111 protein-coding genes, 4 pseudogenes and 1 riboswitch (2 of these 116 cut by a window edge) are annotated in these 111,470 nt (G+C 71.0%); of the genes and pseudogenes, 56 read left to right on the forward strand and 59 right to left on the reverse strand.

Translation table 11 applies throughout. The features are described 5' to 3' along the window. The 3 genes in view from OG254_RS21935 to OG254_RS21945 are tightly spaced (each overlapping or abutting the next) and all read right to left on the reverse strand, a layout consistent with a single transcriptional unit that may run on beyond the window. Positions 1 to 621, reverse strand: the beginning of a protein-coding gene (locus tag OG254_RS21935; RefSeq protein ID WP_405584323.1) for an acyl-CoA carboxylase subunit beta. Its footprint begins 978 nt before the window's first position; the window shows 621 of its 1,599 coding nt (coding positions 1-621); the start codon lies at positions 619 to 621; the stop codon falls past the left edge of the window. Further along, a complete protein-coding gene (locus OG254_RS21940) occupies positions 618 to 2,321 on the reverse strand; it encodes an acyclic terpene utilization AtuA family protein (protein ID WP_405584326.1) in 1,704 nt (567 codons plus the stop codon). Before OG254_RS21940 ends, OG254_RS21935 begins: the two co-directional genes overlap by 4 nt. Next, on the reverse strand, positions 2,318 to 3,112 hold the full coding sequence (locus OG254_RS21945; protein WP_405584328.1) for a TIGR03084 family metal-binding protein: 795 nt from the start codon (positions 3,110 to 3,112) through the stop codon (positions 2,318 to 2,320). The genes OG254_RS21940 and OG254_RS21945 overlap by 4 nt, the downstream gene beginning before the upstream one ends. 268 nt (positions 3,113 to 3,380) lie before the next feature. Between OG254_RS21945 and OG254_RS21950 the strand changes: the two genes are divergently transcribed. Next, positions 3,381 to 4,355 (forward strand): hypothetical protein, encoded by a 975-nt coding sequence (locus tag OG254_RS21950; RefSeq protein ID WP_405584331.1) that lies wholly within the window; start codon positions 3,381 to 3,383, stop codon positions 4,353 to 4,355. A gap of 58 nt (positions 4,356 to 4,413) precedes the next feature. On the opposite strand, the gene OG254_RS21955 is transcribed toward OG254_RS21950, so the two are convergent. The 3 genes from OG254_RS21955 to OG254_RS21965 all read right to left on the reverse strand — a co-directional run bounded on the left by OG254_RS21955 (position 4,414) and on the right by OG254_RS21965 (position 9,688). Continuing rightward, the gene (locus tag OG254_RS21955; RefSeq protein ID WP_405584333.1) at positions 4,414 to 5,367 is read right to left on the reverse strand and encodes an EamA family transporter; all 954 of its coding nucleotides are present in this window, start codon (positions 5,365 to 5,367) and stop codon (positions 4,414 to 4,416) included. Between the two features lie 145 nt (positions 5,368 to 5,512). Then, a complete protein-coding gene (locus OG254_RS21960) occupies positions 5,513 to 6,637 on the reverse strand; it encodes a lipid II:glycine glycyltransferase FemX (protein WP_405584336.1) in 1,125 nt (374 codons plus the stop codon). A 174-nt stretch (positions 6,638 to 6,811) separates the two neighbouring features. After that, positions 6,812 to 9,688, reverse strand: a complete 2,877-nt coding sequence (locus OG254_RS21965) for an FAD-binding and (Fe-S)-binding domain-containing protein (RefSeq protein ID WP_405584339.1) — start codon at positions 9,686 to 9,688, stop codon at positions 6,812 to 6,814. Between the two features lie 94 nt (positions 9,689 to 9,782). Between OG254_RS21965 and serC the strand changes: the two genes are divergently transcribed. Beyond that, positions 9,783 to 10,901 (forward strand): phosphoserine transaminase, encoded by a 1,119-nt coding sequence (serC, locus tag OG254_RS21970; RefSeq protein WP_147999941.1) that lies wholly within the window; start codon positions 9,783 to 9,785, stop codon positions 10,899 to 10,901. Between the two features lie 67 nt (positions 10,902 to 10,968). On the opposite strand, the gene OG254_RS21975 is transcribed toward serC, so the two are convergent. The 3 genes from OG254_RS21975 to OG254_RS21985 all read right to left on the reverse strand — a co-directional run bounded on the left by OG254_RS21975 (position 10,969) and on the right by OG254_RS21985 (position 13,838). Continuing rightward, the gene (locus OG254_RS21975) at positions 10,969 to 11,889 is read right to left on the reverse strand and encodes a hypothetical protein (protein ID WP_405584343.1); all 921 of its coding nucleotides are present in this window, start codon (positions 11,887 to 11,889) and stop codon (positions 10,969 to 10,971) included. A gap of 102 nt (positions 11,890 to 11,991) precedes the next feature. Further along, complete coding sequence (locus OG254_RS21980) at positions 11,992 to 12,813, reverse strand: ABC transporter permease (RefSeq protein ID WP_405584345.1); 822 nt, start codon at positions 12,811 to 12,813, stop codon at positions 11,992 to 11,994. Further along, positions 12,810 to 13,838, reverse strand: a complete 1,029-nt coding sequence (locus OG254_RS21985; RefSeq protein WP_405584348.1) for an ATP-binding cassette domain-containing protein — start codon at positions 13,836 to 13,838, stop codon at positions 12,810 to 12,812. Before OG254_RS21985 ends, OG254_RS21980 begins: the two co-directional genes overlap by 4 nt. A gap of 101 nt (positions 13,839 to 13,939) precedes the next feature. Between OG254_RS21985 and OG254_RS21990 the strand changes: the two genes are divergently transcribed. Then, positions 13,940 to 14,716 (forward strand): TetR/AcrR family transcriptional regulator, encoded by a 777-nt coding sequence (locus OG254_RS21990; protein ID WP_351199225.1) that lies wholly within the window; start codon positions 13,940 to 13,942, stop codon positions 14,714 to 14,716. On the opposite strand, the gene OG254_RS21995 is transcribed toward OG254_RS21990, so the two are convergent. The 3 genes from OG254_RS21995 to OG254_RS22005 all read right to left on the reverse strand — a co-directional run bounded on the left by OG254_RS21995 (position 14,713) and on the right by OG254_RS22005 (position 16,434). Then, positions 14,713 to 15,255, reverse strand: coding sequence for a hypothetical protein (locus OG254_RS21995; RefSeq protein ID WP_405584351.1), 543 nt, complete (start codon positions 15,253 to 15,255; stop codon positions 14,713 to 14,715). The genes OG254_RS21990 and OG254_RS21995 overlap by 4 nt on opposite strands. Then, the gene (locus OG254_RS22000) at positions 15,252 to 15,395 is read right to left on the reverse strand and encodes a hypothetical protein (protein WP_405584354.1); all 144 of its coding nucleotides are present in this window, start codon (positions 15,393 to 15,395) and stop codon (positions 15,252 to 15,254) included. Before OG254_RS22000 ends, OG254_RS21995 begins: the two co-directional genes overlap by 4 nt. 73 nt (positions 15,396 to 15,468) lie before the next feature. Beyond that, positions 15,469 to 16,434 (reverse strand): WD40 repeat domain-containing protein, encoded by a 966-nt coding sequence (locus tag OG254_RS22005; protein ID WP_405584357.1) that lies wholly within the window; start codon positions 16,432 to 16,434, stop codon positions 15,469 to 15,471. 99 nt (positions 16,435 to 16,533) lie between these two features. Here OG254_RS22005 and OG254_RS22010 point away from each other — a divergent pair, with 99 nt between their 5' ends. Then, positions 16,534 to 17,217, forward strand: a complete 684-nt coding sequence (locus OG254_RS22010; RefSeq protein WP_405584360.1) for an SGNH/GDSL hydrolase family protein — start codon at positions 16,534 to 16,536, stop codon at positions 17,215 to 17,217. A 145-nt stretch (positions 17,218 to 17,362) separates the two neighbouring features. Here the strand turns inward: OG254_RS22010 and OG254_RS22015 are convergent. From OG254_RS22015 to OG254_RS22030, 4 genes and pseudogenes are all read right to left on the reverse strand, one after another. Further along, positions 17,363 to 18,391, reverse strand: a pseudogene (locus OG254_RS22015) (MFS transporter); the annotation flags it as partial. A gap of 135 nt (positions 18,392 to 18,526) precedes the next feature. Next, a complete protein-coding gene (locus tag OG254_RS22020; protein WP_405584363.1) occupies positions 18,527 to 19,672 on the reverse strand; it encodes a hypothetical protein in 1,146 nt (381 codons plus the stop codon). A 178-nt stretch (positions 19,673 to 19,850) separates the two neighbouring features. After that, complete coding sequence (locus OG254_RS22025) at positions 19,851 to 20,561, reverse strand: cysteine hydrolase family protein (RefSeq protein WP_405595123.1); 711 nt, start codon at positions 20,559 to 20,561, stop codon at positions 19,851 to 19,853. A gap of 40 nt (positions 20,562 to 20,601) precedes the next feature. Next, positions 20,602 to 21,180, reverse strand: coding sequence for a cysteine hydrolase family protein (locus OG254_RS22030; RefSeq protein ID WP_405584365.1), 579 nt, complete (start codon positions 21,178 to 21,180; stop codon positions 20,602 to 20,604). A gap of 161 nt (positions 21,181 to 21,341) precedes the next feature. On the opposite strand from OG254_RS22030, the gene OG254_RS22035 reads away from it, so the two are divergent. Together OG254_RS22035 and OG254_RS22040 are read left to right on the forward strand one after the other, a co-directional pair. Continuing rightward, complete coding sequence (locus tag OG254_RS22035) at positions 21,342 to 22,334, forward strand: GlxA family transcriptional regulator (protein ID WP_405584367.1); 993 nt, start codon at positions 21,342 to 21,344, stop codon at positions 22,332 to 22,334. 79 nt (positions 22,335 to 22,413) lie between these two features. Then, positions 22,414 to 23,406 (forward strand): aldo/keto reductase, encoded by a 993-nt coding sequence (locus tag OG254_RS22040; RefSeq protein WP_405584370.1) that lies wholly within the window; start codon positions 22,414 to 22,416, stop codon positions 23,404 to 23,406. A gap of 140 nt (positions 23,407 to 23,546) precedes the next feature. Here OG254_RS22040 and thpR read toward each other — a convergent pair whose 3' ends face one another. Next, entirely contained in the window at positions 23,547 to 24,119 is a 573-nt protein-coding gene (gene thpR / locus OG254_RS22045; protein ID WP_405584373.1) for an RNA 2',3'-cyclic phosphodiesterase, read from the reverse strand. A gap of 25 nt (positions 24,120 to 24,144) precedes the next feature. On the opposite strand from thpR, the gene OG254_RS22050 reads away from it, so the two are divergent. After that, positions 24,145 to 24,663 (forward strand): GNAT family N-acetyltransferase, encoded by a 519-nt coding sequence (locus tag OG254_RS22050; protein WP_405584376.1) that lies wholly within the window; start codon positions 24,145 to 24,147, stop codon positions 24,661 to 24,663. A 110-nt stretch (positions 24,664 to 24,773) separates the two neighbouring features. After that, positions 24,774 to 25,361: a Uma2 family endonuclease gene (locus OG254_RS22055; protein ID WP_405584379.1), complete on the forward strand. Its 588-nt coding sequence runs from the start codon at positions 24,774 to 24,776 to the stop codon at positions 25,359 to 25,361. A 12-nt stretch (positions 25,362 to 25,373) separates the two neighbouring features. Here OG254_RS22055 and OG254_RS22060 read toward each other — a convergent pair whose 3' ends face one another. After that, on the reverse strand, positions 25,374 to 26,720 hold the full coding sequence (locus OG254_RS22060) for an MFS transporter (RefSeq protein ID WP_405584382.1): 1,347 nt from the start codon (positions 26,718 to 26,720) through the stop codon (positions 25,374 to 25,376). 27 nt (positions 26,721 to 26,747) lie between these two features. Further along, on the reverse strand, positions 26,748 to 27,185 hold the full coding sequence (locus OG254_RS22065) for a MarR family transcriptional regulator (RefSeq protein WP_351199248.1): 438 nt from the start codon (positions 27,183 to 27,185) through the stop codon (positions 26,748 to 26,750). 118 nt (positions 27,186 to 27,303) lie between these two features. Here OG254_RS22065 and OG254_RS22070 point away from each other — a divergent pair, with 118 nt between their 5' ends. After that, complete coding sequence (locus OG254_RS22070) at positions 27,304 to 27,486, forward strand: ribbon-helix-helix protein, CopG family (protein WP_405584386.1); 183 nt, start codon at positions 27,304 to 27,306, stop codon at positions 27,484 to 27,486. Here the strand turns inward: OG254_RS22070 and OG254_RS22075 are convergent. Further along, positions 27,479 to 28,930 (reverse strand): NCS2 family permease, encoded by a 1,452-nt coding sequence (locus OG254_RS22075; protein ID WP_405584388.1) that lies wholly within the window; start codon positions 28,928 to 28,930, stop codon positions 27,479 to 27,481. The two genes, OG254_RS22070 and OG254_RS22075, sit on opposite strands and share 8 nt — an antisense overlap. A gap of 118 nt (positions 28,931 to 29,048) precedes the next feature. Between OG254_RS22075 and OG254_RS22080 the strand changes: the two genes are divergently transcribed. Next, positions 29,049 to 29,345 (forward strand): DUF2530 domain-containing protein, encoded by a 297-nt coding sequence (locus OG254_RS22080; RefSeq protein ID WP_351199253.1) that lies wholly within the window; start codon positions 29,049 to 29,051, stop codon positions 29,343 to 29,345. 104 nt (positions 29,346 to 29,449) lie between these two features. Further along, complete coding sequence (locus tag OG254_RS22085; RefSeq protein WP_405584391.1) at positions 29,450 to 31,846, forward strand: HAD-IC family P-type ATPase; 2,397 nt, start codon at positions 29,450 to 29,452, stop codon at positions 31,844 to 31,846. A gap of 9 nt (positions 31,847 to 31,855) precedes the next feature. On the opposite strand, the gene OG254_RS22090 is transcribed toward OG254_RS22085, so the two are convergent. The 4 genes from OG254_RS22090 to OG254_RS22105 all read right to left on the reverse strand — a co-directional run bounded on the left by OG254_RS22090 (position 31,856) and on the right by OG254_RS22105 (position 37,676). Further along, positions 31,856 to 32,767: a hypothetical protein gene (locus OG254_RS22090; protein WP_405584394.1), complete on the reverse strand. Its 912-nt coding sequence runs from the start codon at positions 32,765 to 32,767 to the stop codon at positions 31,856 to 31,858. A gap of 199 nt (positions 32,768 to 32,966) precedes the next feature. Beyond that, on the reverse strand, positions 32,967 to 33,746 hold the full coding sequence (locus OG254_RS22095) for a DUF5707 domain-containing protein (RefSeq protein ID WP_405584397.1): 780 nt from the start codon (positions 33,744 to 33,746) through the stop codon (positions 32,967 to 32,969). A 112-nt stretch (positions 33,747 to 33,858) separates the two neighbouring features. Beyond that, complete coding sequence (locus tag OG254_RS22100) at positions 33,859 to 36,999, reverse strand: sacsin N-terminal ATP-binding-like domain-containing protein (protein ID WP_405584400.1); 3,141 nt, start codon at positions 36,997 to 36,999, stop codon at positions 33,859 to 33,861. Positions 37,000 to 37,085: 86 nt separating this feature from the next. Continuing rightward, positions 37,086 to 37,676: a TetR/AcrR family transcriptional regulator gene (locus OG254_RS22105; protein WP_405584402.1), complete on the reverse strand. Its 591-nt coding sequence runs from the start codon at positions 37,674 to 37,676 to the stop codon at positions 37,086 to 37,088. Between the two features lie 115 nt (positions 37,677 to 37,791). Between OG254_RS22105 and OG254_RS22110 the strand changes: the two genes are divergently transcribed. Both OG254_RS22110 and OG254_RS22115 read left to right on the forward strand, forming a co-directional pair. After that, on the forward strand, positions 37,792 to 38,715 hold the full coding sequence (locus OG254_RS22110; RefSeq protein ID WP_405584405.1) for an alpha/beta hydrolase family protein: 924 nt from the start codon (positions 37,792 to 37,794) through the stop codon (positions 38,713 to 38,715). 30 nt (positions 38,716 to 38,745) lie between these two features. Further along, the gene (locus OG254_RS22115) at positions 38,746 to 39,693 is read left to right on the forward strand and encodes an NAD-dependent epimerase/dehydratase family protein (RefSeq protein WP_405584408.1); all 948 of its coding nucleotides are present in this window, start codon (positions 38,746 to 38,748) and stop codon (positions 39,691 to 39,693) included. Between the two features lie 6 nt (positions 39,694 to 39,699). Here the strand turns inward: OG254_RS22115 and OG254_RS22120 are convergent, their stop codons facing one another. Further along, positions 39,700 to 40,377: a GntR family transcriptional regulator gene (locus tag OG254_RS22120; protein ID WP_405584411.1), complete on the reverse strand. Its 678-nt coding sequence runs from the start codon at positions 40,375 to 40,377 to the stop codon at positions 39,700 to 39,702. Positions 40,378 to 40,486: 109 nt separating this feature from the next. Between OG254_RS22120 and OG254_RS22125 the strand changes: the two genes are divergently transcribed. The 3 genes and pseudogenes from OG254_RS22125 to OG254_RS22135 all read left to right on the forward strand — a co-directional run bounded on the left by OG254_RS22125 (position 40,487) and on the right by OG254_RS22135 (position 41,824). Further along, the gene (locus OG254_RS22125) at positions 40,487 to 41,041 is read left to right on the forward strand and encodes a YbhB/YbcL family Raf kinase inhibitor-like protein (protein WP_405584413.1); all 555 of its coding nucleotides are present in this window, start codon (positions 40,487 to 40,489) and stop codon (positions 41,039 to 41,041) included. 8 nt (positions 41,042 to 41,049) lie between these two features. Further along, positions 41,050 to 41,463: pseudogene (locus OG254_RS22130) on the forward strand (metal-dependent transcriptional regulator); the annotation flags it as partial. Positions 41,464 to 41,608: 145 nt separating this feature from the next. Continuing rightward, positions 41,609 to 41,824 carry a hypothetical protein gene (locus OG254_RS22135; protein ID WP_405584416.1) on the forward strand — a complete coding sequence of 72 codons (216 nt, stop codon included), beginning with the start codon at positions 41,609 to 41,611 and terminating at the stop codon, positions 41,822 to 41,824. Positions 41,825 to 41,853: 29 nt separating this feature from the next. Here the strand turns inward: OG254_RS22135 and OG254_RS22140 are convergent, their stop codons facing one another. From OG254_RS22140 to OG254_RS22165, 6 genes are all read right to left on the reverse strand, one after another. Further along, a complete protein-coding gene (locus OG254_RS22140) occupies positions 41,854 to 42,066 on the reverse strand; it encodes a DUF397 domain-containing protein (RefSeq protein WP_405584418.1) in 213 nt (70 codons plus the stop codon). A 137-nt stretch (positions 42,067 to 42,203) separates the two neighbouring features. Next, complete coding sequence (locus tag OG254_RS22145; protein WP_405584421.1) at positions 42,204 to 42,821, reverse strand: hypothetical protein; 618 nt, start codon at positions 42,819 to 42,821, stop codon at positions 42,204 to 42,206. Between the two features lie 109 nt (positions 42,822 to 42,930). Further along, positions 42,931 to 43,293, reverse strand: a complete 363-nt coding sequence (locus tag OG254_RS22150) for a hypothetical protein (RefSeq protein ID WP_405584424.1) — start codon at positions 43,291 to 43,293, stop codon at positions 42,931 to 42,933. A gap of 362 nt (positions 43,294 to 43,655) precedes the next feature. Further along, positions 43,656 to 44,216: a transposase gene (locus tag OG254_RS22155; protein WP_405584427.1), complete on the reverse strand. Its 561-nt coding sequence runs from the start codon at positions 44,214 to 44,216 to the stop codon at positions 43,656 to 43,658. A 442-nt stretch (positions 44,217 to 44,658) separates the two neighbouring features. After that, on the reverse strand, positions 44,659 to 45,240 hold the full coding sequence (locus OG254_RS22160) for an HD family hydrolase (protein ID WP_405584430.1): 582 nt from the start codon (positions 45,238 to 45,240) through the stop codon (positions 44,659 to 44,661). 12 nt (positions 45,241 to 45,252) lie between these two features. Next, positions 45,253 to 46,371 carry a helix-turn-helix domain-containing protein gene (locus OG254_RS22165; protein WP_405584432.1) on the reverse strand — a complete coding sequence of 373 codons (1,119 nt, stop codon included), beginning with the start codon at positions 46,369 to 46,371 and terminating at the stop codon, positions 45,253 to 45,255. A 233-nt stretch (positions 46,372 to 46,604) separates the two neighbouring features. On the opposite strand from OG254_RS22165, the gene OG254_RS22170 reads away from it, so the two are divergent. From OG254_RS22170 to OG254_RS22180, 3 genes are all read left to right on the forward strand, one after another. Then, positions 46,605 to 47,048 (forward strand): DUF6415 family natural product biosynthesis protein, encoded by a 444-nt coding sequence (locus tag OG254_RS22170; protein ID WP_405584434.1) that lies wholly within the window; start codon positions 46,605 to 46,607, stop codon positions 47,046 to 47,048. An 830-nt stretch (positions 47,049 to 47,878) separates the two neighbouring features. Then, positions 47,879 to 48,463, forward strand: a complete 585-nt coding sequence (locus tag OG254_RS22175) for a hypothetical protein (RefSeq protein ID WP_405584436.1) — start codon at positions 47,879 to 47,881, stop codon at positions 48,461 to 48,463. A 173-nt stretch (positions 48,464 to 48,636) separates the two neighbouring features. Next, positions 48,637 to 49,095 carry an ATP-binding protein gene (locus OG254_RS22180; RefSeq protein ID WP_405584439.1) on the forward strand — a complete coding sequence of 153 codons (459 nt, stop codon included), beginning with the start codon at positions 48,637 to 48,639 and terminating at the stop codon, positions 49,093 to 49,095. Positions 49,096 to 49,105: 10 nt separating this feature from the next. Here OG254_RS22180 and map read toward each other — a convergent pair whose 3' ends face one another. Further along, positions 49,106 to 49,876, reverse strand: coding sequence for a type I methionyl aminopeptidase (map, locus tag OG254_RS22185; protein WP_405584441.1), 771 nt, complete (start codon positions 49,874 to 49,876; stop codon positions 49,106 to 49,108). A gap of 66 nt (positions 49,877 to 49,942) precedes the next feature. Between map and OG254_RS22190 the strand changes: the two genes are divergently transcribed. Then, entirely contained in the window at positions 49,943 to 50,227 is a 285-nt protein-coding gene (locus OG254_RS22190) for a helix-turn-helix transcriptional regulator (RefSeq protein WP_351199289.1), read from the forward strand. A gap of 76 nt (positions 50,228 to 50,303) precedes the next feature. On the opposite strand, the gene OG254_RS22195 is transcribed toward OG254_RS22190, so the two are convergent. Further along, positions 50,304 to 51,230 carry a DUF3027 domain-containing protein gene (locus tag OG254_RS22195; RefSeq protein ID WP_405584444.1) on the reverse strand — a complete coding sequence of 309 codons (927 nt, stop codon included), beginning with the start codon at positions 51,228 to 51,230 and terminating at the stop codon, positions 50,304 to 50,306. Between the two features lie 291 nt (positions 51,231 to 51,521). On the opposite strand from OG254_RS22195, the gene OG254_RS22200 reads away from it, so the two are divergent. The 4 genes from OG254_RS22200 to OG254_RS22215 all read left to right on the forward strand — a co-directional run bounded on the left by OG254_RS22200 (position 51,522) and on the right by OG254_RS22215 (position 55,049). Further along, complete coding sequence (locus tag OG254_RS22200) at positions 51,522 to 52,949, forward strand: MFS transporter (protein ID WP_351199293.1); 1,428 nt, start codon at positions 51,522 to 51,524, stop codon at positions 52,947 to 52,949. Positions 52,950 to 53,030: 81 nt separating this feature from the next. After that, positions 53,031 to 53,510: a DUF2771 domain-containing protein gene (locus OG254_RS22205; RefSeq protein WP_351199295.1), complete on the forward strand. Its 480-nt coding sequence runs from the start codon at positions 53,031 to 53,033 to the stop codon at positions 53,508 to 53,510. Further along, positions 53,480 to 54,196 carry a futalosine hydrolase gene (locus OG254_RS22210; protein WP_405584448.1) on the forward strand — a complete coding sequence of 239 codons (717 nt, stop codon included), beginning with the start codon at positions 53,480 to 53,482 and terminating at the stop codon, positions 54,194 to 54,196. The genes OG254_RS22205 and OG254_RS22210 overlap by 31 nt, the downstream gene beginning before the upstream one ends. Next, the gene (locus OG254_RS22215) at positions 54,186 to 55,049 is read left to right on the forward strand and encodes a 1,4-dihydroxy-6-naphthoate synthase (protein WP_405584451.1); all 864 of its coding nucleotides are present in this window, start codon (positions 54,186 to 54,188) and stop codon (positions 55,047 to 55,049) included. The genes OG254_RS22210 and OG254_RS22215 overlap by 11 nt, the downstream gene beginning before the upstream one ends. A 32-nt stretch (positions 55,050 to 55,081) precedes the next feature. On the opposite strand, the gene OG254_RS22220 is transcribed toward OG254_RS22215, so the two are convergent. Then, complete coding sequence (locus tag OG254_RS22220; RefSeq protein ID WP_351199301.1) at positions 55,082 to 55,465, reverse strand: cold-shock protein; 384 nt, start codon at positions 55,463 to 55,465, stop codon at positions 55,082 to 55,084. A gap of 165 nt (positions 55,466 to 55,630) precedes the next feature. Here OG254_RS22220 and OG254_RS22225 point away from each other — a divergent pair, with 165 nt between their 5' ends. Then, positions 55,631 to 55,882, forward strand: a complete 252-nt coding sequence (locus OG254_RS22225; RefSeq protein ID WP_147999974.1) for a hypothetical protein — start codon at positions 55,631 to 55,633, stop codon at positions 55,880 to 55,882. Here the strand turns inward: OG254_RS22225 and OG254_RS22230 are convergent. The 3 genes from OG254_RS22230 to OG254_RS22240 all read right to left on the reverse strand — a co-directional run bounded on the left by OG254_RS22230 (position 55,858) and on the right by OG254_RS22240 (position 59,380). Continuing rightward, positions 55,858 to 56,484, reverse strand: a complete 627-nt coding sequence (locus OG254_RS22230; RefSeq protein ID WP_405584453.1) for an HAD family hydrolase — start codon at positions 56,482 to 56,484, stop codon at positions 55,858 to 55,860. The genes OG254_RS22225 and OG254_RS22230 overlap by 25 nt on opposite strands. 175 nt (positions 56,485 to 56,659) lie before the next feature. Then, positions 56,660 to 57,646: a hypothetical protein gene (locus tag OG254_RS22235; protein WP_405584456.1), complete on the reverse strand. Its 987-nt coding sequence runs from the start codon at positions 57,644 to 57,646 to the stop codon at positions 56,660 to 56,662. Positions 57,647 to 57,721: 75 nt separating this feature from the next. Then, positions 57,722 to 59,380 (reverse strand): substrate-binding domain-containing protein, encoded by a 1,659-nt coding sequence (locus tag OG254_RS22240; protein WP_405584459.1) that lies wholly within the window; start codon positions 59,378 to 59,380, stop codon positions 57,722 to 57,724. A gap of 222 nt (positions 59,381 to 59,602) precedes the next feature. On the opposite strand from OG254_RS22240, the gene OG254_RS22245 reads away from it, so the two are divergent. The 3 genes from OG254_RS22245 to OG254_RS22255 all read left to right on the forward strand — a co-directional run bounded on the left by OG254_RS22245 (position 59,603) and on the right by OG254_RS22255 (position 62,771). Beyond that, the gene (locus OG254_RS22245) at positions 59,603 to 62,131 is read left to right on the forward strand and encodes a helicase-associated domain-containing protein (RefSeq protein WP_405584462.1); all 2,529 of its coding nucleotides are present in this window, start codon (positions 59,603 to 59,605) and stop codon (positions 62,129 to 62,131) included. A 185-nt stretch (positions 62,132 to 62,316) separates the two neighbouring features. Further along, entirely contained in the window at positions 62,317 to 62,448 is a 132-nt protein-coding gene (locus OG254_RS22250) for a hypothetical protein (RefSeq protein ID WP_405584465.1), read from the forward strand. A gap of 95 nt (positions 62,449 to 62,543) precedes the next feature. Beyond that, entirely contained in the window at positions 62,544 to 62,771 is a 228-nt protein-coding gene (locus OG254_RS22255; protein ID WP_405584468.1) for a hypothetical protein, read from the forward strand. Here OG254_RS22255 and istB read toward each other — a convergent pair. Beyond that, a complete protein-coding gene (gene istB / locus OG254_RS22260; RefSeq protein WP_351199317.1) occupies positions 62,749 to 63,966 on the reverse strand; it encodes an IS21-like element helper ATPase IstB in 1,218 nt (405 codons plus the stop codon). The two genes, OG254_RS22255 and istB, sit on opposite strands and share 23 nt — an antisense overlap. 141 nt (positions 63,967 to 64,107) lie before the next feature. On the opposite strand from istB, the gene OG254_RS22265 reads away from it, so the two are divergent. Then, a complete protein-coding gene (locus tag OG254_RS22265; RefSeq protein ID WP_405584472.1) occupies positions 64,108 to 65,751 on the forward strand; it encodes a DNA repair helicase XPB in 1,644 nt (547 codons plus the stop codon). A 10-nt stretch (positions 65,752 to 65,761) separates the two neighbouring features. On the opposite strand, the gene OG254_RS22270 is transcribed toward OG254_RS22265, so the two are convergent. The 4 genes from OG254_RS22270 to OG254_RS22285 form a co-directional block, all read right to left on the reverse strand. Further along, complete coding sequence (locus tag OG254_RS22270) at positions 65,762 to 65,941, reverse strand: hypothetical protein (RefSeq protein WP_147999981.1); 180 nt, start codon at positions 65,939 to 65,941, stop codon at positions 65,762 to 65,764. Positions 65,942 to 66,086: 145 nt separating this feature from the next. Further along, positions 66,087 to 67,430: an IS630 family transposase gene (locus tag OG254_RS22275; RefSeq protein ID WP_405580318.1), complete on the reverse strand. Its 1,344-nt coding sequence runs from the start codon at positions 67,428 to 67,430 to the stop codon at positions 66,087 to 66,089. Between the two features lie 57 nt (positions 67,431 to 67,487). Continuing rightward, positions 67,488 to 67,916, reverse strand: coding sequence for a pyridoxamine 5'-phosphate oxidase family protein (locus OG254_RS22280; RefSeq protein WP_405584475.1), 429 nt, complete (start codon positions 67,914 to 67,916; stop codon positions 67,488 to 67,490). A 49-nt stretch (positions 67,917 to 67,965) separates the two neighbouring features. Next, positions 67,966 to 68,805, reverse strand: coding sequence for an NAD(P)H-binding protein (locus OG254_RS22285; RefSeq protein WP_405584477.1), 840 nt, complete (start codon positions 68,803 to 68,805; stop codon positions 67,966 to 67,968). Positions 68,806 to 68,887: 82 nt separating this feature from the next. Here OG254_RS22285 and OG254_RS22290 point away from each other — a divergent pair, with 82 nt between their 5' ends. Beyond that, positions 68,888 to 69,838: an AraC family transcriptional regulator gene (locus OG254_RS22290; RefSeq protein ID WP_405584479.1), complete on the forward strand. Its 951-nt coding sequence runs from the start codon at positions 68,888 to 68,890 to the stop codon at positions 69,836 to 69,838. Positions 69,839 to 69,976: 138 nt separating this feature from the next. Then, a complete protein-coding gene (locus OG254_RS22295; protein ID WP_405584482.1) occupies positions 69,977 to 72,025 on the forward strand; it encodes a HelD family protein in 2,049 nt (682 codons plus the stop codon). A 149-nt stretch (positions 72,026 to 72,174) separates the two neighbouring features. Here the strand turns inward: OG254_RS22295 and OG254_RS22300 are convergent, their stop codons facing one another. Further along, complete coding sequence (locus tag OG254_RS22300; RefSeq protein ID WP_405584484.1) at positions 72,175 to 72,864, reverse strand: copper homeostasis protein CutC; 690 nt, start codon at positions 72,862 to 72,864, stop codon at positions 72,175 to 72,177. Between the two features lie 148 nt (positions 72,865 to 73,012). Here OG254_RS22300 and OG254_RS22305 point away from each other — a divergent pair, with 148 nt between their 5' ends. From OG254_RS22305 to OG254_RS22315, 3 genes are all read left to right on the forward strand, one after another. Further along, complete coding sequence (locus OG254_RS22305) at positions 73,013 to 73,666, forward strand: hypothetical protein (protein ID WP_405584487.1); 654 nt, start codon at positions 73,013 to 73,015, stop codon at positions 73,664 to 73,666. 27 nt (positions 73,667 to 73,693) lie between these two features. Continuing rightward, complete coding sequence (locus OG254_RS22310; RefSeq protein WP_405584490.1) at positions 73,694 to 74,818, forward strand: GNAT family N-acetyltransferase; 1,125 nt, start codon at positions 73,694 to 73,696, stop codon at positions 74,816 to 74,818. Between the two features lie 304 nt (positions 74,819 to 75,122). Beyond that, complete coding sequence (locus tag OG254_RS22315) at positions 75,123 to 75,596, forward strand: carboxymuconolactone decarboxylase family protein (RefSeq protein ID WP_405584492.1); 474 nt, start codon at positions 75,123 to 75,125, stop codon at positions 75,594 to 75,596. Between the two features lie 30 nt (positions 75,597 to 75,626). Here the strand turns inward: OG254_RS22315 and OG254_RS22320 are convergent, their stop codons facing one another. Both OG254_RS22320 and OG254_RS22325 read right to left on the reverse strand, forming a co-directional pair. Beyond that, the gene (locus tag OG254_RS22320; RefSeq protein ID WP_405584495.1) at positions 75,627 to 75,890 is read right to left on the reverse strand and encodes a DUF4031 domain-containing protein; all 264 of its coding nucleotides are present in this window, start codon (positions 75,888 to 75,890) and stop codon (positions 75,627 to 75,629) included. Next, positions 75,887 to 76,273, reverse strand: coding sequence for a hypothetical protein (locus OG254_RS22325; protein WP_405584498.1), 387 nt, complete (start codon positions 76,271 to 76,273; stop codon positions 75,887 to 75,889). Before OG254_RS22325 ends, OG254_RS22320 begins: the two co-directional genes overlap by 4 nt. A 55-nt stretch (positions 76,274 to 76,328) precedes the next feature. Between OG254_RS22325 and OG254_RS22330 the strand changes: the two genes are divergently transcribed. The 11 genes and pseudogenes from OG254_RS22330 to OG254_RS22380 all read left to right on the forward strand — a co-directional run bounded on the left by OG254_RS22330 (position 76,329) and on the right by OG254_RS22380 (position 85,352). After that, positions 76,329 to 77,231 carry a MurR/RpiR family transcriptional regulator gene (locus tag OG254_RS22330; protein WP_405584501.1) on the forward strand — a complete coding sequence of 301 codons (903 nt, stop codon included), beginning with the start codon at positions 76,329 to 76,331 and terminating at the stop codon, positions 77,229 to 77,231. A gap of 114 nt (positions 77,232 to 77,345) precedes the next feature. Continuing rightward, complete coding sequence (gene murQ, locus OG254_RS22335) at positions 77,346 to 78,281, forward strand: N-acetylmuramic acid 6-phosphate etherase (RefSeq protein ID WP_405584503.1); 936 nt, start codon at positions 77,346 to 77,348, stop codon at positions 78,279 to 78,281. A gap of 90 nt (positions 78,282 to 78,371) precedes the next feature. Further along, entirely contained in the window at positions 78,372 to 78,965 is a 594-nt protein-coding gene (locus OG254_RS22340) for an RNA polymerase sigma factor (RefSeq protein ID WP_405584506.1), read from the forward strand. Between the two features lie 37 nt (positions 78,966 to 79,002). Next, a complete protein-coding gene (locus tag OG254_RS22345) occupies positions 79,003 to 79,917 on the forward strand; it encodes a zf-HC2 domain-containing protein (RefSeq protein WP_405584509.1) in 915 nt (304 codons plus the stop codon). Beyond that, entirely contained in the window at positions 79,917 to 80,801 is an 885-nt protein-coding gene (locus OG254_RS22350; protein WP_405584511.1) for an ATP-binding cassette domain-containing protein, read from the forward strand. The genes OG254_RS22345 and OG254_RS22350 overlap by 1 nt, the downstream gene beginning before the upstream one ends. Continuing rightward, positions 80,798 to 82,411 (forward strand): hypothetical protein, encoded by a 1,614-nt coding sequence (locus OG254_RS22355; RefSeq protein ID WP_405584514.1) that lies wholly within the window; start codon positions 80,798 to 80,800, stop codon positions 82,409 to 82,411. The genes OG254_RS22350 and OG254_RS22355 overlap by 4 nt, the downstream gene beginning before the upstream one ends. Continuing rightward, positions 82,396 to 83,070: a hypothetical protein gene (locus OG254_RS22360; protein WP_405584516.1), complete on the forward strand. Its 675-nt coding sequence runs from the start codon at positions 82,396 to 82,398 to the stop codon at positions 83,068 to 83,070. Before OG254_RS22355 ends, OG254_RS22360 begins: the two co-directional genes overlap by 16 nt. Positions 83,071 to 83,079: 9 nt before the next feature. Next, positions 83,080 to 83,234, forward strand: a pseudogene (locus OG254_RS22365) (aldo/keto reductase); the annotation flags it as partial. After that, a pseudogene (locus OG254_RS22370) lies at positions 83,233 to 83,502 on the forward strand (N-acetylmuramic acid 6-phosphate etherase); the annotation flags it as partial. The pseudogenes OG254_RS22365 and OG254_RS22370, both read left to right, overlap by 2 nt. 490 nt (positions 83,503 to 83,992) lie before the next feature. After that, entirely contained in the window at positions 83,993 to 84,439 is a 447-nt protein-coding gene (locus tag OG254_RS22375) for a GtrA family protein (protein ID WP_405584519.1), read from the forward strand. A 70-nt stretch (positions 84,440 to 84,509) separates the two neighbouring features. Then, positions 84,510 to 85,352, forward strand: coding sequence for an aldo/keto reductase (locus tag OG254_RS22380; protein ID WP_405584522.1), 843 nt, complete (start codon positions 84,510 to 84,512; stop codon positions 85,350 to 85,352). Here OG254_RS22380 and OG254_RS22385 read toward each other — a convergent pair. Continuing rightward, entirely contained in the window at positions 85,349 to 85,612 is a 264-nt protein-coding gene (locus tag OG254_RS22385) for a hypothetical protein (RefSeq protein ID WP_405584525.1), read from the reverse strand. The two genes, OG254_RS22380 and OG254_RS22385, sit on opposite strands and share 4 nt — an antisense overlap. 116 nt (positions 85,613 to 85,728) lie before the next feature. Between OG254_RS22385 and OG254_RS22390 the strand changes: the two genes are divergently transcribed. Beyond that, on the forward strand, positions 85,729 to 86,568 hold the full coding sequence (locus tag OG254_RS22390) for a Scr1 family TA system antitoxin-like transcriptional regulator (RefSeq protein ID WP_405584528.1): 840 nt from the start codon (positions 85,729 to 85,731) through the stop codon (positions 86,566 to 86,568). Beyond that, complete coding sequence (locus tag OG254_RS22395; RefSeq protein ID WP_405584531.1) at positions 86,552 to 86,830, forward strand: DUF397 domain-containing protein; 279 nt, start codon at positions 86,552 to 86,554, stop codon at positions 86,828 to 86,830. Before OG254_RS22390 ends, OG254_RS22395 begins: the two co-directional genes overlap by 17 nt. Here OG254_RS22395 and OG254_RS22400 read toward each other — a convergent pair. Then, positions 86,802 to 87,614, reverse strand: coding sequence for an IclR family transcriptional regulator (locus tag OG254_RS22400; protein WP_405584534.1), 813 nt, complete (start codon positions 87,612 to 87,614; stop codon positions 86,802 to 86,804). The two genes, OG254_RS22395 and OG254_RS22400, sit on opposite strands and share 29 nt — an antisense overlap. A gap of 111 nt (positions 87,615 to 87,725) precedes the next feature. Between OG254_RS22400 and OG254_RS22405 the strand changes: the two genes are divergently transcribed. The 3 genes from OG254_RS22405 (at position 87,726) to OG254_RS22415 (ending at position 90,369) form a co-directional block, all read left to right on the forward strand. Then, entirely contained in the window at positions 87,726 to 89,060 is a 1,335-nt protein-coding gene (locus tag OG254_RS22405) for an RICIN domain-containing protein (protein ID WP_405584537.1), read from the forward strand. 78 nt (positions 89,061 to 89,138) lie between these two features. Next, positions 89,139 to 89,672 (forward strand): DinB family protein, encoded by a 534-nt coding sequence (locus OG254_RS22410; protein ID WP_405584540.1) that lies wholly within the window; start codon positions 89,139 to 89,141, stop codon positions 89,670 to 89,672. 127 nt (positions 89,673 to 89,799) lie between these two features. Beyond that, positions 89,800 to 90,369: a hypothetical protein gene (locus tag OG254_RS22415; RefSeq protein ID WP_405584543.1), complete on the forward strand. Its 570-nt coding sequence runs from the start codon at positions 89,800 to 89,802 to the stop codon at positions 90,367 to 90,369. Positions 90,370 to 90,372: 3 nt separating this feature from the next. On the opposite strand, the gene OG254_RS22420 is transcribed toward OG254_RS22415, so the two are convergent. From OG254_RS22420 to thrC, 7 genes are all read right to left on the reverse strand, one after another. Continuing rightward, a complete protein-coding gene (locus OG254_RS22420) occupies positions 90,373 to 91,851 on the reverse strand; it encodes an MFS transporter (RefSeq protein WP_405584545.1) in 1,479 nt (492 codons plus the stop codon). Positions 91,852 to 92,067: 216 nt separating this feature from the next. Next, on the reverse strand, positions 92,068 to 92,928 hold the full coding sequence (locus OG254_RS22425; RefSeq protein ID WP_405584548.1) for a metallophosphoesterase family protein: 861 nt from the start codon (positions 92,926 to 92,928) through the stop codon (positions 92,068 to 92,070). Positions 92,929 to 92,956: 28 nt separating this feature from the next. After that, on the reverse strand, positions 92,957 to 94,084 hold the full coding sequence (locus OG254_RS22430) for an NADH:flavin oxidoreductase (RefSeq protein ID WP_405584550.1): 1,128 nt from the start codon (positions 94,082 to 94,084) through the stop codon (positions 92,957 to 92,959). Between the two features lie 265 nt (positions 94,085 to 94,349). Beyond that, the gene (gene groL, locus OG254_RS22435) at positions 94,350 to 95,972 is read right to left on the reverse strand and encodes a chaperonin GroEL (protein ID WP_405584553.1); all 1,623 of its coding nucleotides are present in this window, start codon (positions 95,970 to 95,972) and stop codon (positions 94,350 to 94,352) included. Between the two features lie 298 nt (positions 95,973 to 96,270). After that, complete coding sequence (locus OG254_RS22440) at positions 96,271 to 96,477, reverse strand: cold-shock protein (RefSeq protein ID WP_007493268.1); 207 nt, start codon at positions 96,475 to 96,477, stop codon at positions 96,271 to 96,273. Positions 96,478 to 96,927: 450 nt separating this feature from the next. Next, on the reverse strand, positions 96,928 to 97,203 hold the full coding sequence (locus OG254_RS22445) for a MoaD/ThiS family protein (protein WP_148000006.1): 276 nt from the start codon (positions 97,201 to 97,203) through the stop codon (positions 96,928 to 96,930). Between the two features lie 66 nt (positions 97,204 to 97,269). Continuing rightward, complete coding sequence (thrC, locus tag OG254_RS22450; RefSeq protein WP_405584556.1) at positions 97,270 to 98,556, reverse strand: threonine synthase; 1,287 nt, start codon at positions 98,554 to 98,556, stop codon at positions 97,270 to 97,272. Positions 98,557 to 98,574: 18 nt separating this feature from the next. Beyond that, positions 98,575 to 98,744, reverse strand: a riboswitch (SAM riboswitch). 150 nt (positions 98,745 to 98,894) lie between these two features. On the opposite strand from thrC, the gene OG254_RS22455 reads away from it, so the two are divergent. Continuing rightward, positions 98,895 to 99,839, forward strand: coding sequence for a glucosyl-3-phosphoglycerate synthase (locus OG254_RS22455; protein WP_405584559.1), 945 nt, complete (start codon positions 98,895 to 98,897; stop codon positions 99,837 to 99,839). A gap of 95 nt (positions 99,840 to 99,934) precedes the next feature. After that, positions 99,935 to 101,392: a trehalose-6-phosphate synthase gene (locus tag OG254_RS22460; RefSeq protein ID WP_405584562.1), complete on the forward strand. Its 1,458-nt coding sequence runs from the start codon at positions 99,935 to 99,937 to the stop codon at positions 101,390 to 101,392. 730 nt (positions 101,393 to 102,122) lie between these two features. Here OG254_RS22460 and otsB read toward each other — a convergent pair. Genes otsB through OG254_RS22475 form a run of 3 tightly spaced genes read right to left on the reverse strand, consistent with a single transcriptional unit; the run spans position 102,123 to position 104,656 of the window. Continuing rightward, positions 102,123 to 103,010: a trehalose-phosphatase gene (gene otsB, locus OG254_RS22465; RefSeq protein ID WP_405584565.1), complete on the reverse strand. Its 888-nt coding sequence runs from the start codon at positions 103,008 to 103,010 to the stop codon at positions 102,123 to 102,125. 50 nt (positions 103,011 to 103,060) lie between these two features. Further along, on the reverse strand, positions 103,061 to 103,306 hold the full coding sequence (locus OG254_RS22470; RefSeq protein WP_351200642.1) for a DUF3263 domain-containing protein: 246 nt from the start codon (positions 103,304 to 103,306) through the stop codon (positions 103,061 to 103,063). Positions 103,307 to 103,351: 45 nt separating this feature from the next. Further along, positions 103,352 to 104,656 (reverse strand): ABC transporter substrate-binding protein, encoded by a 1,305-nt coding sequence (locus tag OG254_RS22475; RefSeq protein WP_405584569.1) that lies wholly within the window; start codon positions 104,654 to 104,656, stop codon positions 103,352 to 103,354. 110 nt (positions 104,657 to 104,766) lie between these two features. Here OG254_RS22475 and OG254_RS22480 point away from each other — a divergent pair, with 110 nt between their 5' ends. The 3 genes from OG254_RS22480 to OG254_RS22490 all read left to right on the forward strand — a co-directional run bounded on the left by OG254_RS22480 (position 104,767) and on the right by OG254_RS22490 (position 108,020). Then, positions 104,767 to 105,711: an ROK family protein gene (locus OG254_RS22480; RefSeq protein ID WP_405584572.1), complete on the forward strand. Its 945-nt coding sequence runs from the start codon at positions 104,767 to 104,769 to the stop codon at positions 105,709 to 105,711. A gap of 128 nt (positions 105,712 to 105,839) precedes the next feature. After that, a complete protein-coding gene (gene nagA, locus OG254_RS22485) occupies positions 105,840 to 106,946 on the forward strand; it encodes an N-acetylglucosamine-6-phosphate deacetylase (RefSeq protein WP_405595125.1) in 1,107 nt (368 codons plus the stop codon). A gap of 144 nt (positions 106,947 to 107,090) precedes the next feature. Further along, positions 107,091 to 108,020 (forward strand): 1-phosphofructokinase family hexose kinase, encoded by a 930-nt coding sequence (locus OG254_RS22490; RefSeq protein WP_405584575.1) that lies wholly within the window; start codon positions 107,091 to 107,093, stop codon positions 108,018 to 108,020. A gap of 6 nt (positions 108,021 to 108,026) precedes the next feature. Here the strand turns inward: OG254_RS22490 and OG254_RS22495 are convergent, their stop codons facing one another. Both OG254_RS22495 and cdgB read right to left on the reverse strand, forming a co-directional pair. Further along, a complete protein-coding gene (locus tag OG254_RS22495) occupies positions 108,027 to 108,965 on the reverse strand; it encodes a CBM35 domain-containing protein (RefSeq protein WP_405584578.1) in 939 nt (312 codons plus the stop codon). Positions 108,966 to 109,083: 118 nt separating this feature from the next. Next, a complete protein-coding gene (cdgB, locus tag OG254_RS22500; protein ID WP_405584581.1) occupies positions 109,084 to 110,751 on the reverse strand; it encodes a diguanylate cyclase CdgB in 1,668 nt (555 codons plus the stop codon). Between the two features lie 338 nt (positions 110,752 to 111,089). Here cdgB and OG254_RS22505 point away from each other — a divergent pair, with 338 nt between their 5' ends. Next, on the forward strand, positions 111,090 to 111,470 hold the 5' portion of the coding sequence (locus OG254_RS22505; RefSeq protein ID WP_405584584.1) for a flavin reductase family protein. The gene runs 219 nt beyond the window's last position; only the first 381 of its 600 coding nucleotides appear in the window; the start codon lies at positions 111,090 to 111,092; its stop codon lies beyond the right edge, outside the window.

Consider the following 111,470-nt stretch of genomic DNA (forward strand, 5'->3'; position numbering starts at 1 on the left):
GAACACCTTGGCGCGCTCCTTGACCATGATCACGTGGTCGGACATGCCGGGGACGTAGGCGCCGCCGGCCGTCGAGTTGCCGAAGACGACCGCGACGGTGGGGATTCCGGCCGCCGACAGCCGCGTCAGGTCCCGGAAGATGGCGCCTCCGGGGATGAAGATCTCCTTCTGCGACGGCAGGTCGGCGCCGCCCGACTCGACGAGGTTGACGACGGGCAGCCGGTTGGCCAGCGCGATGTCGTTGGCGCGCAGGGCCTTCTTCAGCGACCAGGGGTTGCTCGCTCCGCCGCGCACGGTCGGGTCGTTGGCGGTGATCAGACACTCCACGCCCTCGACGACCCCGATGCCGGTGACGAGGGACGCGCCGACCGTGTAGTCGCTGCCCCATGCGGCCAGCGGGGACAGTTCCAGGAACGGCGTGTCGGGGTCGAGGAGCAGCTCGATGCGCTCGCGGACGAGCAGCTTGCCGCGCCCCCGGTGCCGTGCGACGTACTTCTCCCCGCCGCCCGCGAGGGCCTTGGCGTGCTCGGTGCCGAGTTCGGCGAGCTTGGCGAGCATGGTGTCGCGGCTCGCCCGGTAGTCGGAGCCGGTGGTGTCCAGGGCGGACGGCAGGACGGTCACAGCAGGATCTCCGGGATGTCCAGGTGGCGGGAGCGCAGCCATTCGCCGAGGGCCTTGGCCTGCGGGTCGAAGCGGTGCTGGGCGGCGACGCCCTCGCCGAGGATGCCTTCGACGACGAAGTTGAGGGCGCGGAGGTTGGGCAGGGCGTGCCGGGTGACCTTCAGCTCGCGGCTCTCGGGGATCAGCTCCCGGAACCGGTCGGCCGTGAGCTCGTGCGCGAGCCAGCGCCAGGCGTCGTCCGACCGCACCCAGACGCCGACGTTGGCATTGCCGCCCTTGTCCCCGCTGCGGGCACCCGCGACGAGGCCGAGAGGGGCCCGTTCGGTGGGCCCGGACGACAGCGGCTGCGGCAGCGGCGGCTCCGGTACGTCGTCGAGTACGACGGTGTCCTGGGCCGGCGGCACAGCAACCCGGCGTCCGTCGTGGAGGACGGCCACATGGTCGACGGCACCATGGGGGACGTACACATCCTCGAAGACCCCATAGGGCGAGCCCTTCCCGGGTGGCGCGAGCACATGGAAGCCGGGGTAGCTGGCGAGCGCCAGCTCCACCGCGGCCCCGCTGAGCCCGCGCCCGACGGCCTCCTGATTCCGGTCGCGCACGACGAGCCGCAGCAGGGCGCTCGCCGTCTCCTCGCTCGGGGCGTCGGGCCGGTCGGTGCGCACCAGGTCCCAGCGGACCTCGGCGGGCGGCGACTTGGCGAGCGCGTCGGTCATCTGCTCGCGCACCAGGGCCGCCTTGGCCTCGATGTCGAGGCCGGTGAGCACGAAGGCGACCTCGTTCCGGAAGCCGCCGAGGCGGTTGACGCCGACCTTGAGGGTCGGGGGCGGTGCCTCGCCCCGGACGCCCTCGATACGGACGCGATCCGGTCCGTCCTGGCTGAGCCGCACGGTGTCCAGGCGGGCGGTGACGTCCGGCCCGGCGTAGCGTGCGCCCGCCGTCTCGTACAGCAGCTGTGCCGTGACCGTGCCGACGTCGACGAAGCCGCCGGTGCCGGGGTGCTTGGTGAGGACGCAGCTGCCGTCCTCGTGCAGCTCGGCGAGCGGGAAGCCGGGGCGGCGCAGGTCGCGGCCGTTCTGCCGGGACTCGTGGAAGAAGGCGTAGTTGCCGCCGGTCGCCTGCGCCCCGCACTCCAGCACATGTCCGGCGACCACGGCGCCCGCGAGCCGGTCGTGGTCGCCGGGCGCCCAGCCGAAGTGGGCGGCGGCGGGGCCGGTGACCAGCGCCGCGTCGGTCACCCGCCCGGTGACGACGACGTCGGCGCCCTCCCGCAGACAGGCGGCGATCCCGAAGCCGCCGAGGTAGGCGTGCGTGGCGAGGCTGCCCGGATACCGGTCCTTGAGATCGTCGCCCTCGACATGGGCGACGCGTACGGGGATGCCGAGCCGGTCCGCCAACTTCCGTACGGCGTCGGCGAGTCCGGCCGGATTGAGCCCGCCCGCGTTGGCGACGATCCTGACGCCCCGCTCGTGCGCGAGCGCCAGGCACTCCTCCAGTTGCCGCAGGAAGGTGCGGGCGTATCCCGCGCCGGGGTCCTTCAGTCGGTCCCGGGCAAGGATCAGCATGGTCAGCTCGGCGAGGTAGTCGCCGGTGAGGACGTCCAGTTCGCCGCCGGTGAGCATCTCGCGCATGGCGTCGAAGCGGTCGCCGTAGAAGCCGGAGGCGTTGCCGATCCGCAGCGGGCGGGGAGCGTGCGTCATCGCGCCGCCCCCTTCGGCCCGCGGCCCTCACCGGGTGGGCCCGCGAAGACCTGGGCGATGTCGAACCAGCGGTCGGCGTCGGGGCCTTCGGCGCGCAGGGCGAGGTCGGCCCGGTGGGCGCGCTGGGTGACCAGGAGGCAGAAGTCGAGCGCCGGGCCGGTGACGCGCTGCGGGGCGTCCTCGGGGCCGTAGGTCCACAACTCGCCGGAGGGTGCGACGAGTTCGATGCGGAAGTCGTCGAGCGGTGCCGGGAGCCCGTGCACGCCGAAGGCGAAGTCACGGGTGCGCACCCCGATCCACACCACATTCCTGAGCCGGTCGGTGGGTGTGCGCACCACACCGAGCGCGTCGGCGATGTCCAGACCGTGGGCCCAGGTCTCCATGAGCCGGGCCGTCCCCATGGAGGCGGCGGACATGGGCGGGCCGTACCACGGGAACCTGGCGCCGGGCGGGGACGCCCGCAACGCCGCGTGCAGGGCGGCCCTCCCCTCCCGCCACCGCGCCAGCAGTTCGGCGGGCGGCAGCGCGGCCCCCTCCTCGGCACCCTCGTCGACGAAGGAACCCGGCGACTTCAGCGCCTCCTCCACCAGCTCGTGGAACGCCTTCACGTCGGTCACCGCCAGCAGTGCCGAGTGGTCCGTCCAGGCGAGGTGCGCGATCTGGTGGGCGACGCTCCAGCCGGGCGCCGGAGTGGCGAGCGCCCACTGCTCGGGGCTCGACTCGGCCACGAGCCGGTCGAGTTCCTCGCCCTCCTCGCGCAGATCGTCGAACACGGGCGTCGGATCGGACACGATGCGCTCCCCTCGGGGCACGGCGGTGTGCGGCGTGGTGAGGAGCATGGCAGCGGGAACGAAAACAAGCAAGCGTGCTTGCATTAATTGGGCGAGGAGGGGACCCGCACGACCAGCACGCCATATCTGCGCACACCACTTGGGAAGTGTTCACAGTGGGAAGGGTGTCGCTGTGGCGTGCGCTCAATACACTCGTCCGTCGCGTCTGTTGCTTCAGGCAACGCATCGATCACACATGGATCGATCACACATCGGGGGAGACACTCGGGTGAGCAACTGGAACCCAGGCGGGCAGCCGCCCCACGACCCGCACGTCCGGCAGCCGTATCCGCCGCAGCCCGGGCCGTACCCGCCCCCGCCCGCCCCGCCCGGCGCGGGCCATCCGCCCCACGTCCCCCACCCCTACACACCGCAGCCCTATCCGCCCCACCCCCAGCCCCCGTACCCGGGCCCGCCGCCGGCGCCCGGGTTCTTCACGCGGCTATGGCAGAGGTTCGGCCCCATCCACGTCGCGCGCAGGGTGTTCAAGCCGTCCAGGCCGGGCATCGTCGAGGACCCCGTGGTGGCCCAGATGCAGAGGATCCGCACCTGGGTGGGTCTGGCCGCGGTGGTGTGGATGTCGATCACCTACAAGATCGCGGACTCCATCGGGGACGCCGTCGACAAGCGTGCCGACCAGTCCTGGACCAGTGTCCTGGTGCTGTCCGTGACGTTCCCGGTCGCCGTGGGCATCCTGCTCTCCCTGGTTCCGGCCACAGCCCGGCGGGAGTTGCTGCGCCGGGCCGCCAAGCCCTTCGGCGCCATCGTGGCGCTGATCGGCGCGGTGTTCGTGTTCCCGGTGGTCGTACTCACCGGCTTCGTGGAGGGCCGTTTCGCGACCAACCCGGCGATGACCGCCGTGACGGTCATCGTCTGCGTGGTCATCTTCGTATGGGTGGTGCCTTTCATCGTCTGGGGCGTCGGCCTGGCGCTCGTCCACGTCTTCCGGACCGCCGACATCCACGAGACGATGCCGCCATTGCTGGCCATGACGCTGGTGTGGGAGCTGGCCCTGATCGACCTTTTCACGGGCGCCTACGCGGGCGTGCCGACCCCGGTCAGGATCCTGTTGATGCTGGGCGCCCCGGTCTCGGTGACCGCGGTGGGGCTGTGGGAACTGAGCCGGCTGCGCTCCCGGCACGGCCTGGTCGTCCGGGATCTGCTGATGCGCGAGGGGACGCCGGGGCCCGCACCGTCGGCGTGATCCGGAAGTGACCGCCGGCTCGGGCGTAACGGCCCGGGAAGACGCCTAGGGCCTGCCCCTAGCCGTTCTCGGGCTGGACGGCCTTCGCCCGGCCCCGCCCCACCTGTGTCCGCACCGCGCCCATGCTCGCTCCGATGACCAGGGCGATGGCCAGGGCCTGGAGGGCGGACAGGGCCTGGTCGAGGATGAGGAAGCCGGCGGTGGCTGCGACGGCCGGTTCCAGGCTCATCAGGATGGCGAAGGTCGGCGCGGGCAGGCGGCGCAGGGCGAGGAGTTCGAGGGTGTAGGGCAGGACCGAGGAGAGGATCGCCACGGCCGCGCCCAGCCCGATGGTCACCGGGTCGGTGAGCTTCGCGCCCGATTCGGCGATGCCCAGGGGCAGGAACAGTACGGCCCCCACCGCCATCGCGAGGGCGAGCCCGTCGGCCTGGGGGAAGCGGCGGCCCGTACGGGCGCTGAAGAGTATGTATGCCGCCCACATGGCACCGGCCGCCAGGGCAAAGGCGACACCTATGGGGTCGAGACTGTCGAAGCCTCCGCCGCCGAGGAGGAAGACGCCGCCGAGGGCGAGTCCGGCCCAGACGAAGTTGACGGCACGGCGCGACGTCAGGACGGAGAGGGCGAGCGGGCCGAGGACTTCCAGGGTGACCGCGGGGCCCAGGGGGATGCGGGCGACCGACTGGTAGAAGAGGCCGTTCATCGCGGCCATGGTGATGCCGAAGGCGACGACCGTGCCCCAGTCGGTGCGGGAGTGGCCGCGCAGCCGGGGGCGGCAGACCACGAGCAGGACGACCGCCGCCACCAGCAGCCGCAGCGCCACCACGCCGAGCGCACCGGCCCGCGGCATCAGGCTCACCGCGAGGGCACCGCCGAACTGCACCGAGATCCCGCCGGCCAGTACCAGACCCACGGGACCGAGCGAGCCCCAGCGGCCCGGGGCGCCGGTCGCCGGCGCGGGGACGGCCCGGGCGCGGGTCGGTGAGGGCGTGGTGGCGGCGTCAGGGGTGCTCACGGGCGTTCCAGGGGCTCGGCTCGGGTTTGTTCATCGCACTGCACTTCCGAGTCCAGGGTAGTGGACCTCGTCAGGTGTGTGAACCTGTTATGCCACTGTCCCAGAGTGTGGACGGACGGGCCCTGTGAGCGGCAGGTCCCGGCGTCTACTGCCGCGCCATGTACAGATCCAGCGCCTTGTGCAGCATCCGGTTGAGCGGGAAGTCCCACTCCCCCAGGTACTCGACCGCCTCGCCGCCGGCGCCCACCTTGAAGCGGAGCAGGCCCAGCAGGTGGTTGGACTCCTCCAGGGTGTCGGTGATGCCGCGGAAGTCGTAGACGGCGGCGCCGAGTTCATGGGCGTCGGCCATCATCCGCCACTGCATGGCGTTGTTGGGCTGGACCTCGCGCTTGCGGCTGGTGGAGGCGCCGTAGGAGTACCAGACGTGGTCGCCGACGGTCAGCATCGTGGCGGCGGCGAGGGTGTCACCGTCGTGGTGGGCGAGGTAGAGCCGCATACGGTCGGGGTGCTCGGCGGTGAGGGCGGTCCACATGCGCTGGAAGTAGGGCAGCGGGCGCGGGATGAAACGGTCGCGCTCGGCGGTCTCGGCGTAGAGGTCGTAGAAGACGGGCAGGTCGTCGTAGCCGCCCTGCACGACCTTCACGCCGGCCTTCTCGGCCTTCTTGATGTTGCGCCGCCACTGCTGGTTGAGGCCGCGGTTGATGTCGTCCAGCGTCCGACCGGCGAACGGCACCTGGCAGACGTAGCGCGGCTGACCGGCGGCGAAGCCGTCCTCGCCGCCCGGCTCGGTCTGCCGCCAGCCGGACCGGCGCAGCCGCTCGGCGATGTCCTGGGCGCCCGCTTCGTACGACGTCGCCTCCGCGTCCCGCAGCCGCCGGGCGGCCGGGTCGGCGATGGCCGCCTTCACCGCGTCGGGACTCCAGCGGCGTACGACGACGGGCGGGCCCATCTTGACCGAGAAGGCGCCCTGCCGCTTGAGGTGGGCGAGCAGCGGTTCGAGCCAGCGCTCGCACAGGTCGGGGGCGTACCAGTCGACCAGCGGGCCCTCGGGGAGGTAGGCGAGGTACTTCTTCAGCTTCGGAAGCGGGCGGTAGAGCACGAGCCCGGCCCCCACCTGCCGCCCCTCCTCGTCGAACCACCCCAGGCTCTCCGCCCGCCAGTCCGGCTTCACATCTCCCCAGGACGGGACCTGCATATGGCTCGCGGACGGGCGGGCCGCGACGAACGCGAGATGTTCGTCGCGGGAGATGGACTGGACGCGGAGGGCCATGTGCGGGGCTCCTTGTGGACGGCTGTGTCCCGCCAGCGTATGCAGCGTCCTGCGCCCCGGGCGCGCGAAGCGCGGGCGGGGGCGCCCGTCTGCGGACGCGCTCCCGCTTTCAGCCCAGGACGGCAGCCCACCGAGAGTAGCCGCCCCCATCCGAGAAGCACCCGCCACCGCAGGTCACCGCTGCTCCTCCAACCGTTCCGCCAGCACCTCCGCCAGATGCCGCCCCCGCACCCCCGCCAGCTGTTCCAGCTGCGTCCGGCAGGAGAACCCGTCCGCCAGCACCACGGCCCCCTCCTGCGCTCCCCGCACCGCCGGCAGCACCTGCTCCTGCGCGCACGCCACCGACACCTCGAAGTGCCCCTTCTCGAACCCGAAGTTGCCCGCGAGACCGCAGCAGCCGCCGCTCAGCTCCCCGGACAGCCCCGCGGCCTCGCGCAGCCGCCGGTCGGGCGCGTCGCCGAGTACCGCGTGCTGATGGCAGTGGGTCTGCCCGACCGCCGGACGTTCGACGCGCGGCGGCGTCCAGTCGGGGGCGAGCCGCTCCAGCGCCTCGGCGAAGGTCAGGACCCGGTCGGCCAGCCGGCGGGCCCGCGGATCGTCGTGCATCAGCTCCGGCAGGTCCGAGCGCAGGGCGGCGGCACAGCTCGGCTCCAGGACGACGACCGGGGCGGCCGTCTCCAGCACCGGCTCCATCAGGTCGAGCGTGCGCAGCAGCACCGCGCGGGCACGGTCGAGCTGCCCCGTCGAGACGTACGTCAGCCCGCAGCAGACGCGCTCCCGGCCCCGGAGGAGGGACACCGGATCCAGCGCGACGGTCACCCCCTCGCTCCCCGAAGGCGTCCGCAGACGCAGCGTCGGCGGCAGCGCCACCCGCAGCCCGGCCGCCTCCAGCACGCGTACGGCGGCCTGCCCCACGGACGGCGAGAGGTGCTCGGTGAAGGTGTCCGGCCACAGGATGACCAGGTCGGCGCCCGGGGCGACGGGGGTCTTCTCCCGCCGCTCCCACCACCGGCTGAACGTCCGCGCCGCCAGCCGCGGGATCTCCCGCTCCGGCGCGATCCCGCCGAGCCGTTTCGCCATCCACGCCAAGGGCCGTACGGTGGCAAGGGCGTTGACGACCGACGCGGTACGCGTGCGTGCCACCAGGCGCAGCCACTGCGGCAGCCGGCCCATGCTGTGGTGCGCGGCCGGGCGCCTGCGGCCCGCGTAGTGGTGGTGCAGGAACTCCGCCTTGTACGTGGCCATGTCGACCTCGACCGGACAGTCGGAGCGGCACCCCTTGCAGGCCAGGCACAGGTCCAGTGCGTCGCGCACCTCGGCCGACCGCCACCCGTCGGTGACCAGTTCCCCGGCGAGCATCTCGTGCAGCAGCCGGGCACGCCCGCGCGTGGAGTGCTCCTCCGCACCGGTCGCCCGGAAGGACGGGCACATGACGGCCGAGCCCGCCACCGATGTCGTACGGCACTTGGCGACCCCGACGCAGCGCCGTACGGCCGCAGAGAAGTCGCCGCCGTCGGCCGGGTAGCCGAAGGCCACGTCGACCGGCTTCCTTGGCAGCACGGAGAAGCGGAGGTTGGAGTCGAGCGGGGCCGGGCGCACCAGCATTCCCGGGTTGAGCAGGTCGTCGGGGTCCCACACCCCCTTGGCCCGCTCGAACAGGGCCACCATGGGGGCGCCGTACATCTTCGGCAGCAGTTCGGCCCGTGCCTGCCCGTCCCCGTGCTCCCCGGACAGCGAGCCCCCGTGCGCCACGACGACCTCGGCGAGCTCCTCCGAGAAGCGCCGGAAGCGGCCGACGCCCGCCTCCGTCAGCAGGTCGAAGTCGATCCGGACGTGGATGCAGCCGTCCCCGAAGTGCCCGTACGGCGTCCCGCGCAACCCGTGCGCGGCCAGCAGCGCCCGGAAGTCGCGCAGATACGCCCCGAGCCGCTGCGGCGGCACCGCGCAGTCCTCCCAGCCGGGCCAGGCCTCGGAGCCGTCCGGCATCCGGGTCGCCGTCCCGCTGGCGTCCTCCCGGATGCGCCACAGGGCCCGCTGCCCGCCCGGGTCGGTGACGACCAGCGAGCCGACGACATCGGCGGCCCGCACGATCGCCTCCGCACGCGCGCGTGCCTCGCCCTGCGAATCGCCGCCCGTCTCCACGAACAGCCAGGCCCCGCCGCTCGGCAGCACGGCCGACGCCGACTGCGGCACCAGGTCCGCCGCCATGCCCTCCACGGTCAGCGGCCCATGCGCGAGCAGCCCGGCCGCCGCCTCCGCGGCCGCGCTCTCGTCGGCGTAGGCCAGGATTGCGAGCGCACGCGCGCGTGGCGCCTCGACGAGGCGTACGACCGCCTCGGTGAGGATGCCGAGGGTGCCCTCGCTGCCGCAGAAGGAACGGGCGACGTCGGCGCCCTTCTCCGGCAGCAGCGCGTCGAGCGCGTACCCGGAGATGCAGCGGGGCAGTTCGGGATATCCGGTCCGCAGCCGGGCCAACTCCCCCTCCACCAGCTCCCGCAGCCCCTGCGGCGCGCCGGCCCACCCCTGCCCGAGCCGCAGCCGCTCCCCGCGTGCCGTGACCACGTCCAGTTCCCGCACGCTGTCGGCGGTCGTCCCCCAGGCCACCGAGTGCGAGCCGCAGGAGTTGTTGCCGATCATTCCGCCGAGTGTGCAGCGGCTGTGGGTGGAGGGGTCGGGCCCGAAGCGGAGCCCGTGCGGGGCGGCGGCGTCCTGGAGGCGGTCCAGGACGAGGCCGGGCTGGACGACGGCGGTGCGGGTGTCCGGGTCCAGGGACACGAGCCGGTTCATGTGGCGGGTGAAGTCCAGGACGACGCCGGTGCCGGTGGCCTGTCCGGCGATGGAGGTACCGCCCCCACGCGCCACCACCGGCACCATGTGGTCCCGACACACCTCCAGTACGGCGGCGACGTCGTCGGCGTCATGTGGTGCGACCACACCCAATGGGACGCGCCGGTAGTTGGACGCGTCCATGGTGGTCAATGCCCGAGAGGTGACATCGAACCCGACCTCGCCCCGGACGACCCTGCGCAGCTCCGCCTCAAGTTCCGACATACGTCCACTCAATCAGCCCGACGCCCGCCGAGACGGCGTCTCATCCGACGGACGACGTTTCGCCCAGGTTTCCCGAAACAGCTACGCTCCCCCCGTGGCTGAGATCCAGATTCCCGCTGACATCAAGCCCGCCGACGGACGTTTCGGCGCGGGCCCCTCCAAGGTGCGGACGGAAGCGCTGGACGCGCTGGCCGCGACCGGTACCTCCCTCATGGGCACCTCCCACCGCCAGGCCCCGGTCAAGAACCTGGTCGGTCAGGTGCGCGAGGGCATCCGCGAGCTGTTCCAGCTGCCCGACGGCTACGAGGTCGTCCTCGGCAACGGCGGCTCCACCGCGTTCTGGGACGTCGCGACGCACGGCCTGATCGAGAACAGGTCGCAGCACCTCACCTTCGGCGAGTTCAGCTCCAAGTTCGCCAAGGCCGCCAAGCTCGCCCCGTGGCTCGCCGAGCCCGACGTCATCTCCGCCGACCCGGGCACGCACCCGGAGGCGGTCGCCGAGGCGGGCGTCGACGTCTACGCCTTCACCCACAACGAGACCTCCACCGGTGTCGCCATGCCGATCAAGCGGGTGGCGGGCGCCGACGAGGGCGCGCTGGTCCTGGTCGACGCCACCTCGGGCGCCGGCGGCCTCCCGGTCGACGTGTCGGAGACGGACGTCTACTACTTCGCCCCGCAGAAGTCCTTCGCCTCCGACGGCGGCCTGTGGATCGGCGTCTTCTCCCCAGCCGCGATCGAGCGCGCCGAGCGCATCCACGCGTCCGGCCGCCACGTCCCGGAGTTCTTCAGCCTCCCCACGGCGATCGACAACTCCCGCAAGAACCAGACGTACAACACCCCGGCGCTGGCCACCCTCTTCCTGCTGAACCAGCAGCTGGAGTGGATCAACGGCCAGGGCGGCCTCGACTGGGCGGTCCGCCGCACGGCCACTTCCGCCCGCACGCTGTACGGCTGGGCCGAGGACATCAAGTACGCCAACCCGTTCGTCACCGACCCGGCCAAGCGCTCGGCGGTCATCGGCACGATCGACTTCACGGACGAGATCGACGCCGCGGCGGTCGCCAAGGTCCTGCGCGCCAACGGCATCGTCGACACCGAGCCCTACCGCAAGCTCGGCCGCAACCAGCTCCGCGTCGCGATGTTCCCGGCAATCGACCCGGCGGACGTCGAGGCGCTGACGAAGTGCGTGGACTACGTCATCGAGAAGCTGTAGCGGCTCCTCCCGCAACACACGAAGGGCGCCCGGCGGACCACCGCGGGGCGCCCTTCGCGCTTTCCGGCTACTCCTCGACGAACAGGTCCTCGGCGTCCGACACGGTCAGGGAGCGGTCGAGCCAGGTCGTCAGCACGTCGACGTCGGTGCAGGCGGTGACCCGCTCCCGGACGGAGTTGGAGACCTCGATGCCCCGCACATCGAGAATGTGCAGGATGTCCTCGGCCTTGCCCTTGGCGCGGCCTTCAAGCCACGACTCTTCGACGATCGTGTTGCTGCCGGGAAAGTTCGGGCTGTAAGTGGCCATCAGATGCCTCCAGTAGTCACGGCCCGGGCCCTCGCCCAGACCGATCTCGACGATTTCCGCCCAGTCCACACGGTCCACGTCCGCACCCTCGCCAGTCTCGGCAGTGCCCTTGGACTTCTCGGCCTTGTCTGCCATCCCTGACGCCAGCGCGTCCAGTATCGCAGTCAGACCCGGATCCTTGGTGTATGCGAGCGCGGAGAAGGCGGCGACGCCCACGTCCTGGGCCGCCTCCTCCGGCTCGGTGATAACGGGCAGGGTTCCGGGCCCCAGGACCAGCGGGTGGACGACGATGCTCGTGTGGAAGGCGCGGCCGACACGGATCGGTTCCGCAGCCCACGCCGCGGTCGCCTTGTCCTTGCACACCACCAGAAGGAACGGCGGCAGCCGGTACTTGGCGTACATGTGGGCCAAGTAGTACGTCCAGCTGTTGTGCTTGTCCCGGTCCGGCTTGCCCTGCGACTCGACGGCGAGCACGAAGCCGCCCTCCTCGTCGGTCACATGGACCCGGAACAGGCTGTCGACTCGGCGCTCGAGCGGCCTGATCTCGGTGAGATCGGTGTCCAGAGGCTCGATCTCGGTGTGCTCTGGGAAGTGAATGCCCGCCCGAGGCAGAAGCCGGGCGAACAGCCCCGGATCCGCCCGGAAGATCCGGTGCATCGCTTCATGCGGTGAACTGACCATGCGACGGACCGTAGTTACGCGACCACACTGCGCGCGGGCATTCAAGGCAGGCTCAGTCATACGAGTGAACATGCCAGTGACCTATGCCATTTGCGGCAACCGTCACCGCCCCAGCTTCTGGAACCTCCGTACCGCCAGCGGCAGGAAGATCGCCGTAAGGATCACCGGCCACACCCCGGCCATCAGGAGCGCGTGTTGTTCGACCCAGGAGTCGCCGCCCCCGACCGGTGTGCCGAACAGTTCGCGGGTGGCCGCTGCGGTGGACGAGATGGGGTTCCAGGCCGCGACCCAGCCCAGCCAGTCGGGCATCAGCTGCGGTGCGACGAAGATGCTGGAGATCATCGTGAGGGGGAACGCGACGGCGAACAGGCCGCCCGCGGCCTCCGGGTTGGGGACCAGGAGGCCCAGCCACACGCCGATCCAGATCAGCGCGAACCGCAGCCACAGCAGCAGCCCGAACGCGCCGAGGAAGCCGAACCCGCCGTCCGGGCGCCAGCCCATCGCGAAGGCGGTCAGCATCATGATCGCCAACTCCGCGCAGGCGATGATCAGATCGGTCACCCCGCGTCCGGCGACCACCGCGGGCGAGGCCATCGGCATGGAGCGGAAGCGGTCGATGACGCCCCTCGTCGAGTCGTAGACGACGACCGTCGCGGTGTTGATGAAGCCGAACGCCATCGTCATCACGAACATGCCCGGCATCAGGAAGTCCTTGTAGTCACCGCCGCCCGGCACCTTCATCGCGCTGCCGAAGACATAGCCGTAGAGGAGGACGGACAGGATCGGGAAGCCCAACTGCCAGGCGATGTTGACCGGTTGGCGCTGGTAGTGGGTCAGGCCTCGGCGGACGATGTTCCAGACGTCGGCGAGAGCCCAGTACAGGCGGCCGCGGTCGGCCGGGGCGGTCAGTTCGACGGCGGTCATGCGACGACCTCCTCCTTCTTCTTCTTCTCGGCCTTCTCGGCCTTCTCGGCTTTCTCAGCCTTCTCGGCGCGGTGTCCGGTCAGGCGCAGGAACACGTCGTCGAGGCTCGGCCTGCGCAGGCCGATGTCCTCGACCTGGACGCCCTCGTCCTGAAGCGTGCGCGCGACCTCCGTCAGCGCGGACACCCGGTCGAGCACGGGCGCGTGCACCCGCAACTCGCCCTCCTCCGTCTCGGGTTCGCCGTCCGAGACCCGGGCCACGACCTTCGCCACCCGCGGGATGTCGGACCGCTCCGCGACCACGACCTCGACACGGTCGCCGCCGACGAGGTCCTTCAGCCCGTCCGGGGTGTCGTCGGCGATGGCCCGTCCCTGGTCGATGACGGTGATGTGCGAGGCCAGCTTGTCGGCCTCCTCCAGATACTGGGTGGTCAGCAGTACGGTGGTGCCGCTCGCCACCAACGCCCGTACGGACTCCCAGACCTCGCCCCGGCTGCGGGGGTCGAGCCCGGTCGTCGGCTCGTCCAGGAAGAGGACGGCGGGCGCGAGGATCATCGACGCGGCGAGGTCGAGGCGGCGCCGCATGCCGCCGCTGTAGTCGTCGACGCCCTTGTCGGCGGCGTCGGTCAGGTCGAACTGCTCCAGCAGCTCGGTGGCGCGCGCCTTGGCCCGCTTGCCGCCGAGATGGAAGAGACGGCCGAACATCTCCAGGTTCTGCCGGCCGGTGAGCACCTGGTCCAGGGCCGCGTACTGCCCGGTGAGCCCGATGCGCGCCCGTACTTCGCGCGGCTGCCGGGCCACGTCCAGCCCCGCCACGCTCGCCCGGCCGCCGTCCAGCCTGAGCAGTGTGGACAGGATCCGTACGGCGGTGGTCTTGCCGGCGCCGTTCGGGCCGAGCAGGCCGTGCACCGTGCCCTGCCGGACGGCCAGGTCGAAGCCGTCGAGGGCGCGTTTGTCGCCGTAGCGCTTCTCCAGCCCCTCGGCCCGTACCGCGTATCCGTCGAGTCCGTCGATTCCGTCGCCCATGGGTCCCCCTCTCGATAACTGAGCATCGCTAACTGAGTACACCGTACCCGATTACGCGTACACCGTACCCAATTATTTCGGGAGGACCTAAGCTGAAGTCCATGACGAGCGGCAAGGGCGGCACCAGCGGTACGGAGACCAGCGGCAGCGGGGACATCGCCCGCACGATGGAGCTGCTGTGGGACACCGGCCGGCGCCCGAGCCGCGGGCCCAAGCCGACGCTGACCCTGGACCAGATCGTGGAGGCGGCGGTCCGGGTCGCGGACGCCGAGGGGCTGGAGTCGGTGTCCATGCGCCGGGTCGCCACCGAGCTGGGCACCGGCACGATGTCGCTGTACCGCTATCTCCCCGGCAAGGCCGAGCTGCTCGACCTGATGCTGGACCGCGTCCAGCGCCCCTCCGAGAACCCGGCCGACCTCGGCGACGGCGGCTGGCGCGCGGCCCTGGAGGCCCTCGGCCGGGCCACCCTCGACCTCTACCGCCGCCACCCCTGGCTGCTCCAGGTCAACCAGTCCCGCCCGATCCTCGGCCCGAGCGCCCTCGACGGCATGGAGAAGGTCCTCGACCGCATCAAGCCGATGGGCCTGACCGACCCCGAACTGGTCTCCGCGATCGTCATGATCGACGGCTACGTCGTCGGCGCCGCGCGCACCCAGCTGTACGCCCGCGAGGCGGAGCGCCGGACGGGCCTGACGGACACGGAGTTCTGGCAGGCCCAGGCGCCCATGCTGGAGAAGGTGATGACGTCCGGCCGCTATCCCCTCCTCGCCGCCCTCGACGAGCACACCTGGGGTCCCGACTTCGACCACTTCGAGTTCGGCCTGCAGCGCATCCTGGACGGCCTCGAAGTCCTCGTCGCCGCGCGGGCGGCGGACTAGGGAGTGGGCCGCGCGGCCTGGGCGATCAGGCTCAACAGGCCCACGGGAACGGCGACCAGAATGGCGTAGCCCGCCACCTGGTCGGCCACCTTCTGGCGACGCGAGGGCTCCCGGTTGTGGGGGGACTCGTGCCGCGGCTTGATCGCCTGGTACGCGAGGGCCGCGAGGATCACCACGCAGATCGCGACCTGCCAGAGCTCGCCCACGACGCCCCAGAACCCGGCCCGCTGAATCGTCTGCGGCTCGATTCCCTGGCGGGCGTCGAACTCGCTGCCGTCCGGGTAGTCGGTCCCGGTGTCCGTGAGGTGCACGTAGACGGCGTCGGCGGGGGTAGCGCCGTCCGGCGTGAAGTCCCCGTAGCAGTCGTAGTCGGAGTTCTTGCGGCTGGAGTTGGTGTCGTAGCAGGTGCGCACCTCGTAGGTGCCCGGGGTGCCGTACACACCGGCGGACGGCGCGAGGTCGGCCGTCGCGGTGACGCACCAGAAACCGGCGACCAGCGCAAGCACAACACCGCACACCCACCCGAGCACGCGCTTCATACGCCCAGCCCGATCATGACGCCGCCGAAGGTCGGGTCACCGGCGCCGGACGCCAGTCGCGTAGCCATGTGCCGGTAGAGCTGCGTGCGGTTGTGCTGGAGTACCCGGGTTATGTCGGGTGCCGTGGGTGGGCTGTGCATCGGGAGCGGGGGGCCTTCGGGCAAGATCGGCGGGGCGGGTCCGGTGACGCTATCAGGGGTGCCTGACCGCTTCTCACCGTCGGCGCAGCAACCGCCGCAGCCCGAACAGCACGACGCACGCCGCGATCACGGCCACCGCTCCGACCTTGAGGTCGCCGCTCGGGCCGCCGTCCCCGTCCTCGCTCGAAGCCGCCGAACTCCCGCTGCCGGAGGGGGAGTCGGAGGAGCCGGGGGCGTCCTCGGCCACCACCGCGCTGCCCGCGCCCTCCATGCCGAGCATGAGCTTGGTGCCGTCGGGTGAGTAGCTGGCGGACTCGCCCTGGCCCAGCGGCACGCTGATGCGTTCCAGGCGCTTGAGCTTGCCGTCGTTCCAGTCGTACGCGATGCCACCGAGGTATCCGCGGACGGCCAGCGTCTTGCCGTCGGGGGAGAAAGCGGCGTCCGTGGCCCACAGGTCGACGGGGGTCGTGGGCTTGAAGACGTTCGTGCCGGACGGGGAGAGTTCGGCCGGTCCCTCGTACAGGTGCCCGCCGTCCTCCTGCTTGTCGATGATGTAGACGCGGCCGGTCTTGGGGTGGACGGCGAGCGACTCGGCGTCACGCGTTCCGTCGGAGTACTTCACGACGTACTGCGTGGCGCGGATCGTCTGGTCCTTGAGGGTCCCCGGCTCGGGGAGGCGGTAGAGCCAGACGTACGGCCACTGCACGCCGTCGTTGTCGCCGATGTCGCCGACCCAGAGCTCGTTGTCCGGGCCGATGGAGATCGCCTCCACGTCGCGCGGGGTGCCGACCCCCGTCATGGTGATCGTCGCGACCGTCTCGCCGGTGCTGCTGTCGACGGCGTAGAGGTAGGCACCCGTGTCCTGGTCGTTGTGCGTCCAGTAGATGCCCGGGTGCTGACGCGAGGCGGCGAGGCCGCTGGACTCCGTGATGCGCGGGTCCTTGATCGTGAAGTCCTCGTTCCCGTCGGCGGCGGAGGCGGGCAGCGTGAACGCACCGGTGAGCAGGACTCCGGCGAGTATGGCGAGCGGTCGGCGCATGCCCCAAGCCTGCCATCCGCTCCGACCGTTCGGGCGGCGTGGCAGGCTTCACACCCCGCCCGCGCCTACCGATCGGTAGCAATCGTTCATCATGAGCGGATGCTCCGGTTCATGCCCGTCGGCGACTCCATGACCATCGGCAGCGCCGGCGAACACACATGGCGCTACCGCATGTGGCAGCACCTGCGTGACACCTACGGCGGCCCCTTCGCCCTCGTCGGGCCGCGCGAGACGCTGTATGACAAGGCGTCGGACTCCCCCACGTCGTCCGAGTACGCCGACCCCGACCCGGCCTTCCCCCGGGCGCATCTGGCCGGCTGGGGCGAGGGCTGGCTGCACATGGAGCCGCTGATCGGCGAGGCGGTGCGGGCCTGCCGGGCGAACGTGCTGCTGGTCTCGCTGGGCCTGATCGACCTGGGTTTCTACACGAACGCGGAACAGACGGCGGACAACGCGCGCGGCTTCGTGGCCGCCGCCCGCTCGGCGAACCCGCGGCTGCGGATGGTGGTCCTGCCGGTGATCCCGAACGTGCGCGCCGAGTCGGACGCACCCTTCGCCGCCGAGGTCACCCGCTTCAACGAACTGCTGGCGAAGGCGGTGGCGGACCTGGACGAGCCCCGCTCACCGCTGCTGCTGGCGTCGCCGCCTGCGTCGTACGACATCCATCGGGACACGTACGACGGCACTCATCCGAACGCGAGCGGTGAGCACAAGATCGCTGAGGCGTATGCGGAGGCGATGTATCAGGCGTGGGACCTGGGCGAGCCGTACGAGGGCCGCTGAGGGCGCGTGGGATTACGTGGCCGGGGCGAGCGGCGAGGAGGCCGGCCGTCGCTTCCGGCACCAGCAGAGCGATCAGGACGGCGAGGGGCACGGACCAGCCGCCGGTGGCGTCGTGGAGGACTCCCATGGCCAGCGGGCCCAGGCCGGCCAGCAGATAGCCCGTCGTCTGCGCCATCCCGGAGAGGTCGGCGGCGGTCCCCGGGCCGTCCGTGCGCAGCCCGAGCAGCGTGATGGCCAGCGGAAAGGCGCTGCCGGTCGCCGCCCCGAGCAGACACACCCACACCCAGCCGAGAGCGGGGGCCAGCAGCAGGCCCGCGAGGGAGATGCCCTTCGCCGCGATGACGGCCAGGACCAGGAGGCGCTGGTCGTGCATGCGGGCGGCGAGAAGGGGGACGGCGAAGGCGGGCGGGATGCCGATGGTCAGCATCACCGACATCATCAGCCCGGCCTGGGCGGGCGGGTAGCCGTTCGCCTGCATGATCTGCGGCAGCCATGCCACCAGCACGTAGAACATCAGCGACACCAGGCCGAGGAACGCCGACACCCACCAGGCGAGCGGGCTGCGCAGCAGCGATCCGCCCTTCGCCCTCGGCGCCTCGGGCGGCGTCCCGCGATGGCGGCCCCGCGCTCCCGGTGCGGCCAGCAGTCCCCACACCGCCGCGGCCAGTACGGCGGGGATCGCCCACATCGCGAGCGCGAACTGCCATCCGGCGGCGGTGCTCAGCGGAACGGCGACTCCGGCGGCGAGGGCTCCGGAGACGGCCATGAGCGTCATGGTGAGGCCCGTGTACACGCCGATCCGGTGGCCGAAGTGGTCCTTGATGACCGCGGGCATCAGTACGTTGCCGACGGCGATGCCGGCCCCGGACAGCACCGTTCCGGCGAAGAGCGCCACCGGCCAGGGCGCGGCGCGTACTGCGGCGCCGAGCGCGAGGAGCATCACGGCGGCGTGTACGGCGGCCGGTCTGCCGAGCCGGCGGGACAGGCGGGGTGCGAGCCAGGCGAAGGCGCCCAGGCACAGCACGGGTAACGTCGCCAGCACGCCGACCTGGGTGGCGGACAGGGCGAGCGCCCGCTGGACGTCGCCCATGAGTGGCGGCATCCCGGTGATGGCCGCGCGGAGATTGATGGCGAGCAGGATCAGGCCGACGACAAGCCACAGCCTGGTGGTCACGTGTGTTCCCCCGTTGTTCCCCCGTGGCCGTGACGGCGGCCCCCTCCTCCGTCCAGGAGGGGGCCGCCGGGCCTTCGGGGTGCGGTGCGGTGTGGAGCGGTGTGGTGCGTTGCGATGCGGTGTGGTGAGTTCCGGTCAGATGCTCACGCTGTGGTTGACCGGGCACTTCGCCCGGCCCGCGGCGCGGAACGCGACGCCGGTGGCCCCGGCGGTGGCGGGCGTGCCGAGCTGCTTGAGGATCTCGTCGGACAGCAGGTCCTCCTTACCCTTCAGGGCGTCGGCGACCTTGGCGTCGGAGACGAACACCAGCTCCGCGGCGATGTTGTCCTGAACGATCCGCGCCAGGTTGTCCAGGGCCACCCCGATCGGGTCCGACGGCAGCTGGGCCGTGGGGATGTCGATCAGGTGGGTGTCCACCTTCTTCTGGTTCATCATCGGCTTGATGATGATCTCCGCCTGGTTCAGCACCGACGTCGTCCAGATCGACAGCACCACCGTGTACAGGTCGGCCCAGGCGGCCTCGCCGATCTGGGCCCGCCACTTCTTGCACAGCCCCTGCACGCCGGAGATCTGCGCGTCGGCGGCGTACGTCATGTTGACCCGGATCGCCGGGTAGACGCGGGCCGCGAAGCTCTGGAACGAGGCGATGTCGAAGGCGCGGGCGCGGATGGAGTCGGCGATGAAGGTCAGACCCTCGTCGAGGATCTTCGCGCAGGAGTTCTGCAGGTTCTGCGGCAGCTTCGCCGCGGGAAGGTTCGTCTTCGCGGTGGCCAGCTTGTCCGCGAACGCCTGCAGCGGCGTGGTCCAGGCGTCGGTGCCGGGGCCCTGCATCGCCACCATGTCGAGGTCGTGGGCGTCGATCCGGTCGGCGCCCGGCACGTTGGGGACCCTGTCCGAGAGGAACTCCGCGATCGTGGAGTAGATCCCCAGCGGCACATGGGCGATGGACTTCGCCAGCTCGAACTCCTCGGCCACCGGGTGCTCGACGTACCGCTTGCCCTCGTGGATGAGGGTGAAGGTGCCGCCCTTCGCGTCGTTCTGCACGACGATGACCGGCCCCAGGTTCTTGACCAGGTCGGCCTTGAGCGCCGCGTAGTTGGCGCGCATCGCCGCGTTCACCGCGCGGATGGAGTCCCGGGCGGCGGTCTGGGCGCTCGCCACGTCAGCGGCGGGCGCCGCGTCGACGGCGGATGCCGTGGTCGGCCCGGTGATCGTCTGCCCCAGGAAGGTGGCGGCGCCGATCCCACTCGCGCCGCCGATGAATGTCCGGCGTGTTGCCATGACTTGCTCTCCGTAACGAATCGGTCGTCAGGTGTTCCCGCCGTGGGGGAAGCGGTGGCGTGGGGGGAACTTGACCCGCCGGGAGCCACGAAGGGCCGGGACGCGGGGAGCAGTGCGAGGGGGTGTTCCCTCTCCGGCGTGGGGCTGGAGGGAGGCCGGAGAGGGAGGCTGCGGGGCGCTAGCGCAGCGCGGTGTGGGAGGGGACGACGACGCCGTACAGGTCGGCGATCGTCGCCAGCGCGGCCTGGTGGATCTGGCCGGCGGACAGCCCGCCGCCGACCGACGGGAGCGGCCGGGTGGCGCACGCGTCGGCGACCACGGTGGGCTTGTTGCCGCGCAGGAACGCGCCCTCGGCGGTGAACGTCACGCACATGTGCGTCATGAACCCGGCGATGACGACGTTCTCGTTCCCGGCCTTGTCGACGAGCTTGCCCAGCTCGGTGTTCACGAAGGCGTTGGGGGCCTTCTTCACCACGGTCGGCTCGCCTTGCGCGGGCTTGACCGTGTCGTGGATCCGGCCGATGGGCCGCCGGATGTCGTAAGGCGTGTCCTTCCCACCGTCGTTGACGATGTGGATGACCTTCCCGCCCGCCGCACGGGCCGCGCCCAGCAGCTCGGCCGCCGCGTCCAGGGCCTGCCGCCAGCCGGTCAGCTCCATCACACCGCGGGTGTAGGTGTTCTGGTAGTCGACCATGATCAGGGTGGCGGAGGCGAGGGAAGCCGGCTGCTCGGCAAGGCCGTTGAGTTTGCGCAGCGTCGTCGTGCCCGACGTGTCGGCGTCCGCCGTCTTCGCCTGCGCCTGCGCCTGCGCCTGCGCGGGGGTGTCCCCCAGCCGGGTGGCGCCGAAGACCACGGCACCGCCGACGACGGCCGCACCGCCCGCCTTCAGCATCCCGCGCCGGGACAGGCTGCTCCGCTGCTCGGCCACGTCAGTCCAGCTCCTTGGCGGAGGCGACGACGACGCCGTACGCGTCGGCGATGGCCGCCAGCCCACTGCGGTGCAGCTCGTCGGCGGACACGTCCACGATCGAGCGGGTGGCGCAGGCGTCCGCCGGAACGGTGGGCCTGTTGCCGCGCAGGGCCGCGGACGCCGATGTGTAGGCGATGCACATGTGGGTCATGAACCCGGCGACGATCACGGTCTCATTGCCCGCCTCGTCCACGAGTTCGCCGAGGTCGGTGCCGTGGAAGGCGTCCGGAGCCTGCTTGACGACCACGGGCTCGCCGTCGACCGGCGCCACCGAGGGGTGGATCCGGCCGATCTCCGTGCGGATGTCGTAGGGGGAGCCCTCGCCGCCGTCGTGCTGGACGTGGATGACCTTGGCTCCGGCCACGCGGGCCCGGGCCAGCAGGTCGGACGCCGCTTCGAGGGCGGACTGCCAGCCGTCGAGCTCCATCACACCGCGGGTGTAGGTGTTCTGGTAGTCGACGAGGACGAGCGTCGAGGACGCGAGGGCCGCGGGAGTGGTGTCGGCCCCGCCGAGTTCGCGCAGCGTCTTGCTTGCCACAGGACTCCTCCAAGGTTCGGGGTACTTCAGGGACTTGAGCAGTCGTTCAACATTTCGTTGAAGACACATGCGACGCTATGGCCGGAACCGGTGCGTCGGCAATGACGCGCTATGTGCAGAAACCGACGCTCATGTCTGCGAGCGGAACAGGGGGTTACCGGGTGGGGACCGTGAATCGGTTGATCGTGATCGTGCTGTTCGAAGGCGTCGACCTCCTCGACGTCACCGGACCGCCGGAGGTGTTCTCCCTCGTCCCGCGCGAGACCACCGGGCGCGTCGGATACGAGGTCGTCCTGGCCGCCGAGACGAGGGACCCGGTGCGGACGGCGGCCGGCGTGCGGATCCTGCCCGACGCCACGCTCCAGGAAGTCGGCGAGCGCGCGATCGACACGCTGCTGGTGCCGGGCTCCGTCGAGGTGGACGACGAGCGCCGCATCCACCCCATCACCGAGCCCGGCACGGTGGCCTGGGTGAAGGCGCTGGCCACCCGCTCCAGACGGGTGGCCTCGGTGTGCGTCGGCGCGCACATCCTCGCCGCCGCGGGCCTCCTCGACGGCAAACGCGCGACCACGCACTGGTCGACCGCGCCGCGGCTCGCCGCCGATCATCCGGCGGTGCGGGTCGACCCGGATCCGATCTTCATCCGCGAGGACGGCGAGGTGTGGACCGGCGCGGGGATCAGCGCCTGCCTCGACCTGTCCCTGGCCCTGGTCGCCGAGGACTTCGGCGAGCAGATCGCGCTGCGGGTCGCCCGCCAGCTCGTGATGTACCTGAAGCGGCCCGGCGGCCAGTCGCAGTTCAGCGTCCCGCTGGAGCCGGTGTCCACGACGCGGCGCATCGAGGATCTGCGGCTGCACATCCTGAACCACATCGCCGAGCGCCTCACCGTCGCCGACCTGGCCGCGTACGCGCATGTCAGCGACCGGCAGCTGACCCGGATCTTCAAGACCGAGCTGGGCACGACGCCGCACGCCTACATCGAGTCGGCGCGCGTCGAAATGGCCGGCAACCTGCTGGAGACCACCGACCACACGCTGGAACGGATCACCTCCGTCTGCGGGTTCGGCACCGTCGACACCCTCATACGGGCGTTCCACCGCCGCCTCGCCGTGACGCCGAGCGAGTACCGGGCCCGGTTCCGTGGCCGGGGGTGAGCCGTGCCGTTCCGGCACGTCACGCAACACCTCGGGATCACTTGCCTAGAGCGCACTCCACCTGGCTAGCGTGCACTTCATGGAGTACACGCAGCTCGGACGCACGGGACTCAAGGTCAGCCGACTGGTGCTCGGCACCATGAACTTCGGCCCGCAGACCGACGAAGCCGACAGTCACGCGATCATGGACGCGGCGCTGGACGCGGGCATCAACTTCTTCGACACCGCCAACGTGTACGGCTGGGGCGAGAACAAGGGCCGTACCGAATCGATCATCGGCAACTGGTTCGCCAAGGGCGGCGAGCGGCGCGACAAGGTCGTGCTCGCCACCAAGGTCCACGGGAACATGGCGGGCGACGGCACCCCGTGGCCCAACCACGACAAGCTGTCGGCGCTGAACATCCGCCGGGCGGTGGACGCGTCGCTCAAGCGGCTGCAGACCGACTACATCGACGTCTACCAGTTCCACCACATCGACCGCGCCACGCCTTTCGAGGAGATCTGGCAGGCCATCGACGTCCTGGTCCAACAGGGCAAGATCCTGTACGTCGGCTCGTCCAACTTCCCCGGCTACAAGATCGCCCAGGCCAACGAGCTCGCCGCCCGTCGCGGCGGCACCATCGGCCTGGTCAGCGAGCAGTGCCTGTACAACCTCTACGAACGCCGCGCCGAGATGGAGGTCATCCCGGCCGCGCAGGACTACGGCCTCGGCGTCATCCCGTGGTCGCCGCTGCACGGCGGACTGCTCGGCGGCGTGCTCAAGAAGGAGATCGAGGGCGGCCGGCGCGGCTCCGGGCGGGCCGCCGACACCCTCGCCGACCCGGCCGTACGCGCGAAGATCCAGGCCTACGAGGACCTGCTCGACAAGCACGGCCTGGAGCCCGGCGAGGTCGCCCTGGCCTGGCTGCTCACCCGGCCGGGTGTGACCGGCCCGATCGTCGGCCCGCGCACCGCCGGGCAGCTGGAGTCCGCGCTGCGGGCGGCCGAGCTGGAGCTGAGCGAGGAACTGCTGGCGGGACTGGACGAGGTGTTCCCGGGTCCGGGACCGTCGCCGGAGGCGTTCGCCTGGTGACCGGGTGAGGGCAGCGCCCCTTCAGGGGCGCTGCCCGGCGCTACCTGCCCAGCGCCGCCGCCAGCGCCACCAGCACGAACATCAACACAAGCGCACCGGCCATGATCCGGTTCCGGGTTTTCGGGTCCACGCCATCGAGCCTAACCGGCCACTCCGAGCGCCCAACGGGCGACCGCCTCGTAACGGGGCTGCTCGCCCGCGATCCCGGACGTCGGCAGACTGCTCCGCACCAGCGCCACCTCCTCCACGGTCCACGTCCGGCTGGTGAACCCGTCGAGGGCCGCGACATACGGCCGTGCGTCCACCGCGGACCGGCTCCTCGCCACCGTGAGGTGCGGCTTGTAGCGCCGGTGCTCCCCCATCGGCACCCCCGCCTTGCGCGCCGCCGCCTCACTGCGGTCCGCCAGCAGCCGCAGGGTCTCCAGGTCCCCCTCCGCCCCCGCCCACAGGGCCCGCCCGTGCCCGAACTGGCCGCCGCCGCGCAGCGCCAGCGGGAACGGCGACGTACGGTGCGCGGCGCGCTCCAGGCGGACCGACAGATCGGATACGAGGTCGTCGTCGACCTCGCCGTAGAAGGCGAGGGTGAAGTGCCAGCCGGGGAGGCCGGTCCAGCGCAGCGCGTCCGCGCCGGGCAGCTTCCTCAACTCGGCCACTTCGGTGGCCAGTTCCCGCGTGACGTCCTGCGGTGGCAGCACGGCGGCGAAGAGTCTCATGACTCCAGCCTGGCACGATAGGGGGATGTCGATCATCATCAGAGAAGGCGGACCGGCCGACATCCCCGTGATACTCGGCATGCTCGACAGCTGCGTGGAGTGGCTGGTCGGGCAGGGCCGCACGGGACAGTGGGGGACGAAGCCCCTGTCGGAGAGCCCGAGGACCGTGGAGTCGGTCACCCGGAGCGTGAACGAGGGCAGTGTCTTCATCGCCGAGGTGGACGGCGTGCCGGCCGCCACCCTCACCCTCGCCGACTCCCCCGGCCCCACCCTGTCCCACCTCCCACCGCCCGGCGAGCCCGAGCGCTACATCCACTGGCTCGCCTCCGACCGCCGCGTCCAGGGCCACGGCGCGGGCAGCGCGCTGCTCGCCCACGCCGCCGAGGTGACCCGCCGGGCGGGCATCTCGCTGCTACGGGTGGACTGCTACGCGGGCGACGACGGCAAGCTGGTCGGCTACTACGAGAGCAACGGCTTCGTCCGCACGGAGACGTACGAGGGGACGGACGGCTGGCCGGGGCAGGTGCTGGCGCGGAGGGTCTAGTCCTCGCGGGCCGCGAGAGTGACCATGGCCACACGTGCCCTGGTCACCGTGCGTATCGTTGTACTGCGCGGCTGCACTCGTCCGAGGGGCAGCCGGGGAGGAGCGCCACGATGACCGTCCTTGACGACAGGATCGAGATGGCCGAAAGCAGCGGCGAACTCACGCTCGACATGCTGTTCGAGTGGCTGGAGAAGATGCCCGTCCCCGAGGGATACAAGACCGAGATCGTCGGGGGGCACATCTTCATGTCGCCGCAGCGGGACACCCACTGGGACATCATCACGGACATCTACGAACAGCTGCGTGCCAAGTACCCGCGCAGGCGCATCAAGTCCGACGTCCGTATCGACTATCCCGGGCATCTCAACGGCTTCGCCACCGATGTGACGGCTCTCGCGGAGGGCGCCCAGAAGGACGACAGGGGCCGCTGGCAGTACAAGGACGTGGAGTTCATCGCCGAGGTCATCTCCAAGGGCACCGCCGCCAATGACTACGGCCCCAAGAAGACCGCCTATGCCCTCGCCGAAGTACCGGTGTACCTGATCGTGAACCCGTACACCGCTGAGTGGCACCTGCACACCCTGCCCAAGGGCGGCGAGTACCACGCCGAGGTCAGCTTCGGCTTCGGTGACGAGATCGACCTGACGGGGACCGTCGTCGACCTCGTCCTCAAGACCGACGAGTTCCCCCGCGACTGACGCGGCTCTCCCCTACGCCGCCGTCGCCAACTGCTCCCGCTCCCGTGGCACGAACCGCACCTGCGGATGCCCGCGGTTCCAGCCGACCGACAGCCGCAGGCCGCCCACCCGAGCGAGGGCCAGGGCGATCGTCACGGCGGCGACGGCCGTGATCGCGCCGCCCACCGCCAGGCCCGCCCGGACGCCGTACGCGTCCGTGATCCAGCCGGCGATCGGCGCGCCCAGGGGCGCTCCGCCCATGAAGACCATCATGTACAGGGCCATCACACGGCCCCGCATGCTCGGGTCGGTGGCCATCTGGATGCTGCTGTTGGCGGTGACGTTCACCGTCATGCCGAAGATGCCTATGGGAGCCATGAACAGGGCGAACAGCCACAGGGACGGGGCGAACGCGGCCACGATCTCCATCGTGCCGAAGGCCACCGCCCCCGCGATCAGCACCCGCATCCGGGCCGTACCGCGCCGGGCCGCGAGCAGCGCGCCCGCCAGGGAGCCGACCGCCATCAGCGTGTTGAAGAGGCTGTAGGAGCCGGCGCCCGCGTGGAAGACGTCGTTGGCGAAGGCCGACAGATAGACGGGGAAGTTGAAGCCGAAGGTGCTGACGAACCCGGCGAGCACGATCGGCCAGATCAGATCCGGGCGTCCGGCGACGTAGCGCAGGCCCTCCCGCAGCTGCCCCTTGCCGCGCGGCGCCCGCTGCACCGGGTACAGCTCACGCGCCCGCATCAGCAGCAGACCGGTGATGGGGGCGACGAAGGACAGACCGTTGGCGAGGAACGCCCAGCCCGTGCCGACACCCGTGATCAGCAGGCCGGCCGCCGCCGGGCCGACCAGGCGGGCCGACTGGAAGTTCGCGGAGTTCAGGCTGACCGCGTTCTGGAGCTGGTCCGGGCCGACCATCTCGGAGACGAAGGACTGCCGGGCCGGGTTGTCGACGACGGTCGCGAGGCCGACGACGAAGGCGGCCAGGTAGACGTGCCAGACCTGGACGTTGCCGGTGAGGGTGAGGACGGCGAGCGCGATGCCGGTGAAGGCCATCGACGTCTGGGTGAAGAGCAGCGTGCGGCGCTTGGGCAGCCGGTCGACGAGGACACCGCCGTAGAGGCCGAAGAGCAGCATCGGCAGGAACTGCAGGGCCGTCGTGATGCCGACGGCGGTGGCGGAACCGGTGAGGCCGAGCACCAGCCAGTCCTGCGCGATGCGCTGCATCCAGGTACCGGTGTTGGAGACGACCTGGCCCAGGAAGAACAGGCGGTAGTTCCTGACGCTCAGCGAGCTGAACATCGAGGACTTGCGGGGGCCGGAGGTAGAAGGGGTGGTCGGTGCGGGTGCGGAAGCTGCTCCGGGTCCCGAACTCAAAAGTGTTCGCCTCCTTGAGGTGACTGCTTACAGGTGTGCGAGCTTCTCCAGCACGGGGGCGGCGGCGCGCAGTTTCGCCCACTCGTCCTCGTCCAGGGCCTCGACCAGGGTGGCCAGGAAGGCGTTGCGCTTGCGGCGGCTCTCCTCGAGCATCGCCTCGGCCTGCTCGGTCTTCGTGACGACCTTCTGGCGCCGGTCCTCCGGGTGCGGCTCCAGGCGGACCAGTCCCTTGGACTCCAGCAGGGCGACGATGCGGGTCATCGACGGCGGCTGGACGTGCTCCTTGCGGGCCAGCTCACCGGGGGTGGCCTTGCCGCAGAGGGAGAGGGTGCCCAGCACCGACATCTCGGTGGGGCTCAGCGACTCGTCGACCCGCTGGTGCTTGAGCCGACGCGACAGCCGCATCACGGCGGAGCGCAGAGAGTTCACGGCGGCAGCATCGTCGCCATGGGTAAGGTCCGACATCTCTTTAGAGTAACTCATTACCCTGGCTAAATACCACCAGGCGCAGTGTCACTCATCCGGGTGATCCGGTGGCGAATCGTGACGCGCCGAACCGGCGGGTACCGCAACCCTCGTGTCCATGGGGACCAGCGTGCTCAGCCTGCGGATAGACCACGAGCTGCTCGAACGACTCCGAGACCACGCGGCGAAAAGAGGAATGAGCGTCCAGGACTACGTCGTCCGGACGCTCATTCGCGACGACTTCGACGAGCGGTTCCAGTCCGCGGTCGAGGAGACAGAGAAGTTCTACGGGCTTACGTGAGCCCCAGCGCCGGCATCAGGTAGTAGAAGGCGAAGACGGCGGACACGACGTACATCGCCACCGGCACCTCCCTGCCCCGCCCCGCGGCCAGGCGCAGCACCGAGAAGGTGATGAAGCCCATGCCGATGCCGTTGGTGATCGAGTACGTGAACGGCATCATCACCATCGTCACGAAGGCCGGGATCGCGACCGTGTAGTCGACCCAGTCGATCTCCTTGACGGAGTTCGCCAGGATCAGGAACCCGACCGCGAGCAGGGCCGGGGTGGCCGCCTGGGACGGGACCATGGTCGCGACCGGCGTCAGGAACAGCGCCACCGCGAAGAGGGCGCCGGTGACGACGTTCGCGAAGCCGGTACGGGCGCCCTCACCGACGCCGGCCGTGGACTCCACGAAGGCCGTGGTGGCCGAGGAGGAGCTGGCGCCGCCCGCGGCGACCGAGAGGCCGTCGACGAACAGGACCTTGTTGATGCCCGGCATCTGCCCCTGGGCGTCGGTCAGCTTCGCCTCGTCGCTGACGCCCATGATCGTGCCCATGGCGTCGAAGAAGCAGGACAGCAGGACCGTGAAGACGAAGAGGACGCCGGTCAGCGCGCCGACCTTGTCGAAGCCGCCGAACAGGCTGACCTCGCCGACCAGGCCGAAGTCGGGGCTCTCGAAGGGGTTACCCGGCCACTTCGGGGTCGTCAGCCCCCAGGACGGCACGTTCGCGACGGCCTCGATGATCACGGCGAGCACGGTCATCGTGACGATCGAGATCAGGATCGCGCCGGGGACCTTGCGCACGATCAGCGCGAGCGTGAGCAGCACGCCGAGGACGAAGACGAGGACCGGCCAGCCGTTGAGGTGACCGTCACTGCCGAGCTGAAGCGGGACCGTGGTCTGGGCGGCGTCCGGGATGCGCGAGACGAAGCCGGAATCCACGAGGCCGATCAGCATGATGAACAGGCCGATGCCGATGGAGATGGCCTTGCGCAGGCTGTAGGGCACGGCGTTCATGACGCGCTCGCGCAGCCCGGTGGCGACGAGCACCATGACCACGAAGCCGGCCAGGACCACCATGCCCATGGCGTCCGGCCAGGACATCCGGGGTGCGAGCTGGAGCGCGACGACGGAGTTCACGCCGAGACCGGCGGCGAGCGCGATCGGCACGTTGCCGATGACGCCCATCAGCAGCGTCGTGAACGCCGCCGTCAGGGCCGTCGCGGTGACCAGCTGGCCGTTGTCCAGCTGATGGCCGTACATGTCCTTCGCGCTGCCGAGGATGATCGGGTTCAGCACGATGATGTACGCCATCGCGAAGAAGGTGGCGAGACCGCCGCGGATTTCTCGGGGCAGCGTGCTGCCGCGTTCGGAGATCTTGAAGAAGCGGTCGAGTGCGCCGTAGGAGGGCCCGGCTCCCGGCTGTTCAGGGGTGGGGGCCTTGGCAGGAGCCGAAGTGGACATTCTTTTGGCGTTTCCTACGAAGAGAAGTGGTCAGACACAAACCGTTTCAGTATGAACATATAAAGCCCCGAACGGCCATCTCCGCGCGTAGACCTGATCACCTCGTAAGCTGTCCCCCATGGCCGGATTTTTCACGGGACCGATCAAGCACGAGGCGCCGGAGCCCCTGGAGGGGCCCGTGGTCCCCACCATCGTCGGCGGCACGATCCTCTGGTTCGTGCTGTTCCTCGTGCAGCTCCCGTTCTACGGCTGGTTCGAGGACCACGGACACACCTGGTGGGTGTGGACCTGCCTGGCCGGCGCCGGCCTCGGCCTGATCGGCATCTGGTACGTCCGCAGGCGCGACGCGGCGATCAAGCGCGCGGCCGCCCTCGCCACGCCCCGGGAAACCACCGGCGAACCCCAGTCGTCCTGAGGCACCGCGCCCTACAACCAGGGCACGACACCCCGTCCTCCCCAGGTCGGAACTTCCGCCCACTCGGCGGGTGAAGGCGTAAATCCGCACGTACCGTCGAATGCATGACGCATGCCGACGCGGGCACCGAAGTGGACAACCCTGTGCACCCCGCCGCCGTCCCGGTCGCGACGGGTGGGCTGAGCGCCGCCGAGGTGGCCGAGCGCGTGGCGCGCGGGCAGGTCAACGACATACCGGTGCGCAGCAGCCGGTCCATGGCCGAGATCGTCCGGGCCAACGTCTTCACCCGGTTCAACGCGATCATCGGCGTGCTCTGGCTGATCATGCTGTTCGTCGCGCCGATCCAGGACAGCTTGTTCGGCTTCGTGATCCTCGCCAACACCGGCATCGGGATCATCCAGGAGTGGCGGGCGAAGAAGACCCTCGACTCGCTCGCGGTGATCGGTGAGGCACGGCCCATGGTGCGCCGCGACGGCGTCGCCGCCGAGGTCGGCACCTCGGAGATCGTGCTGGACGACCTGATCGAGATCGGGCCGGGCGACAAGGCCGTCGTGGACGGCGTGTGCGTCGAGGCCGACGGTCTCGAGATCGACGAGTCGCTGCTCACCGGCGAGGCCGACCCCGTCGTCAAACGGCCCGGGGATCCGGTCCTGTCCGGCAGCTTCGTCGTCGCCGGCGGCGGCGCCTTCCAGGCCACCAAGGTCGGCCGCGAGGCCTACGCCGCCCAGCTCGCCGAGGAGGCCTCCCGCTTCACCCTCGTCCAGTCCGAGCTGCGCTCCGGTATCTCCACCATCCTCAAGTACGTGACCTGGATGATGGTCCCGGCCGCGATCGGCCTGATCGTCACCCAGCTCTTCGTGAAGAACAAGGACCTCGACGACTCCATCGCACGCACCGTCGGCGGCATCGTGCCCATGGTCCCCGAGGGCCTGGTCCTGCTCACCTCGGTCGCCTTCGCGATCGGCGTCATCCGCCTCGGCCGCCAGCAGTGCCTCGTCCAGGAGCTGCCCGCGATCGAGGGCCTCGCCCGCGTCGACACCGTCTGCCTCGACAAGACCGGCACCCTCACCGAGGGCGGCATGGACGTCACCGAGCTGCGGACCCTGAGCGGCAATGACGAGGGCTACATACGCAAGGTGCTCGGCGCCCTCGGCGAGTCCGACCCCCGCCCGAACGCCTCCCTGAAGGCCATCATCGACGCCTACCCCGACGCCGAGGACTGGCGCTGCACCGAGTCCCTGCCCTTCTCCTCCGCCCGCAAGTACAGCGGCGCCTCCTTCAGCGAGGGCGACGGCGAGACCAGTACGTGGCTGCTGGGCGCCCCCGATGTGCTGCTGCCCGCCGACGATCCGGCCCTGGCCGAAACCGAGCGCCTCAACGAGCAGGGGCTGCGGGTGCTGCTGCTCGCCCGCGCCGGCCGCGAGCTCGGCGATCCCGACGTGGCCGAGGGTGCCAAGCCCGCCGCCCTCGTCGTACTCGAACAGCGGCTGCGGCCCGACGCCGCCGACACCCTGCGCTACTTCGCGGACCAGAACGTCCGGGCCAAGGTGATCTCCGGGGACAACGCGGTGTCGGTGGGCGCGGTGGCGACCAAGCTCGGCCTGTCCGGCGCGACGGTCGACGCCCGCACGCTCCCCGGCGACAAGGACGCGATGGCGACGGCCCTCGACGAAGCCATTGTCTTCGGCCGGGTCACCCCGCAGCAGAAGCGGGACATGGTGGGCGCGCTGCAGTCCCACGGGCACACCGTCGCCATGACCGGCGACGGCGTGAACGACGTCCTCGCGCTGAAGGACGCCGACATCGGCGTGGCGATGGGCTCGGGGTCGGAGGCGACCCGGGCCGTGGCGCAGATCGTGCTGCTGAACAACAGCTTCGCGACGCTGCCGTCGGTGGTGGCCGAGGGGCGCCGGGTGATCGGCAACATCACCCGCGTCGCGACCCTCTTCCTCGTCAAGACGGTCTACTCGGTGCTGCTGGCCCTGATGGTGGTGTTCTGGCAGGTGGAGTATCCGTTCCTGCCCCGCCACCTCACCCTGCTCTCCACCCTCACCATCGGCGTCCCGGCCTTCTTCCTGGCCCTTGCGCCCAACAAGGAACGCGCGCGGCCCCATTTCGTGCGGCGGGTGATGCGGTACTCGATCCCGGGCGGGGTGGTGGCCGGGGTGGCGACCTTCGGGACGTATCTGATCGCCCGTCACTACTACACGGGCGAGGGCTCGCTGGACGCCGAGACGAGCGTCGCCACGCTGACGCTCTTCCTGATCTCGATGTGGGTGCTGGTCATCATCGCCCGGCCCTACACCTGGTGGCGGGTCGCCCTGGTGGCCGCGATGGGGCTCGGGTTCGTGGTGGTGCTGGTGGTGCCGTGGCTCCAGGAGTTCTTCGCGCTGCGGCTGGTCGGGATGACGATGCCGTGGATCGCCGTGGGCATCTCGGCGGGGGCGGCGGTCGCCCTGGAGGTTGCGTGGAGGTGGGTCGACCGCCGGTTCCCCGACTAGGGGCGATGACTACCGGACGTCGACGAAGTCGCCCTTCGCGGTGGCCGCCGGAGTCGTCGTGGTGCCCGCGAAGGTGAAGCGGAAGTAGCCGTCGGTGGTGGCGGTGACGGTCGTCTTCAGGTTGCCCGTCGCGTTGGTCTTGACGGTCTTCACCGTGGTGTACGTGTTGCTGCCGTTCTTGCGGAACTGAAGGTTCACGGGCTGCTCGACGTAGCCGTTGTAGGTGCCGCGGTCCCAGTTGGCGCGGGACAGCTTGCCGGTGACGGTGATGGGCTTGCCCTTCTTCACCGGCTCCGGCGTGGCGTCCACCGTCAGCTTCGACTGGCGCTGCATCAGCGTGGTGCCGAGACCGCTCTGGCCCTTGTAGCCGACCTTGGTGATGTCGAAGGTCTCGCCGGCCGGGTCCTGCCCGTTGAAGGCGGTGGCCTCCGCCGCGGCCCGCCAGGTGCCGGCGTCGGTGTTGCGGAGCTCGTGGTCGCCCGGGTAGACGTCGATCGTGCCCTTGCAGTTGGCGGTGGTCGCGGAGGTCGCGGTGCACTTGGCCGGCTTGTTGCCGTAGAGCATGTTGTCCGGCGTGGCGGCGGAACCCCGGTAGATCAGGGCGTCGGTGACGAAGTCGTCGGCCTTGATGTCGACGTCCGCGCCGTGGGTCAGCGTGTACGTCACCGTCGTGGCGACGTGGTTGGTCGTACCGACCTTGATCGCCTTGGCGATCTTGACGTTGGAGAAGCTGACGTTCAGGGCGTAGGGCTGTCCCGGGGCCCGGACGGACGCGGCCTGCGCGGCCTTGCGGACCTTCGCGACGTCCGCGCGGTAGGAGGCGCCGGAGTCGTCGGCCTGCGCGGCCGGAGCGGCGAGGGCGGAGAGGGCCAGAGCGCCGGAGAGAGCGGAGACGGCGGCCACGGTGGCTCTGATGCGCATGCATTCCCCTGATACGGAAAGGGGCCCCGCTGGTCACGTCGGGGCCCGGGTGATCGTGGAGTCTGGTGACTCAAGAGATCAGATACGGGACGGGCGTGACCGGTTGTGCGGTCGTCGTGGATTTTGCGTGAGCTTCGTCACGAACTCCCCGTGGTCGACGGGAAGTTCATGACGAATGCCCTACTTACGGAAGGTACTGCTACCGCACGTCGACGAAGTCACCCGTGGCGTTGACCGCCGGGGTGGTCGCGGTGCCCGCGAAGCTGTAGCGGAAGTAGCCGTCGGTGGAGGCGGTGACGGTCGTCTTGAGGTCGCCCGTCGAGTTCGTCTTGATGGTCTTCAGCGTGGTGTACGTGTTGCTGCCGTTCTTGCGGAACTGGAGCTTCACCGGCTGCGTGACGTAGCCGTTGTACGTGCCGCGGTCCCAGTTGGCGCGGGTCAGCTTGCCGGTGACCGTGATGGTCTTGCCCTTCGCCACCGGCTCCGGCGAGGCGTTGACCGTCAGCTTCGAGGCGCGCTGGACGTTGAAGCTCTTGGCGTTGTCCTTCTGGACGTAGTCGGCGTCGTTGCCCGCGGCGATCGCCCAGACCTTCCAGGAGCCGGCCACGCTGTTGATCAGGTTGACGCCCGGCTCGAGGTCGAACGTGGACTTGCAGTTCGACGTCGTGGCGCTGGCGACGGTGCAGGTGGCGCGGCCGTCGCTGCTGTTGGCCACGGCGCCGGAGTCGGAGCTCTCGATGCTCGCACCGTGGTACAGGATCGCCTGGGCCCAGTCGACGCCCGAGCTGTCCTTGACGGTGAAGGAGACCGTGATGGTCTTCTTCGCGGTCGAGCCGACGACCACCGCCTTGCCACCGTTCACCACGACGTTCGAGATCGCCGTGTCGCCCTCGACCTCGTCGGCCTGCGCGACCGGCACGGCGAGAGCGGAAAGGGCCAGGGCACCGGTGACGATGCCGAGGGTGGCACGCATGCGCATGTGTTTTCCCCACGTGAAGTGATCAAGGAGCCTCTTGGCTCAGGTGATCAGATTCACGACACATCCGAATGGTTGTACGTCCGGTGAGAAATGTGTGCGGAAAATTCCAAGATCAGTCGAACCACCGATCCCGCGCCAGCTCCGCCGTCCGCGACGGATCCTCCAGCAGCGCCGCCACCTCGAATCGCCGGGGCCACTGGCGGGCCGCCCAGGCCAGGCCCGCGGCGACGCCCTCCAGGGTCGCTGCGTGCAGGACGCCGTCGTCGGTGAGGCGCCAGTCGATCTCGACGCCGTCCACGACGAGCTCCTCGTGCTCGACGTACGACTGCGGAGTGCGCGCCCCGAGCAGCACCCGCACCGGCTCCGGTACGTCGTGCTCGGCCCCCTCGGAGTCCACCGAAGCCGTCACGGACTCGCTCAGGCGCCGCACCTGGAACAGTTCGGCCAGCTCGGCGGCCCGCGAAGGCCGTACGGGAAGCAGCGCCACGCCCTGCGTGAACGGCAGCAGGTCGGGCGAGTCCACGACCACCGCGTCCGCCGCGTCCACCACCTCGACCCGCCCGTCGACCACGGCCCGCAGCTCGTCCGGCAGGGTCACCTGCTCGGGGTCCAGGTCGGCCAGGGCGCCGTAGAGGGCGTGCAGCTGGGCGGAGGTGACCGGACGGTCCGGGTCGGCGAGGCGGTCCAGGAGCTCTGCCGCGCCGCCCGGCTCGTCGAGCAGCGCGGCGACCGACGTCCGTACGCCCAGCGCCCGCAGCACCTGCTCGTCGTCGAAGCCGGTCGCGTCGGCCTCGTCGTACAGGCCGCGCAGGAGGGGGTCGCCGCCGGAGGCGAGCAGGCCGGCCGGGCGGCGGCCGTCCAACACCGGGTTACCGCGCAGCCACCAGGCCGTGTACGGCCGTACGACTTCATGCGTGCCGTCGGGCAGCAGGATCCGCACCTGCTGGGTCAGCGCGTCCCGCAGCGGCGGCTGGGCGAGCAGGGCGAGGGCCTGGGGCCACTTGTCGTCGTCGACGAGGTCCAGATCCCGTACGGCGATCAGCTCGGTGGCGACCGGCGGGACCGGAGAGTCCGGGAAGCGGTCCAGGATGTCCTCGCACCAGACGTCGACCGCGTCCAGCAGGCCGGCGTCGTCGGGCTCGGCGAAGTCGCCCTCGCGGGGCTCCAGTTCGTCCGGGTCGAGGACGACGTCCGTGGCGCGGACGAGTGCGAAGTTGGCGAGTACGCCACAGGCGGCGAGGGGCTGCTCGCCCCACTTCTCGGCCAACTCGGCGTCCACCGTGGCGAGTTCGTCCTCGCGCATGACCTGGGCGAAGGGGCTGCCGGGCAGGACCAGTTCACCGGCCGGCGCCAGCTCTCCCTCCTCGTCGGGCAGGGCCAGCGCGCCGAGCCACGGCTCGTCACCGGGATCCAGGCCCGCGTCCCGCACGAGGGCGAGGACGGTGTCGGCCAGTTCCTCGGCGTCGGGGGCCTCCTCCTCCCAGCTCAGCCCGCCGTCCTCGTCGAGGGACGCGGCGACCGCGGCGCGCACCTGGGGTGTGGTGAGGACCGCCCGGGGGGTCGCGGGGAGGGCGCCCAGCTTCTCCAGGAGCGGGTGCGCGGCGTCCGGGTGGGCGACCTTGAGGCCGAGGCGGGCCAGGATCTCCGGGTCGATACGGACGGCGTCGGGGGTGGGCAGCAGGATCTGCCGGGGGCCGATGGTGGTGCGGCCGTCGGCCAGCGGCACGGGCAGGCCGGACAGGCGGTCCGGGTCGACCCCGGCGAGGCTGTCGTAGAGCCGCCGCCACCAGCCGGGCTCCTTCTCCAGCCCGGCGAGCCGGTCGATCGCGTCGGTGAGCGGGACGCGGGCGACACCCAACGTCCGCAGTTCCACGCGCCGTTCGAGCCCGGCGGGGAGCAGGGTCGGCAGCACCTCGGCGAGGACCTGCACGGTGTCGGCGCCGGCGCCCTCGACGACCTCGGCGTCGCGCGGCCGCAGCGACTCGGGGAATTCCGCGTCCTGCTCGCGCGGCTCGACGGCGGGCGGCAGGAAGGAGGTGCGCGGCAGCCGCTCCAGGATCGCCTGGCGCAGGGCGCCGTCCAGTTCACCCTTGCCGAGCGGGCCGGGCACCAGGCCGATGAGGCCCTCGCTCACCGGACGCCAGTCGGCGAGCAGTTCGGCGTAGGCGTCCGCCGCGCGCTGCACCAGGAAGTCGGTCAGCGGGCCGGGGGCGGCGTGCCGGCGGGTGGTGTCGAGGGGGAAGGAGGCGATGAGGAGGGCCGGGACGCCGAGGGGTTCGTCGCTGGGGGTGGGCGCGTGCACGACGGGGGCGGTGCGGGGCCGGTCGGGCGTGCTGTCGGCGGCGTTGACGGGCACGGCCCAGGTGAGCGACCAGTGGGGGCGCAGCCGCTCCTCCACGGGGCGGCCGACGAGGAGCTCGGGCGTGAGCGCGCCATGGGCGGCGGCCGTACGCCAGTGGGTGACGCCGGCGCCGGAGTCCTCGACGACGGTGAAGGGCCCGTCGACGCGGCGGCGCAGCGTGCGCGGCTCGGCGTCGCCCGCCTCGATGACGACCTCCTCCAGACCGGGAAGGGCAAGGAGCAGCGCGTCGTCCACGGCGTTCAGCAGCCGCTCGGCGAGGTCGGCGGCCGCGGTGTCGCGCAGCGGGAGGATGACGGCCGTGTCGTACAGGTCCGGGGCGGTGCCCTCGGCGGCGAAGGGCAGCCGCAGCAGCGGCACATGCCCGTCCCGGCGCCGGATCTCGTCCCCGAGGCCGGGGCTGTGCCGCGCGGTCTCCTGGGCCAGCTCCCGCGCCTCGGCGAGGGCCCACCGCACGCCGCCGTGCCGCCCGACGACAGCGGGCTCGTCGGTGACGGCGAGGACGGCGGCGAAGCCGACGCCGAACCGGCCGACGGCGGCGCTGTCCCGCTTGGCGGAGGCGCGCAGGGTGGACAGCGACTCGACACCGGCCGCGTCCAGCGGGGCACCGGTGTTGGCGGCGACGAGGACGCCTTCACGAAGGGTGAGTCGCAGCTTGCCGGGCACGCCCGCGCGCGCGGCGGCGTCGGCGGCGTTCTGAGCAAGCTCGACGACGAGCCGGTCCCGGTACCCGCCGAGGACGAGGTCTTCCTCGGCGTTGGCGTCCTCCCGGAACCGGGCGGGGCTGGTGGCCCAGGCATCCAGCACTCCGCGCCGCAGACGGGCCGTACCGAAGGGGTCGGCGCCTTCGGGTGCCGGCCGCACGAACTTGCTGCTCACGTTGACTCTCCTCATCGGCGTGATGATGAAGGTACCGCCGATGGGGCATGGCTGCGCCGCGCGCCCGCGCCGGACCCGGACCGCGGCGCCCGGGTACCCGTTCAGCGCGGTTGACGCAGTCCGGCGACGAGGAGTGCGACCAGTTCGCGTGCGTCGTAGCGAGGGTCGCTCTCGGCGCCGACGCAGAGGTTTCCGACGCCGCGCATGAGCTGGTAGGCGGTGAGACCGGAGCGGATCTCGCCGGCGGCGACGGCGGCGTCGAGGAGCTCGGTGCACACCGGCACAAGGCGGTCGAGGAAGTAGGAGTGCAGGGTCTCGAAGCCGGCGCTGTCGCTCTGCATCGCGGCGGCGAGGCCGTGCTTGGTGACCAGGAAGTCGACGAACTGGTCGATCCAGCGGGCGAGCGCGGTGTGCGGTGAGGGTTCGGCGGCCAGCAGGGCCGGGCCGGCCTCGGCGCAGGCCTCGACCTGGTGGCGGTAGACCGCGACGACCAGGTCCGCCCGGGTCGGGAAGTGGCGGTAGATCGTGCCCATCCCGACGCCCGCCTCGGCGGCGATCGTGCGGACCGGCGCGTCCACGCCCGAGGTGACGAAGACCCGGGCCGCCGCGTCCAGGAGGGCCTGCTGATTGCGCCGGGCGTCCTTGCGTCTGGACCCGGCCGCGCTTCCCGCCCCCTGCCCGCTGTCGTTCACCGCGCACTCCTCCCTTGCAAAGCGGAACAGCGTTCCGTATCGTTCCCATTAACCGGAGCATCGTTCCGGTTCACCCATGATGGCAGACCCCAGCACCTGAGCGGAAGGCACTCCCATGTCCGACTCGAACACCACGACCGCGCCCACCGCGGTGATCTCCGCGAAGCCGGTCGTCCTGCCCGCCCCGGGCCGCGGCGAGGACCTCCAGGTCCGCGTCAGCGCGCCCGCGACCGGCCGCGATCTGCCCGTCATCGTCCTCTCGCACGGCTACGGCCAGTCGATGAACGGCTACGCCCCGCTGGCGGACCACTGGGCCGCAGGCGGCTTCGTGGTCGTGCAGCCGACCCACCTGGACTCCCGGACGCTCGCCGTCCCCGCCGAGGACCCCCGCACGCCGCGGATCTGGCGCTTCCGTATCGAGGACATCACGCGCGTGCTGGACGGACTCGACGTCCTGGAAGCGGCCGTACCGGGTCTCGCCGGGCGGGTCGACCGCGACCGGGTCGCCGTGGCCGGCCACTCCTGGGGAGCGCAGACGGTGAGCACACTGCTGGGCGCGCGCATCCTCGACGCCGACGGCACCCCCGGCGAGGACCTGTCCGACCCCCGCGTCAAGGCGGGCGTGCTGCTCGCCCTGACCGGCCTCGGCGACAGCCTGACCCCGTTCGCCGCCGAGCACTTCCCCTTCATGAAGCCGTCGTTCGCCACCATGACCCCGCCGGCCCTCATCGTCGCGGGCGACAACGACCAGTCCCACCTCTCCACGCGCGGCCCGGACTGGTTCACCGACCCCTACACCCACAGCCCGAGCGCCAAGACCCTCCTCACCCTCTTCGGGGCGGAGCACTCGCTCGGCGGCGTCTCCGGCCACGAGGTCGCCGAGACGACCGACGAGAACCCCGCGCGCGTCGCCCTGATCCAGCAGCTCAGCACGGCGTTCCTGCACAGCGCCCTGGGCGGCGAGGACGCCGGATGGAAGGCGGCGGTCACCGCTCTGGAGGACGCCCCCGACCCGCTCGGAACGCTGCGGAGCAAGTAACGACCAGGACTGCCACGGAAAGGACGGACGATGATCCTCGTCACCGGAGGTCTCGGCTTCATCGGAACCCACACCGTGCGGGCACTGCTCGACCAGGGCGAGGACGTCGTCGTGGTCCAGCGCAGCGCCGCCCGTGAACTCCCGGCGGTACTGGCCGGGGCGCGCGTGACGGTGGAGCGGGCGGACATCGCCGATCGCGACGCCCTGCTCGCGATCGGCCGCCGCCACGACATCACGGGCATCGCGCACCTGGCCGGGTCCCACCCCTGGCCGCCCGTCCCCGAGGCGCCGGTCGAGGCGACCCGGCAGGCGCTCGGCGGACTGCTCAACATCGTGCAGGCGGCGCAGGAGTGGGGCGTACGGCGCCTCGGCCTCGCCAGCACGATCGGTGTCTACTTCGGCGCGCGGAACGACGGCCCACTCCGCGAGGACACACCGCTGGCGCTGACCGCAGCCGTCTCGATCCCCACCTTCAAGAAGGTCGGCGAGATGCTCGGCGGGTTCCTCGCCGACACGACGGGCCTGGACATCGTCAACTACCGCATCTCCGGCACCTGGGGCCCGCTCGGCCATGCCGACCCGTTCTTCGCCGCACCCGCCCTCGTCCACGCCGCCGCCCGCGGCACCGCCCCTGACCTCTCGGGCCTCATGAGTCCGCCCCTCACCGAGGACGGGCTCGACCTCACCTACGTGAAGGACACCGGACGGGCGATCGCCCTGCTCCAGCTCGCGGACCAGCTGAACCACCGTACGTACAACGTCGGTTCCGGCCGCCTCACGACCAACGCGCAGGTGAGCGAGGCGATCAGGAAGACGGTCCCCGACGCCCGGGTCGACCTCCCCACCGGAGGCGGCGGACCGCACCTGGTCCTCGACATCACCCGCCTGAAGGAGGACACCGGCTACCGGCCCGAGTACGACACCGAGCGGGCCGCCGCCGAGTACATCGCGTGGCTGCGCGCGGGCAACGACAGCTGAGCGGGGTCATCCATCGGTCAGTCCGGCCGCGGTCAGGGTGAGGTGCTGGAGCAGCACCCCGGCCGCGGCATCGGCGTCCCGGGCGAGGACGGCTTCCTCCAGCCGGCGGTGCTCGTCGATGCCGTCCCGGCCGGGGTTGCGGTGCGCCGACCAGCGGCGGGCCAGCTCGCTCGCGGTCCACAGCCGGTCGAAGCCGGCCAGCAGGACGGAGTTGCCGCATCCCTCCAGCAGGGTGCGGTGGAAGACCCGGTGGGCCTCGGCCCACGCGCCGCTGTAGTACTCGCCCTCCTCCGGCAGATACGCCGGGGTCCGGGCCAGCCGGTGGTGGGCGGCCCGTACGCGGGCCTCCCAGTCCACGTCGCCGCGCTCGATGGACATGCGCAGCAGGACCGGTTCGACGGCCTGGCGGGCCTCCGCGATCTCCTGCCAGCGGCGGTCGGTGAAGACCGGCACGGCGAAGCCGCGGTTGGGCAGCCGGTCGGCGAGCCCCTCGCCGACCAGCCGCACGAGCGCCTCGCGTACGACGGCCAGGCTCACGCCCTGCGCCTTGGCGAGGTCCTGCGGCTTGAGGGCGTCACCCGGGGCGAACTTCCCCCGCATGATCGCGTCGCGCAGCTGACCGTAGACCTGCTCGGAGAGCATCTGCTTCCCCGACGAGGGCTCGGGACGAACCGTCTGTGTCATGCCTCCACCCTAGAGGCCCGGTCGACGATCCCTCGAATAATCGATTATCTCTGCTATGGTCGATTCATCGGTTCACATCGGTTCAGCAGTACGGCCCGAAAGGAACGTCATGACGACCGCCAACGACCCCTTCGCCCGCCTTCCCGAGGCGGCTTCCTTCACCGTCACCAGCACGACCGTCAGCGACGGCGCCGCCTGGGCGCCCGAGCAGTACTCCGGCCTCTTCGGCGTCCCCGGCGGGAAGGACCTGTCCCCGCAGCTGTCCTGGAGCGGCGCCCCGGAGGGGACCAGGAGCTACGCCGTCACCGTCTACGACCCCGACGCCCCCACCGGGTCCGGGTTCTGGCACTGGGCGGTCGCCGACATCCCCGCCGCGGTCACCGAGCTGCCCGAGGGCGCCGGCGACGACACCGGCTCGGGCCTGCCGGAGGGTGCCTTCCAGATACCCAACGACGCCCGTGCCGCCCGTTTCATCGGCGCCGCGCCGCCGGCCGGGCACGGCCCGCACCGCTACTTCGTCGTGGTCCACGCCCTCGACGTCGAGTCCATCGGCGTCGCGGCCGACGCCACCCCGGCCGTCCTCGGCTTCACGATGGCCGGCCACATCCTGGGCCGCGCGGTCCTGACCGCCACGGCCGAAACCCCGGCCGAAGCCTCCGCCTGACCGACGGCATGTCCCGCCTCATCGACACCACGCAGATGTATCTCCGCACCATCCTGGAACTCGAAGAGGAAGGCGTGGTCCCGCTGCGCGCCCGCATCGCCGAGCGCCTGAACCAGAGCGGGCCCACGGTCAGCCAGACCGTCGCCCGCATGGAGCGCCGCGATCTGCTGCATGTCGCCGACGACCGTCACCTGGAACTGACGGAGGACGGCCGCCGGTTGGCGACCCGCGTCATACGCAAGCACCGGCTCGCGGAGTGCCTCCTGGTCGACGTGATCGGCCTGGCCCGGGAGCACGTCCCGGAGGAAGCGTGCCGCTGGGAGCACGTGATGAGCGAGGCCGTGGAACGCCGCATCGTGGAACTACTGCGGCACCCCACGAAGTCACCGTCCGGCAGCCCGATCCCGGGCCTGGAGGAACTCAACCGCTAGAACGCCGTGAACCGGCCCCCGATCCCGATCGAGATCACGATCACGACCGTGATCGGGGGCTGTCGGGCGGGAGAGCCTGATCTACGGTTGACCAGTTGATCACGTGGCCATCTCACCTACCCGGGAGTGTCGAACAATGCTGGACCTGGCCAGGGAGACCCTCGGCGAACTGGCCTGGGGCGTCCTGGCGATCGTCGTGTTCGTCTGGTGGATCGGCGGTCCCGGGGTGACCGCCATCGTCTGGAGCGGGGGCGACAAGCGGCTCGCGGTCCAGTTCCTGGCGGCCTGGGCGGCAGTCACCACGCTGTACCTCACGACGTCCTGGCTGATCCGCCGCGCGCGGCGCGCTTGAGTTCGCGGTCTGTCAGAGTTTCCCGGTGGTCAGGCGCTTGCCGCGTACGACACGAAGTCGGCCCAGGCCTGCGGCGCGACGGCGAGACGGGGGCTGGTGTCGCGGTACTTGGAGTCGCGGACGTGGATCGTGCGGGGGGCTAGCGCGATCTCGACGCAGGAGTCGCCCTCACTGCCGCTGCTGTAGCTGCTCTTGAACCACGCCAGCTCGGAGGCGTCCCCGGTGGGGTCCTTACGGGTCATGTCTCTCCCAGCAGTTGCTCACGCGCATAGCCCCCTGCTGGTTCTCACGACCGGACAGGGGGCCCTTCGCATGTCCGGTCAGCGCGGGGAGCACCATCGCACACAGCACGGGAGTGCCCTCAAATGGCACCACTCGCTCACGACGAAGCCTCAGCCTCGACGTCCCCGGCTGAGGCTTCATCGCGTTCACGCAGGCTCGGAAGGTGCCCCGTCTCCAACCCCTCGGCGTGACTCTCCTCCGCGCTCGGCGTGGAGACCTGACGAGCTACTTCCTTGAGTCTCCGCTCCAGCCACAGTTCCGCCAGAGGACCGAGGGGCGAGTACATCACGCGGAAGATCGGCACCGCAGCAACGACGGCAGCGCCAGCGGCCACAATGGCAACCAGGACCATGGCACTCCCAACGTCCTTCGGCTCCTTTGGGTCCGCCAACCAAAGCAGGCAGATGAGGATCGCCCCGGCCTGCGCGACCATGACCACACCCCACAGGAGGCCAAGCGCCAAGAACGAGAGCGACTTCGCGGCCCCTACGCCATACTTCGGCAACCATTCGACCTTGAACGCCTGCAATGCCGCTTGACGTCGCGGCGGTGTCACGGCCGCCAGTTCCACGCCCCTGTTCAGGAGGTTGTCGAACGCTGTGCGTGTCCAGCCCTGAACTGCCTTGCCATAGGCGGCTGCCTCCAACGTGCCGGCGATGAGAATCGCCGACGACACAGAGGCAACGGTCGTCGCAAAACCTTCTGTCATCTGCACCCGGACAGACTGCCCAGGCCCTACAGGCCATGCTACTCACGTTGCCGAACAGTGACCGCCGCGGTGATGGGGCTCGCTGATTTTGGGTCTGGGCGGAATTTCGTGACGGTCACGATCGCAGCAGGACACGGGTGCGAAGGAGTCGGAAAGATCCTCGTCCGTACATCTGCCGCTTGATCGTCTTAAACGGTTGACGTGGCCTTCGACGACGCCGGAGCTTTAAGGTGAGAGTGATGCCGGCGAGGTCGGCGTCCCAGTCCTGGCGGAGGAATCCGGCGAAGCCCCGCACGGGCCCGGGCCCGTTGGTCTCGGCCTCGCGCACCCAGTCGGCGAGGAGATGCCCTCGCCTGTCGCGGACCAGGCCGGCGAAAACGCGGGCCAGGTCGCAGGCGCTGGCGATGTCCGGGCAGGCAATGCGCATCCCGTCGAGGTGGTCTTGTTCCTCACGGCTGAGCCCGTCGCGCGATCTCATGATCCGTGAGGTGATCTTGCGTGGTGTGGGGATGGGACGGGGAGGCTCGGCCGCGGCGGTGCCGCCGCGCAGGGTGCGGATGTAGAGGCGGACGGCCTGATGGTTGCCGCGGTAGCCGTGCTCGTGGATCTCGCGGTAGAGCTGGGCGGCGTTGGTGCAGCCGTCGGCGAACCGTTGTTGCAGGCAAGGCCGGTAAGAGTCGAGTTGGCTGGGGCGGCGGTCGCGGGCCGAGGCGACCAGCCCTTCAAGATCAGTGGTCAGCTAGCGGCGGCCGGTCTTGCGGTCCAGTCCGAACCGGCGGGCGATGGCGCTGATCGTCCACGTCGCCTCTCGCAATCGGTGGATCTCCGCATGCCGTTCGGTCACCCCGGCATGAGGGGGGTGTCGGGGATGTTATCGAGCGGAGGCATCAGCGGCAGCAGTGCCGTGGGCGGTGCGGTCGGCGGCGCAGGTGCGTCCACGTCGTCCAGAGCGTATTTGTGCAGGCAGGCGCGGTGTTGGTGGCAGGTCTCCTCGACCGCGGCGGACAGGTGTTGCAGCATGTGCCAGCGGTCGGCCACCTCGGCGGCGTCCGGTGCTGCCTCCTTGATCGCGCGGCTGTAGCCGCCGTCGCGGTCCCGGCAAATGATCTCGGCGCCTGGGTGTGCGGTGAGCCAGGCAGCGAACGTCTCGCTGGTGCGGTCGGGCAACAGGTCGATGGGCGTGGAGGTCTCGACGTCGAGCAGGATGGTTCCGTAGGTGCGCGAGCGACGGAAGGCAAAGTCGTCGACGCCCAGCACTCGCGGGCTGCGGGCGGCGACGTCGGGCGCGTGCAGTTGGCCGAGCAGGCGGGCCCGGCCGGTGGGCGCGGCCAGCGAGCGGCACAGCCGCATCCCCGGCCGGCCGCCCGCTGTGAGCGCAACGGACCGCCACAGCGTCTTCACTCCGGGGCTGGCACGGGCATAACGCGTGGTCAGACCCCGGACCTGCTCGACGAACGTGCGCCGCCCACATCCGGCGGTATCGCAGAAGAACCGCCGGACCCTCCAGCTTCACCACCACGCGCCGCCCACCGACCGGGTACTCGGCGAGCCGTCGCCCGTAGCGGCTGTGCACCCGACGCGAGCTAGTCGCACAGTCTGGGCACCTCAACTTCGTTACGGCGCTGTGGGCTTCGGCAACAACGACCCCGCTCACGTCGGACAACCGGTCCAGTAGCATCCCCACGGCGTTCGGGAACAGTGCGTCCTTCAACGCAGTCAGATCCCCCATGACCAGGGCATTCCCGCTGCCAAACGCACTGGCCAAGGACTACGCGATCGTGACCGTCACGAAATTCCGCCCAGACCCGTTTTCACAGATCCTCATCAGCAGGCGGTTAGAGGGTCATCCCCGCTCGCCCATCGCCGCGCGCAGCCAGTCGAGCGGGGCCTGCGCCAGTAGCTGATCAGCGAGCAGTTGGCCGGACTTGGTGACGATCCGGGCCCGGCTGTTGTCGACCCACCGCTGGGCTGCCTCGTACCCCTGCCCCTTGTACTCCAGGCCCTGCAGCATGCACTCCAGCTTGTCCGCGTCGCGCGCACAGATGGCCTCGGGCGTCTCGCGCGCTTCGTACTCGGCGACGACCGCACGGACCGCGTCACGCAGGACCTCGGGCATACCCGCCGTCTGGTCCGCCGTCACCACCACTGGGTCGCCTGGGGCGGCGTACTTCTTCCCCAGGTGGTTCACGTCGCCCGTGCGCGTCTCCTGCGAGTCGTGCCACACCGCCAGGTGCGCGGCCCGCGCGGCGTCGGCGCCCTCCAGCGTGGCGATGACCGAGGCGATGACGGACGTGCGCCATGCGTGCTCGGCGACGCTCTCCGGGTCGCGAACGCCCGCCATCCACCAGCCCGTTCGGCGGGCCGTCTTCAACGTGCCTGCCTCCCACAGGAAGTGGGCTACGTCCGCCAGGTGCTGGTCACCCACGGGTGTCCCCTTTCACGCCTCGGCGAGGCGGATTGCGTACCGGATGCCCTCCAGCTCCCGCCGAGCCTGCGGCGAAAGCCCGGAGTCATCCAACATCATCGGCAGGCGTTCGCGTAGGGCCTGCCCGGCGGACGACCGCGCGCGCAGCAGGTTCGGGCGGGCGGCCAGCAACGTCCATAAGGTGTGAACGTTGAGGTCAAAGAACCCGTGCCGGGGCGTGAGGCCGCGGACCAGGTGAGCCATCAGCCGCTCACCGTGCCAGGGGCCGGCCGTCGGCTCGCCGATAAAGTCGTCCGACAGCTGGACGTGCGCGGACTCCCCGATCCAGTACGCCCAGTAGTTCAGGTTCGCCGCCTCGGCCCGATCGTTGTCGCCGAGGGTGCGGCCGATGAAGTGGGTCATGCGGTCCCGGTCGCCCTGGCGTGCGGCCACTGCCGCGACGGAGCGGGAGTTGAGCCACTGCGTCAGCCAGTCGTCGGGCCGCTCGGTCCGCTGCTGGTGGGCCAGCCACTCGGAAGTGTCGGCGTCCCGGTCGAACCCGGCGAGATAGAGGGCCTGCCGGCGCAGCAGGAAGTCCCGGCCGCCTCGGGCCTGCTCGGCTGTCCCACGCATGCGGCTGAAGAAGCGGCGCCGGTCGACCGTGGGCAGTTCCGGCGCCGACGGTACCGGGCCGCGGCGCGGTCGAGGCGGCGCGGGGAGGTTACGTACAGGGCTGGGCGGGACACCGTTGAGGGGCCAGGTCAGCACCTCTACGAGGTCGCGTTGCATGACCCAGGCCCCGAGCGGGTTGGGCCCGGCGGGCGCCTCGTCATCCAGCACGCTGGCCAGCAGCATGTCCGCTTCCATAGCGCGTTCGAGGGCGGCGAGCAGGGCAGGCTCCGTACCCATCTGCATGAGCCTGTGGCGCTGCACCAGCATCTGGCCCACCGGCAGAGAGGTAAGCGGCCGGCGGCCCGTCTCCCAGCCTGCGACCGTGTCCGGCGCTACGCCGAACAGCTCAGCAAGGCTGTCCTGCGTTTGCCCTAACTGCTCGCGGATGACCCGGAACACGTAGCCCGAGATGACGCCCGCGCGGCCCCGCCCGGGCGTTCCCTGACCACCGGTCTGGGTTCCGTTCGCCTGCCGCCCCATGGCGCCCCCCTTGCCCGCCTCCGCCGCACCCTTACCCGTACCCACGGTCACTACAACCGGTAATCACGCCTACCTACCGTCATGGGTGACAGCCAGACAACACAGCGTAATGGGAGTGATGTCGCCATGACCGCCCGCGGGGAGAACGAACTGACGCCCAGCCAGGGCCTCGAGGCCAGCAGGTGAACGCCACCCAGGAGCAGACAGACTGCCGCGCGCCCAGCGCGGCGAGCATGCGCGCCGCAGCGACCTGGCTCCTCGACCAGCGCACGCTGCCACGCCACGAGAGCCTCAAGCTGTGGTCCACCGACCTCGGCACCTTCCTGGAACACCTTACGTCCGAGATCGAGCAACTCGCCGCGAACCTGCCCATGAGCGATGTGCCCGGCAGGGTCGCCATGGTCGGTGTCGGCGAGGCTCGCCGACGCCTGGACCAACCGGAGGCCGCGGGCCTGCACGGTGAGACGGAGCGTGTGAAGCGGCTGGCACGGTCCGTGATGGCCCTGTGCGATCACCACGACGCACTCACCGGAGCGCGCATGTGCCTTGCCTGCGACAAGCCGCTCGACGACGGCCGGCCGACGCAGCCCTACGAGCAAGGCAGCCCGTCCGGTGACGCCAAGGTGTCCGGCCGCATCCACGCCGCGTGCGCGACCGTCGGCCGCCCCCGCCTCTGACGCCTCGCCACCCAAAGACGCCCGCCCCGGCTCCCAACCATGGACAGGTCGAGCCCCGGGGCGGGTCAGCAAGGCAAGTCAAGCCCGCGACCGGCTTCGACCGAAGCCGGCTGATCAGCGGAAGGGAGGTAGCCATGCGCAGCACTCTGGGAACCGTCCGGACCTGGCCGCCCGTGCCGCAGCCGCCGGACGACCCGCCCACGCCCCCGCCGGACGACAACGCCCCGGCTGCGTGACGACGCCTAGGAGAAGCTGCCATGCCCGCTCGAAACGGCTACAGGACGCCAACCCAAAGGAACCTAGCCGACGAGGAGTGGAGGCTGGACAACGTCCGGGGACGTCGGTACTGCCCGGACCACCCCACTCAGCAGATGATGCCCGTCCTATTCGGGATGGACGTGTGCCCGCTGGCCCACGGGGAGGCGGAGGTCGAGCCGAGCGGTGGAGTCAACGGCCTGAACGAGTAGGTTCCCCGGCGCCCCGTCCACGCTCACCCCGTCAAAGGTCACACGGTCGAGGCGCCTTGGCTCCCAACCCTCGAGAGGAGGGGAACACAGTGAGGATAGATGCGCCGACGACAACGCCCGGGCCTGATCCGCCGGGCGGCCCGCCCCAGCCACGCAGGCTGGAGAACCGGCCTCAGCGGTGATCGGCCACTGACCGGCCCCGCTCGTCCGTTACCCCCGTGGCGGATGGGCGGAGCCTCCCTAACACCCGCTCGCTCTCTCGACTCCCGGTTCCGCCACGTTGGGTCACAAGACCGTCACTCACCCGGCACGCGCCTCACCGGCCCCGCATGATGCTCACCATCCGCACCATTGGGGGGAATTATGCGCACCCGCACAACTGCCGCAGCTGCGACCCTGCTCCTCGCCGCGCTCACCGCCTGCCAGAACAGCGACGAACCAGCGGCCGGCGGCGACAAGGCCAGCAAGACCAAAGCCCCTGCCGCCACGAAGAAGAGCGCCTCGCCCAGCCCCAGCGAGGACAAGCCACGAGACTTCGGCGAGGCGATCACCTTCAACGACCCCGCCACAGCAGCCACCATCAAGACCACGGTCCTCGGCTACGAGCAAGGCATCAAGGCGCAGACCGCCGCAGACCAGGAGTTCAACACCAGCGGCTACGAGTGGGCCGCCCTCGAGATCAAGGTCTGCATCACGAAGGGCACCGGAGGCACCACCCGCTACCCGTGGACCCTCGCCTACGAGGACGGCGCCCGCATCGAGCCGAGCAGCGTCACCTACGGCGACTTCCCCAAGCCGGAGTACCCCTACGAAGCCACCGTGAAGGCCGGCGACTGCGTCCGTGGGAAGACCGTGTTTCCCGTGCCCGGCAACCAGCGTCCGGAACGCGTGCTGTACACGCCTGACGCGCTCCCCGAGGGCGCCGAGTGGAGGGTCCCCAAGGTGTAGCCGCTACGCCTCGCCGAGGGCTTCACGGGTGCGGCGGGCGGTGGGTTCATCCCGGTCGGGGTCTCTTGCCAGACGTACCAGCCCCATTGAGCTGGCCGCCTACTCCGGACAGTCACCGTACGCACCCGCTGAGTCACTGGTCACGGTAGGCGTGCCCGACCACGCTGAGTGACGTGAATCAGGAAACCGCCTCCCCCACCACCCCACTCGCCCCACTCGCCCAACTCGGCAACCCCATCCGCAACTTCAGCGTGCAGCTGTCGCCGACACCCCGCGGCGCCCGCCTCGCCCGCCTCCTTGCCACCGAACAACTCCGCAGCTGGGGCCTGCCCTTGGATCCGGCCGCGCACGTGGTCGCCGAGCTGGCGGCCAACGCAGTCACGCACGGACGGATCACCGGCCGGGACTTCCTGCTGCTCCTCTACGTGGTCGGCGCAACCCTCCGAATCGAGGTCACGGACACATGCGGTGACCGGCTGCCCGACCCCCAACCCCCCACGCCCGACGCCGAATCGGGCCGGGGCCTGCTCATCGTGGACGCGCTCGCCGACCGGTGGGGAGTCTCGGGCGGCCCCGCCCCGCGCAAGACCGTGTGGGCCGAAGTCGCGACGCAATCTCACTCGCCTGGGTGAACATCACCAACTACTTCGGCAGGGTGAGGATTTCGGCTCCGTCGTCGGTGATGGCGATCGTGTGCTCACTGTGCGCCGTCCGGCAGCCCGTCGCGCTGCGCAGCGTCCAGCCGTCGGCGTCGGTGACGAGCTGGGCCGTGTCCGCCATGACCCACGGCTCCAGTGCGAGCAGCAGCCCGGGGCGCAGCTTGTACCCACGGCCGGGCCGTCCGGTGTTCGCGACGTGCGGGTCCTGGTGCATCGTCGACCCGATGCCATGGCCTCCGAACTCGGTGTTGATCCGGTACCCCGCCTCACCGAGGACCGTGCCGATGGCATGGGAGATGTCGCCGATGCGGGCCCCGGGCCCGGCGGCGGCGATCCCCGCGGCCAGCGCACGCTCGGTCGCACTGATCATCGCGACGCTCTCCGGGGGCTTCGCGTCGCCCACGATGAAGCTGATGGCGGCGTCCGCGGCGACTCCGCCCCTGGAGACGGCGAGGTCGAGTGTCAGCAGATCGCCGTTGGCCAGCGTGTAGTCGTACGGCCGCCCGTGGAGCACGGCGTCATTGACGGCCGTGCAGACGTAGTGGCCGAAGGGGCCGCGCCCGAAGGAGGGGGCGTAGTCGACGTAACAGGACTGCGCTCCCGCGTCGGCGATCATGGCCTTGGTCCACCGGTCGATGTCGAGAAGGTTCGTGCCGATCGCGCTACGGCCCTTCAGCGTCTGCAGAATGTCGGCGACCAGGGCGCCCGTGTCCTTCGCTCGGGCCAGCAGGGTGGGGTTCAGGATCTCGATCATGCGGCGCCCCTCTCACGGAACCAATAACTATACCGGTCAAACTATACCGGTATTAGAATCGGAGCCATGGTCAGATTCCCGCTCACTCCCGCGGAGATCGAACGTGGACAGCGTCTCGGCGCCCTCCTGCGCCGCGCCAGAGGAGAGCGCTCGATGCTCGAAACCGCGCTCCTCGCCCGCGTCTCACCGGAGACGCTCCGGAAGATCGAGTCGGGCCGCGTGGCCACCCCCGCCTTCCCGACCATCGCGGCGATCGCCGACGTCCTCGGCCTCTCCCTCGACGCGGTGTGGGCCGAGATCAGCCGGCCCGAACACGTCGCTCCGGACGAAGCTCCGGCAACGCTCAGGTGAAGGTGACTGGATAAAACGCAGGCGAAGGCGGGGCCCCAAAGTGGGGCGCCGCCTTCGCCGTATCCGAAGAGCCTCGCTACGAGTGACCCAGCTCCGCCGAGTCCTCGTCCGCCCCCACCGACACCGAGCCCGAGTCCGGCGCCGGGCGCAGCGGGAACGGGTCCACGCGGGTCTCGTCGATCACCGGGGGAGCCGGGCGCGGGGGCTTGGGCATGACCGCGGCCTCGGAGTGGCCGCCGCAGCCGTAGGTCAGGGAGACGACCCGGCCGTCCGCCGGGGAGAACTCGTTGGCGCAGACGCCGAAGGCCTGGCCCAGGGAGCCGCCGATCGGGGTCAGGAAGCCGCAGGAGACGCAGGTCGCGGGGGCCGCCTGAGCCATGGGGGTCTTCGCGCCGAACGAATCCTCCCAGCGGTCCGCGGCGACATGCAGGCCGTAGCGGGACAGGACGCGGGCGCGGCGCATGCCCAGTTCCTCGGCGACCGAGGCGATCGAGCCCCGGGAGGGGGCGACGGGCAGGCTCGCCGGGGCGCCGGAGGTGACCTCGGCGTCCTCCGCCTCCACCAGCTCCGCCATCTCGTGGGAGACGGGCGAGTTCGGCCCCGGCTCGTCCTCGCCGGAGTAGCCGGGCTCCAGGCGCAGGTCCTCGGCGTCGGTGGGCAGCAGGTCGCCCGGGCCCATGTCGCCGGGGCGCAGGCGCTCGCTCCAGGGCACCCACTCGGGGGCCAACAGCGCGTCCGGGCCGGGCAGGAGGACCACTTCGTCGAGTGTGACGACCTTCGCGCGTGAGGCCCGCGCCACCGTCACCGCCCAGCGCCAGCCGCGGTAGCCGAGTTCCTTGCACTCGAAGAAGTGCGTGACGACACGGTCGCCCTCGGAGGACAGACCCGCGTGCTCGCCCACGACGCCGGGCGCGGCGGCCTCCTCGGCGGCGCTGCGGGCGAGGTCGAGGGCCTCGGCGCACAGACGGTCGGGGGTGCGGCTTCGCGTTGTCGCTGCGCTCACAGGTATCGCTTCTCTCCTACGCCGTCTCTCGGGTGCGGTTGCCTAAAGGCGGCGGAGCGAACGGAGCGGACCTGTGGGCCGCGTCGACGTCCGCATCCGAATCGCGCTCGGGCGCACCTACGTCATCCATTGTGCGGGATGGCTGAGATACGCACGCTACCTGTTCGCGGGCGCTGGGCCTACACCGACGTTGCTTCTCGGCGCTCCGCGGCGCCCGCCGAGTCCGAGAGCCTGCCCCCCATACGCGCCGTAACCGCACTACCCACCCCCATCTCGGGGCACTATTGCGTCGTGGCAACCGCGAGGCCGCCCCAAGGTGCCACCGGCGTCGGTGGGTCCAAGGGCGGCCGGGGTCGAGGTGGCGGAACGAGCCGGATCGGCGGCTCCTTCCGTGCGCTCGGCCGTGCCCTGCACTTCCCGCTCACCGGCCCCGCGCGCGGCATCCGCAAGGCCACGCACGCGCAGGGCGCCGGCGAGTCCGGCCTCGGCAAGCTGATCGAACTGCACGGGGTCAACGGCGCCGGGGACATGATGATCACCGTCGCCCTCGCCTCCACCGTCTTCTTCTCCGTGCCGACCGACGAGGCCCGCGGGCGCGTCGCGCTCTACCTCGGCATCACCATGGCGCCCTTCACCCTCCTCGCCCCGGTGATCGGCCCGCTCCTCGACCGCCTCCCGCACGGCCGCCGCGCGGCCATGGCGGGCGCGATGCTCGCCCGGGCGCTGCTCGCCCTGGTCCTGTCCAGCGCGGTCGTCAGCGGCGATCTGCAGCTCTACCCGGCCGCTCTCGGGGTGCTGGTCGCCTCCAAGGCCTACGGCGTCGTCAGAAGCGCCGTCGTGCCCCGCCTGCTGCCACCCCGCTTCTCCCTGGTGAAGGCGAACTCCCGGGTCACCCTCGGCGGTCTCCTCGCCACCGGCATCGCGGCGCCCATCGGCGCCGGGCTCCAGGCGATCGGACCGCGCTGGCCGCTCTACGGCGCCTTCGTGATCTTCATCGCCGGCATGTTCCTGTCCTTCTCCCTCCCGCACAAGGTCGACTCGGCCAAGGGCGAGGACCGCGCGCTGCTGGCGGCCGACGAGCAGCATCTGCACGGGCCGCACCGCAAGCCCGTCAAACGCCCCGGCCTGCGCACGGTCGGCATCGCCGTCACCCACGCCCTCGGCGCCAACGCCGCCCTGCGCTGTCTGTCCGGCTTCCTGATCTTCTTCCTGGCGTTCCTGCTGCGCGAGCACCCGATGTCCGGCCAGAGCGCCGCCGTGTCCCTGGGCATAGTCGCGGTCGCGGCCGGCACGGGCAACGCGCTCGGGACGGCCGTCGGAGCGTGGCTCAGATCCCGGGCGCCGGAGATCATCATCGTGACCGTCGTGGGCTTCGTACTGGCCGTGTCGATCACCGCGGCCGCCTTCTTCGGCGCCGTCATGGTGGCCTTCCTGGCGGCGGTCGCCGGGTTCGCGCAGGCGCTGGCCAAGCTGTCGCTGGACGCGCTGATCCAGCGGGACGTGCCGGAGACGGTCCGTACGTCGGCGTTCGCGCGCTCCGAGACGCTGCTCCAGGTGTCGTGGGTGCTCGGCGGCGCGATCGGCATCGTGCTGCCGCTGAAGGGCTCGCTGGGGCTGCTGATCGGCGCGGGGATCGTCGCCATCGGCTGGCTGACCACCGTCAAGGGCCTGATCAGCTCGGCCCGGCACGGCGGCCACACGCACCCACGGGTGGCCTGACGGCCCCGGGCGCCCGGGTGACCCACGGCACGCCGCCCCCCACGTAGTCGGACCGTCACACGCGCCCGATAGCCTTCGCCCATGACCACGCTGCAATCCGTTGTGCGACGCCGCCGCGCGCTCGCCGCCGCCGGCGCCGTTTCCGCCGGACTGCTCGTCCTGTCGGCCTGCGACAAGCCGACGCCGCTGGCCACGATCACCGTGGGCACCGCGTCCGTGCACTCGGAGGCCACCTGTGGTGGTGAGGGCGACGCCCTGAAGCCCGAGGACCTCGCGAAGTGCCTGAAGGACAAGGGCATCGAGTCGATCAAGGTCGACCCCGACGACACCGTGCGCTTCGGTGTCGACCCGGAGATCGCGGACGAGGGCTGGACAGTCCTCCTGAACGGCGCGCCGCTCACCGAGTCCAGCACGAAGACGTACCGCACCATCCCGGGCAGCGTGTTCTTCAACGCCCAGTACGGCGCCAGCGGCGACTCCACCCTGGTGTCCATCAAGGAGGGCAAGCAGCAGGACGTCGTCAAGGGCCTGTGGTCCTTCAAGCTCGAGAAGGACAGCTGACCACGTCCGCTGCAGTACGTGTCCTGGTGGCCACCGCGGTCCCCGCCGAGCGGGACGCGGTGGTCCGGGCGCTGGACGGGCTGCCCGGCGTCGACGTGATCGCCGCCGGGGTCGGACCCGCGCTCGCCGCCGCCTCCACGGCCACGGCCCTCACCACGGCCCGCCTCGAAGGCGCCCCCTACGGCCTGGTCGTCTCGGCCGGCATCGCGGGCGGCTTCGCCCCGCACGCCCCCGTCGGCTCCCTCGTCGTCGCCGACGAGATCACGGTCGCCGACCTCGGCGCCGAGACCCCCGACGGCTTCCTGCCGGTCACCGAGCTGGGCTTCGGCACCGTCACCCACCGTCCGCCGGAAGCACTCGTACGAGAGGCCGCGGCCTCCACCGGCGCACGGCCCGGCGCCGTCCTCACCGTCTCCACCGTGACCGGCACCGCCGTCCGCGCCGCGCAGCTGCGCGAGCGCCACCCCACCGCCCTCGCCGAGGCCATGGAGGGCTTCGGCGTCGCCGAGGCCGCGGCCGCGCACCGTACGCCGGTGCTGGAGCTGCGCGCGATCTCCAACCCGGTGGGCCCCCGCGACCGCGCCGCCTGGCGCATCGGTGACGCGCTGGCCGCCCTGACGGAGGGTTTCGGGAAGCTCGCGCCCGTACTGGAGAGTTGGAACCCACATGACCCCCATGACCAGTGAGCCGGCGACCGGTGAGCCGCTGAGGATCGCGTACTCCCCCTGCCCGAACGACACCTTCGTCTTCGACGCCCTCGCGCACGGCCGGGTCCCCGGCGCCCCCGCGCTCGACGTCACGTTCGCGGACATCGACCTCACCAACGGCATGGCCGAGCGCGGCGAGTTCGACGTGCTGAAGGTGTCGTACGCCGTGCTGCCGTACGTCCTCGACGAGTACGCGCTGCTGCCGTGCGGGGGTGCGCTCGGCCGGGGCTGCGGGCCGCTGGTGCTGACGCGGCAGGAGGGCGTGGACCTCACCGGCCGCACGGTCGCGGTGCCGAGCGAGAGGTCGACGGCGTATCTGCTGTTCCGCCTGTGGGCCGCCGACACGGTGCCCGGGGGGGTCGGCGAGATCGTCGTGATGCCGTTCCACGAGATCATGCCCGCCGTCCGGGACGGGAAGGTCGACGCGGGACTCGTCATCCACGAGGCGCGTTTCACGTACCGGAACTACGGGCTGCACAAGCTCGCCGACATGGGCGAGCACTGGGAGAACACCACCGGGCTGCCGATCCCGCTGGGCGCGATCATCGCCAAGCGGTCGCTGGGAGCGCGGACGCTGGCCGGGCTCGCGGACTCCATCCGCAGGTCCGTGCGCGCCGCCTGGGACGACCCCGAGGCCTCCCGCCCCTACGTCATGGAGCACGCCCAGGAGATGGACCCGGCCGTCGCCGACCAGCACATCGGGCTGTACGTCAACGAGTTCACGGCCGACCTGGGCGAGGACGGCTACGCGGCCGTACGCGGGCTGCTCACACGCGCGGCGGCCGAGGGGCTGGTGCCGCCCCTCGGCCCGGGTGCACTGGATTTCCTCTAGAAATACCGAGGATCCGCCAGGTTCTTCAGGGTCTATACGTCGAGCTGGTCGGCGACCGCGCGGAGCAGGCCGGCGATCTTCTTGCCGGCTGCCTTCTCGGGATAGCGGCCCCGCTCCAGCATCGGCGTGATGTTCTCCAGGAGGGTCGTCAGATCCTGGACGATGGAGGCCAGCTCGTCCGGCTTCTTGCGCTGGGCGGCCGCGACGGACGGGGTCGGGTCGAGAATGACGACCGACAGTGCCTGGTCACCGCGCTGACCGGCGACGACGCCGAACTCCACCCGCTGTCCCGGCTTGAGTGTGTCTACTCCGGCGGGGAGGACCGAGGAATGGACGAAGACGTCACCGCCGTCGTCGCGGGAGAGAAAGCCGAAGCCCTTCTCGCTGTTGAACCACTTGACCTTGCCGGTAGGCACGTCTGTCCTCGTCCTCGTACTCGTCGGAAAACTGCTTCGGAAAACGGCTCTTGATAGCACTTGGGCGGGTCGTCCTCGACCCGCCGGTTCCAAGGCTAATGCTCTTCGGGCGGGTGACAAGACGTCCCCCGGTTGTTCCCTCGCGCAGGGAACTACCCTGGTCCGGTGCGTGACAAAACCCAAACGAATTCCGGCGCTCCCGGTGACCGACTGATCCGTGCCGGTGCGGTCCTGTTCTTCATCGGTGCCGTGGCCACTTTGGTCACGGTGGCCCCGTTCCTGCTCGGTACGACGCCATTTCCGACGTACATGTTCGGATTGAGCATGTTGATGGGCGTCGGATTCCTCGTCGCCGGCGCGGGGGTGCTCCGATCGATCGCGGCCGGAAGGCGTCAGGCGCGCGGCGCTTCGAGGTAGCCGGGGAGCCAGTCCGGGAACCGCGTCAGGTCCGCGAGGACCACGTCCGCGCCGAGCGCGGCGAGTTCGTCGGCGCCGAACGGCCCGGTCGCCACGGTGACCGACAGGGCTTCGGCGGCGCGGGCGGCGCGGATGTCGCCCTGGTGGTCGCCGACGTAGACGCCGGCCGCGTACTCGCGCAGGGCCTCGGCCTTCTGCTCGGCCCAGAGGTTGCCGATGACGGCGTCCGGGGCGATGCCGAGGTGCTTCAGGTGCAGCTTGGCGTTCGGCTCGTACTTGGCGGTGACGACGATCGCGCGTCCGCCCGCCTGACGTACGGCGGTTATCGCCTCCCGGGCGCCGGGCAGGGCGGGGGTCGCGGCGATGGCGATCGTGGGGTACATCTCGCGGTACAGGTCGGCGATCCCGGCGAGTTGCTCCGCCGGGAACCAGTTGATCAGCTCCTCCTCCAGGGGTGGCCCGAGGCGGGTGATCGCCAGGTCGGCGTCGATGTATGTCCCGGTCCGCTCGGCCAGTGCCGTGTAGCAGGCGTGGATGCCGGGGCGGGAGTCGATGAGGGTCATGTCGAGGTCGAAGCCGACGGTGAGTGCCATATGGGTCATTGTGCCGCCCAGTAGCTCGGGGCTGTGCGTTGTGCGGCGGCTGCGGGTGCGTTGTGGCTGGTCGCTCCCCCAAGCTCTCGGCTTCGCTCGAGCAGGGGGGACCCCCATCGCGGCGGAGCCGCACATCGATACGGGCCCGCGCCCCTGGGTGGGCCACCTCGCCCCGGTCAGGGAGTTACCGCTGCCTTTGTGACCGCCACACGATGAACAACGCCGATGCCAGTGCCGCGCCGCGCAGTGCCCACGGCCAGGTCTCGGAGATTGCGGCGTTCGTCTGGCCCTCGGCGATGGGGGCTCCCCAGCGGCCGTTGGTCCGGCCCCAGAGCCAGGTGACTCCGGCCGTGAGGGAGAGGGCGGGGAGGATCACGACCGCCCACTTGGTTTCGGCGTCGGTCAGGCGGCGCGAGCCCCAGGCGATGAGCCAGCCGAGGAGGAGGGGCAGGAGGTTGCCGAGGATCGCGCCGGCGACCAGGAGGGCGGCGGCCAGCAGGAGGAAGGGGTTGCTCCAGCGGCCGGAGGGGAGGGTCAGACGGCGGCGTCGGGGGGCTTCCGGCTCCTCGTCCTCGGTGGCCTCGTCGTCCGGTTCCGGCTCGGGCTCCTTCTTGCGGAGCGGGGTCTCCTCCTTCGTCGGCGGGCGCCTGAGCATCTCCGGGATCTCGATGCCGCCGACGAAGCCGGGGACGTCCTCGCCGGGGCCGAAGGAGCTGCTGTCCACCCGCCACCAGTCGGGCCGGGTCGCGCTGTCGCCGAGGTCCGCGGTAGTGGCGAGGTGGGGCGGCGGGGGTGCGTCGTCGCGCGGAGCGGGCTCGGCCGGGCGCGGGCGCGGCACGATCCGGCGCAGGCCCTTGGGGCGCTTCTCGCCGGCCTCGGCGTCCCGGCCCGCCGGCTGTGCGGGCACGGAGGTGACCGGCGCCTGCGGGGCGGCCGGGGCGCTGCCTCCCCCAGCGGCCGCGACGACCTCGTCCGGGGTGCCGAGGCGGGCGATGATGCGGCGGACCGTGGCGGGGCTGTCGACCGGGGCCTTGGCGCGCCGCCGGTCGATCTCGCCGCGCAGCTCGTTCACCAGGCGCATACGGGTGGCCGACGGCAGCAGCCGTTGGTGGGCCACGTCGCCGACGCGGCTCAGATACTCGTAGACGACCTGGTCGCTCTCGATCCCCACGAAGTCCCCTCCGGGGTGGGTGCGTTGGATATCCCGTGGGAGGACGTTAGCGCAGGGCAGGGTGGGCGAGTCGGGTCAGATCGGGCGGCACTCCCCCGAGTTCTGCGCTTCGGAGCACAGGCCGTGGCCGTGCTCGTGCAGGATGTCGCGGCCGCTCTGCTGGGTGAGGAAGTTCAGGAAGGCCGCGGCGACGGAGTCGGCCGGGGCCTCGCCGTAGGTGTAGGCGTACTCGGTCTGCCAGTACGGGTAGTTGGTGTCCTCGACGCCCTCGGCGGTGGGTTGCCGGCCGTCGATCCTCAGCTTGACGAGCCGGTCGGCGGCCTGGTGGTCGTCGACTCCGGCGGCCTCGCTGTAGCCGATGGCGCCGGGAGTCCCGGCGGTCGTGTTCAGCATGGTGTCCGTGCTGGTGACCTGGCAGCGGCCGTACTGCTTCGCCTTGAGGGCCGCGCAGTCGGTCACGGTGAACTGGGGCGGTTCCCGGTCGGCCAGGACCTTGGCGACGAGGGTTCTGCGGGTGCCCGAGCCGGGGTCGCGGTTGATCAGGTGGACGGGGACGTCGTTGCCGCCGAGCTCGGTCCAGTTCTTCACCCGGCCGGCGAAGACGTCGCGGATCTGCGCCAGGCTCAGGTTCTCCACGCCCGCGTCCTTGTTGACGACGAGGGTGAACACGGAGAAGGCGACGGGCTTGGGGACCAGCCGGGGGTGGCCGTCGGAAGCGACGCCGTCGGTGAAGGTGATGTGGTCGCCCAGGCCGTCGCCGACCGAGGTCGCGGCGTCCCTGCCGGCCTGGTCCAGATCGGTGACACCGTCGGTGCTGCCCTTGAAGGGGTTGTCGTCGAGCGGAATGGACAGATCGTCCGCGCCCTCGCACCGCTTGAGGTAGTCCTCGGCGGCGGCGCGCACCGCCGGTCCGAACGCCGTGGAGCCGCTGAGGTGCAGGGTCCCGCCGACGCAGTCCATCGGGGGCCGGCGCTCGTCGCTGACGAGCAGCGTGAAGCCGGCCTGGACGGCGACGGCGGCGATCAGGGTCCAGATGACCCACCAGGCGGGCCGGGAGGCGAAGACATGGCTCTCGGTCCTGGTCGCCTTCAGCCGCAGGAGCCGCACCAGCGGGTCGTACCAGCGGCTCGGTCCCTCGGCGCCCTCGACGACCGGATCGGGGAAGGGGTCCTTGGTGGTGTCCTCGGGCCAGCGCTCCAGCACGACGAGCACCTTGTACTCGGCTCCGCGCAGCAGCGTCACCTTCGGCAGCCGGATGATGCCCGTGCGCTCTTCCGGGATGTTGTCGCGGCTGAAGCCGTCCTTGGCGACGGTGCGGGTGCGTTCGGTGCCGTCGTCCGCCAGATAGCGCTCGCTCCTGAAGAAGAAGTCGCGCAGCACGCCCTGGCTCGGATCGGTGAGCACCACCGCCGCGACCTGGCGGGCCCGGAAGGTGACCTTGATGCCGTAGGGATCGGTGGGATCGGCCAGATAGTCCTCGGACACGATCTTGGCCGATCCGGCGTTCTCGATGCGCAGCAGGACGAACGAGGGGTCCTTGAGCTGGTGGCCGTCGTGCTGCATGTCATTCAGTACGCCTGCGTACGGCTTGCCGGCCGCGTCCGCGGCCAGGGTGTCCATCTGCACCCGGTGGCCGAGCCGCTTGCGGCCGATGACGGCGAACTCCCAGAGGAACGCCGCGACGGGAAACGCGAGACTCAGGATCGCGATCCACTGCTCGACCTGATCACTCACCGCTGGGACCCCCAATTCCCTTGAGCTGTGAAGTAGTTGACCGAGAGCCCAGAGTGACCAGTGGGTACAAGGTGTTGCCAGGGACACCGGAATCCTCCGGACGATGTTCATCCCGGGGCCATCTGCGACACGTTCCGTTTGCCCGTGCGGACCGGATCGGGCGGGCCGGGGGCCTGGGCTCGTCGGCCCAACGGCCGCAGGCAACCCGCTAACGTGAGCAGGATGAGCGACCCGGCCACACCCCGTTCCCTCGCGGAGGACCTTCGCGTGCGGGACGACGCCGCGCTGACCGTGCTCCTGCGCAGCCGGCCCGATCTCATCACCCCCGTCCCGACCGACCTCACGCAGCTGGCGACCCGCGCCGGTACGCGGGCCTCCGTCGTGCGCGCCCTGGAGCGTCTGGACCGCTTCGCGCTGCAGACGGCGGAGGCGCTGGCCGTGGCGGCGGATCCGGCGACGTACGGCGAGCTGCTCGCCCTGATGGCCGGCGACGAGGGCGACCCGGCGGTGACCGGCGCGCTGCCGCACGCTCTGGGCACCCTGCGCGAGCAGGCCCTGGTATGGGGCGCCGACGACCGGCTGCGCCTCGTGCGCACGGCGCGCGAGCTCCTCGCTCCCTCGCAGCAGCACCCGTCGCCGACGGGGCTGGGGCCGACGGTGCAGGAGGCGACGGCCGGGATGTCTCCGGGCCGTATCCAGGAGATCGTCACGGCGGCCGGGCTGCCCTCGACCCACGACGCGGTGTCCGCCGTGTCGGCGCTCACCGCGCTGTTCACCGACCGCGCGCGGATGACGGCCCTGCTCGCCGACGCGCCGGAGGAGTCCCTGGAGGTCCTGGCGCGCCTGGTGTGGGGGCCGCCGTACGGCCAGGTCACCGCCGACCCCGCGGCCCGCCTGCGCTGGCTCCTGGACCGCGGCCTGCTGCTGCCGACGGCGCCCGGCACGGTCGTACTGCCCCGCGAGGTGGCCCTGCATCTGCGGGCCGGCCGCGCGCACCGCGCCACCGAGCCGCTGGCGCCGCCCGTCGAACCGGCCGCGACGCACCGTCCACAGATTGTGGACACGACGGCGGCCGGGCAGGCGTACACGGCGCTGGCGACCGTCGAGGAGCTGCTGAAGGACTGGGACGAGGGCGGTCCGTCGGTGCTGCGTGCGGGCGGTCTGAGCGTGCGCGACCTCAAGCGCACCGCCGTCGCCCTCGACGTGCCCGAGCCGGTGGCCGTCTTCTGGGTCGAACTCGCCTACGCCGCGGGCCTGCTTGCCACCGACGGCGAGGCCGAAGAGCGGTTCGCGGCGACGCCCGCCCACGACGAGTGGCTGGAGCAGCCCGTCGCCGAGCGCTGGGCCCGGCTGGCCCAGGCGTGGCTGACGGCGACGCGGACGGCGGGCGTGGTCGGCGGACGGGACACGAAGGACCGAACCCTGTCGGCGCTGGGCCCCGGCCTGGACCGCTCCGCCGCGCCCGAGGTACGGCACCGGGTACTGACCCTGCTCGCCGGGCTGCCGGAGGGCGCGTCTCCGTCGGCCGAGTCGGTCCTGGCACGGCTGCGCTGGGAGCGCCCGCTGCGGGGGCCCCAGCGCGACGACGACCTGCGCAGCCGCCTCGCCCGGTGGACGCTGAACGAGGCGGAGATGCTGGGGGTGACGGGGCGGGGCGCGCTGTCGGCGCACGGGCGGGCCCTGCTGGGCGCCCCGCGGCCGAGGCCCGTCCCCGAGGAGCCGGTCGGCCCCGGCGACAAGCTCCCCGTGCATCACCGTCACACCCCGCACCCCGAGCCCCTCTCCGCCGCCGAGCAGGCCGTCGCCTCCGCGGCCGCCGCCCGGCTCCTCGCCCCGCTGCTGCCCGAGCCGCTCGACCATGTGCTGCTCCAGGCCGACCTCACGGCCGTGGCGCCGGGGCCGCTGCAGCGGCCGCTCGCCGACACGCTGGACGTGCTCGCGGACGTCGAGTCGAAGGGCGGGGCGACGGTGTACCGGTTCACGCCCGGCTCGGTGCGCCGCGCCCTTGACGCCGGGCGCAGCGCCTCCGACCTGCACGCCTTCCTCGCCGAGCACTCGCGTACGCCGGTGCCGCAGCCGCTGGCGTATCTGATCGACGACGTGGCCCGCAGGCACGGCCATCTGCGGGTGGGCGCGGCGTCGGCGTACGTCCGCTGTGACGACGACGCGGTGCTGAACGAGATCCTCGCCGACAAGCGGGCCGCCGGTCTGCGGCTGCGCCGCCTGGCGCCGACCGTGCTGGCCGCGCAGGCGGACCCGGCCGCGCTGCTGGAGGGCCTGCGCGCGATGGGCTTCGCGCCGGCCGCCGAGTCGGCGCAGGGCGACGTCCTGATCACCCGCGCCGACGCCCACCGCACCCCGCCGCGCACGGCCCCCGAACCGGTCCCGGACGGCCCGCCGACGCCGGACGCCACGCTGCTGGCCGCCGCGATCCGCGCCATCCGGGCGGGCGACCTCGCCTCCACGACCCCGCGCAAGCCGAGCGCGGACACGGCCCCCGTGACCGGCGGCGACCTGCCCCGCACGACCTCCGCCGAGACCCTCGCCACCATGCAGGCCGCCGTCCTGACCGGCGGGGCGCTGTGGATCGGGTACGTCAACGCCGAGGGCGCCGCGAGTCAGCGGGTGATCGCGCCGGTGCGGGTCGAGGGCGGGTTCGTGACGGCGTACGACCACACCGCCGACGAGGTGCGGACGTATCCGCTGCACCGGATCACCGGCGTGGCCGAGCTCGCGGACGACCAGCTCTGAGACCGGACCCGGCGGCTCACTCGTCCGGGCGTACGCGGCGGTCCATGCACGCCACGCCGGGCTTTTCCAACTCTTGAGGGACCTTCCGGATCTTTCCGCATTCCGCCGCGGGGCCCCGGGCAGCCACCCCATGTCCTGATCACGCTCACCCGCTCAAGTGAGCGCAACAGAGAGGTAGTTGTCCCATGCGTACTGCTCGTCGCCTTGCCACCGTCCTGGCCGCCGCGGCCCTGATGCTCGGTGGTGCCCTCACCACCCAGGCCGCAGCGATCGGCGTCGACATCGCCGGGCTGGTCATCGAGACGCCGCAGGTCTGACGCGACCGCAGCGCAACCGATCGGGCCGGTCCGTCGACCAGGGCCGGCCCGCCCTCCCGGCCCCCGCTCCCGTCCGTGAAAGGCCCTGAGTCCCGATGCCTGCCAAGACTTCCGCCCGCACCCGAATCGCCGTCCGCGCCGCCGCACTCGCCTCCGCCGCCGTCCTGGGCACCGCCCTGGCGCCGGCCGCCTCGGCGGCCCCCTCCGCCCTGCCGCTGCCGCTCCCGGCGGCCGGGTCCGCAGGCGAGCCCATCGTCAACATCGACGGGCACCTGTTCGCCCAGCCGCTGGTCAACAACCTCAATCTGCCCACGCTGAAGTAGCCCGCCGCATCCGGTAGCTCTCGCCCTCGATCCGCACGAGCTCGGCGTGGTGGGCCAGCCGGTCCGCCATCGCCAGGGCCGAGGGGCCGCCGAAGATCTCGTCCCAGCGGCCGAGCGGACGGTCGCTGGTCACGATCAGCGAGGCCCGCTCGTAGCGGTGCGCGACCAGTTGGTAGAAGAGCGCGGCGGCCTCCGGTTCGAAGGGCGTGTAGCCGACCTCGTCGATGATCAGCAGGGCGTGTGCGTCGAGCGCGGCCAGCTCCTGCGCGAGCCGCCCGGCGTCCCGGGCTCCCGCCAGCCGGGCGGCCCACTGGGCGGCGCTCGCGAACAGCACCGAGTGCCCGGCCTGACAGGCCCGCACCCCCAGCCCGACGGCGAGATGCGTCTTGCCGGTGCCGGGCGGCCCGACGAAGACCACGTTCCGTCCGGCGGTGACGAAGTCCAGCTTGCCGAGCCGGGCCACGGTCTCCCGGTCGAAGGAGCTGGGGTGCTCGGAGTCGAAGTCCTCCAGCAGCTTGCGGGCGGGGAAACCGGCGGCACGCAGCCGCTCCTCGGCGCTGGGCTCGTCCTCGCGCGAGGCGGCCTGCGCCGGGACGAAGACCTTCGCGGCGGGCTCGGCGGGGGCGCGCTCGGGGTGCGCCTTCTGATGGGCCAGCTCGGCCTGCGCGGCCATCGGGCCCGACATGTACGCCAGGATCGCCGCCGAGGCGATGAACGCCATGTGGATCACCGTGCCCCACAGCAGCGAGTGGTGCGAGGTGCGGTGGACGTCCACGAACATCTGCAGCAGATGCACGGACGAGATGCCCACGATGGCGGTGGCGAGCTTGACCTTCAGCACGTTGGAGTTCACGTGCGAGAGCCATTCGGGCTGGTCACGGTGGCCCTGGAGACCGATGCGGGAGACGAAGGTCTCGTAGCCGCCGACGATCACCATGATCAGCAGGTTCGCGATCATGACGACGTCGACGAGTTTGAGCACGGCGAGCATGACGTAGGTCTCGGTGGCCTGCCCGGTCACACAGCGGAGAATTAAAGCCCAGAGCTCGTTGAAGAACTTGTAGACGTACACCCCCTGGGCGGCCACGAGGCCGAAGTAGAGCGGCGCCTGCAACCAGCGGGTGGCGAACAACGCGTACCCGAGGGTGGTGGTCGGCGGGGACGGATCACGATCGATGGCCTGCACGCTGGGCATTCTTCGCAGCCGCCGCCGTACAGGTGAAACCACGCCACTCACAGGAATGAAAAGACATCCTGTAGGACTCCGGAATCGATCAGGAATCGATCAGGCACACTGGACGTTTGGCCGGGTGGTCAAGCGGAAGGACGTACGCACGTGAACGGACCACTGATCGTCCAGTCGGACAAGACCCTGCTCCTGGAAGTGGACCATGAGCGGGCCGATGAGTGCCGTCGGGCGATCGCGGCGTTCGCCGAGCTGGAGCGGGCGCCCGAGCACATCCACACCTACCGGGTGACGCCGCTCGGGCTGTGGAACGCGCGCGCGGCCGGGCACGACGCCGAGCAGGTCGTGGACGCCCTGGTGACGTACAGCCGCTACCCCGTGCCGCACGCCCTGCTGGTCGACATCGCCGACACGATGGACCGGTACGGCCGCCTCACGCTCTCCAAGGACCCCGCGCACGGGCTCGTCCTCACCACCACCGACCGGCCGGTGCTGGAGGAGGTGCTGCGCTCGAAGCGGATCGCACCGCTGGTCGGCAACCGCATCGACCCGGACACCGTCGCCGTGCACCCCTCCGAACGCGGGCAGATCAAGCAGACGCTGCTGAAGCTGGGCTGGCCGGCCGAGGACCTCGCCGGGTACGTCGACGGCGAGGCGCACCCGATCGAGCTGAACGAGGACACCTGGGCGCTTCGGCCGTACCAGAAGCAGGCCGTGGAGAACTTCTGGCACGGCGGCAGCGGAGTCGTCGTGCTGCCCTGCGGTGCCGGCAAGACGCTGGTCGGCGCCGGGTCCATGGCCCAGGCGAAGTCGACCACCCTCATCCTCGTCACGAACACCGTCTCGGCCCGCCAGTGGAAGCACGAGCTGGTGAAGCGGACGTCGCTCACCGAGGACGAGATCGGCGAGTACAGCGGGACGCGCAAGGAGATCCGCCCCGTCACCATCGCCACGTACCAGGTGCTGACGACGAAGCGGAAGGGTGTCTACCAGCACCTGGAGCTCTTCGACTCCCGCGACTGGGGCCTGATCGTCTACGACGAGGTGCACCTGCTGCCGGCGCCGGTCTTCAAGTTCACCGCCGACCTGCAGGCCCGCCGCCGCCTGGGCCTGACCGCGACGCTCGTCCGGGAGGACGGGCGCGAGTCGGACGTGTTCTCGCTGATCGGTCCGAAGCGGTTCGACGCGCCGTGGAAGGAGATCGAGGCGCAGGGGTACATCGCGCCCGCCGACTGCGTCGAGGTCCGCGTCAATCTCACCGACGCCGAGCGGCTCGCGTACGCCACCGCCGAGCAGGAGGAGAAGTACCGCTTCTGCGCGACGACCGACACGAAGCGGAAGGTCACGGAGGCCATCGTCCGCAAGTTCGCCGGGCAGCAGATCCTGGTCATCGGCCAGTACATCGACCAGCTCGACGAACTGGGCGAGCATCTGAACGCCCCCGTGATCAAGGGCGAGACCTCCAACGCCCAGCGCGAGAAGCTCTTCGACGCCTTCCGGGAGGGCGAGATCAGCGTCCTCGTCGTGTCCAAGGTCGCGAACTTCTCCATCGACCTGCCGGAGGCCACGGTCGCCGTCCAGGTCTCGGGCACCTTCGGCTCACGCCAGGAGGAGGCACAGCGGCTCGGGCGGGTGCTGCGGCCCAAGGCCGACGGCCACAAGGCCCACTTCTACTCGGTCGTCGCCCGCGACACGATCGACCAGGACTTCGCCGCCCACCGCCAGCGCTTCCTGGCGGAACAGGGCTACGCGTACCGGATCGTGGACGCCGACGAGATCCTCGCCGAGGGGTAGCCGCAAGCGGTCACTTGCGGCGAACGCCCGCTTCCTCTCCGTACTCACCGAGGACGATCACATCGAAGGCCGCACCAGCGAACACCCTGACCGCGCGCAGGGCTTCGCCGAGTCGATGACGGTGGCTCCCCTGGAGTGCGGTCGCTCCACGGGGGCCCACTGGAGCTGAGTGAATGGTTGCTGCGCTCATGTCTCCATGATGGATTCGCGGACATAAAGACCGCATCGGCCTGGAGTGCCGGGCCGGGCACCGCCTCCGTACATCTCCGGACGGACCCCGTCCCCCTAGGGAGGAGGGCGCGTCCCCTAGTGTGATGCGCCAGAAATCCTGAGGGTTAGTTATGCTCTGTTTTCTGGCTGCCGGTTCCGACCTTGGTGAGGTAGTCGGCGAGGGAGTGGAGGATTTCGTCGGCGGTCTTGGTCCAGGTGAAGGGCCGTGGGTTCTCGTTCCAGGTGTCGATCCACGCGGTGATGTCGTCCTCCAGGGCCTTGACCGATGTGTGGACGCCCCGTCGGATGAGCTTGTCGGTCAACAGGCCGAACCACCGCTCGACTTGGTTCATCCAGGAGGAGCCGGTCGGGGTGAAGTGGACGTGGAAGCGGGGGTGCTTGCCCAGCCACGTCTTGATCTCGGCGGTGTTGTGGGTGGCGTAGTTGTCACAGACCAGATGGACGTCGAGTTCGGCCGGCACCGCTTTGTCGATCGTGACCAGGAACTTCTTGAACTCGATGGCCCGGTGGCGGCGGTGCAGTGCCGATATGACCGTGCCGTCGGCGATGTTGAAGGCCGCGAACAGGCTGGTGATGCCGTGCCGGTAGTAGTCGTGGGTACGCCGCTCGGGCATGCCGGGCATTATGGGCAGCACCAGCTGTGACCGGTCCAGAGCCTGAATCTGGGACTTCTCGTCCACGCACAACACCACCGCCTTCTCAGGCGGGTGGTGATACAGGCCGACGACATCGACGACCTTGGCGACGAACTGCGGATCGGTGGAGAGCTTGAAGGAATCCTGAAGGTGTGGCTTGAGGTCAAACCGCTTCCAGATCCGCCCGATCGTCGATTTCGACAGGCCGGTCCGCTCGGCCATCGAGGCCCGCGACCAGTGCGTGTCCTTGCCCGGACTGGACTCCAATGTCGCCACGATGACGTCCTCGACCTGTTCGAGCAGGATCGAGGGCGGCCTTCCCACCCGGGGTTCGTCGGACAAGCCGTCGAGGCGTTTCGCGACGAACCTGGCCCGCCAGCGTTCCACCGTCGACTCGTCAACACCGAGGTCGATCGCGGCCTGCCTGTTGGTCCCGCCCTCCGCGCAGCGCAGCACGATCTTTGCGCGCAACGCCAGATACTGGGCGGTCTTCGCCCGCCTCGCCCACCGGGTGAGCTGATCCCGCTCAGCCCTACTCAGGACCAGGTCAGCCTTCGGCCGACCGATACGAGCGGCATCCTCAAGCCCGGCCAGCCGCTCAGCGGCGAACTTCCCGCGCCACTTCCTCACCGTCGCCACCGTCACGCCGACCTCTGCCGCCACACGAGCATTCGGCGCACCGTCCGCGCACGCCAGCACAATGCGCGCCCGCTCCACAAAACGCGGCGCCACCACCCCACTTACCCAACGGGACAACTCCGCCCGCTCCTGAGCGGACAGAGTGACTTCAACAGCTGGAGGACCCGGCGACATGAAATCAGGCTAGCGACTTAACCTCAGGATTTCTGGCGCATCACACTAGGGGGACGGTCAGTACGTGTAGCGGCTTACGGTCTCCGGGTGGATGACGAGACGAACCCAGTCCGCGGCCAGGATCCCGGCGAGGTCGTCGGCGCGAACCGGGTCGTCGAGGTTCCAGTAGCGAGCGGCCAGTCGGGAGGCCAGGTCGTGTGCTCCGTCGGGCTCCACCGTGGCACGGCCGGCGATCGACACCCAGTGCTCGCGCTCACCCACCGGGGCGGCGACGACGATGGAGGCGCGGGGGTCGCGGCGTAGGCGCCGCACCTTGAGCGTGTCCGGACCCGTGAACAGCTGGATCGTGTCCTCGGCGGTGACCTCGAACCACACCGGCCGAGGCTGTGGCGGGAGTGGCCCCCCGGCCACGGACAGGAACCCGTGCAGGGGGCGTCGGAGAAGCTCCAGGTCCTGGGCGGCCAGCGAACTGGCGTCGGTGCTCATGACGGTCCTTCCGATAGCTGGGGGGAAACCGGTCGGGGCTGTGGGACGTTCAGCGCCGCCAGGCTCCCGCCGCCGCGGCCCGCACGACGTACTCCTCGAAGGTCCGAGGCGCCCGCCCCAGCACAGAGGCGAGGTCATCCGTCGTCGCCGCGATCAGGCCACGTTCCATCATCACGAACATCTCGGCGACGTGGTGCGCGTCGTCCTCGCCGAAGCCCTGATCAACCAGCGTCCCTGCGTACTCGTCGGGGGAGATCTGCCGGTAGGTGAGAGGCCGCCCGGACGACCGGGAGATGAGCTCGACGGCCTCACCGAAGGTGAGCGCACGCGGTCCGGTCAGTTCGTAGACCCGTCCGGCGTGCCGACCGGGTTCGGTCAGCACCGCGGCCGCGGCGTCGGCGACGTCCTCGATGTCGATGAACGGCTCGGGGACCGTGCCGGCCGGGAGCGCCAGTTCCCCGGCGACCAGCGGGGCGTGGAAGAGGTCCTCGTCGAAGTTCTGAGCGAAGTTCGACGGTCGCAGGACGGTCCACTCCAGTGCCGAGCGGCGTACGGCATCCTCGGCCGAACGCATGTCCAGTCCGAAGGTGGAGTCGCCCCAGGTGTCGGCGCCGCGCCCGGAGAGCAGGACCAGCCGCTGCACCCCGGCGGACTCGGCCCGGGCCACGAACTCGTGAACCGGGCCCGGCACGCTCGGGGCCACCACGTAAGCGACGGCGATGCCCCGCAGGGCCGCGTCCCAGCCGCCGGGGTCGGACCAGTCGAACCGGGTCGGGCTCGATCGGGAGGCGGCGCGGACCGGTGCGCCGCGCAGCCTGAGCCGGGCGGCGATCCGCCGACCGGTCTTGCCTGATGCGCCGAGGACGAGAGTGATGCCGTTGTTGGTCATGACGCCCATGGAACACGGTGGATCTGGACGATCCCATGGGTGAAGAGCCGGATCACCTGTGTATTCGTCTACCCTCGCTGAGGTGGACGTGTTCAGTGACCTGATCCGCGGGGTGCGGGCCCACGGCTCGTTGTTCGGCAGCTCGACCCACTCCCCGCCCTGGGCCCTGCACTTCGTGGACGGGGCACCGCTGACCCTGTGCACGGTCCTCACCGGGGCGGGTTGGATCGTGCCGGAGCACGGCCCGCCCGAGCCCCTTCGCGCCCGCGAGACGATCGTCATGCGCGGTCCTGCGACGTTCACCTTCGTCGACGAGGTCGGCACCCGGGCCGAACCGATCGCGTGCGGCGAGCACTGCGCGACGCCCGAGCAGGGCGGGACCCGACACCGGCTCGGCTGGCACGACCCCGGCGGGGACGCCGGTGACGGCCGCGCCGCAACGACCCTGATCGTCGGCGCCTATCCGGTGCGCGGCGAGATCAACCGCCGGCTGCTGGACGCGCTGCCCGTCGTGCTGCGCGCGGACACCGGGGGCACGAGTGACGCCGTACTGGACCACCTCGCCGCCGAGGCCGCCGTCGACACGCCGGGCCAGCAGGTCGTACTCGACCGGCTGCTGGACTGGATGCTGGTCTGCACGCTGCGCGAGTGGTTCGACCGGCCCGGCGGCGAGCCCCCGGCCTGGTGGGCCGCCCAGCGGGACCCGGTGGTCGGCGACGCGCTGCGCCTGCTGCACGCCGAACCGGCGGCACCATGGACGGTCGCCGCGCTGGCCGAGCACACCGGAGTGGCGCGTTCGACGCTGGCCAAGCGGTTCGCCGACCAGGTCGGCGAACCGCCGCTGACCTACCTCACCCGCTGGCGCATGACGCTCGCGGCCGACCTACTGGTCGAGCAGGAGACCGCAACCGTCGCGGACATTGCCCGCACCGTCGGGTACTCCGACCCGTTCGGGTTCAGCGCGGCGTTCAAACGGGTCCGAGGCGTCAACCCGAGCGAGTTCCGGCGCACCGCCACCGCTGCCTCCAAATGAATATTCGTTGGCGCCCGGCGGCGGCGCTCACCTAAAATCTCCGCTCTTGCCCGCCTCCGTTCACGGAGTGCTGCCGCCCGGACGGAAACCGGTCGGCTCTCTCACCCACCCACAGGTAGGTCCTCCGGAGGCACCCCCTTGTCCACGCCCGTCGACGACTCCTTGGACCCGCTCTCCCGAGAGCGCTCCCACCTCGCCGGCTCCCGCGCCGCTCTGCGCGCCATGCGGGAGGACGTCGAGTCCCTCGACATCAGCGACGTCACCGCGAACTGGGTCAACGCCGAAGTCCTCGCCCGCCAGATCGACGAGCGCATCAAGGCACTGGCCGACCTCAGCGACACCCCGCTGTTCTTCGGCCGGCTCGACTATCTGCACGCTCCCGGCGCCCAAGCGGCGGAGGGCGCGCAGGGCGAGCGCTTCTACATCGGGCGCCGGCATGTGCACGACGCCGAGGGCGACCCGATGGTCATCGACTGGCGGGCTCCGGTGTCCCAGCCGTTCTACCGGGCGTCCAAGAACGCCCCGATGGACGTCGCGCTGCGCCGCCGCTTCGGCTACACCGGCGGCGACCTCACGGCGTACGAGGACGAGCACCTCTCCGATCCCGCCGAGGCGGCCCGGACCAGCAAGCTGCTCCAGCAGGAGATCGAGCGTCCGCGCGTGGGCCCGATGCGCGACATCGTGGCGACGATCCAGCCCGAGCAGGACGAGATCGTACGGTCGGGGCTCGGCGGCACGGTGTGCGTGCAGGGCGGGCCGGGCACGGGGAAGACGGCCGTCGGGCTGCACCGGGTGGCCTATCTCCTCTACGCCCACCGCGAGCGGCTCGCCCGCACCGGGACCCTCGTCATCGGGCCGAACAAGTCCTTCCTGCACTACATCGAGCAAGTGCTCCCGGCGCTCGGCGAGTTGACGGTCCGCCAGGCGACGGTGGACGACCTGGTGGCGCACGTGGAGGTGCGCGGCACGGACGACGCGGCGGCGGCGGTCATCAAGGGCGACGCGAGGATGGCGGAGGTGCTTCGGCGCGCGGTCTACTCGCACGTGACGATGCCGACGGAGCAGGTGGTCGTCGTGCGCGGATCACGGCGGTGGCGCGTCCCGGCGTACGAACTCGAAGAGATCGTCCGTGAGTTGCTGGCCCGTGACATCCGTTACGGCGCCGCCCGCGAGGCGCTTCCGCAGCGCATCGCGCATGCCGTGCTGGTGCAGATGGAGCGGTCGGGGGAGGCGCCGGACGACCGGGTGCAGGACGCGGTGGCCCGCAACAGCGCGGTGAAGGCGGCCGTCAAGGAGGTCTGGCCGCCGGTCGACCCGGCGAAGCTGGTGCTGCGTCTGCTCGCCGACGCCGGCTTCCTGGCCGAACACGCGGCCGGGGTGCTCGACGAGGACGAGCGCAAGACGATCCTGTGGGCGAAGCCGGCGCGGTCGGTGAAGGCGGCGAAGTGGTCGGCGGCGGACGCGGTGCTGATCGACGAGGTGTGCGACCTCGTCTCCCGGACGCCCTCCCTCGGCCATGTCGTCATCGACGAGGCGCAGGATCTGTCGCCGATGCAGTACCGGGCGGTGGGGCGGCGCTGTACGACGGGTTCGGCGACGGTTCTCGGTGACCTGGCGCAGGGGACGACGCCGTGGGCGACGCGGAGTTGGGACGAGGCGCTGGCCCATCTCGGCAAGTCGGAGGGCGTCATCGAGGAGCTGACGGCCGGGTTCCGTGTCCCGACGGACGTCATCGCCTACGCCTCGCGTCTCCTCCCGCACATCGCGCCCGGGCTGACTCCGGTGGCGTCGATCCGTGAGAATCCCGGGTTCTTCGAGGTCCGTACGGTGTCGGGGGCGGGCGGAGTCGTCGATGCGTGCGGGGAGTTGCTGCGGTGGGAGGGGTCGATCGGGCTGATCGCCGCGGATGCGCGGGTTCCGGTGCTTGCGGAGGCGCTCTCGGCGGCGGGCCTCACGTATCTGGACCCCGGCGAGGAGACGACCCGGCAGACCCGCCTGACCCTGGTGCCGGCGTCGCTCGCGAAGGGTCTGGAGTACGACTACGTGGTCCTGGACGAGCCCCAGGCGGTGGTGGACGGCGAGCCGGACGAACGGACGGGGTTGCGGCGGTTGTATGTCGCCCTGACGAGGGCGGTGTCGGGGTTGATCGTGGTGCATGGGGGGTCGCTGCCGGGGCAGTTGGGGTGACGGGCCCTCCGGGGAGGGCGGGAGGGTGGTGACGGTTTGTATCGGGCCGCGGGTGGTCGGTGGCTGGTCGCGCAGTTCCCCGCGCCCCTGAGGGGGTGCAGGTGCCGGCGCCCACCAGTGCCGATGTCACTGGTGGGCCCCCGGTCGGGCTACGCGTCCAGCGCGGAACGCCACTCCGTCACCGCTGCCGCGGACACCGGTCCGTCCCAGCCCTGCGGCCGGGCCGCACCGCCGATGTGGAACGCGTCGATCCCGGCCGCCCGCAGCCCCGGGACGTGATCGAGGCGCAGGCCGCCGCCCACCAGGATCCGCTGCTCGTACCCGGGCTCCCCACCCCGCGCCGCCTCGGCGAGCAGGACGGGGAGGCCGTCGTCGACGCCGGCCGCCGAACCGGCCGTGAGGTACGTGTCCAGGCCCGGCATCCCGTCCAGCTGCTTGCGCAGCGCGTCACGGTCCGCGGCCCGGTCGATGGCACGGTGGAAGGTCCACCGGCACCCGTCCAGCGCACCCACCACCCGCTCGACCGTCTCGATGTCCACCCCGCCCTCGGCATCGAGGAACCCGAGCACGAACTCCTCCGCCCCGGCGTCCCGCATCGAGCGAGCCGTCCGCACCACCCGCTCGACGTCCCCCACCGCGAACCCGTCCGCCAGCCGCAGCATCACGCGCAGGTCGATGTCGACGGCGGCCCGGATCCCGACGAAGGTCTCGACCGGCGGGGTCAGCCCGTCGGCCGCTATGTCGGTGACCAGTTCGAGCCGGTCCGCACCTCCGGCCTGGGCGGCGACCGCGTCCTCGACGCCGAGGGCGATCACCTCCAGGACTGCACGCTTGCTCATGGGACCCCATTCCTCGGCATTCGACGGCGACTGGACGCCTACAGGTCTAGTCCAATCCAAGCCTACGCCTGCCCGCCGAAGATGTTCAGCTCCCCCACAGCCGTACGAGGGTGGCGGCGTCCCCGATGTCGCACGTCACAATGACGCCATGGCCGATCCCCATGCCCTCGAAGCCCTCCGCGCCCGCTTCGCCCGAGCCCTGAACGCGGCCCGCTCCCCGGCGACCTCCCCCGACCCGGCGCCGTACGCCGACAACCTCCTCACCCGCTGGCAGGAACCGCAGCGCCACTACCACACGCTCACCCACCTCACCGCGGTCCTGGACCGCGTCGACGAGCTGGCCGGCCACGCCGACGACCCGGACGTCGTACGCCTCGCCGCCTGGTTCCACGACGCCGTCTACCTCCCCGACCGCTCGGAGAACGAGGAGCGTTCCGCACGGCTCGCCGAGCGCGCGCTCCCCGAGGCCGGTGTTCCCGCGGAGCGCACCGCCGAGGTCGCCCGGCTGGTCCGCCTCACCGTCACCCACGACCCGGCGCCGGACGACCGCGACGGCCAGGTCCTGTGCGACGCCGACCTCGCGATCCTCGCCGCCCCGCCCTCCGTGTACGCCGCCTACACGGCCGCCGTCCGCAAGGAGTACCACTTCGTCCCCAGCGGCGCCTTCCGCGAGGGACGCGCCGCGATCCTGCGCCAACTCCTGGATCTGCCGGGCCTGTTCCGCACTCCGCACGGCAGGAAGGAGTGGGAGGCCACCGCCCGTTACAACCTCGCCGCCGAGCTGGAAATGCTGTCGCTCTGACCGACCCGGGCCCGTAGCCTGCCGCACATGCGACACATGGGCGGGGAACGCGTGACCGAGGCCGTGGCGAGCAGCGTGGCGCTGCTGCGCACGGCGGCGGACCGGGACTGGGAGGCCGTGAAGGCCGGGCGGCTGGAGTGGAGCTGCCACAAGACGGCGTTCCACATCGCCGAGGACCTCATCGCCTACGCCGGCCAGCTCGCGGGCCGCGCCCAGGACGCCTACGTCCCCTTCGAGATCACCCTCGACGACGGCACCGACAACGCGGGCCTGCTCCAGGTGATCGAGACGACCGGCGCCCTGTTCACCGCCACGCTCCGCACCACGCCCCGCGAGGTCCGCGCCTTCCACCCGTACCCCTTCCGCAGCGCGAACCGCGAGGGCTTCGCCGCGATGGGGATCGCCGAGGTGCTGCTGCACACGCACGACATCGCCGAGGGCCTGGGGCTGAGCTACGAACCGCCCGCAGAACTGCCCCAGTTCGTCCTCACGACGATCTTCCCGCACATCCGCCCCGGCCCCGGCCCGGAACACTGGCGCACCCTCCTGTGGGCCACCGGCCGCGCCGAGCTCCCCGGCCGCCCGCCCGTCACCGAGTGGCGCTGGCACAACAACCTCGTCCTGCCCACCGACCGCCTCACGCTCCAGGGCGTCACCCCCGCGGCCGCCACCGACCTGCAGACCGGCGGCGACGGCGGCTTCGAGTGGATCGACGGCGGGCCCTTCCAGGGCACGCGGGACGCCGCGGGAATGGTGGTGAAGGCGTACGAGGAGGGGGTGCACCGGCCCGAGTGGGGGCTGTTCGTTCTCGTACGGCGCGAGGACGGCCGCGCGGTCGGCGGCATCGGCTTCCACGGCGTACCGGACGAGGAGGGCCACACCGAGGTCGGCTACGACCTCACCGACGCCGCCCGCGGCCACGGCTACGCGACCGAGGCCCTGCGCGCCCTGACGGACCACGCGCTGGCCGCGGACGAGGTACGGGCACTGATCGCCGCCATCCACGTGGACAACGCCCCCTCGCAGGGCGTCGCCACGCGCGCGGGCTACGTACGGGCGAGCGTCGAGGAGGAGCGCACGGCGTACGAGGACCACGACATGGAACGGGACCTCAGGCTGTACGTCCGCCAGGGGCGGCGCACGGCGGCCTAGGCTGCGGCGGAGCCGACCCGCGCCGCCACAGGGAGCCGCCATGTCGTTCACGGCCGAGGAGATCGCCTACCTGACCTCGCACCCGCTCGCCCGTTTCGCCAGCCTCTGCGCGGGTGAGCAACCTGTCGGACCCGCCCCGCCCGGCCGGTGACACCTGGCACCCCATGCGACGGGCCGAGCCCCCCCCCGCCCGCGACACGACCACCGAGTGACCCACGTCACATCCGCTGACGTCACATCGAGTCGACCCGCTCCGTCATTGCTGTGTAACCACCGACAACAGCCAATGACCGAGGAGTTCGCCATGAGCGCCCGTCTGAACGCCTTCGAGATCCCGACCGTCGCCAAGTTCGTGAGGTACATCGGCTCGGCGGGCAAGGTGCTCCACGACTCGTCGCTGCCCGTCGCGACGCAGAACATGGTCACGCTGCGCGCCAGCCAGATCAACGGCTGCGGCTTCTGCACCGACATGCACTTCAAGGACGCCGTCGCCGCCGGCGAGGACACCGTCCGCCTCAATATGGTCGCCGCGTGGCGGGAGGCCACCGTGTTCACCGAGGCCGAGCGCGCCGCGCTGGACCTGACGGAGGCGGGCACCCGTATCGCCGACGCGGCCGGCGGCGTACCGGACGACGTCTGGGAGAACGCCGCCAAGCACTACGACGAGGAGCAGCTCGGCGCGCTGGTGTCGCTGATCGCCCTGATCAACGCCTACAACCGGCTGAACGTCATCGTCCGGCAGCCGGCCGGCTCCTACCAGCCCGGCCAGTTCGCCTAGGGCCTGTCCGGCGGATCAGGCCGACTGGCCCTAGGGGCGCCCCTTCGGCCTCCGCAGCCCTGCCCCCTGCAGCAACCGCACCACGTCACGGCTGCTGACCTCCACTGCGCCGGCGCGTACCGCGTCGGCGTAGCGGTGCGACGGGACGTCGTAGTGATCCCGCTCGAAGGCCCGCCGTGGCACGCCCAACCCCTCGGCGAACGCGTGCAGTTCGTCGTACGACAGGTCGCTCACGAGGTGGGACCACATCCGGCCGTGTCCCGGCCAGGTCGGCGGGTCGATGTAGATCGTCACGACGGGGACGCCCCGCCCCCGGTGGCCGGCGCCAGCGAGCCCACCGCCGCGACCTTCACTCCCGCCTGGTGGCACACCCAGTGCGGATCGGGCCCCAGCTCCGGCTCCACCTCCAGCGCGTGCGGGTCACCGGTGCCGCACACCGGGCACAACGGCCAGCGGCCGTACCGGTCCAGCAGCGCGTCCTGTACGTCCTGGGCGACAAGGCCCGCCACGTACTCCACGCCGTCCGGCCACTGCTCCACCCACCAGCGCCGCTGTACGACCGCCTCCTCGACCAGCGACACGACGTCCGCCTCCGCGACCTCGCCCGCGACCAGGTCGGCGAGCACGAGGGCGCGGGCGGTGTGCAGCGCCTGTTCCAGCGGAGTGACGGGTTCCATGCTCCTATTGTGCGCACTCTTGACCACGGCCCGGATCTGAAAATACCTTTCAAGGGTGCCCCATGAAGTGAAGGAAACTTTCGACCGCGCGCCCGCGCCCGCTGCCCTCGCGGCCAAGGTGCGCACGCTCGCGCCGTCGATGACCCGCTCCATGCAACGCGTCGCCGAAGCGGTCGCGAACGACCCTGCGGGCTGCGCGGCCCTCACGGTCACCGGCCTCGCCGAACTCACCGGCACCAGCGAGGCCACCGTCGTGCGCACCGCCCGCCTGCTCGGCTACCCCGGCTACCGCGACCTGCGCCTCGCCCTCGCCGGCCTCGCCGCCCAGCAGCAGTCGGGCCGCGCCCCGGCCATCACGACCGACATCGCGGTGGACGACCCGATCGCGGACGTGGTCGCCAAGCTCGCCTACGACGAGCAGCAGACCCTCGCCGACACGGCGGCCGGCCTCGACACGGTCCAGTTGGGCGCGGCGGTTACGGCTGCCGCTGGGGCTCGCCGTATCGATGTGTACGGCGTCGGGGCGAGCGGTCTTGTCGCCCAGGACCTCGCGCAGAAGCTGCTGCGGATAGGGCTGATAGCCCACGCGCACAGCGATCCGCATCTCGCCGTCACGAACGCGGTGCAACTGCGTGCCGGGGACGTGGCCATCGCCATCACCCACTCCGGGTCGACCGGTGACGTCATCGAGCCGTTGCGGGTCGCGTTCGAGCACGGGGCGACCACCGTCGCGATCACCGGGCGCCCGAACGGGGCGGTCACTCAGTACGCCGATCACATCCTTACGACGTCGACGGCTCGGGAGAGCGAGTTGCGGCCCGCGGCGATGTCGTCCCGGACAAGTCAGTTGCTGGTGGTGGACTGTTTGTTCGTGGGGGTTGCTCAGCGGACCTATGAGACCGCGGCACCTGCACTGGCCGCTTCCTATGAGGCACTGGCACATCGGCATCGGAGATAGACCGTAGGCCTGACGGTTGTGGGTTGTCCGCGGGACCATCGTGGCTGGTCGCGCAGTTCCCCGCGCCCCTTGGGTCGGACAGCACACCGGAAATCGGAAAGAGCCGCCCCCCTCATGACGTCTGCATCCACCCCCCGTAATCTCCGCGCCGAGTTGGACTCCCTGACCACCGAGGCGTTCCGGCCCGAGCTCGCCGAGATCGACCGTCTCCCCACCCTCGACATCGCCCGGCTCATGAACGGCGAGGACGCCTCCGTGTCCGCGGCCGTGGCGTCGCGGCTGCCGCAGATCGCCGGCGCCATCGACGCCGTCGCGGAGCGGATGGCACGCGGCGGGCGCCTCATCTACGCCGGTGCCGGTACCGCCGGCCGCCTCGGTGTCCTCGACGCCTCCGAGTGCCCGCCCACCTTCAACACCGACCCGGACCAGGTCGTCGGGCTCATCGCGGGCGGCCCGGAGGCGATGGTCACCTCGATCGAAGGCGCCGAGGACTCCAAGGACCTGGCCCGCACCGACCTCGACGCCCTGGCCCTCACCCCCACCGACACGGTGGTCGGCATCTCGGCCTCCGGCCGCACCCCGTACGCCATCGGCGCGGTCGAACACGCCCGTGCGCGGGGCGCGTTGACGATCGGGCTGTCCTGCAACGCCCACAGCGCCCTCGCCGCGGCCGCCGAGCACGGCATCGAGGTCGTCGTGGGCCCGGAGCTGCTGACCGGCTCGACGCGCCTCAAGGCCGGCACCGCCCAGAAGCTGGTGCTCAACATGCTGTCGACGATCACGATGATCCGGCTCGGCAAGACCTACGGGAACCTGATGGTCGACGTCCGCGCCTCCAACGACAAGCTACGGGCCCGCTCCCGCCGCATCGTCGCCCTCGCCACCGGCGCGGAGGACAAGGAGATCGAGCGGGCTCTGACCGAGGCGGGCGGCGAGGTGAAGACGGCGATCCTGATCCTGCTGGCGGACGTGGACGGGGCTACGGCCACCCGGCGTCTCGCCGCGGCGAACGGCCATCTCCGGGCCGCGATGAGCACCGACGAGTCCTGACGGCGGGTCGCGCACCGCCGAATTGACTGTGGGGCGGATCACAGTCCCGGTGTGAACCGGGTGGGGCCCTCGATTCGACGAGGGGGTGTGATGTCCGAACGAAGGGGTGCGCAAACCGATGCCGAACTCCTGGACGCGGTGGCCGAGTCGGACCGGGCCGCGTTCGAGGAGCTCTTCCGCAGGTTCGCCCCCTGGCTCAGGGGACGGTTGCGGCAGCGGTGCGCCGACCCCGTCCTCGTCGACGAGGTCGTCCAGGACGTCTTCGTGGAGGTCTGGCGGCGCCGGGAACGCCGGGGAAGCCCACGCGCCGGTCAAGTCGGCAACGTGAGCGGGTGGTTATGGCGAGTCGGCCGGCGTCGGCTGATCGACGCGCTGCGGGCGCAGGAGCGGCGGGGCCGTCTCCTGCGCCGCCTGGCGGGTCTGCCGGGACGTCACGCGGTGTCCGCGGAGGAGGAGCTCATGGCGGAGCTGGGCGACGGCGCCCTGGCCGCGGTGGAGTTCCTGCCCGCCCACCTCAGGGCCGTGGTCCGGGCGACGGCACTCGAAGGACTGACGGTCCAGGAGACCGCCGAGCGCCTGAGCATCCCGGCCGGAACGGTCAAGTCCCGCGCCTCCCGGGCCAGAAGGCTGCTCAGGGAACGACTGCTGCCCCGGCCCGGCGCCGAAGGGGGACGAGCGCGGTGAGGACGGCGACCGACGACCCGGGTGGGAGGAGAAGCCGATGAGCGGGGCACAACCGGTTGGCCGGATCCATGATCCGGGAAGCGGTTCGGCGCACCTCGGACCCGATGTGCTCCGGGCGTACGCGACCCGGCCGCTCCCCGGCGAGGTCAGGGGCCCCGTCGAGGCCCATCTGGACCGGTGCGCGGGCTGCCGTACCCGGCTGTCCCCGCTGCTGGCGGACGAGGCGGAGTTGACCTCGCTGTGGGAGCGGGTCGACCGCGCCACCGACGAGCCGTCGAGGAGCCTGCTGGAACGGTGTGCGCTGCGCCTCGGTGTCCCCGAGGACGTGGCCCGGCTGTGCGCGGCGATGCCCGCGCTGCGCTGGTCCTGGTGGGGCGGGGCGGCTCTGTTACTCATGCTGAGTGTGGCCGCCGCGCGCCTGAGCGAATCGACGTCGGCGCCCCTGCTGTTCTTCGCGCTGGTACCGGCCCTGTCGGCCGTCGGCGTCGTCGCGGTCACCGGGCAGCGCTTCGACCCGGCGTACGTCTGGCTGGCGGTCTCCCCGCTGGGCGGGTTCCGCGTCGTACTGCTGCGCGCGACCGCTGTGCAGGTGCTGAGCCTGGTGCTGAGCGCCGCGGGCGCCGCCGGGCTCCCGCTGGCCTTTCCGTACACGCTCGGCTGGCTCGTCCCGTCGCTCATGCTCACGGCGGTCTGTCTCGCCCTGTCGAGTCGCATGGACGCCCTGCCGGCCATCACGTTGACGCTCACGGCCTGGGCCGTCTGGCTCGTGGCCGCCTACAACTCGGCCCTGCCCGCGGCGACCCGCATCCTCCTGCCAGGGACCCAACTGGCCATGGCGGCCGTGGCCCTGCTGGCCGTCGGTGCGCTGGTCGTGCTGCGCGACGGATTCGACAGGCAGGACCGCCGGGCAGCCGCCCAGGGGCCGACGACGGGGACGAGGGGACTGGCGTAATGCGATCCGCGGCACAACAGGTCACGTTGAACGACGTCAGCGTGCGCTTCGGGCGCCACACGGCGCTCAAGGAGGTCTCCCTGTCCCTGGGGCTGGGCGTGACGGGTCTACTCGGGCCCAACGGCGCGGGCAAGACCACTCTGCTGCGCACTCTGGCCACCGCGAGCACCCCGGACACGGGCACCCTGTCACTCCTGGGCCTCGACCCCCTGACGCCCTCGGGCCGGCAGGCGCTGCGGCGCCGGCTCGGCTATCTCCCGCAGAACCCGGGACTGCCCTCCCACTTCACGGCGTTCGACTTCATCGACTACGTCGGCATCCTCAAGCAGATCAGCGACCGGGACGCCCGGCGCACGGAGGCTCTCAGAGTGCTGGAGGAGGTCGGTCTCACCGCCGACCGCGGCCGACGCATCCGGAAGCTGTCGGGCGGCATGCGACAGCGCGTCGGCCTCGCCGCCGCCATCGTCGGCGACCCGGAGCTGCTCGTCCTCGACGAGCCGACCGTGGGACTCGACCCCGAGCAGCGGCTGCGCTTCCGGGAACTCGTCGCCGGACTCGGCGAGGGCAGGACCGTGCTGCTCTCGACGCACCAGACGGAGGACGTGGCGGCCCTGTGCCACAAGGTGGTCGTGCTCGACCACGGCACCGTGAGGTTCCAGGGCACCCCGGCCGAGCTGGCCCTGCTGGCGCACGGCCGGGTCTGGAGCAGCGGCGAACGCGCACCCGGCGCCCTCGCGGCCTGGCGCACCGGCGTCGGCTCCTTCCGCAACATCGGAGTCCCGCCGCCCGGCGCCCCGTTGGTCGCACCGACCATCGAGGACGGATACCTCCTGCTCCTCGACGGCGACCGCGCGGCCAGGGCGACACCGGCGGGCTCGGCATGACCGGGCACCGGGTCCTGGCCCCGGAGCCCAGCCCCGTTCACCCTCTTCCTCCCCCGGCCCGCAACGCGTTACGGGCCCAGTGGTCCCTGGCGCGCTTCGAGTGCACGCAGGTGCTGCGGCACCCGGCCTTCCTGGCCGCCGTGTTCCTCTACGCCGCACTCTGGGCGTACAAGGCAGGGAGCGAAGGTCCGGGCGGTCGGTACCCGGTGCTCCAGGACGAGGACCGGTACACCCAGATCCCGCTGCTCCTGTTGGCGGCGGGGGCGCTCATCGCGACGAACTTCGCGGCCACCCGCATGCACCGGCACGGAGCCGAACCGCTCTGCGGGGTGCTCGCCCTGCCCCTGTGGCGGCGGACGTCGGCCCACCTCGTCGCCGCCCTGCCGCCGGCCGCGGTGGCGGCGGTGCTCACGGCGGCCCGGATCGCCTACGAGGCGTCGGCTCCCATCGCCGTGGGCAGCCCGTCCCCGGTCGAACTGGCCACCGGACCGGTCGTGGTCCTTGCCGCCGGGTGTGGCGGGGTGGCCCTCGCCCGCTTCACCCCGTCGGCCACGGCGGGCCCCTTCGCCGCCCTGCTTCTCGGAGCTCTGGTGCTGGCCAGTGCGCTGGGCGTACGCGGCATGAAGTGGGTGGGCCCCGTCGGCGTGGAGAGCGAGTTCGCGGCCCCGCTGCCCACCGGCCTGATGCACCGCCCCGCACTGGCGCATCTCGCCTACTTGGCGGCCGTGACCGGCGTACTGGTCCTGCTCGCCCTGGTCCGGGCCGGAGCGCGTGCCCTGCCGACCCGGGCGGCCCTGGTCCTGCTGGCCGTCACGGCCGTCGTGGTCGGCGCCGTGCAGTACCGACCGCTCCCCGACGATCTGGTGGCCCGCCGGGCGGACGCCGAGAAGCACCCGGGAGACCAGCAGCGTTGCCGGGTCGCCGACCAGGTCACGTTCTGCGCGTTCCCCGAGTTCCTGGGTCGTACCAAGGACTGGCAGCAGGTGACCGACGGCATCCTCGGCAAGGTCCCGGCCGACGAGCGGACCGGTCCGTACGCGGTACGCCAGCGGCTCTTCCTCGGCGGCGACCGCGACGGGGTCGTAGGCGCGCCGCCGCTGGAGGCATGGGCGCGGGACGACACCCGGCACGACACACCCGGCGCCGTCACCGTCGGCACGGAGTGGGGTACGGACGATGTCGGCGGCGGCGAAGTGCTCGCCTTCGCGGTGCGGTTCGCCGACCGGGCGGTCGCCGGACCCCGCCTGGAGGCCGAACCGGTCGCGAGCATGCTGTGCCGTGCCCGCGCCGTGACGGTGCTGTGGCTCGCGGCGCAGGCAACCCCGGAGACGGCCGACGCCCTCCACTCCCTGAACCGGCGCAGCGTCGGTGGCATCACCTTGACCACGCTGGACTCGTCCGAGGCGGTCTCCGTGAACGGCCCCGAGGTCCAGCTCGTCCTGGACCTGCTCGACCGGCCGGCGGCCGGGGTCGGCGACCGTCTGAAGGCGTCGTGGGCCGCCCTGTCCGACGACCGCACGAGCACCGCGCAGGCGGCGCGGCTGCTGGGGGCGCCCGCACCCGCGGACGCCGAGCAGGGATCGGAGGGCACGTCATGCGCGGCCCGTTGACCCTGCACACGGCCCTCGTGCCACACCTGGTCCGCGTCCTGCCACGGGTGACGATGGCGCTGGGCACCGGACCGGCCCTCGCGGTCTGCGCACTGCCGTTGGCCCTCTCGACGCACCCCGAACCGGGCGACGCGGCACTACTGCTGCGCGTGGCAGCGGTGCTGTGCGTCGTCCCCGTCGCGTTCGCTCTGGACGATGCAGCGGCCACCACCACCGCGACACTGCCGTACCCGTTGGCGGTACGACGGCTTATGCGGCTGGCGTTGCTCTGTGTGCCGCTCGCCGCGATCTGGACGGCGTGCGGCTTCCTGCTCAAGGCCGCGATGCACCCGGACGACCGGGTCGCCCTGCCCCTGGCCGGACTCTCCCTGGAGGCGGCAGGGCTGGGGGCGGCGACGGTCCTGCTGTCGGTGCTCGGCCTGCGCCTGTCCGACGGCGGGCGCGGCAGCACCCTGGCCGCGCCCGGCAGCGTGCTGCTGCCCCTCGTCCTCGCCCTGAGCCCGGCCCGCGAGCGGCTGTTTCCCGTGCCGTACCTCGCGTCCTGGGATGCGTCCCGATGGGCATGGGCCTCGACCCTGGCCGTCGCGGCGGGACTCACGGCCCTGCTCCTGCGGGAGCACCGCCCTTCCTCACCCTGCCGTGGCCAACTCCCCTGTTAGCGTGGCCGCATGACGGCAGCGTCGACGTTCCGTATCGGCGGCGATCTGGAAGTACGGCGGCTCGGGTTCGGGGCCATGCATCTGCGGCCGGAGACCGCCGAGGAGCGCGCCGCTGCGTCGCGGTCGCCCGGCGGGCCGTCGAACTCGGCGTCACACTGATCGACGATGATCCGCCTCGGCAAGGCCTACGGAAACCTGATGGTCGACGTCCGCGCCTCCAACGACAAGCTACGGGCCCGCTCCCGCCGCATCGTCGCCCTCGCCACCGGCGCGGAGGACAAGGAGATCGAGCGGGCTCTGACCGAGGCGGGCGGCGAGGTGAAGACGGCGATCCTGATCCTGCTGGCGGGTGTGGACGGGGCTACGGCGACGGGGCACCTCGCCTCGGCGAACGGTCACCTGAGGACCGCCCTGCGGGCAGCGGAGGACTGACCTCGGCATGCCCTGCCCCGGCGCTCAGGTCCCAGAGACGCTCGGGCGCGCGGGCGCCGTGAGGAGCGGTTGGTAGCGGCCCGGCGGATAGGGCTCGCCGATGGGCTTTCCCTCGGCTTCGATCCACGCATGGCGGCGAACGGGCTGGTACGTACTCCGGTGTGCGGCGAGCCGGTCGGCGGTGAGGGTGCGGGATCACGCGCGACGCTTCGCTGGGAAGGTCGCGCACTGTTCCCTTCTCAGGACGGGAATGATCAACAAAAACCTAGGATCACTCGCACGCCTGTGCCACAGAGTTTTCAGCCAACGAGACTCGACGAACCTCGACACCCACAAACCGGGGATTCGAAAACCACGTCGAAACGTGCAGCTAGCATGAACCGGGCCGAGGTCGTCAACAGACAAGGCATGCACCTTGATCACCACTCAATTAGCGGCAGTGCGGAGGAAGTTACGAAGGGGCGGCGGTGAGGCCGCCAGATTCGGTGCCGTGGGCGCCGTCGGTTGGGTGGTGGACACCGCGGTGTTCAACCTGTGCCTGCACGTTCTACAGCTGCAGACGGTCCGTTCCGGGCTCATCGCCAACACCATCGCGATCGGCACCAACTACGTCGGAAATCGCTACTGGACCTACCGTCATCGCGACAAGAGTCACCACAGCCGCGAGGCCCTCCTCTTCGTGCTGTTCAGCAGCGTGGGAATGGCCATCCAGAACGGTGTGCTCGCCGTGTCGCACTACGGCCTCGACTACACCTCGCCGCTGGCCGACAACCTGGCGAAAAACGTCGTCGGACTCGCGTTGGGCACGGGCTTCCGCTTCTGGTCCTACCGCACATGGGTGTTCCGTCGGCTGCCCGAGGGCCACGTGGGCCCGAGCATCGACCCGCGCGTCCTGGAGAGTGCGAGGTCGGGCACGAACGGGACCGACGGCCCGTGAGCCCGGCAACCGTGGCGGCCGCTGCGGCAGGATCGGGACAGCGTCAGTCCACCAGAGGGGGAGACAGCAGATGACGGCGACGACATTCCGCATCGGCGGCGATCTGGAAGTACGGCGGCTCGGGTTCGGGGCCATGCATCTGCGGCCGGAGACCGCCGAGGAGCGCGCCGCGTGCGTCGCGGTCGCCCGGCGGGCCGTCGAACTCGGCGTCACACTGATCGACACGGCGCATCTGTACGGCTGGGGAGCGAACGAGGATCTCCTCGCCGAGGCGCTCCACCCATACCCGGAAGGGCTCCTGATCGCCACGAAGGTCGGCATCCGTCAGACCACCTCGGGCGAGGGCTGGCGGCACGCGGGCGAGCCGGCCGATGTCCGCACCCAGGTCGACGAGGCCCTGCGCCGCCTCCGCCTCGACCGTATCGGGCTCCTCCAGCTCCACCGTCTGGACCCGGGCGTGCCGATTCCCGATCAGCTCGGGGGCCTGCGCGACCTGCGCGACGAGGGCAAGATCGGCCATATCGGCCTGTCCGAGGTCTCGGTCTCCGAACTCACCGCAGCGCGCGCCGTCGTGGACATCGCGAGCGTCCAGAACCGGTACAACCTCCTCGACCGCGAGCACGAGCCCGTACTCAAGGCCTGCGAGGCGGCGGGCATCGCCTTCCTGCCGTGGCGGCCGGTGGCGGCGGGCGTGTCGGGGGCACGGTCGGCGGAGATCGCCGCGGTGGCCGAGGAACTCGGCGCCACACCGACCCAGGTGTCCCTCGCCTGGCTCCTCGCCCACTCGCCGGTGATCCTCCCGATCCCGGGCACGACGAGCCCGGCGCACCTGGAGGAGAACCTCGGGGCGGACTCCGTCCAACTCACCCAGCAGCAGTACGACCGCCTGACCGCCCTGCCGACCGGCGTCTAACGCGGCATTCTGCTCTGCCTGTTGACCTGCCGGACCCGCGCGAACAGCTCCTCGTTCGTCGGCGAGGGGTCCATGGGCCGGCCCCGCAACGCCGCCGCCAGCCGCTCGGCGGTCCGCACATTGCAGCGCCCGAGCTCGACGAGAGCAAACGGCTCCTTACTGGCACCGGTGACTGGATCCACCCGCAGGGACGGCAGCACGAGCCCTACCCCCGCGAGGGCCTCCCGCAGGGACACCACCACTTCTTCGGTCGACCGCACGCTGATTCCACCTCTCTACGCAGAGTTTGCGATTCACAACACAGCGTGGCGGGTGCGGCTCTAACCTGGCCAGAGGGTGCGCCCCAACAACCTCTGTTGTCCAACCGGGAGTTGCCATGCCGGGACCCAAGGACCTGGATCCTGCCTCTTCGCCGCGCGCGCTGCTGGGCGCGGAGCTGCGGCACGCCCGCGAGAAGGCCGGGCTCAGTCAGGAGAGACTGGGTCAACTGCTATTCGCGAGTGGCTCGTTCGTGGGGCAGCTGGAGGCGGGTACGCGGCGTATCCAGGCAGAACACGCACGGGTGTTGGACGAGGTGCTGGGGACCGGGGACTTCTTCACGCGGAACTGCAAGGCGGCGGCCAAGTCCCGCTACCCCGAGCACTTCGCCGAGGCGGCGGAGGCGGAGGCGGAAGCCACGGCGATCCGGCAGTACTCGCCGATGCTGATCCCCGGGCTGCTCCAGACGCCCGCATACGCACGGGCCGTGAACCGCGCATACGACCCTACGGCACCGGAGGAGACCATCGTCGAGTGGGTCGAGGGCAGGATGGCGCGGACCCGTCTACTCGACCACCCAACAGAGCCGTTGTTCTGGGCGGTGCTTGACGAGGCGGCGCTGCGCCGGGAGACCGGTGGCCGAGCGGTGATGGGCGAGAATCTGCGCCACATCGCGGGCCTGATCCACCGGGGCCGCGTCATCGTGCAGTTACTGCCGTTCAGCGCGGGGGCGCACAAGGCGATGGAGGGCTCGATGAGGCTGATGGACTTCGAGGACGCCCCTCCGCTGGTCTACTTCGAGGGGCCCGGCACCGGACGGCTGGAGGACGACCCGGCCACCGTCGCCCGACTGAGGTTCACCTTCGAACTCCTCGCGGCCTCCGCGCTCTCGCCGGAGAAGTCCCTAGCCTTGATTGAGGCGTTGGCGCAGGATTACGCCCATGAGGAACATCCCTGACTACGACCTGAGCACGGCCACCTGGCACAAGTCCAGCTACAGCGGCGGAGGCGGCAACGAATGCCTCGAAGTCGCCCGCTGGCGCAAGTCGACGCACAGTGGGGGCGGTGGCGGCGACTGCCTCGAAGTAGCCGACGGCAACCCCACCCTCATCCCCGTCCGAGACTCCAAGCACCCCCACGGCCCGAAGCTCATATTCCGAGCCCCCGCCTGGTCCGCCTTCGTCGAAGACCTCAAGCTCGCCCGGCGACCGCGCGGCTGATCGCGCGCGCCACGGTGACCACCGCAGGGATGTGCTCGGCCGGCTCGGCCCGCTCGGCCGGGGTGATGACCGAGACGGCGGCGACCGTGGCATGGTCGCGGTCGAAGACGGGCGCGGCGACGCCGGTCATGAGGGTGTCCCATTGGGGGCGCGAGAACACCGCGTAGCGGTCGCGGCGGATGGCCGCCAGCTTGGGCCGCAGCGTGTCGGCCGTCGGGTTCAGGTTCTCGTCGTCGGTCGGGTGGTCCGCGGCGAGGAAGTCCTCCTGCACCTGGGCGGTGGCGTGCGCCAGCAGGACGAGTCCGGGTGCGGTGGCGTGCAGCGGGAGCCGGCCGCCGACCCGGTACATCACGCGCGGGGCGTCGTGCGCGGACAGCCGCTCGACCAGGACGCCTTCGAGGCCCTCGCGGACGACCAGCTGCACGTGCTGCCCCGTGGCGTGCCAGAGGTCTTGCAGGTGGGGCAGGGCGATGGCACGCAGGCCGTATCCGCGGGGGGCCACGGTGGCGATTTCCAGGAGCCGTAAGCCGATGGTGTAGTGACCGGCGTCGGTGCGTTCCAGGGCTCCCTGGTCGGTGAGTTGGCGGGCGATGCGCAGCGCGGTGGCCTTGGGCAGGTCGGCCCGCGCGGCCAGGGCCGTCAGCGACAGCACCGGCTTGTCCGGCCCGAAACAGCCGAGGATGCGAAAGGCCCGGTCGAGGAGAGGTTCGCCGTGCGCCGGGCGGTGCCCGCGTGCGCTGGGCCGTTCCTCGTGGGTGCCGTTGTCGTCGTACGAGCAGTTCACGCCAAGCCCCCTGCGGATCACGCCGAACGGGTCCACTCAATGAAACCAGGGGTGACTGTCCACCGACAGAACGACGAACCTCTCCGGCACGCACTCGCAGAGAGAGGGCCTATGCATTCGCATCCCCAGCACACCGACCGGCGCGGACGGCGGCCGAGCAGACGAGGCCGCACCCTGATCGCGCTCCTCGCCGCCTTCCTGACGGCCTGCGGACTGATCACCGCCACTGCGGGACCGGCGTCCGCCGCGCCACCGGACGTCAACCGGCTGGCCACCTTCAACATGCAATACGGCCCCAGCCAGTGGAGCAACGCCTACGACCTGGCCCGCACCAACGACGTGGTGGCCCTTCAGGAGGTCCCGTTCGGGGCTGTCCCCACGGCCGCGGAGCAACAGCTGACGGTCAACGGGGTTGAGCATTACATCTGGCAGGAAGGCGACCGCGCGCCTCGCCGGCATCTCTACATCCTGCGCCACCACACCCGGAACCTCGGGATGATCACGGAGTTCGTGCCGGACAACGTGATGGAGGTCGAAAGCGTCTACCGACCGGCTCTGGCGGTCTTCCGGGACCGGGACGACACCATGTTCGCCTCCCTGCACGCCCGTTCCCGGGGCGGCAGCGACGTGGGCGCGCTGCTGCGGATCATCGCCGCGACGGCGGAACGCAGCGACACCACGAACTGGGTCGCGCTCGGCGACTTCAACCGCAACCCGGAGACGATCCCGGACGTGCTGCCGCCCCCGGGGTCGCGGATCTACAACACGGGCCAGACGACCTACCGCACCGGGGGAGAGTACGACTACATGGTGGCCAACTACGCCACCGACAACTGGCGGGCGACCAGGGAGCCCGGAAACGCCTCCGACCACTGGCCCGTCACCTTCTCCGCCGCCGTCCCGCCCGTCGCCGACGACGGAACCACGTTGGAGATCCACGTCGACCACACCGGACAGAACCTGCACGTGGTGGGCGGGGACGGGGCCAACGGGAACGACATCATGCAGTTCCCCGACATCAACCACGAGTCCGCCCTCTTCCAGCTCTCCCCCAACGGCACGGACGAGTCGGGGCAGACGATGTACCGGATCGTCACCGACACCTCGGAGCGCTGCCTGGACGTGGAGAACGGGCGGGAGTCGGTATCGGGCTCCCCGCTGCACGTGTGGGACTGCCACGCGCCGGACGGCGCACCCGAGCCCGGCGGCCCGCTGGCCGATTCACAGAACTGGGTCCTGGAGCACCCCGACCCGCGCTTCCCCAACCGGCTCATGCTCCGCAACGTCGAGTCCGACATGTACGCCAACGTCTCCGGCGGAAGCAGCGACGTGAGAAGCCGACTCATCCAGTACCCGTGGGAGGGCGACGCGGGCGGGCACCCCGTCCGGCACGAGATCTTCTACGTCCACCCGCAGATCAGCGCGACACAGCCCGACCCCGCCTGACCGCACGGCGGAATCCGTAGGCAAGTCCTCGGGCATTGAGGTCAGGATCTGACCTCAATGCCTCCTACCGTGGCTGTCATGACTGAGACCACGCACAACACCGTCACGGACGAGCGCGCCGACCTGCTGGAGACGCTGGCCAAGCACCGGCAGTTCCTGCGGTTCACGACCCAGGACCTCACCGACGAGCAGGCGGGGCAGCGGACCACGGCCAGCGAGCTGTGCCTCGGCGGCCTGATCAAGCACGTCACGTCGACGGAGCGGAGCTGGGCGAACTTCATCGAGAAGGGCACGTCGGTGATGCCCGACTTCGCCTCCATGACCGAGGAGGACTTCGCCCGCCGCGCGGACGACTTCCGCATGCTGCCCGGCGACACCCTGGAGGCCGTCCTGGCCGAGTACGCCGAAGTGGCCCGCCGCACCGACGAGTTGGTGGCTGCCCTGCCCGACTTCAATGCCTCCCACCCGCTCCCCAAGGCCCCGTGGTTCGAGCCCGCGGCGCGCTGGTCGGCCCGCAGGGTGCTGCTGCACATCATCGCGGAGACGGCCCAGCACGCCGGCCACGCGGACATCATCCGGGAGTCGCTGGACGGCCAGAAGAGCATGGGCTGACCGGTCCCGAAGTCACCGCGCCCCCGCCAGGTGCCGCGACTGCCGCGACACCTGGCGGGGGCCCGGCCCACGAGCGCACTCAGCCGCCTCGATACCGAACAGCTCAGGAACGACGCAGACTGGGCGCATGAACCACGCCCAGCTGACCGCCCTCGGCCGAGCCCTCCGCCTCCTCGGCGAACACGGCGAGGCCCTCACGCCCGCCACCCCGGACGCGAAACTCCACGAGGTCAAGGCCGACCTCCGCCGCGCCCTGGACCTCCTCGACGAGAGCGTCACCGGTGCCGCCCCCACCACCCGCTGCCCGGAGCACCCGAACGGCCCGGTCGACGAGAACGCACACGACCTGTGCCTGCTCTGCGAGACCAGGCGCCGCGCCGCCCGCCGCGCGGAGTACAACGGCGGTCCCGCAACCCCGCACACCACCGAGACCGCCCCCTCCCGCTACGGCGTCCGAGGCGACCGCCCGCAGCCCCAGCAGCGCTGGCTGCCGGAGCTGTGGAACGGACAGGAGTGGCAGCTGTGCGGCACGCCGCGCCGCGACCGCCGGGAGGCCGAGCTGTATCTCGCCGCCCAGCGCCGCGGCCCGCGTCCGGCGATGGCCTACCGGCTCGTGCACGAGTTCACCGACTACGAGGTGCTGCGGGTGTGGGGCACACCGGTGAAGGTCGACATCGAGCCGCTGGGCAACCTGTAACGACTACTTGGCCGTCGCTCCCGCCGGCTCGGCTGCCGCTTCCGCCACCGGCTTCCCGGCGGTGGCCGACCCCTGCCGCGGAATGAACGACGCCACCACGAACGCCAGCAGCGCCGCCCCGGCGCCGACCGCCAGGACCACCTTGAAGGCGTTCTCGGACGGGAGGGCGTAGCCGCCGAGGTTCGTCGTCATCTGGGCGAGGATGACGCCCGCGACGGCGCTCGCCGTGGACGTACCGAGAGAGCGCATCAGCGTGTTGAGGCTGTTCGCGGCGGCCGTCTCCGACGCGGGCACCGCGCTCATGATGAGGGCGGGCATCGAGCCGTAGCCGAAGCCGACACCGGCGCCGATGACGCAGGCGACCAGGACGAAGTGCCAGACCTCGGACATCAGGACGATGTTGAGGCCGTAGCCGGCGGCGACGATGAGCACACCGATCATCAGCGTCACCTTCGGGCCCTTGGCCCGCGAGATGGCCGCCGACATCGGGGCCGTCGCCATCATGACCAGGCCCGACGGGGCCATGCACAGGCCCGCGACCAGCATGGACTTGCCGAGGCCGTAGCCGGTCTGCGCGGGGAGCTGGAGGAGCTGCGGGATGACCAGGCTCATCGCGAACATCGCGAAGCCCACCGCGATCGAGGCCAGGTTGGTGACCAGCACCTGACGGCGGGCGGTCGTCCGCAGGTCGACCAGCGGCTGGTCGGTGCGAAGCTCCCACCAGCCCCAGGCCAGCAGGATCACCACGGCCGCGACGAACAGACCCAGCGTCGTACCACTGCCCCAGCCCCAGTCGGCGCCCTTGGAGACCCCCAGCAGCAGACACACGAGCCCGGCCGCCATGCCTATGCCGCCGACCAGGTCGAAGCGCCCGCCGGTACGCACCCGCGACTCGGGCACGAACAGCAGCACGCACACCAGCGCCACGACACCCATGCCGGCCGACGTCCAGAACAGGACGTGCCAGTCGAAGTTGTCCGCGATGAGCGCGGCGGCGGGCAGCCCCAGCGCGCCGCCGATGCCGAGGGAGGCGCTCATCAGGGCGGTGGCGGAGCCGAGGCGCTCGGCGGGCAGTTCGTCCCGCATGATGCTGATGCCGAGCGGGATCACACCGGAGGCCAGGCCCTGAAGCACCCGCCCGACGATCATCGGGACCAGCGCGTCGCTCAGGGCACAGACCACGGAGCCGCCGACCAGCAGCACGACACTCACGAGCAGCATCCGCCGTTTGCCGTACATGTCGCCGAGCCGCCCCATCACGGGCGTCGCGACCGCCGCGGCGAGCAGCGTGGCCGTGACCGCCCATGCGGTGTCCGAGGCCGGGGCGTCCAGGAGCTTCGGCAGCTCCGGGACGATCGGGATGACCAGGGTCTGCATCAGCGAGACGACGATCCCGGCGAAGGCCAGCACCGCCACCACGGCGTTCGACTTCGGCGGCGCGCCGCCTCCCACCTCGGCGGGAGGAGCAGGGGCGTGGGACATGGCGGAGCCTCCGTCGGCGTACGAGCAGGAAGGTGGCCGATCGGCCTGGCTGATTGACCTAGGCAACCTTAAGTCAGTTGATTGACTTACTCAAGCGACGCAGGTAGCTACTTCGAAGGGCACGGCACGCTCCGGCCCCTGCCGATCCTGCTCTCCTGGAACGCCGCCGCGGCGGCCCGGGTTCACCTGGGCCGCGCGCCGCCCGCTCCGCCAGGCTCAGGCCTCCCGCTCCACCATCGCCCGCACCTGACCCTCGTCCAGCTCGTACACCGGCTCGTGCGCGTGAGGATCGCGGGCGTGGAAGGTGTGGAACAGCGGCCCGTCCGCGCCGCCCAGCTCCACCAGCGACGCCGACGCCCCGCGCACCACCCGTTCCGTGCCGGGTGCCGTCGTCAGGTCGACGCGGCTGACGACACCGGGGGTGACCCAGACCGGCACCGCGGCCAGGAATCCGAAGAGCTGGAGGTGGTAGTGCCCGGTCAGGACGAGGCGCACATCGCTGCCGCGGATCGCGGTCGCGAGGTCGCCGGGGTTGCGCAGGCCGAAGACCGGCTGGGTCGCCGAGATGCCGAGGGCGATCGGCGGGTGGTGCAGGGCGAGGACGGTGCCCCGCTCGGCCGGGGTGCCCAACACGTCCTTCAGCCAGTCCAGTTGGGCCGCGCTCACCCGGCCGTGCACCTTCCCCGGCACCAGCGAGTCCAGCGTCACGAACCGCCATCCCCCGACCGTGCTCACGGCCGCCCGCTCACCCGCCCCGGACTCCAGGACCAGCTCCGGCTCGGCATGCCCGCTGCCCAGCACCTTGCCGAAGGCGACGCGCTCGTCATGGTTGCCGGTCGTGTAGAAGACGGGCGCGCCGAGCGGCCGCGCGAAATCGCCCACCAGCTCCTTTACGGCCGCGTACGCCTCCACCGCGCCGCCGTCCGCGATGTCCCCGGTGACGACGATCGCGTCGACGCCCCGCAGATGCCTCAGCTCGGCGAGCATCAGCCGGAGCGATTCGGTGGCGTTGACGCCGTACTTGTTGGGGGCGTCGGTCTTCTCAAGATGGGTGTCGGAGAGATGAAGGATCCTCATCTCTCCGACAGTAGCCGCGAGTCGGGGCTCAGCTCAGGGTCTTCAGCGACGCCGCGTCGTACGGCGCCAGGTCACCGAAGCGGCCGTCCAGCACCTTCGCCGCCCACTCGGGGTCCTGGAGCAGCGCGCGGCCGACGGCGACGAAGTCGAACTCCTCGGCCTCCAGGCGGTCCAGGAGGTCGTCGATGCCCTTGAGCTCCGAGCCCTGGCCCGCGAACGCGCCGAGGAACTCGCCGTCCAGGCCGACCGAGCCGACGCTGATGGTGGGCCTGCCGGTCAGCTTCTTCGTCCAGCCCGCGAGGTTGAGGTCGGAGCCGTCGAACTCCGGGATCCAGTAGCGGCGGGTGGAGGCGTGGAAGGCGTCGACGCCGGCCGCGGCGAGCGGGGCGAGGATGGCCTCCAGCTCCTCAGGGGTCTCGGCGAGGCGCGCGTCGTAGGCCTCCTGCTTCCACTGCGAGTAGCGGAAGATGACGGGGAAGTCCGGGGAGACCCGCTCGCGTACGGCGGCCACGATCTCCGCGCCGAACTTGGTACGGGCGACCGGGTCACCGCCGTAGGCGTCCGAGCGGCGGTTGGTGCCCGACCACAGGAACTGGTCGACGAGGTAGCCGTGGGCGCCGTGGATCTCCACACCGTCGAAGCCGATGCGCTCGGCGTCCGCGGCGGCCTCGGCGAAGGCGCCGATCACGTCGTCCAGGTCCTGTCGGGTCATGGCCTTGCCGGTGGCCTCGTCGGCGCCGATGCGCAGACCCGAGGGACCGACGGCAGGGGCCTCGGCGAACGGCGGCTGCCCCTGCTGACGCACCATGCCGATGTGCCACAGCTGCGGCACGATCGTCCCGCCCGCGGCGTGCACCGCGTCCGCGACCCTCGCCCACCCGGCCAGCTGCTCCTCCCCGTGGAACCGCGGCACCCGGTCGCTCTGCCCGGCGGACTCGTGCCCGACGTACGTCCCCTCGGTGACGATCAGTCCCACTCCGGCGGCGGCCCGCCGCGAGTAGTACGACTCCACGTCGGCACCGGGCACACCGCCCGGCGAGAACATCCGGGTCATCGGCGCCATCACGATGCGGTTCGGGACGGTGAGGCCGTTGATCACGGTCGGCCGGGACAGGATCTGGGCCGCACGGGCGGCGGCGGGCTGGGTGACGGTCACGTAGGAGCTCCTGGGGAGGGGGTTTTGTCTATACCGGCTGGTATGTGCACACGCATTGTTGCACCACATTAAGCAACGATGCGTGTGAGGCTGCGCATTCCCAAGGAGGGGGATGGGTTTCGCGAGCGAGTACGGGTGCGTGGGGGCTGGTCGCGCACCACCCGCACCCGCCAAAACACCGAGGGCGGCACCCCCTGTCGCAACAGGAGGTGCCGCCCTCGGCAAAAGGACGTTGATCAACCGGAGGCCAGGCCCCCGACGTCGATCAGAAGTCCATGTCACCGCCCGGCATACCGCCACCGGCAGGCGCGGCGGCCTTCTCCGGCTTGTCGGCGATGACGGCCTCGGTGGTCAGGAACAGCGCAGCGATCGACGCGGCGTTCTGCAGCGCGGAACGCGTCACCTTCGCCGGGTCGATGATGCCCTCGGCGATCATGTCGACGTACTCGCCGGTCGCGGCGTTCAGACCGTGGCCGACCTGAAGGTTGCGCACCTTCTCGACGACGACGCCACCCTCCAGACCACCGTTGACGGCGATCTGCTTGAGCGGGGCCTCCAGGGCGAGCTTCACGGCGTTGGCGCCGGTCGCCTCGTCACCCTCCAGGTCCAGCTTCTCGAAGACACCGGAAGCCTGCAGCAGGGCCACGCCGCCACCGGCGACGATGCCCTCCTCGACGGCCGCCTTGGCGTTGCGCACGGCGTCCTCGATGCGGTGCTTGCGCTCCTTGAGCTCGACCTCGGTCGCGGCACCGGCCTTGATGACGGCCACGCCGCCCGCGAGCTTCGCCAGGCGCTCCTGGAGCTTCTCGCGGTCGTAGTCCGAGTCGCTGTTCTCGATCTCGGCGCGGATCTGGTTGACCCGGCCCTGAACCTGCTCGGAGGAGCCGGCACCGTCGACGATGGTGGTCTCGTCCTTGGTGATGACGACCTTGCGGGCCTTGCCAAGGAGGTCCAGGGAGGTGTTCTCGAGCTTGAGACCGACCTCCTCGGAGATGACCTCGCCACCGGTGAGGATGGCGATGTCGTTCAGCATCGCCTTGCGGCGGTCACCGAAGCCCGGGGCCTTGACGGCGACGGACTTGAAGGTGCCGCGGATCTTGTTGACGACCAGGGTCGACAGGGCCTCGCCCTCGACGTCCTCGGCGATGATCAGCAGCGGCTTGCCCGACTGCATGACCTTCTCCAGGAGCGGGAGCAGGTCCTTGACGGAGCCGATCTTGGAGTTGGCGATGAGGATGTACGGGTCGTCGAGCGACGCCTCCATCCGCTCCATGTCGGTGGCGAAGTACGCCGAGATGTAGCCCTTGTCGAAGCGCATACCCTCGGTGAGCTCCAGCTCCAGACCGAAGGTCTGGGACTCCTCGACGGTGATGACGCCTTCCTTGCCGACCTTGTCCATGGCCTCGGCGATGAGCTCGCCGATCTGGGTGTCGGCGGCGGAGATGGAGGCCGTGGAGGCGATCTGCTCCTTGGTCTCGACATCCTTGGCCTGCTCAAGGAGAGCGGCGGAGACGGCCTCGACGGCCTTCTCGATACCGCGCTTGAGGGCCATCGGGTTGGCGCCGGCGGCTACGTTGCGCAGGCCCTCCTTGACCAGGGCCTGGGCGAGAACGGTCGCGGTGGTCGTACCGTCACCGGCGACGTCGTCCGTCTTCTTGGCGACTTCCTTGACCAGCTCGGCGCCGATCTTCTCGTACGGGTCCTCGAGCTCGATCTCCTTGGCGATGGAGACACCATCGTTGGTGATCGTGGGGGCGCCCCACTTCTTCTCGAGGACGACGTTGCGGCCCTTGGGGCCGAGCGTCACCTTCACGGCGTCCGCGAGCTGGTTCATGCCGCGCTCGAGGCCGCGCCGCGCCTCCTCGTCGAACGCGATGATCTTGGCCATGTGAAGTGGTCCCTCCAGGACTGGGGGTGATTCCTTCGGACCGCGCCCGCGCCCGCGACGGACGGCTCGCCGGCCTCGTGGTTCCTTGCCCCACCCGGCCTGCGGGCCTCACCGACCCGGTCCTTCTTTGTCACTCTCACCTTCAGAGTGCTAACGCAATGATTAGCACTCGACCCATGCGAGTGCAAGCGGCTCTCGGGGATCGAGCCCTGGAGTCGGGGGCATGGCGAAGGGCTCGCACCCCGGGAGGTGCGAGCCCTTCGAAGAAGAACGTCGCTGCTGTTAGTCGACGCGTGCTTCAGCCGGTGGCCAGACGGACCATGTCCGCCTGCGGCCCCTTCTGGCCCTGCGAGATCTCGAAATCGACCCGCTGGCCTTCCTCCAGGGTGCGGTACCCGTCCATCTGGATCGCGCTGTAGTGGACGAAAACATCCGCACCACCGTCGACCGCGATGAAGCCGTACCCCTTCTCCGCGTTGAACCACTTGACGGTGCCCTGAGCCATGCCTAACTCCCCTATTACTGGCCCTTGCACAGATCCACACTTCGCGGATCCGGGTCAGACCTCACCCCCCATCGGTCGGGGGCGTGCGCCGGAACGCGTCGACCGCGGCTGAATGTATCTGCCCAACTGCCGTCTGCAACAGGTCAATCGGACGAGAATTCCGGGCACGACCGGTCGGGAATGTGGGGACAATTCCGTTGACTTCAGGTCAAGTCGGACCCGGCATACGGAACGAAAGCCGCAAAAAACCCGCACACTTTGGCTACTTCTTGTCGGGCGTACGGCAAAAATCAAGGGCAACCGACTCGGAGATCGGCGGCACGTTCCCCAACTGTACCTCGCTCAACCACACAGAATTGCCCCCTCCGCTTCTCTCACGGAGGGGGCAATTCGGTGAACTCTCAGTAACCTGGGTTACCGATGGTAATGATCGGTCATTCGGTCAGCAGGTCAGCCGCCGGCGACGGCCGGAATGATGGAGACGCCGGCACCGTCGGGAGTGGCCGTCTCCAGCCCCTGCTCGAAACGCACGTCGTCGTCATTGACGTAGACATTGACGAAGCGGCGCAGCTTGCCCTGGTCGTCGAGAACCCGGGCGGCGATCCCGGTGTGGTTCTTCTCCAGGTCGGCGATGACCTCGCCGAGGTTGGCACCCTCGGCGGCGACCTCGGCCTGGCCACCCGTGTAGGTGCGCAGGATGGTGGGGATGCGGACGTTGACGCTCATACGGTGTGACCTCCGGTCAGTGTGCAGGTTCGGGTGAGGCGGCGTCCCGAGGGGCGCGGGGCTCCATCAGACGAGACCCGCCGCGCGGAACGAGTCGAGGTTGGGACGAATCGTCGCAGTCAGCCCCGTACCGGCCACCGCATCCAACGTCTTCAGCCCGTCGCCGGTGTTGAGCACGACAGTCGTGAGGCTCGGGTCCAGCACACCGTCCTCGATCAGCTTCTTCGCCACACCCACGGTCACCCCGCCGGCGGTCTCCGCGAAGATGCCCTCGGTCCGGGCGAGGATCTTGATCGCGTCGACGACCTGCTCGTCCGTCACGTCCTCCACAAACCCGCCCGTGCGGCGCGCGATGTCGAGGACGTACGGCCCGTCGGCCGGGTTCCCGATCGCCAGCGACTTGGCGATGGTGTTCGGCTTCTGCGGACGGACCACGTCGTGGCCGGCCTTGAACGCGGTCGACACCGGCGAGCAGCCCTCGGCCTGCGCGCCGAAGATCTTGTACGGCTTGTCCTCGACGAGCCCGAGCTTGATCAGCTCCTGCAGACCCTTGTCGATCTTCGTCAGCTGCGAGCCGGACGCGATCGGGACGACCAGCTGGTCCGGGAGCTGCCAGCCGAGCTGCTCGCAGATCTCGTACGCCAGGGTCTTGGAGCCCTCCGCGTAGTACGGCCGCAGGTTGACGTTGACGAAGCCCCAGCCCTCGCCGGCCGGGTCGCCGATCAGCTCGGAGCAGAAACGGTTCACGTCGTCGTAGTTGCCCTCGATGCCGACGAGCTCGCCGCCGTAGATCGCGGCCATGACGACCTTGCCCTGCTCCAGGTCGTGCGGGATGAACACGCAGGAGCGGAAGCCGGCGCGGGCCGCGGCGGCGCCCACCGCACCGGCGAGATTGCCGGTGGAGGAGCAGGACAGGGTGGTGAAGTTGAACGCGCGGGCGGCCTCGATGGCCTGGGCGACGACACGGTCCTTGAAGGAGTGCGTCGGGTTGCCGGAGTCGTCCTTGACGAACAGCTTGCCGGCCTCGACGCCGAGCTCACGGGCGAGGTTGTCGGCCTTGACGAGCTTGGTCCAGCCGGGGTTGATGTTCGGCTTGGTCGCCACGTCCGCGGGGACGGGCAGCAGGGGCGCGTAACGCCAGATGTTCGCGGGGCCCGCTTCGATCTGCTTGCGGAGCTCCTCGGCGTCGTAGCCCGAGAAGTCGTAGGCGATCTCCAGCGGGCCGAAACACTCCTCGCACGCGAAGACCGGTCCGAGGGGTACCCGGTGACCGCACTCGCGGCAGGACAGCGCCGCGGCGGGACCCAGGTCTACGGTGGAGTCGGTGGTGCTTGCAACAGTCTGCACAGCCATGTGAGGCGAGGCCCTTTCTCCTCATCTTCCTCACGACGCATCTCGCCGTGAGACGGATTTGGCACCTTCCCTAGCCGGGAGCCTCGCGGAGACGATCAACGGTGACGATCGACGCTGATCTACGAGAACCGACTGGAGGGTTGCCGGGGCTTCATCGGGCCGTATCCCTCTGCCCCTCTGGATGAGCGGTATTCGGTTGTTGACGACGGTCGACCTCGGACATGCGATGGTCACCCGCGTTGTTCAAGACTGTAACCGAACGCCAGGACAGTTGAGATAGCCGTCCGAACCGCGAGATGGATCACAAATCGCGTCCCGACAGTGAGGAGCCGCCGATCGTGCTGGAAGAAGTCGAGCGCTGGCTGCGCAGTCGCTCCTGGTCCGTCTCCGACCGCCCACTGCACCACATCCTGGCCGCCAAGCAGCGTACGGGCCAGTCGGTGTCCGTCGTGCTGCCCGCGCTCAACGAGGAGGAGACGGTCGGCGACATCGTCGCGATCATCGCCCATGACCTCGTGCATCAGGTGCCGCTGGTCGACGAGATCGTCGTCGTCGACTCGGGATCCACCGACCGCACCGCCGAGGTGGCCGCCGCGGCGGGCGCCCGGGTCGTGCACCGCGACGACGTCCTGCCCCGTGTCCCGGCTGTGCCCGGCAAGGGTGAGGTCCTGTGGCGCTCACTGCTCGTGACGAGCGGGGACATCGTGTGCTTCATCGACGCCGACCTGAAGGACTTCTCCTCCGACTTCGTCTCCGGCATCGTGGGCCCGCTGCTCACCGACCCGGGCGTGGACCTGGTCAAGGCGATGTACGACCGTCCGCTCGGCGGCGCCGCCGGGCAGGGCGGCCGGGTCACCGAGCTGATGGCACGCCCGCTGCTGAACATGCACTGGCCGCAGCTGGCGGGATTCGTCCAGCCGCTCGGCGGCGAGTACGCGGCGCGCAGGTCGCTGCTGGAGCAACTCCCGTTCCCCGTCGGATACGGCGTCGAGCTGGGCATGCTGGTCGACTCGCTGCATCTGGTGGGCCTGGACGCGCTCGCCCAGGTGGACGTGGGGGTGCGCAAGCACCGGCACCAGGACGGGCAGGCGCTCGGCCGGATGTCCGCCGCGATCTACCGCACGGCGCAGCTGCGGCTGGCCCGCGGGCATATGGTCCGCCCCTCCCTGACCCAGTTCGAGCGGGGCGAGGACGGTTTCGAGCCGCGTACGTACTCCGTGGACACCGAGGAACGGCCGCCGATGGTGGAGATCGCCGAGTACGCGACGCGGAAGGTCGCGTAAACGCCGGAAACCGGCCGTATACAGGGCGTACGGAAGCCCCCCACAGAGCGGAACCGTACGTTTGAGCGTTTCCGGGCCGGGCTAGGTTGAGGCTTATGGCTTCCACGCAGGATGCGCCGGGTGCGCCGGATGTGCAGGGTGTGCAGGGTGCTGCCAAAGTGCTGGTCGCGTCGAATCGCGGCCCGGTCTCGTACGAGGTGCGGGGCGACGGCTCGCTGCACTCCAAGCGGGGCGGCGGCGGAGTCGTCTCCGGGCTGTCGGCGATCGGGCCGGACGCGGACGCGCTGTGGGTGTGCTCGGCGCTGTCCGACGGCGACCGTGAGGCGGTGCGGCGCGGGGTCGGCGAGGACGGCGTGCTGATGCTGGACATCCCGGCGGACGTGCACGCGGACGCGTACAACGGCATCGCGAACTCGGTCCTCTGGTTCGTCCACCACATGCTCTACCAGACGCCGCTGGAGCCGGTCTTCGACGCGGAGTTCCGGCGGCAGTGGGCGTCGTACGAGACGTACAACCGGGCCTTCGCGCAGGCGCTGGCCGCGCAGGCGGCGCCGGGGGCGGCGGTGCTGGTGCAGGACTATCACCTGACGCTGGTGCCGGGCATGCTGCGCGACATGCGCCCGGATCTCCGTATCGGCCACTTCTCCCACACCCCCTGGGCGCCGCCGGAGTACTTCCGGATGCTGCCGGACGACATCGCCGGGCAGGTGCTGCGCGGGATGCTCGGCGCGGACCGGCTGGGGTTCCTGACCCGGCGGTGGGCGGACGCGTTCGAGGCGTGCTGCACGCAGTTCGCGGGAGGGCTCGGGGACACGCGCATCGGCGTGCACGGTCTGGGCGCGGACGCGGACTTTCTGCGGGCGCGGGCGCATCAGGCCGACGTGACGGAGCGGATGGCGACGCTGAAGGGCGAGATCGGCACCGCCCCGGACGGCACGCCCCGCAGGACGATCGTGCGGGTCGACCGGACCGAGCTGTCCAAGAACATCGTGCGCGGCCTGCTGGCGTACCGGCAGCTGCTCGACGACCACCCCGAGTGGCGCGAGCGCGTGGTACACGTGGCGTTCGCGTACCCCTCGCGGCAGGACCTGGCGGTGTACCGGGACTACACGGCCGAGGTGCAGCGGCTGGCGGACGAGATCAACTCCGCTTACGGGACCGCGACTTGGACCCCGATCGTGCTCCACGTCAAGGACGACTTCGCCCGCTCGCTGGCCGCGTACCGGCTGGCCGACGTGGCGCTGGTCAACCCCATCCGCGACGGCATGAACCTTGTCGCGAAGGAGATGCCGGTGGTGTCCGACGAGGGATGCGCCCTCGTCCTGTCCCGCGAGGCCGGAGCCTTCGACGAACTCGGCGAGGACGCGATCCCCGTCAACCCGTACGACGTGATGAGCACGGCACGGGCCCTGCACGAGGCGCTGTCCGTACGGCCGGAGGAGCGAGCGGAACGCTCAAAACGACTGGCGGCCGCCGCGACCGCGCTACCACCAGCCCAGTGGTTCCTGGACCAGCTCCACGCGCTGACGGAGAAGCCGGGAGGGGCGGCCTGACCGTCGGTCGCACGGATCAACCTGACCCGACCAACGCCCGACCATCGCCCGAGCGGCGCACGCCCTGGCGGCAGACGCCGGGAACAGCCCGCCTGACCGGCGGACGCCCGGATCAACCCGACCGACCGTCGGTCGCCCGGACCAAGCCGACCGGCCAGCGCCCTGGTGGCGCACGCCCGAGCGGCGACGCCGGAAGCGGCCCACCTGACCGGCCGGACCGCCCCGAGCGGGCGGACGCCGGCAGCAGCCCACCGGACCGGCGGCCGCCCGGATCAACCCGACCGACCGTCCGTCGCCCGGACCAAGCCGACCGGCCAGCGCCCTGGTGGCGCACGCCCGAGCGGCGACGCCGGAAGCGGCCCACCTGACCGGCCGGACCGGCCCGAGCAGGCGGACGCCGGCAGCAGCCAGCCTGACCCTCGGCCGCCCGGATCAACCCGACCCGACCAACGCCCGAGCGGCGCCCGCCCTAGCGGCAGGGGCCGGGAGCAGCCCGCCTGACCGGTCGGTCCGGCCCGAGCGGGCAGACGCCGGAACCAGCCCGCCTGACCCGCGGCCGCCCGGATCAACCCGACCGACCGGCCGTCCGCCCGGACGAAACGCCCGGCCAACGCCCCGGTGGCGCACGCTCGAGCGGCGAACACCGGAACCAGCCCGCCCGACCCGCCGGACCAACCCGAGCGACGGGCGCCGGTGGCAGACCGCCCTTACTGGACGGCGGGCGCCCGGTTCAGCTCGCCCGGTCGGCGAGTGCTCCTAGCAGTCGTACGACTCCCTGTGGGCCGGTCACCACGATGTCCGCCCGCTCCGACAACTCGGTGACCTCCTCGCTGCCGCTGCACACCAGGAGGCCGGGGGTGCCGTCGGAGCGGAGTTTGTCCACGGCCGCGTAGGCGGGGAGGTCGCCGAGGTCGTCGCCGGCGTAGAGGACGGATTCGGCGCCCAGTTCCCGGACGTACTCGGTCAGCGCCACGCCCTTGTCCATGCCGGGTGGGCGCAGTTCCAGGACCAGGCGGCCGGGTTCGACGATCAGGCCGTTGCGGGTGGCGAGGTCGGCGAGGGGGATGCGCAGGGCCTCGAAGGTGCCCTGCGGGTCGGCCGCGCGGCGCGTGTGCACGGCGATGGCGTGTCCCTTGTCCTCGGTCCAGGTGCCGGTCCCGGCGCCGTTCGTGTCGAGGACGCCGGGGAGTTCGGCACGGACGGCGGCGACGCCGGGGTGGGGGTCGGGCGCGGTGACCTCCCCGCTGACGGCGTCCCAGCGCTCGGCGCCGTAGTGGCCGAGCACGACGAGGTGCTCCAGTCCGGGCACCCCGGCAAAGCCGCCGTAGCGCACGGCGACGGCGGCCGGGCGGCCGGTGATCACCGCGACGGCGGCGACCTTCGGGGCGAGCGCCGCGAGCACCGGCAGGGCGTCGGGGTGAGCCCGCGCCTTCTCCGGGTCCGGCACGATCGGCGCGAGCGTCCCGTCGAAGTCGAGCGCGATCAGCGCACGCGCGGGCCGCGCGAGGAGGGCGGCGAGCCCGTCCCGGCCGGGCCGGGTGACGGGCGTCGGCAGCGGGGCCGTCGTGGGGTCGGTCGAGTCGGGGTCGGTCAGATCCTTGTCCTTGTCACTGGCCATACGCCGACCCTATCCAGCGAGGCCGCCACGCACCCCTCGCTCACCTCACCTCACCTCTCCGCCCGCCGCGTCTGCCGTATCCGCCGCAGCCGGTTCACCGTCACCGGGTCGTGGGCCAGGGCCCTCGGGTCGTCCAGCAGGGCGTTCAGCAGCTGGTAGTAGCGGACCGGGGCCAGACCCAGTTCCTCGCGTATCGCGCGCTCCTTGGCGCCGGGGCCCGCGAAGCCCCGGCGCTCCAGAGCGAGGATGGCCCGCTCACGGTCGGCGAGGGCGGGGTCGGGCTGGTCCTGGGTCATGTCCCGCACCGTAACCCCCGCCACCGACAACCGGACGGCCGACGGCTACTCGGCGCTCTCCGCCCGCGTCGCCGTCGACTGGAGCTGCCCCAGGATCGCCGCCGGGCTGCCGCTGGAGGAGACAGTCGCGCCGATACGCTTCTTGACGTCCGCGCTGACCGCGGCCCAGGACGTCCGCCCGACCGGGTAGAGCTCGGAGAGCGGCAGCTGCTCCAGGAAGGGCTTGAGGTCGGCGTCCTGCTCGGCCGCCGTCATCACCGTGGACGCGGAATTCGTGACGGGCAGGAGGTCGTACTCGCGGGAGAAGTCCAGGACGTTCTGCTTGTCGTAGACGAAGTCGAGGAACTCGCCCACCTGGTCGGCGTGGCCGTTCTCCTTGAAGGCCATCATCCAGTCCGCCACGCCCATGGAGACCTTGCTCGGCCCCTCCCGGCCGGGCATCGGCACCATGCCGAACTTCACGCCCTTCTTCTCGGCCATCTGCATCAGCGACGGGTGGCCGTTGAGCATGCCGACGTCACCGGCCGCGAAGGCGGAGAACGCGTCGGCCCGGTTGAGCTCGCCGGGTACGACCGGACCGGTGAGGTCCTTGCCGACCAGGTTGTCCTTGAGCCAGTCGAAGGTGGCGATGTTCTCCGCGGAGTCGATGCTGTAGGTGCCGAGGTCGCTGTCGGTGTAGCCGCCCCCGCCGCTGAGCAGCCACTGCATCGTCTCGGCCTGCGCCTCCTCGGAACCGAGGGGCAGCGCGTACGGCGTCTTCACGCCGTCCGCCTTGAGCGCCTCGGCGTCGGCGGCCAGCTCCTTCCAGGTGGTCGGCGCGGAGATGCCGGCCTTCTCGAAGAGCGTCTTGTTGTAGAAGAGCAGCCGCGTGGAGGAGGCGAACGGGATGCCGTACTGCACATCCTTCACCCGGCCCGCGTCCGCGAACTGGGCGACGATGTCGGCCTGGACGGGGATGGAGAGCAGGTCGTCGGCCTGGTAGAGCAGCCCCTTGGCGGCGTAGTCGGCGTACGCGCCGATCTGTGCCATGTCCGGCGCGTTCCCGGCGTCGACCATCTCCTTGACCTTGGCGTCGACGTCGTTCCAGGAGTACACGGTGACGTCGACCGTCACGCCGGGGTGCTCGGCCTCGTACGCCGTGACGAGCTTGTCCCAGTACTTCTGGGAGCCGTTCGACTCGCTGTCCCCGTAGTCCGCCGCGACCAGCCGCAGCGTCACGTCGCCCGAGTCGCCGGCCAGCCCGCAGCCGCCGAGGGCCGCCGTCAGGCCCAGTGCGGACACCGCCGCGATCGCTCCCGTACGCCTACGACTCCGACTACGCCGCTGCACGCAAACCCCCGCCACACCCATGTTCGAATTCTCGTTCTGAATTTTCGAAACGTCATACATATTGCCCCCTAAGGTCTACACCACGTAAGTGGACTAGACCTCTCGCGGGTGCGCAAGCCACACTGTTCCCCGTGAGACATGTCATCGCCCTCGATGTGGGCGGCACCGGGATGAAGGCCGCCCTGGCCGGGCCGAGCGGCGAGCTGCTCCACCAGGCACGCCGCCCGACCGGGCGCGAGCGCGGACCGGACGCGGTCGTCGAGGGCATCCTCGACTTCGCCGCCGAGCTGCGCGCGCACGGCGAACGGCTCTTCGGCGAGCCCGCGGCCGCCGCCGGCGTCGCCGTCCCCGGCATCGTCGACGAGGAGCGGGGCATCGCCGCCTACGCGGCCAACCTGGGCTGGCGGGACGTACCCCTGCGGCAGCTGCTCGCACAGCGGCTCGGCGGCGTCCCCGTCGCCCTCGGCCACGACGTGCGCACCGGCGGTCTCGCCGAGGGCCGGATCGGCGCGGGCAAGGGCGCCGACCGCTTCTTCTTCGTGCCCCTCGGCACCGGGATCGCCGGCGCCATCGGCATCGACGGCCGGGTGGAGGCGGGTGCGCACGGCTTCGCGGGCGAGATCGGCCACATCGTCGTACGGCCGGGCGGTACCCCCTGCCCGTGCGGGCAGCGCGGCTGCCTGGAGCGATTCGCGTCGGCGGCGGCGGTGAGCGAGGCGTGGGCCGCCGCCTGCGGGGACCCGGAGGCGGACGCCGCGGACTGCGCCAAGGCCGTCGCGTCCGGCGACCCGAACGCCGTACGGATCTGGCAGCAGGCCGTGGACGCCCTCGCCGACGGCCTGGTCACCGCCCTCACCCTGCTGGACCCCCGCACCCTGATCATCGGTGGCGGCCTGGCGGAGGCGGGGGAAACCTTGTTCACACCGCTGCGGGAAGCCGTCCGGCAGCGGGTCACTTTCCAGAAGCTGCCGTCCATCGTCCCCGCGGCACTGGGGGACACGGCCGGTTGCCTAGGCGCCGGCCTCCTGGCATGGGATCTCCTCGACCACACCGACCCTACGGAGGTAACTCCCTGATGGCAGCCGACCTGGGGGCGCGGGACAGCGCCGAATTGCGGCTCCGCCGCGGGGCGCGACCAGCCCCCCACAACCCGCACCCCACAACCGGCGATGCGCCCCTGATCCTCTCCGGCGCCAACGTGGTCATGCCGACGGGAACCCTCAAAGAGGGCCAGGTGATCGTCGACGGCACGCGCATCGCCGGCACGGCACCGGAGAACGCTCACCGCATCGACCTAACCGGCCACTGGCTCCTGCCGGGCTTCGTGGACATCCACAACCACGGCGGCGGCGGAGCCTCCTTCACCTCGGGCACGGTCGACGACGTACTCAAGGGCATCCACACCCACCACCTGCACGGCACGACCACCCTCGTCGCCTCCACCGTCACCGGCGACATGGACTTCCTCACCCGGCGCGCGGGCCTGCTGTCCGAGCTGGCCGAGCAGGGCGACATCGCGGGCATCCACTTCGAGGGACCGTTCATCTCCCCGTGCCGCAAGGGCGCGCACTCCGAGGAGCTGCTGCGCGACCCGGACCCGGCGGACGTGCGCAAGCTGATCGACGCCGCGCGCGGCCACGCGACGATGGTCACCCTCGCGACCGAGCTGCCGGGCGGCATCGAGTCCGTACGCCTCCTCGCCGAGCACGGCGTCATCGCGGCGATCGGGCACACGGACGCGACGTACGAGCAGACGGTGGAGGCGATCGAGGCGGGCGCCACGGTCGCCACGCACCTCTTCAACGCGATGCCGCCGCTCGGCCACCGCGAGCCGGGCCCGATCGCGGCCCTGCTGGAGGACGAGCGGGTGACGGTCGAGCTGATCAACGACGGCACGCACCTGCACCCGGCGTCCCTGCAACTGGCGTTCCATCACGCGGGCGCGGACCGGGTCGCGTTCATCACGGACGCGATGGACGCGGCCGGTTTCGGCGACGGCCGCTACATGCTCGGCCCGCTGGAGGTCGAGGTCGCCGACGGTGTGGCCCGCCTGGTCGAGGGCGGCTCGATCGCGGGCTCCACGCTCACCCTGGACCGCGCCTTCAAGCGCGCGGTGACCATCGACCGGCTGCCGGTCGAGGACGCGGTGGCGGCCCTGTCCGCCAACCCCGCCAAGCTGCTCGGCCGCTACGACCGCATCGGCTCACTGGAGCCCGGCAAGGACGCCGACCTGGTGGTACTGGACTCCCACTTCGACGTGAAGGGCGTCATGCGCCGGGGAGAATGGGTGGTCGATCCCCAACTGGGGTGATGTGTCCGCCTGTTGGGGGCGGCAGTTGTCCTGCGAGACTGGGACGACTGCCGTCCGTTTGGCATGATCGGCATCCGCCGGAGGGAACAACCGGCAGACGGACGGCACACGCATGCTGAACTCTTCGGGGGAGGTCGAGTACAGGTGATCCTCACGGTCACGCTGAACACCGCTCTCGACATCACCTATCGCGTACGATCCCTGCGCCCCCACGCCTCCCACCGCGTCACCGAGGTGACCGAACGCCCCGGCGGCAAGGGCCTGAACGTGGCCCGGGTGCTGGCGGCCCTCGGCCACGAGGTGACGGTCACGGGCTTCGCGGGCGGCGCGACGGGCCGGGTGGTCCAGGAGTTGCTCACCGCCACGCCGGGCGTGGTGGACGCGCTGGTCCCGGTGACGGGAGCGACCCGGCGCACGATCGCCGTGGTGGACGCGCACACCGGCGACACGACCCAGCTGAACGAGCCCGGCCCGACGGTCACGCCGACCGAGTGGTCCGCCTTCCAGGAGGCGTACGAGGACCTGCTCACGTCGGCATCCGCGGTGGCCCTGTGCGGCAGCCTCCCGCCGGGAGTGCCGGTGGGCGCATACGCCGGCCTGGTCCGAGCCGCGAAGGCAGCCGACGTCCCCGTCCTCCTGGACACCAGCGGCGAGGCACTGCGCCGGGGCGTCGCCGCCCGCCCGGACATCATCAAGCCGAACGCCGACGAACTGGCCGAACTGACCGGCTCCCACGAGCCGCTGCGCGCGACGCAGGACGCGCGCAGACGCGGCGCCCGCGCGGTGGTGGCCTCCCTCGGCGAGGCGGGCCTGCTCGCCGCGACCCCCGAGGGCCGCTGGCGAGCCGCCCCGCCTGCCCGCCTCCGGGGCAACCCGACCGGCGCGGGCGACGCGGCGGTCGCGGGCCTGCTGTCGGGGTTGGTGGAGAAGCTCCCCTGGCCGGACCGCCTGACCCGCGCGGCAGCGCTGAGCGCGGCGAGCGTGGTGGCGCCGGTGGCGGGGGAGTTCGACCGGGGCGCCTACGAGGAGCTGCTGGCCCGGGTCGCGGTAACCGGGGAGGTCACCGCCGCCTGACGGCTCCTACTTGACCCAACCCTTGACCAGCCACATCTGGTCGATGAGCGCGTCGCACTGGTTGCCCTGCTCGCAGGACACCTTGATCGTGTTCGTGCCCTTGTTGAGCTGGATGTAGTTGTAGGTCTTCGTCCAGCTCTTCTCGTAGTCGCCCTCGGCGGCGCCCGTCCAGTTCTTCAGGTCGACCGGCGAATCGGAAGGCGTGCCGTTGACCGTGAGTGTGGCGTTCTGGTCCTTGCCCGGGACGCTGTAGCCGACGTACACGGTGTACTTACCGCTCTTCGGGATCCCGTCCACGCTCCAGGTGATCGAGGAGCCGACCGCGTTGAAGCCGGTGACATAGACGCCGCCGTCCGCCTGGGCGCCCTTGATCTCGGACGCGGTGGTGGCGCCCCCGGCGAGGGCGAGAGTCTTGGCGTCCCTCGTCGGCAGGTCGTCCTCGGCCGCCGCGGGGTTGCTGTTGGACGGGCTCGGCGCGCTGCTCTGCTGGGACTGCGTCGGCGTCGATCCCGCCTCGTCCTTCTTGTCCTTGTCGTCGTTGCCGCCGAGGATCGCGACGCTGATGCCGATGACGACCGCCGCGACGACCGCGATCGCGCCGATCAGCAGGCCCTTGGTGTTCGGGCCCCCGCCGCGGCCGGCGCCGCCGCTGTAGGACGTCTGGGTCGTGGGGGCGCCGCCGGGGTGCGTCTCCGGTGCCGCGTAGTGCGCGTTCGGCTGGCCGTAGGTGCCCTGCTGTTGCGGTACCTGGCCGTACGCGGCCGTCGGTGCCTGCTGGCCGTACTGGCGCTCTCCGACCGCTCGCACACGGTTCACCGAGCCCGGGTAGCCGTAGCCCCCGCCACCGGACGGCGGCTGTGCCCCGTTGGCCTGGCCGTCGGCGTAGAGGTAGCCGAACGGGTCGTCGTCCTCAGGCGTACTGGCGCCGTTGTTGCCGGACGTCATCCCTTGGTACTCCTCACCAGGTGCGGGCGTTGCGGTAGGTCAGTCAGAATGGCGAGCCTACCCGCTCCTGCTGGCCCAAACGGGTGACTCAGACCGCATCAGCTCGCTGACCTGGGATTCATCCCGCCCGTCTGTGTTGTTTGGGACGAGATCGTTTCTCTACGTACATCCGCTCGTCAGCGGACTTCAACACTTCGTCCGCGGTCATCCCACAATGTGCCCACCCGATGCCGAAGCTGGCCCCGACGCGCACGGCACGCCCCTCGGCCCGGATCGGCTGGATGATCTCGTTGCGCAGGCGTACCGCGAGGTCCTGGGCGTCGGCGCGGCCGAGACCGTCGGCGAGGATCACGAACTCGTCGCCGCCGAGCCGGGCGACGGTGTCGCCGTCGCGGACCTGGCGGGACAGGCGCCTCGCCACCTCGATGAGCACCGCGTCACCCGCGTTGTGCCCGAACCGGTCGTTGATCGACTTGAAGCCGTCGAGGTCGCAGAAGAGCACCGCGAGCCCCTTGCTGCCGTCGTCGGTGCCGTCGTCGTGCTCGGCCTCGTCCGGAGAGACGGTGTGGACGTGGTGGTCGAAGGCCTCCAGCGCCGCCGCGCCCGGGAAGTCGAAGCCGTGGCCGTTGGCGTCGAAGACGGCCGGGTGGCCGTAGGCCGCGTCCATGGACTCCAGGGCGCCCGCGTGGGCGGGGCGCCTGCACAGCCGCGAGGCGAGACGGGCGCGCAGCTCGGCGGAGTTCGGCAGGCCGGTGAGCGAGTCATGCGAGGCGCGGTGGGCGAGCTGGAGCTCGCGGCGCTTGCGCTCCTCGATGTCCTCGACGTGGGTGAGCAGGAAGCGGGGCCCGTCGGCGGCGTCCGCGACGACGCTGTTGCGCAGGGACACCCAGACGTACGTGCCGTCGCGGCGGCCGAGGCGGAGCTCCGCCCGTCCCCCTTCCGCCGAGGTCCGCAGCAGCGTGCCGATGTCCTCGGGGTGGACGAGGTCGGAGAAGGAGTAGCGGCGCATCGCGGAGGCGGGGCGTCCCAGCAGACGGCACAGGGCGTCGTTCGTGCGCAGGATCCGGCCGTGCTGGTCGCCGCCCATCTCGGCGATGGCCATGCCGGAGGGGGCGTACTCGAAGGCCTGCCGGAAGCTCTCCTCGCTGGCGCGCAGGGCCTGCTGGTCGCGTTCGAGCCGGACGAGCGCCCGCTGCATATTCGCGCGTAGACGTGCGTTGCTGATCGCGATGGCGGCCTGGAACGCGTACATCTGGAGCGCCTCGCGCCCCCACGCGCCCGGCAGCCGGCCGTTGCGCGGCCGGTCCACGGACAGGACGCCGATCAGTTCGCCGCAGGCGCCGCCCTGCACACCGGGCGTGTACATCGGCGCGAACAGGCGGTCCGAGGGGTGCCACTCGTCCTCGAAGCGGGGCGCGGGCCCGTCGGTGTACCACTGAGGGACGTCGTCGTCGTCGAGGATCCAGCCTTCGGTGTGCGGTATGAAGACCAGGTCGCCCCAGTGCTGCCCCATGTTCAGCCGGCGCTCCCACGAATCGCGCGAGCCGACCCGGCCGGTGATGAGGGCCTCGGCGGCGGGGTTGCCAGCGAAGGCGGCGACGACGAGATCGCCGTCGGGGCGTACGAGGTTGACGCACGCGAGCTCGAACCCGAGGCCGGTGACGACACCGTCGGCGACAGTCTGTAGTGTGTCCGCCAGACTACGGGCCGTGTTCATGTCAGCCATGACCTGGTGCAACTGTCGCAGGGTCGCAAGACGGACATACGGCTCCGACTCGGTCTCCATGCTCGCCCTCCCCCCGAGACCTCGCAGCGAATCAAGGGTTCTACTTCGGCGTAACTTCCCTTGCTAGTTCCCCGCCACTGAATCACAGCGCGCTGCCCACTCGGTACACAGGGTCAACAATTAATGGCTCTTGTGACTCAAGTCACAACTGAACGTGAACAATTGAGCGGTGTTTCTGCGTTTTTCCTGTGTGTTTACTGAACGCAAACTGAGTGCGCGCGTGGAGATGGCACGAAACGACCGCGAACAGTTCCGCACGACTCCGTCGGGAGACCTAGGTCCGTTCTCGGGCGCAGGCCCGATGTGCGGTGCGCGGGACCGACATTAGCGTTTTCGCCGTGCCGAACACTTCACCTCCCGCTCCGCCCGTGACCGCCGACCTCCCCGCCTCGCGCGGCGCCGCCCGGCATGCTGAGTCAGTGAGCAACGACGAGTTCCGAGCCGCGATGTCGCGGCTCGCCGCGGGCGTGGTCCTGGTGACCGCGCTGGAGCCGCCCCTGGACCCCGACGACCCGCACGCCCCGGCCGGCGAGGACGTCGGCATGACGGCCACGGCGTTCATGTCGGTGTCCCTGGACCCGCCGTTGGTGCTGGTCAGCCTGCGTGAGGGGGCCCGCATGGACGACCTGCTCGCCGAGCAGCCGCTGTGGGCGGTCTCCGTCCTCACCGAGAGCCAGCGCCACATCGCCGGGCGCTTCGCCATGAAGGGCCGCGTCAGC

This window comes from Streptomyces sp. NBC_01092, from assembly GCF_045039535.1.
Classification (GTDB): Bacteria; Actinomycetota; Actinomycetes; order Streptomycetales; family Streptomycetaceae; genus Streptomyces.

Coding starts and splice junctions, on each gene's coding strand:
- OG254_RS21940 (WP_405584326.1), bottom strand. CDS start 2,321: ATGACGCACGCTCCCCGCCCGCTGCGGATCGGCAACGCCTCCGGCTTC.
- OG254_RS21960 (WP_405584336.1), bottom strand. CDS start 6,637: ATGGCCCTCCGCGTCCAGTCCATCTCCCGCGACGAACATCTCGCGTTC.
- OG254_RS21965 (WP_405584339.1), bottom strand. CDS start 9,688: ATGTCGGAACTTGAGGCGGAGCTGCGCAGGGTCGTCCGGGGCGAGGTC.
- OG254_RS21975 (WP_405584343.1), bottom strand. CDS start 11,889: ATGGTCAGTTCACCGCATGAAGCGATGCACCGGATCTTCCGGGCGGAT.
- OG254_RS21980 (WP_405584345.1), bottom strand. CDS start 12,813: ATGACCGCCGTCGAACTGACCGCCCCGGCCGACCGCGGCCGCCTGTAC.
- OG254_RS21985 (WP_405584348.1), bottom strand. CDS start 13,838: ATGGGCGACGGAATCGACGGACTCGACGGATACGCGGTACGGGCCGAG.
- OG254_RS21990 (WP_351199225.1), top strand. CDS start 13,940: ATGACGAGCGGCAAGGGCGGCACCAGCGGTACGGAGACCAGCGGCAGC.
- OG254_RS21995 (WP_405584351.1), bottom strand. CDS start 15,255: ATGAAGCGCGTGCTCGGGTGGGTGTGCGGTGTTGTGCTTGCGCTGGTC.
- OG254_RS22000 (WP_405584354.1), bottom strand. CDS start 15,395: ATGCACAGCCCACCCACGGCACCCGACATAACCCGGGTACTCCAGCAC.
- OG254_RS22005 (WP_405584357.1), bottom strand. CDS start 16,434: ATGCGCCGACCGCTCGCCATACTCGCCGGAGTCCTGCTCACCGGTGCG.
- OG254_RS22010 (WP_405584360.1), top strand. CDS start 16,534: ATGCTCCGGTTCATGCCCGTCGGCGACTCCATGACCATCGGCAGCGCC.
- OG254_RS22020 (WP_405584363.1), bottom strand. CDS start 19,672: ATGGCAACACGCCGGACATTCATCGGCGGCGCGAGTGGGATCGGCGCC.
- OG254_RS22040 (WP_405584370.1), top strand. CDS start 22,414: ATGGAGTACACGCAGCTCGGACGCACGGGACTCAAGGTCAGCCGACTG.
- thpR (WP_405584373.1), bottom strand. CDS start 24,119: ATGAGACTCTTCGCCGCCGTGCTGCCACCGCAGGACGTCACGCGGGAA.
- OG254_RS22050 (WP_405584376.1), top strand. CDS start 24,145: ATGTCGATCATCATCAGAGAAGGCGGACCGGCCGACATCCCCGTGATA.
- OG254_RS22055 (WP_405584379.1), top strand. CDS start 24,774: ATGACCGTCCTTGACGACAGGATCGAGATGGCCGAAAGCAGCGGCGAA.
- OG254_RS22065 (WP_351199248.1), bottom strand. CDS start 27,185: ATGTCGGACCTTACCCATGGCGACGATGCTGCCGCCGTGAACTCTCTG.
- OG254_RS22070 (WP_405584386.1), top strand. CDS start 27,304: ATGGGGACCAGCGTGCTCAGCCTGCGGATAGACCACGAGCTGCTCGAA.
- OG254_RS22075 (WP_405584388.1), bottom strand. CDS start 28,930: ATGTCCACTTCGGCTCCTGCCAAGGCCCCCACCCCTGAACAGCCGGGA.
- OG254_RS22080 (WP_351199253.1), top strand. CDS start 29,049: ATGGCCGGATTTTTCACGGGACCGATCAAGCACGAGGCGCCGGAGCCC.
- OG254_RS22085 (WP_405584391.1), top strand. CDS start 29,450: ATGACGCATGCCGACGCGGGCACCGAAGTGGACAACCCTGTGCACCCC.
- OG254_RS22090 (WP_405584394.1), bottom strand. CDS start 32,767: ATGCGCATCAGAGCCACCGTGGCCGCCGTCTCCGCTCTCTCCGGCGCT.
- OG254_RS22095 (WP_405584397.1), bottom strand. CDS start 33,746: ATGCGCATGCGTGCCACCCTCGGCATCGTCACCGGTGCCCTGGCCCTT.
- OG254_RS22100 (WP_405584400.1), bottom strand. CDS start 36,999: ATGAGGAGAGTCAACGTGAGCAGCAAGTTCGTGCGGCCGGCACCCGAA.
- OG254_RS22110 (WP_405584405.1), top strand. CDS start 37,792: ATGTCCGACTCGAACACCACGACCGCGCCCACCGCGGTGATCTCCGCG.
- OG254_RS22115 (WP_405584408.1), top strand. CDS start 38,746: ATGATCCTCGTCACCGGAGGTCTCGGCTTCATCGGAACCCACACCGTG.
- OG254_RS22120 (WP_405584411.1), bottom strand. CDS start 40,377: ATGACACAGACGGTTCGTCCCGAGCCCTCGTCGGGGAAGCAGATGCTC.
- OG254_RS22125 (WP_405584413.1), top strand. CDS start 40,487: ATGACGACCGCCAACGACCCCTTCGCCCGCCTTCCCGAGGCGGCTTCC.
- OG254_RS22135 (WP_405584416.1), top strand. CDS start 41,609: ATGCTGGACCTGGCCAGGGAGACCCTCGGCGAACTGGCCTGGGGCGTC.
- OG254_RS22140 (WP_405584418.1), bottom strand. CDS start 42,066: ATGACCCGTAAGGACCCCACCGGGGACGCCTCCGAGCTGGCGTGGTTC.
- OG254_RS22150 (WP_405584424.1), bottom strand. CDS start 43,293: ATGAGATCGCGCGACGGGCTCAGCCGTGAGGAACAAGACCACCTCGAC.
- OG254_RS22165 (WP_405584432.1), bottom strand. CDS start 46,371: ATGGGGCGGCAGGCGAACGGAACCCAGACCGGTGGTCAGGGAACGCCC.
- OG254_RS22170 (WP_405584434.1), top strand. CDS start 46,605: ATGCGCGCCGCAGCGACCTGGCTCCTCGACCAGCGCACGCTGCCACGC.
- OG254_RS22175 (WP_405584436.1), top strand. CDS start 47,879: ATGCGCACCCGCACAACTGCCGCAGCTGCGACCCTGCTCCTCGCCGCG.
- map (WP_405584441.1), bottom strand. CDS start 49,876: ATGATCGAGATCCTGAACCCCACCCTGCTGGCCCGAGCGAAGGACACG.
- OG254_RS22190 (WP_351199289.1), top strand. CDS start 49,943: ATGGTCAGATTCCCGCTCACTCCCGCGGAGATCGAACGTGGACAGCGT.
- OG254_RS22205 (WP_351199295.1), top strand. CDS start 53,031: ATGACCACGCTGCAATCCGTTGTGCGACGCCGCCGCGCGCTCGCCGCC.
- OG254_RS22215 (WP_405584451.1), top strand. CDS start 54,186: ATGACCAGTGAGCCGGCGACCGGTGAGCCGCTGAGGATCGCGTACTCC.
- OG254_RS22230 (WP_405584453.1), bottom strand. CDS start 56,484: ATGACCCATATGGCACTCACCGTCGGCTTCGACCTCGACATGACCCTC.
- OG254_RS22245 (WP_405584462.1), top strand. CDS start 59,603: ATGAGCGACCCGGCCACACCCCGTTCCCTCGCGGAGGACCTTCGCGTG.
- OG254_RS22250 (WP_405584465.1), top strand. CDS start 62,317: ATGCGTACTGCTCGTCGCCTTGCCACCGTCCTGGCCGCCGCGGCCCTG.
- OG254_RS22255 (WP_405584468.1), top strand. CDS start 62,544: ATGCCTGCCAAGACTTCCGCCCGCACCCGAATCGCCGTCCGCGCCGCC.
- istB (WP_351199317.1), bottom strand. CDS start 63,966: ATGCCCAGCGTGCAGGCCATCGATCGTGATCCGTCCCCGCCGACCACC.
- OG254_RS22270 (WP_147999981.1), bottom strand. CDS start 65,941: ATGAGCGCAGCAACCATTCACTCAGCTCCAGTGGGCCCCCGTGGAGCG.
- OG254_RS22275 (WP_405580318.1), bottom strand. CDS start 67,430: ATGTCGCCGGGTCCTCCAGCTGTTGAAGTCACTCTGTCCGCTCAGGAG.
- OG254_RS22280 (WP_405584475.1), bottom strand. CDS start 67,916: ATGAGCACCGACGCCAGTTCGCTGGCCGCCCAGGACCTGGAGCTTCTC.
- OG254_RS22285 (WP_405584477.1), bottom strand. CDS start 68,805: ATGACCAACAACGGCATCACTCTCGTCCTCGGCGCATCAGGCAAGACC.
- OG254_RS22300 (WP_405584484.1), bottom strand. CDS start 72,864: ATGAGCAAGCGTGCAGTCCTGGAGGTGATCGCCCTCGGCGTCGAGGAC.
- OG254_RS22305 (WP_405584487.1), top strand. CDS start 73,013: ATGGCCGATCCCCATGCCCTCGAAGCCCTCCGCGCCCGCTTCGCCCGA.
- OG254_RS22310 (WP_405584490.1), top strand. CDS start 73,694: ATGCGACACATGGGCGGGGAACGCGTGACCGAGGCCGTGGCGAGCAGC.
- OG254_RS22315 (WP_405584492.1), top strand. CDS start 75,123: ATGAGCGCCCGTCTGAACGCCTTCGAGATCCCGACCGTCGCCAAGTTC.
- OG254_RS22325 (WP_405584498.1), bottom strand. CDS start 76,273: ATGGAACCCGTCACTCCGCTGGAACAGGCGCTGCACACCGCCCGCGCC.
- murQ (WP_405584503.1), top strand. CDS start 77,346: ATGACGTCTGCATCCACCCCCCGTAATCTCCGCGCCGAGTTGGACTCC.
- OG254_RS22340 (WP_405584506.1), top strand. CDS start 78,372: ATGTCCGAACGAAGGGGTGCGCAAACCGATGCCGAACTCCTGGACGCG.
- OG254_RS22345 (WP_405584509.1), top strand. CDS start 79,003: ATGAGCGGGGCACAACCGGTTGGCCGGATCCATGATCCGGGAAGCGGT.
- OG254_RS22350 (WP_405584511.1), top strand. CDS start 79,917: ATGCGATCCGCGGCACAACAGGTCACGTTGAACGACGTCAGCGTGCGC.
- OG254_RS22355 (WP_405584514.1), top strand. CDS start 80,798: ATGACCGGGCACCGGGTCCTGGCCCCGGAGCCCAGCCCCGTTCACCCT.
- OG254_RS22360 (WP_405584516.1), top strand. CDS start 82,396: ATGCGCGGCCCGTTGACCCTGCACACGGCCCTCGTGCCACACCTGGTC.
- OG254_RS22380 (WP_405584522.1), top strand. CDS start 84,510: ATGACGGCGACGACATTCCGCATCGGCGGCGATCTGGAAGTACGGCGG.
- OG254_RS22390 (WP_405584528.1), top strand. CDS start 85,729: ATGCCGGGACCCAAGGACCTGGATCCTGCCTCTTCGCCGCGCGCGCTG.
- OG254_RS22395 (WP_405584531.1), top strand. CDS start 86,552: ATGAGGAACATCCCTGACTACGACCTGAGCACGGCCACCTGGCACAAG.
- OG254_RS22405 (WP_405584537.1), top strand. CDS start 87,726: ATGCATTCGCATCCCCAGCACACCGACCGGCGCGGACGGCGGCCGAGC.
- OG254_RS22410 (WP_405584540.1), top strand. CDS start 89,139: ATGACTGAGACCACGCACAACACCGTCACGGACGAGCGCGCCGACCTG.
- OG254_RS22415 (WP_405584543.1), top strand. CDS start 89,800: ATGAACCACGCCCAGCTGACCGCCCTCGGCCGAGCCCTCCGCCTCCTC.
- OG254_RS22420 (WP_405584545.1), bottom strand. CDS start 91,851: ATGTCCCACGCCCCTGCTCCTCCCGCCGAGGTGGGAGGCGGCGCGCCG.
- OG254_RS22425 (WP_405584548.1), bottom strand. CDS start 92,928: ATGAGGATCCTTCATCTCTCCGACACCCATCTTGAGAAGACCGACGCC.
- groL (WP_405584553.1), bottom strand. CDS start 95,972: ATGGCCAAGATCATCGCGTTCGACGAGGAGGCGCGGCGCGGCCTCGAG.
- OG254_RS22440 (WP_007493268.1), bottom strand. CDS start 96,477: ATGGCTCAGGGCACCGTCAAGTGGTTCAACGCGGAGAAGGGGTACGGC.
- OG254_RS22445 (WP_148000006.1), bottom strand. CDS start 97,203: ATGAGCGTCAACGTCCGCATCCCCACCATCCTGCGCACCTACACGGGT.
- thrC (WP_405584556.1), bottom strand. CDS start 98,556: ATGGCTGTGCAGACTGTTGCAAGCACCACCGACTCCACCGTAGACCTG.
- OG254_RS22460 (WP_405584562.1), top strand. CDS start 99,935: ATGGCTTCCACGCAGGATGCGCCGGGTGCGCCGGATGTGCAGGGTGTG.
- otsB (WP_405584565.1), bottom strand. CDS start 103,010: ATGGCCAGTGACAAGGACAAGGATCTGACCGACCCCGACTCGACCGAC.
- OG254_RS22470 (WP_351200642.1), bottom strand. CDS start 103,306: ATGACCCAGGACCAGCCCGACCCCGCCCTCGCCGACCGTGAGCGGGCC.
- OG254_RS22475 (WP_405584569.1), bottom strand. CDS start 104,656: ATGGGTGTGGCGGGGGTTTGCGTGCAGCGGCGTAGTCGGAGTCGTAGG.
- nagA (WP_405595125.1), top strand. CDS start 105,840: ATGCCGACGGGAACCCTCAAAGAGGGCCAGGTGATCGTCGACGGCACG.
- OG254_RS22495 (WP_405584578.1), bottom strand. CDS start 108,965: ATGACGTCCGGCAACAACGGCGCCAGTACGCCTGAGGACGACGACCCG.
- cdgB (WP_405584581.1), bottom strand. CDS start 110,751: ATGGAGACCGAGTCGGAGCCGTATGTCCGTCTTGCGACCCTGCGACAG.